Genomic DNA, 111791 nt, shown 5'->3' on the forward strand with positions numbered 1-111791 from the left:
ACCGCGTAGCGGCGGCTATTGAGGGCGCGCAGATCAGCCACAGCCTGAAGCTGACACGGCTTGTCGATGGCATCTCCACCTACACCGTCACGGTGGACAGCGAGACGCACGAGTTTGTCGATACCGACACGGAAAACGCCATCGATCAAGCTTACGCGCACATTCGCGCCATCAAACAGCGTTGCCAAGCAGAGGCAGTAATCGCCGCCCTCGCCGCCACGGAGGGATCTGCCGATGTCTGAGACCAAGCAACTCATGCAGTCCATTGCAAAGACGCTCGATGCCATCCTGAATGGCACAGAGCCTATGGCGGTAAAGTCCACCGGGTTCGTTCTTCTGCTGTTTCCGCTGGATCAGCCCGAAGGTGCCCGCACGAACTATGTGTCGAACTGTGACCAAGCGGACATCATCGTCGCGCTGAAGGAGATCGTTGCACGCTTCGAAGGCCAGCCACACCAGAGCGGGAGGGCCTAGAGGATGCGAGAACTAAAGCTCGACTACGAAAACACCATCGTCCATATCCCCGATCTCAACGTCTTCAGAATTGGCGATAAGGTGACTGCTGACGAGGGCGCCGATAACGACCGCTTCGAAGGCGTAGTCATCGGTATCGAATTGCGTCGGGTCTACAGCTCTGACCGCTTGGAGCCGTGCATAACGATCCTGCACGATGGTTGCATCACCGACGAGTTCAAACCGAACGATTTGCGGAAAGTCGATCCGCCCGCACCCCAGCCGAATTTGACGGGCATCGAGCGCGCGGCGCGCTTCGTTGAGAAGCGCCGTGACGACTATGTGCAGGAGCACGGATCGTACGATTACGAAACCGGCTTCACCGAGTTCCCCGGCGAAGGCCTCGAATACGTTGGCGAGCTTGATGAGATCATCGAAGGCATCCGGGCCCTCGCCACCACGGAGGACTCGGCCGATGTCTAGCCCCACGACGAAGATTTTTCCGGTAGACGCGGTCATGTCGACGGTAACCGGCATTCTCGTATCGGAAGCCGGCATCGGCTGCATTTACGAGGTGCTCAATTGGATGACGGGAGAGAGCGTCTATACGCACCAGATCCCGCGCATCTCACGCGAGGCCGCGCCGGTCTTGATTGCCCTTTACCCCGACATGCAGTCGGCAATTGACGAGGCCAGCCAGGTCAACGGCGACAACTGGCGGGAATGGTTGGCCACTTGGCGTGCGCGCTACGGCGACGAGATCGCTGTCCCAGTCATGAATATCGCCCAGCACGAGCGGATCGACCCGATGTCGGAGCTGGTTGAAATGGTCTCGCCGGAGCGCATCGTTACAATCGGAGTAGATAAGCCATGACGAGTACCGTTTCCCCTTACGGCTGGAACGACCCCGCTACCGCGCTGAAAGATGGCACCATGCTTCACCTCTTGATTCAGCCGGGTCAGGAGGATCTGGACGCATTCACATCATTCCACGATAGCCGCGAGCCTTACGAGACAATCGGCTTTAATCAGATGAAGGACACGCTGGAGGACGTGTGGCAATTCGCCGGCTGGGATTGGTGCCACGATTGCATCACTGAAGGCCACGGCGAGGTTATCGGATGGCTTCCGTTCGGCGCCACCGCCCCAGCCCCTCAACCAAATGTGCAGGGTGCTTTTGAGCAAATCGGATGGATCTCGGATCCCGCTTTGATGCCGACGAGCTACAGCTTTAGCAAGTCGCAGGACCGAGATGATTTTCAGGTTCCGTGCTTTGTCCGCACACTCGCGCCCCAAGAACATGTGGTGTCCGTTATTGTGGCTGATCCCTGGATAGCCGTAGACGGTTGGCAGTCCATTTTTTGTGCGCCGAGAGACGGAACGGAAGTTCTCGTATGGAACGGCCGGCGCAGGCACGTGGCGTCTTTCGACACGATCGAAGGCGAATGGGTCTCGTCCTTCAAGACAACCACAAAGCGTCTGGCCGTCGCGCCGTCGCCAACCCATTGGCAGCAACTGCCTGACACTTCTACCCTCGCCGCCACGGAGGGCTCTGACGATGCGTGAAGCCTTCCGTAAGATCAAACAGCACTTTTGCCGCCACACGTGGGAGCCGCAGCGAAAACAGCACTGGATTCAAAACACGTGCTCGAAGTGCGGACTGCACGGCCCAACGCATTTCAGACCATTGATGCGAAGCGAAGATGACCCCACACCCCAACCGAATGTGACGGGCCAGGCGGTCTCAATACGCGACAGCCATTTTGGCCCCTACGTCGCGATCAGCATGCCAACCGGTTGCAATATGATTGTCGTCTTCGCCGACAAACAGCAGCACGTGCCAGTCTGGCTCGGTCTCCCGCACCAGCTCTACGTAAAAACCGCCAAGCGCCTGATGTCCGAGCACGAATGCCGGACGCTTACGCTCGTGCCTTACCGCAACGAGCACAAGGTTGAATTGACCTCAGCCGCCCTCGCCGCCACGGAGGGCTCGAACGAATGACCATGTCCGAGAGCACATATCGGGCCGAGCGCGCCCGCCAGACGCAGGTTCTCTACGATGCCGTGGACAAGGCAGTTCAGGGAGCCGCCGTCCATTTCGAAACGCCCATGCTTAACGCCGTCATCGGCGCACTTGTCGCCAATCTTGCCGAAAGCATCGCCGCGATAGGAGATCACCGCACTCGGAAGAATATGCGGCAGACGGTCGAAAAAGAGCTGTCGCAGAAGATCGCAGCCCTGATTGCCGATGGACGCCCCAACGCGAAGATCATCGCTGTCAACGGAGGGATGCACTGATGACCGACACGAAGAACATGATGCAGTCGATGGCATCGGCGCTGGACGATGTGCTGAATGAAAAAGGAAAGCCGAAGAAAAACGGCTTTGTCCTACTCGTCTTCCCGTTCGACGGCGCCGAAGGCCAGCGTACGAACTACGTCTCGAACGGCCAGCGCCAGGACATCGTCGTCGCGCTTAAGGAGATTATTGCTCGCTTCGAAGGCCAGCCGCAGCAGAGCGGGAGGGCGTGATGAGCATCACCCTTTGGAAACCAGAGCCGAACGTGCTCATTCATCAGGCGCTCGGCAAAGCTTGTGAAGAAGCTTCCGAACTGGCGAACATCCTCGCCCGCTGCCTTATCCAAGGTCTCGACCAGAGCGAACCGGTAAGCGGCAAGTCAAATCGGAAAGCGCTCTCGGATGAGATCGCCGACCTCGACGCGGCAGTTCAATGGCTGCGCGAGCTTACTGGCGAAGAATATGATGAGGAGCGGGCCGACAGAAAGCTGAACGGCTTCCGTCAATGGCAGCGCATGCTCGAAGCCGACATGTCCGCCCCATCACCCGCACCGAATGTTATGTGGCCGACTGAAGCCATCTGCCGACTGATCCACGATCATGCAGGCACGAAATCTCCTGACGAGCCGTTACATCACCCGGCGCAAAAATCGTGGGAAGAGCCAACGTTGGTGAGGTGGCAGCAGTGGGAAGGTCTTGTTGAAGAATTGCACGAGCTTGTGCATGCCCCCGCACCTCAACCAAGGAAACGAGAAAGCCCTCGCCTTGAAAGGCTGCTCGCGGCCGCAAAAGCTCAGATCGAGAAAATGACGGAGGCAGAAATCGACGCAATGCTTGCAGCTCAGCGCGAAAGCTGGGTCCGCGGTATGACGACGACTTGCGAACACGGCGTTCTCGACTTCGAGCAATGCTGCGACTGCCGTAAAACCAGGCCTCTGAGCGGGGACATAACATGAGCCGGGCAAGCTTCAGGCAGGCGGACGTTGAGCGGCTCCTTAAGGCCGCGAAGAACCAAGGCTTCGGATGCATCTTCGATCTGCGGACGCATGAGGCGAAATTCGTTCCCGTTGACGACTCGGCAAAGATGGCGCCCCTCTCCCTTCAGGGGATCTTCCCCCCTGACGGAAAGGATGCTTTCGATGAGAACTGACAGACCCGGCTACAAATGCCGGGCAAATAAGGACGGCTCGACCGTCCATTACTGGTCGCCAAAGCGAGCCGTGAAGGGAGCGCCAGCAGCGCTATCGACCATCCGGCTTGGTGATGGCCTGACAGAAGAGCAGATAGCCGCCGAATGCCAGCGGCTGACTGCACAACTGCGCGACGAGTTGCTCAAGCTCGGGTCGCCTCCCACCTACGACTGCACCATAGCCAGCCTCGTCGCATGCTATCGGCACGACAAGACCAGCAGCCTGCACAGCGTAAAGCACTCAACTCGAATACGGGACTACGAGCCTAGTCTCCGCATCCTGGTCGCTGACGTCGGCGCGCGGCGGATCGATGCCCTCCGCTCCTCCGACTTCAAAAAGTGGTTTGCTGGATGGAAGAAAAAGGGCCATCGCCGCGCGTCGGGAGCGATCAAGCTCTTGCGCGTCGTGATCTCGTACGGAGCTGGCGAACGCCTGATCGGATGCGCACAGGCGCGTGACATCCTTTCCGACATGCGGTTCGAACAGCCTGCGCCACGCACCGTCGCCATGACTTACGAGCAGTGCGCCGCAATCGTAGCGAAGAGTATCGAAATGGGGTGCCCGTCAATCGGCTTTGTCGAGGCGCTCAAATTCGAAACGGCGTTGCGACGCATCGACGTCATCGGCGAGTGGGCGCCAGCTCCAGGAGGGGGAAGCTTCCGCTGGTCAGGATTGATGGCCAAGGACATTTCTAAGGACATGATCCTTTCGCTCAAGACCAGCAAGACGGGAGCACTCGTCTCGCGCGATCTCAGCACCTATCCCCTAGTCACCGAGGCACTCCAAGCCTACCGCATTCCCGATATCGGCCCGGTCGTCATCGACGAGGATTCCGGAAAGCCGTACTGGGAAAACCGCTACACCGAAAAGTTCAAAAGGGTGCGCGACGCGGCCGGCGTTTCCTCGACGGTTTGGTCAATGGATTCGCGCGCAGGTGCGGTCTCCGAGACGATCGAGGCGACTGGCTCGCTGGATGCAGCACGCGATCTAGCAACCCACACCACGACAACAATGACACGCCGCTACGCTCGTGGCGACGGTCTGGAGGCGAGCCGCAAGGTCGCCTTGGCTCGCGTCGAATCGCGGCCTAAAACTGCTCAGTGACACGGCAGTGACACGAGTGACACGCCGCCTTGCTCAAGGCTTTGAATTTGCTGGAGCGGGTGAAGGGAATCGAACCCTCGTATTCAGCTTGGGAAGCTGCTGCTCTACCATTGAGCTACACCCGCCGATGCGCCAGACATCCAACAGAAGCGGCCGCGTGTCAATCCTTCTGCAAGGCTCAGGGACGGCGAAAGCCGTGCTTCAGCCGCGAAAATGCTTGGAAAGCTTCAGGCCCTGCGCCTGATAGTTCGATCCGACGCCCAGACCATAGAGGCCCTTCGGTCGCTCCATCATGTGCTCGTAGACGAGACGCCCGACGATCTGGCCATGTTCGAGGATGAAGGGCACCTCATGGCTTCGCACCTCCAGCACGGCACGGCTGCCGGTGCCGCCGGATTGCGCATGGCCGAAGCCGGGATCGAAGAAACCGGCGTAATGGACGCGGAATTCGCCGACCAGGGGATCGAAGGGCGTCATCTCCGCGGCAAAGAGCGGCGGCACGTGGACCGCCTCGCGGGAGACGAGGATGTAGAACTCGTCGGGATCGAGAATGAGCTCATCGGCGCCGCGGCTGTAGAGCGGCTCCCAGAAATCATAGATCCCGTGCGCGTTCTTGCGATCGACATCCACCACGGCGGTGTGATGCTTGCCGCGATAGCCGATCAGGCCATCGGCGCCGGTTCCCTTCAGATCGATCGACAGCGCGATGCCGGCGCCCGACACGTTCGGCGTATCGCTGGCGACCAGCGTGTCCGTGCGGTGAAGGTCCAGAACCTCGCTTTCCGTCAGCAGCGCATGGCCGATGCGGAAGCGGATCTGCGACAGGCGCGAGCCGCGACGCACGATGACCGGGAAGGTACGCGGGCTGATTTCCAGATAGAGCGGACCACGATAGCCGGCGGGGATCTTGTCGAACTCCTGCGCGCGGTCGGTGATGACACGGGTGAAGATATCGAGCCGGCCGGTCGAGCTTTTCGGATTGGCCGAGGCCGACATGGCGGCCGGCAGGTCGAGGCTTTCCATCAGCGGCACGATGTAGACGCAGCCGGTTTCGAGCACCGCGCCTTCGCTGAGGTCGATGACATGCAGCTTGAGGCGATCGAGCTTGTCGGCGACGAGATGTCCCGGGCCGGGCATGAAGCTCGCGCGCACGCGGAAGGCCCGGGCACCGAGCCTGAGGTCGAGGCTCGCCGGCTGGATCTGGTCCTCGTCCAGCGGCCCTTCGCTGAGAAGGCGGCCGTCGTCGAACAGCGAAGCGATTGCGCTATCCGCCAGAATGCCCGTGTCGCGCGCCATGCCTTCATCCTTTTTTCGCCGCCGACAAAACCAAAAACGGCCGATTGACGCAAGCGGGGCGAAGACGTATGGGAACTTATCCCGTGGTGATTTGGCCGGTCGGCTTGCAGCCACGTTAAACAAATGGCTAAAAAGACCGGGCTTGAACCGGTCTGCTTTACGCGACCGGTTTTTTTGTTTCTGGAAGGAGACAATCGATGAGCACGGCAAACAAGACCTGGCGCCCGGCGACACAGCTCGTTCACGGCGGCACCACCCGCTCCAATCACGGCGAAACCTCAGAGGCAATCTTCCTGACGCAGGGCTTCGTCTACGAGAGCTCGGAAGCGGCCGAAGCGCGCTTCAAGGGCGAGACGGACGGCTTTATCTATGCCCGCTATGGCAGCCCCACCAACGAGATGTTCGAAAAGCGCATGTGCCTGCTGGAAGGCGCCGAGGATGCGCGCGCGACGGCCTCCGGCATGGCCGCCGTCGCCGCCGCCATCCTCTGCCAGCTGAAGGCCGGCGATCACATCGTCGCTGCCCGCGCGCTCTTCGGCTCGTGCCGCTGGGTCGTGGAAACGCTGGCGCCGTCCTACGGCATCGAATGCACGCTGGTCGATGGCCGTTTCATCGAGAACTGGGAAAAGGCGATCCGCCCGAACACCAAGGTCTTCTTCCTGGAAAGCCCGACCAACCCGACGCTGGAAGTCGTCGATATCGCGGCCGTGGCGAAGCTTGCCGATGCAGCGGGCGCAAAGCTCGTGGTGGACAACGTCTTTGCGACGCCGCTCCTGCAGAAGCCGCTCGAACTCGGCGCGCATGTCGTCGTCTACTCCGCCACCAAGCATATCGACGGCCAGGGCCGCTGCCTCGGTGGGGTCGTTCTGTCGTCCAAGGACTGGATCGACGAGCATCTGCACGACTATTTCCGTCACACCGGCCCGGCCCTGTCGCCGTTCAACGCCTGGACGCTGCTGAAGGGTATCGAGACCCTGCCGCTGCGGGTGCGCCAGCAGAGCGAGAATGCGGCGAAGGTTGCCGACTTCCTGGCCGATCAGAGCCAGATTGCGCGCGTGATCTATCCCGGCCGCAAGGATCACCCGCAGGCGGATATCATTGCCAAGCAGATGACGGGCGGATCGACGCTCGTCTGTTTCGAGATGAAGGGCGGCAAGAAGGCGGCATTCGCGCTGCAGAACGCGCTGGAGATCGTCAAGATCTCCAACAATCTCGGCGACAGCAAGAGCCTGATCACCCATCCCGCGACGACGACGCACAAGAATCTGGCCGAAGAGGCCCGCGCCGAACTCGGCATTTCCGACGGCACCGTGCGCCTCTCCGCCGGGATCGAGGACAGCGCCGATCTCATCGAGGATTTCGCGCGGGCACTGAGAACCGTCACCGCCTGAGGCACCTCGCCAACCGATCGAAACAACGTCAAATCGCGCCCCATCGGCGCGATTTGTCTTCGTGCCACGCTGCAACACACTTTTCGCGGGCGTTATTCTTCGGGAAACCATCTGCCCCTAGAATAAGGACACCGACTGGAAGGGTTTGCATCATGTATCGCGCGCTGACACGGGACATCGAAGTCACCGTAGAGCCTTATTATCTGGAGGATCAGTCCGATCCCGAAGACGGGCGCTACGTGTGGGGCTACCGCATCCTGATTTCAAACCGCTCCACGAAGACCGTGCGGCTGATGACGCGGTATTGGCATATCACCGACGAAAGCGGACAGGTGGACGAGGTGAATGGCCCGGGCGTCATCGGCGAACAGCCCATTCTCAATCCGGGCGACACGTTCGAATATTCCTCGGGCTGCCCGCTCGACACGCCCTCCGGCGTGATGTTCGGCCATTACTCGATGGAGACGCCCGAAGGCGAGACCTTCACGGTCGATATTCCCGCGTTCTCGCTGGACCTGCCGGGCCTCAACCGCACGCTGAACTAATCCCCGGCCGCGACAGCCGGGGAGCCTCTTCGATATTTCAAGACGCCCTTACTGCGGACGGACCTCGGTTGCTTCGAACGTATAGGTGGTCGAGCAGAACTCGCAGGTCACCGAGATGACCCCATCCTCCACCGTGCTGTCGATTTCCTCCTGGCTGAAGCTCGCGAGGACATCGCGGAGTTTTTCGCGCGAGCAGGCGCACTGGTCGTAGACCGCCTGCGGCGGATAGACCCGCACGCCGCGCTCGTGGAACAGGCGAAAGAGCAGCCGCTCCGTGCCGACCGTGGGGTCGGTCAGTTCGTCCGCATCGATCGTCTCGACCATGACGCGGGCCTCGTCCCAGAGGTCGTCCACGCGGCCATCGAAGGTCTCGGCACCATCGCCGCCATGCAGGTCCGGCTGGCGCATCCGGTCGGGCGCTTCCGGCAGGAACTGCGCGACCATGCCGCCGGCACGCCAGCGATGACGCGGCTTGCCGTTTTCGTCGCGATCCAGAAGCTCGGCAACGCCGAGGCGCACCTTGGTCGGGATCTGCTCCGACTGGCGGAAATAGACGCCGGCGATCTCCTCGAGCGAGGCGCCGTCGAGCGGCACGATTCCCTGATAGCGCTGGGTGAACTCGCCCTGGTCGATGGTAAAGGCCAGAACGCCCTCGCCGAGAAGGTCCTGCGGATCCGTTTCGCCCTTTTCGATGGCGCTCGCCAAGGCCTCTTCGTCGTAGCGGGCATAGGCCCGCACGCGATCCGGCGTCGAGAAGTCGGCGACCACGAGATCGACCGGGCCATCGCTCTTCGTCTGGATGATCAGCTTGCCGTCGAATTTGAGCGAGGTTCCGAGCAGCACGGTCAGCACCACCGTTTCCGCCACGAGGCGTGCGACCGGGAGCGGATAGTTGTGCCGCTCGAGGATCGCGTCCAGCATCGGGCCCAACTGGACCGCGCGACCGCGCACGTCGAGACCTTCCACCTGGAAGGGTACGACGCGGTCATCGCCCGCATAACCGAATTCGCCGAGATCTGGTCCTTTGTCCACCATGTCCATGCTCCTGATGCAAGACCCGCCGCGGCGAGCCCGAACGCAGATGACGGCGCCCCGGACAGGTCCGGGAATCGCAAGCCGCAACTCCATTCTATTGGATTGATATGAAATGCCAGCAAAAAACCGTGGCATTCCGCTTTGCACCTAGATCGGTGGCCGGATGCCGGTTTTCAAGGTTTCGGCCTTGTGCGCCGAGCGCCGCGGCTCAGAGAGCGCCCAGGCACCAGGCGAGAATCGACTTCTGGGCATGAAGGCGGTTCTCCGCCTCGTCGAACACCACCGATTGACGACCGTCGATCACCTCGTCGGTCACTTCCTCGCCGCGGTGTGCCGGCAGGCAGTGCATGAAGAGCGCGTTCTCGTCCGCCTTCGACATCAGGGCAGAATTGACCTGATAGGGCTGGAAGACATTGTGGCCGCGGGCGCGGTGCTCCTGGTTCATGGACACCCAGGTGTCCGTCACCACGCAATCGGCACCGGCGACGGTCTTTTCCGCATCGTGCGACAACACGACATTGCCGCCATTGTTGCGCGCCCAATTGAGGATCTTGTCGTCGGGCTCGGAGCCGAGCGGTACGGCCATCTTCATCGTGTAGCCGAAGCGGGCCGACCCCTCGATGAAGGAATGCAGCACGTTGTTGCCGTCCCCTGTCCAGGCGATGGTCTTGCCCTTCACCGGGCCGCTGTGCTCCTCGAAGGTCATGATATCGGCCATGATCTGGCAGGGATGCGTCGTGTCCGTCAGAGCGTTGATGACGGGAACGGTCGCGTGTTCGGCAAGCTCAAGCAGACGGCTGTGATCCGTCGTGCGGATCATGATGGCATCGACGTAACGTGAGAGAACCTTGGCCGTATCGCCGATGGTCTCGGCACGGCCGAGCTGCATTTCCGTGCCCGACAGGAACAGCGTCTCGCCGCCGAGCTGGCGCATGCCGACATCGAACGACACGCGGGTCCGGGTCGAAGGTTTTTCGAAGATCATGGCGAGCATCTTGCCGGCCAGCGGCTTTTCCGCGGTCCCGGCCTTGGTCGCTGCCTTTCGCACCCGGGCATCATCGATGATCGAGCGCAGGTTCTCCGCCGACATGGCGGAGAGATCGAGGAAGTGCCGGGTATCAGCCATGAAAATGCGGTGTCCTGTCCTTGTCCCGTCGGGGCTTTCAGCTCCCTGCCCGGGCCTGGGTGTCGGTCGATGCCGAGGTATGGTGGCGGGGTTTGACGTTACGCCGTCGCGCGCTGCTTGACCGTCGTCAGCGTTTCGCTGGCGCGCTCGATGCGGGCAAGGCCTTCACGGGCTTCTTCCGCGCTGGTGATCAGCGGCGGCAGCAGACGGATGACGTTTTCCCCTGCGGGAACGGCCAGCATCCGCTCCGCCCGGATCGCCTTCAGCAATTCGGCGGAGGGCACGGCGGCCTTGATACCGAGCATGAGGCCTTCGCCGCGGATTTCCTCGATCACATCGGGGAACCGATCGGCAAGCGATGCGAGCCCCTGACGGAAGACCAGCGCGACGTCGCGCACATGCTCGAGAAAGCCGTCGCCGAGAACGACGTCGAGTACGGCATTGCCGACGGCCATGGCCAGCGGATTGCCGCCATAGGTGGACCCATGCGTGCCCGCGACCATGCCGGACGCAGCCTCTTCCGTCGCCAAGCACGCGCCGAGCGGGAAGCCGCCGCCAATGCCCTTGGCAGCTGCGAGGATATCTGGCGCGATGCCGGACCATTCATAGGCAAACAGCTTGCCGGTCCGCCCGACGCCGCACTGGACTTCATCGAAGATCAGCATCAGGCCGTGTTCGTCGCAAAGCGCGCGCAGCGCCTGCAGGAAGGCCTTGGAGGCCGGGCGAATACCACCCTCGCCCTGGATCGGCTCGATCAGGATCGCCGCAGTCTCTTCGGTGATCGCATCCTTGACGGCGTCGAGATCGGCGAAGGGCACCTGGACGAAGCCGGGTGCCTTCGGGCCGAAGCCTTCGAGATATTTTTCCTGGCCGCCGGCCGCAATCGTCGCGAGCGTGCGCCCATGGAAGGCACCTTCGAACGTGATGACGTGGAAACGCTCCGGCCGCCCCTTGGCGAACTGGTAGCGACGCGCCGTCTTGATGGCGCATTCCAGAGCTTCGGCACCGGAATTGGTGAAAAAGACCTTGTCGGCGAAGGTGTTGTCCGTCAGCCGCTTGGCAAGCTTTTCCTGGCCGGGGATCTCGTAGAGGTTCGACAGATGCCAGACCTTCTCGGCCTGGTCCTTGAGCGCTGCAACAAGATGCGGATGCGCATGGCCGAGCGAATTGACGGCCACGCCCGCGGCGAAATCGAGATAGCGCGCGCCATCTTCCGCCACCAGCCAGACACCTTCGCCGCGCTCGAAGCGCAGCGGCGCACGCATGTAGGTCTCGTAAAGCGGGGTTGCCTCGGCCATCGTGCCTATCTCCTCGTCCTGTCCGCACGCGCTTTGCGGGGAAGGTTCGATCCGTTTTCGCAGGGACCGGCAGTGCCGGCCCGAAATGAAAAATACCGCCCTGACGGCGGCGAGCGCACTATCGGTTTTTCAGGTGCCGCTGTCAACAAAAGTCCCGGAAATACGGGTCTGGCATGCGTTTTCCGGGCGCGATGCTTTCCGGCAAAAAGACCTTGCAAATATATCACGCAACGGCAGCAAGTTGGGGAAAACCCAAAAATCGATTCGGGTCGATTCCCCGGACTCTTGTCACGGAGTCACCCCGTCTCTAGGTTAGCAAGGAATTGCTAGACGCATGCGGCGGACCTAGTCACCAGAAGAGTCAAGGCGTTGCAGCTTCGGAGCCATCCGGGGCGCGGTGAGGGATTCGTCCTTCCGTATGCCTGGAATGGAGACGACAATGAACTGGACTGACGAGCGGGTAGAGAGACTGAAGAAGCTGTGGGCCGAAGGCCTGAGCGCGAGCCAGATCGCGGCGCAGCTCGGCGGCGTCAGCCGAAATGCGGTCATCGGCAAGGTTCACCGCCTGTCGCTCCCCGGCCGCGCAAAGGCAGGCGGAGCCTCGCCGAGCGCAACCCGTCCGAAGCGTCCCGTCGTCGCCGCACGCCCGGCAGCACCGGAAGCCATCGTTGCCAACGCGGCTCCCCGCGCCGTTCCCCAGCGTCCGATGGCCCGTCCTGTCAACGCGATGAACGTCATCGAAGATTCCGAAAGCGTCTTCGCGCCGGAAACCGCACTGACCGTCACCGGTAGCGGCGCCGGCGCAACGGGCAGCAATGTCGTCGTGCCGATGTCGCGCAAGCTGGTTCTGACGCAGCTCACCGACCGCACCTGCAAGTGGCCGATCGGCGACCCGATGAAGGACGAGTTTCACTTCTGCGGCAATGACTCGCCGGATAGCTCGCCCTATTGCACCTTCCACGCCAAGCTTGCCTACCAGCCCTCGGCCGAGCGCCGTCGCGCCCGATAAGGGTCCGCGTTTTCAGACAGAGCAAAAAAAGAAATCGCCTTCTTCGTTCTGCGAAGAAGGCGATTTCATTTGTCCTTACTGTCAATCTGGGAAGATCGCCGCGCGCCAGGAACGATGCGTTCCCAGCTCTAAAGATGCAAGCGTTCAGCTTTCCAGCGAGTAACCCGCGCCGCGGACGGTCCGGATGACGTCCTGCATGTTGGAAAAGTTGAGGGCCTTGCGCAGGCGACCGACATGGACGTCGACGGTCCTCTCGTCCACATAGATATCATGCCCCCAGACGCCATCGAGAAGCTGCGAGCGCGAGAAGACGCGGCCGGGCGAGGCCATGAAGAATTCGAGCAGGCGAAACTCGGTCGGGCCGAGGCGGACTTCGCGGGTCTTGCGATGGACGCGGTGCGTCTCGCGATCGAGCTCGATGTCGCCGCACTTCAACAGCGAGGACAGCACTTCGGGACGCGCGCGGCGCAGCATGGCCTTGACGCGCGCGATCAGCTCGGGCGTCGAGAACGGCTTGACGACATAATCGTCGGCGCCGGTGGCAAGGCCGCGAACCCGCTCGCTCTCTTCGCCGCGCGCCGTCAGCATGATGATCGGCAGGCGCTCGGTCTCGCTGCGCTGGCGCAGGCGCCGGCAAAGCTCGATGCCGGACACGCCGGGCAGCATCCAGTCGAGGATCAGGAGATCCGGCAGCCGTTCCTGCAAGCGGACTTCCGCCTCGTCGCCCCGGTTGATGGTATCGACGTCGAAGCCTTCGGCCTCGAGATTGTACCGCAGGAGAACGCTCAGGGCTTCTTCATCTTCGACAACGGCAATTTTCGGCTGCATTTCTGGACTCCGTAGTGTCCTCGTCGCATGACGAGGCTTTCGCCAGAACCCGAAGGCGGCGATCATCGTTGACTGTTCAGGCATGGCGGCGGGAAACCGCCCTTTCGGCCGCCGATCCCTCAACCGAGGCATCGACCGCGTTCAAGACCGGAGACGATGGGCGCAGGAGCGTTTCCCTCCTGCGCCGTTCGCTCAGGTGGCGAGTGCGCCGACGGTGTTCGACGAGTCGTCTTTCGGGCGTTCGCCGAGCGGCTGCGCGCCGGTCGTCATGTAGTAGATCGTCTCGGCGATGTTGGTCGCGTGGTCGCCGATGCGTTCGATGTTCTTGGCGCAGAACAGGAGATGCGTGCAGGGCGTGATGTTGCGCGGATCTTCCATCATATAGGTCAGGAGTTCGCGGAACAGCGAGGTGTAGATCGCGTCGATCTCGCCGTCACGCTCGCGGATGGCCTTGGCCTTTTCGGCCGAACGGGAGGCGTAGACATCCAGCACTTCCTTCAGCTGCATCAACGTCAGCTCGGCCAGATGCTCGATCCCGCGGGACAGCTGGCGCGGCAGGCTGGCGCTGGACACGGCGATAACGCGCTTGGCCGTGTTCTTGCCAAGGTCGCCCACGCGCTCGAGATCGGCCGCGATGCGGATCGATCCCATGATCTCGCGCAGGTCGGCCGCCATCGGCTGACGCTTGGCGATCGTCACGATCGCCTTTTCGCCGATCTGGCGTTCGGCATCGTCGAGCACGACATCGTCGGAAATGACCTTCTGGGCGAGACCCAGATCGGCGTTGACGAGGGCGCGTACGGATTCCGCGACCATCTGCTCGGCAAGGCCACCCATCTCGGAGATGCGGCGGCTGAGATATTTCAGGTCTTCGTCATAGACGGATACGATATGGGTTGCCATGGATCCTGTCCTTGGAGTTCGGTCACGGGCGCTTCGCTGTCGGTCGGGCGACCGATCAGCCGAAGCGTCCCATGATGTAATCCTGGGTGCGCTGGTCATCCGGATTGGTGAACATCTTGTCGGTATCGTTCTCCTCGACGAGATTGCCGAGGTGGAACATGGCGGTGCGCTGCGAAACGCGGGCGGCCTGCTGCATGGAGTGCGTGACGATCACGATCGTGTAGTTGGCGCGCAGTTCGTGGATCAGTTCCTCGACCTTGGCAGTGGCGATCGGATCGAGCGCCGAGCAAGGCTCGTCCATGAGGATGACCTCGGGGCTGACGGCAACGGCGCGTGCGATGCAGAGACGCTGCTGCTGGCCGCCAGAGAGGCCGGTGCCGGATTCGTGCAGGCGATCCTTCACCTCGTTCCAGAGGCCGGCCTTCTGCAGGCTCTGCTCGACGATGGCGTCGAGTTCGGCCTTGCTGCGGGCCAGACCGTGGATCTTCGGCCCGTAGGTCACGTTCTCATAGATCGACTTCGGGAACGGGTTCGGCTTCTGGAAGACCATGCCGACGCGGGCGCGAAGTTCGACGACGTCGATCGAGGGATCGTAGATATCGCCGTCATCGAGCGTGATCTTGCCGGTCACCCGGCAGTGATCGATCGTGTCGTTCATGCGGTTGAGCGTCCGCAGGAAGGTCGACTTGCCGCAGCCGGACGGGCCGATCAGGGCCGTGACCGTGTTCTCGCGGATGTTGAGGTTCACGTCGAACAGCGCGCGCTTTTCGCCGTAGTAGACCGACACATCCTTGCCGATCATCTTGTGAGGGACAGCATTCATCTTCTGATCGACCGCCTTTTCGAGAGTCGCTTCTGACATCATGTTCATAATTCTCTACCTCACTACCAGCGTCGTTCAAAGCGGCGCCGCAACAGGATTGCGCCCAGGTTCATGACCACCAGGAAAATCAGGAGCACGATGATCGCGCCGGAGGTCCGTTCGACAAATGCACGTTCGGCTTCGTTGGCCCACATGTAGATCTGGACCGGCAAAGCCGTCGAAGGTTCGAGCGGCGAGCCCGGGAAATCGACCACGAAGGCCACCATGCCGATGAGCAGCAGCGGTGCGGTCTCGCCGAGCGCATGCGCAAGGCCGATGATGGTGCCCGTGAGGATACCCGGCATGGCAAGCGGCAGGACATGGTGGAAGATGGTCTGCATCTTCGAGGCACCGAGGCCCAGGGCTGCGGCCCGGATGGACGGCGGCACCGCCTTCAGCGCGGCACGCGTGGCGATGATGATGGTGGGCAGCGTCATCAGCGTGAGGACGAGGCCACCGACGAGAGCCGCCGAGCGCGGCATGCCGGCGAAGTTGATGAAGATCGACAGGCCGAGCAGACCGTAGACGATGGAAGGAACGGCCGCGAGGTTGTTGATGTTGACCTCGATGAGGTCGGTCAGCTTGTTCTTCGGCGCGAACTCTTCGAGATAGATCGAGGCGGAGACCCCGATCGGCAGCGCGAGCGCCAGAACGATCAGCATCATGTAGAGCGAGCCGAGCGCTGCGACGCCGATGCCGGCGGCTTCCGGCCGCGACGAGGCGCCCGAGGTGAAGAGGCCCGTGTTGAAGGACTTCGTCATCGCCCCGTCCTGCGCGAGCGTCTGCATCCAGGCGAGCTGCTTGTCCTTTACCTTACGGTTGGCCTCATCGACCGTCACGTCGATCTGGCCCTTGTTGGCCGAGTCGATATTGCCTTCGGCGAGCAGCGCCACCGGCACCGTCTGGCCGATGATGGCCGGATTGGCGACGACGACGTCGCGGAGCTGCGTGCGGGCGCTGGCCGAGACCATATCGGTCGCCAGCTTGACGTCGGCGCGGTTGTTGGGATCGATGCCCAGCTTCTGCACGAGCGCATCGCGCACCAGCAGTGGATAGTTCGCCGTCATCAGCTTGGCGGGGTTGGTCGCCCGTTCGTTCTTCGGATCGATGACCTTTTCGCTGAACGTGATCGGCAGGACGATCTCGGTCTGCAGGAAGGCGGTATAGCCCTTGGAGACGACGGTCCAGAGGAGGAGGCCGAGAAAGAAGATGCCGATGGAGATCGCCCCGATGCCATAGGCCCGGAAGCGGCGTTCTGCGGCGTAGCGGCGCTTGATGCCGATATCGCGACGGCTGACGGCGGGACGCGGCGATGAACCGGCGAGAGATGTGGTCATGTCGGTCATTCGTACTGTTCCCGGTATTTGCGCACGATGTAGAGCGCGTAAATGTTGAGGCAGAGCGTGATGGCGAACAGCGTGATGCCGAGCGCGAAGGCGACGAGGGTCTGCGGAGAGGTGAACTCCAGGTCGCCCGTCAGCTGGTTGACGATCTTCACCGTGACCGTGGTCATCGGCTCGAAGGGATTGAGCTGCATGCGCGCCGCCACGCCCGCTGCGAGCACCACGATCATCGTCTCGCCCACGGCGCGGGAGGCCGTCAAGAGAAGGGCGCCGACGATGCCGGGAAGAGCGGCAGGCAGGACGACGCGCTTGATGGTTTCCGATCGCGTGGCGCCCAGCCCGAGCGATCCGTCCCGCAACGACCGGGGCACCTGCGTGATGATGTCGTCGGACAGAGAGGACACGAAGGGGATCAACATGATGCCCATCACGATGCCGGCCGTGAGAACGCTCTGTGCCTGGATGAAGCTCTGATAGTTGCCGGTGACGAGGCCGTTCAACTGGCCCGAGATATCCCGCAGGAAAGGACCGACCGTGACGAGGGCGAAGAAGCCGTAGACGATGGTCGGGATGCCGGCGAGAATCTCCAGCAGGGGCTTGGCGACCGACCGCACGGTGTTGTTGGCGTATTCCGCCATGTAGATCGCCGCGAAGAGGCCGATCGGCACCGCAAACAGCATGGCCACGAAGGCGATGTAGAGCGTGCCGGCGAGAAGCGGCAGAAGGCCGAACTGCCCCGCCTGTCCCGCCTGGCCGGCTGCGGCGAAGCGCGGATCCCACACTGTTCCGAAGAAGAACTCCATCGGCGAGACCGACGCGAAGAAGCGCAGGGCCTCCGACAGCATGGAGCCGATGATGCCGATCGTCGTGAGGATGGCGATGGAGGAGGCAAGGATCAGGCCGCCGAGAATGACCTGCTCGACGCGGTTGCGCGCCCGGAAGCGCTGGGAGATGCCGCGAAGCGCCAGAACGGCACCGCCGATGGCGAGCAGCAGAACGACGCCGGCCATGGCCAGGTGGCTGTTTGCGGTCATCCGGTTGAAATCGGTCGCCGACTCGATCATCCAGGCTTCGCCGGCGCTGGCCAGCGGAATGCCCTTGGCGGCCATGGCGTCGCGCAGATTGATGGCGCCGCTGTCGAGCGCGCTGCGCTCAGTGTCCGAGAGAAGCGCCAGGCCACGGGCGACCGACTTGACCTGCCCGAGCGCAAGCTCCGCGGGCGCGCTGCCCTGGTTGAGGACTTCGGTCGGAAGATGGAAGAGGACGCTGCGATCGATCATCGGCGGGGCCGCGACCAGCCAGACCCCGAGAACGACGAGGGCGGGCAGCAGAGCCCAGATGGCGGCGTAGCTTCCGTGATATCCGGGCAGGGAATGCAGCGAGGACAGCTTGCCACCGGCCGTGGCCATGGCCCGCGAACGCCCCATCACGAAGGCGGATGCGCCGACGAGAAGAACGAGAAAAAAGAGGAGAGAAGCGCTCATGGTCTGGGTCCCCCGGTCGTTTCACGACATCGCATGCTGCAAGATCGGACGCCGGCCATTCGAACGTTGGGGTTCCGGCACGGCGCTTGTTGTGCGCCGTGCCGGATGATCCTGGGAGATTTTGTCTCCGGATCCAGGTCGATTACAGCATCGTGCCGTCGGTGAAGGCCTTGCGGTCAGCTTCGCGCTCGGCATCCGGTGCGGCAACGAGGCCGTAGGCAGCCAGCGGGCTTTCCGGGCCGACCATCTGGTCGTCGAGGAAGAATTCAACGAATTCCTTCAGGCCGGGGATGACGCCGAGATGGGCCTTCTTCACGTAGAAGAACAGCGGGCGCGAAACCGGATATTCGCCGGAAGCGATCGTTTCCGTGGACGGAACGACGCCGTTGACGGTCGCGACCTTCAGCTTGTCGGCGTTGTTTTCATAGAATGCGAGGCCGAACACACCGATGCCGTTCTTGTTGGCAGCGATACGGGCCAGCGTTTCCGTGTAGTCGCCGTCGATGTCGACAGCCTTGCCGTCCTTGCGAACGGCGACGCAGGTGCGGGCCTGTTCCTTGGCGTCGGAAACGGCAGCCTTGATGACGTCTTCAGCGCCGGAAGCCTTGCAGCCTGCATGAAGGATCTTCTCTTCGAAGACTTCGCGCGTGCCGTGCTTTTCGCCCGGGATGTAGGCGGCGATTTCGGCGTCCGGCAGGTCCTTGTTGACTTCCGACCACTTCGTGTAGGGGTTGGCGACGATCTTGCCATCGACGACGACCTGGGCTGCGAGGCCGAGATAGAGATCCTTCGGCTCAAGCTTCAGGTCGGCATTGCCACTGTCGGTCGCGAAGACGATGCCATCATAGCCGATCTTGACTTCCTGCACTTCGGTGACGCCGGCCGACTTGCACTCGGCCAGTTCGCTGTCCTTGATCTTGCGCGACGCATTGGCGATGTCGATGGTGTCGGGGCCGACGCCCTTGCAGAATTCCTTGAGGCCGGCGCCCGTGCCGCCGGATTCGACGACCGGCGTCTTGAAGTCGGGGAATGTCTCGCCGAAGGTTTCGGCAACGATCTTGGCATAGGGAAGAACGGTGGACGAACCAGCGATCTGGATCTGGTCGCGGGCGGCAGCGGCGCCGGCAAAGGCGACGGATGCCACCAGGGCTGCAGCAGTGAGTTTCAGGGCGTTCATGGAATTCTCCCGGATGGGCTTGTGTGGGTGCGCTAGGGTCTCAGCGCTCGCTTTCGCCGTTTCGATCTCATCGGCTGACATTCATTAGCGGCCGATGCCACCAGCTTTTATGTCAAGTTGACGAAAGATTTATGACAGCTCATATAATTGAATTTGCTGACCTTTTCTTTCGCGCATCCGGATCTCTGTGAAACGCGTCAGAATCTGACGGTGAAAACGGTCCCTTCGCCCAGCACGGAGCGGACGATCAGCCGGGCACGATGCCGGGTGAGGATGTGCTTGACGATCGCCAGTCCCAGTCCCGTCCCCTTTTTCGAGCGGCTGGCCTCGACATTCACGCGGTAGAAACGCTCGGTGATGCGCGGCACATGCTCGGCGGGGATGCCCGGCCCGCGGTCTCGCACCGAGACCTCGACCGGATCTCCGCTGCCGCCGGACAGGCTGACCTCGACGGTCTTGCCCTCCTGACCGTATTTGCAGGCGTTTTCCACGAGGTTCTCGAACACCTCGATCAATTCGTCCCGATCGCCCTGGACGATCACCGCGGTGGACGGAAGATCGAGCGAGATGGTGACACCCAGCTCCTGCGCAAGCGGCCCGAGCGTATCGCAGACATGACCGAGCAGAGGACCGAGGGCGACGTCCTCTTCCGGCGCGATATGGGATTTGAGCTCGAGGCGCGACAAGGAGAGGAGGTCGTCCACAAGGCGGCTCATCCGCGTCGCCTGCTCCAGCATGATGCCGAGGAACCGCTCATGGGCCTTCACATCGTTGCGCGCAGGCCCCTGCAACGTTTCGATGAAGCCGCGCAAGGAAGCAAGCGGCGTGCGCAATTCATGGCTCGCATTGGCCACGAAATCCGAGCGCATGCGGTCGATCCGCCGCGCCTGCGAGATGTCGCGGTAGGAGACGACATAGACGGTATCCGCGTTTTCCGGCCCGACGCCAGAAAGGGCAGCCGGCGCCACGCGGACGATGTAGACGGCCTCGGACGGCAGTCGCTCGGAATGTTCGATCTGATTGATGCGGCCGGTGGCGATGGTCTCGCGCACCATGTCGAGGATGCCCGGCGAGCGGACGCGACCGGAGAGATCGGAATTGGCCGGGATGACGCCGAACGCCTTTTCGGCTGCCTGGTTCTGGAAGAGCACCCGCTCGTCCGGCCCGATGACGAGCACCGGCATGTCCAGCGCGTCGAAGCCGGTTTCGAGCGTCGCCAGCTCGGCCTCTCCGGTCGACGGCGACGGCTCGATGGCAGCTGGCGGTGCCGGCATGGCCGGTTGCCGCAGCAGCGCCAGAACGAGAACGCACCACAATGCGCCGGCAAGCACGGCATGGCCATTGGTGACGATCATTCCGACGCAGCCGGCAAGGGTCAGGCCGATCAACCACTTCTCCGCCCAGATGCGGGTGCCGATCGTCCTCCAGAATGTCGTTTCCTGCACATGTCCTCCCGACTGTTGCTGCCTGCCCGAACGAGCCGGAGCCGATCCACGCGTCCGGGCCCGGCCGGATATCCGGCGCTTCCCGTCACGCGCATCGGTCGACGCAGCGACCTTCAGACCGTAACCCGGCTTCATGACATGATTTTCACGGTGCGCTTGAAATCGCAATGGACTTATGGCCTGCTCCCGCCATGCGGCAACCGGTGTTTCAGCTCGGCCCGCCCGACATGCATTGGAGTGAACAGCATGGACGACATCAAGCCGGTCGAGATCGTCATCGACGGAAAGACGCATCTGTTCGACGTCGACACGCCCGATCTGCCGGACTGGATCACCAAGGCGGCCATGGCCTCCGGCGGCTACCCCTACGAGAAGAAGCTGAACAAGGACACCTACAAGGCCGAGCTGGAGCAGCTGCAGATCGAGCTCGTGAAGGTGCAGGCCTGGCAGCAGGCGAGCGGCAAGCGCGTGATCGTGCTGTTCGAAGGGCGCGATGCGGCGGGCAAAGGCGGCGCGATCCACGAGACGCGCGCCTATATGAACCCGCGCACCGCCCGGATCGTCGCCCTGACCAAGCCGACCGAGACGGAAAGCGGCCAATGGTATTTTCAGCGCTACGTCTCGCATTTCCCGACGGCCGGCGAATTCGTGATGTTCGACCGGTCCTGGTACAATCGGGCCGGCGTCGAACCGATCATGGGTTTCTGTACGCCGGCGCAGTACGAACATTTCCTCAAGCAGGTGCCGCCGTTCGAAAAACTGATCGTCGACGAGGGCATCGTCCTCTTCAAGATCTGGCTGGAAATCGGACAGGAAATGCAGCTGATGCAGTTTCACCAGCGCCGCCACGATCCGCTGAAGGTGTGGAAGCTCTCGCCGATGGATATCGAAGCGCTGTCGCGCTGGAACGACTACACCGAAAAGCGCGACCGGATGCTGAAGGAAACGCATAAGGGCAAGGCGCCTTGGACCGTGATCCTCGGAAACGATCGCCGTCGCGCCCGTCTCAACCTTATCCGCCACATCCTGACGAGCCTCGACTATACGGGCAAGGACGAGAAGGCGATCGGAGAGATCGACGACAAGATCCTCACATCCGGACACCACTTCCGGAAGTCCTGACCGGCAGGGCTCTAACGGTCCTCCTGCCTGGCGCTGCGCCTCTCCTCAGGGCGCCGCCGCTGCATCACTGCCCGGGCAGGAGCCGGACGGCGTAGAGATCGAGACCGCCGCCATTGGCGGTCACGTCGCTGTTGATGAGAATGCGGCCCGGGCCGTTCGGCGACGTCGTGCGGTCGAAGCCGATCTTGAACAGCATGTCGCTCTTCTCGTCGTTGACCGTGAAGCGATGCCGGCCGCAATCCCCCAGCGACGCGAAATCGCATTCCACGGAAAACTGCGTCGGCTTGCCGTTTGCCGATTGGACGCTGAGCGCCAGGGTCGAGGTCTGCCCCGCCATGCGCTGGAGCGCGGAGGCGGGAACCTCGATGGCGACATTTCCGCTCGCATCGCCTGCGCCGGACGTGATGCGCAGCCGCGCACCGCCCTCGTCGCGCACGACCTCGGTGCGCACGCGCGCTCCCGGTGTCACGCCGCCGGAGGCGGTCGGCAGATAGAGATCCACCCAGTCCGCGGTGAAGCCGGCCTGGGCGCCGAGTGTGCGCAGGCCGGCGCCACCATCGAAATCCTCGGCGGCGACGGTCGGCGGCGGGGCCGGCTGGCCCTGCGGCCGTTCGAGAAGCCCCGTGCTCATGACCCACCAGGTGGCGCTTCCAATAGCGGCCACGAGAACGGCGGTCACCATGAGAATGGAGGCGATACGCCCGCCACGGCCGCGACGTCTGCGCGGCACGAGAGGCTCTGCCCCGGGAAGTCCGAGATCGTTGACGGTATCGCGCGCCTGGGCGCCCGGCCGATGAGGATCGCGATCCGGCGCCACCATCGGCGTGAAGGACGCGTCCTCACGGTCGTCGGTACGGTCGTGGGTACGGTCGTCGGTACGGTCTCTGGGGCGGCCGTCGATCTCCACCGTCGGGCGGTGGCTGCGCGGAGCCTGTGCTGTGGGCGCCGGGCGCGAGGCCGCTGACGGATGGCGATCCGGAACGACGTCGTCAAATCCGGGTTCCTCGCGGCGATGCTCGCGCGTGGTGGCCGGTGGCTCTGCGCGAACGACATCCTGCACGACCGGCTCGACCCTGCTATTTTGACCCTGTGGAGCCGCAGGAGGCGTCACGACCGGAAGATCGCGCAGCGCCGCCCGCTCCTGCTGCTCGATCGCGTGAATGGCGACCTCGAGCCGGTGCCGCTGCTGGGCGATGACGGTCTCGTCGTGGACGTTCTGCTTGCGCAGGCCGGCTTCGAGCGCATTGCGCGCCGACTGGTAGATCCGGGCACGAGTTTCCGCATTCGCCCGGTCGGAGCGCTCCAGCGCCTGCTTGATGGCCGTTTCCAGTCCGCTCACCCTAATCCCTTGCCTGGAGCCTTCGCGTCGCACACCCCTTCAGGGATGCAGGTGCCGAGACGAAGGAAGCACGTTTACTTTTCGGTAACGATTGCCGTCCCGTTGCGCAAGTCTGCCGAACGCACTTAAGCCGATGACGCGGCGAACTGCAGACGACAAGGACGGCGATGTCCCCGGTCCGAGCTGTCCACGACTTGAGGGCTTCGGCTCCAACCCCTTCAAAAGCCACAGCTCTTGGAAACGTTCCATCGCAAAGACGGTCTGAACGCTCTGACCGCGGCAGGTATGGTGCACGCGTCCGCGGCGACGGCGGATGCATCTTCATCTCACCCTCTTGTCAGACCCGCCATCTCGCGGCTATCTTCCGTTTACGCGAACGTCAATGAAGAGAGACCGCCATGGCCCTGCCGCCGATCCTTTCGCATCTCCGCCTCCCCGTCGTCGCGGCCCCCTTGTTCATCATCTCGCATCCCGCCCTCACGATCGCCCAGTGCAAGGCTGGCGTGGTCGGCTCTTTTCCCGCGCTCAATGCGCGACCGGAAGCGCAGCTGGACGAATGGCTGGCGATGATCACGGAAGAACTGGCCGCGTATGACAAGGCAAATCCGGATAGGCCGTCCGCACCGTTTGCGGTCAACCAGATCGTTCACCGTTCCAACAAGAGGCTGGAGCACGACCTGATGCTCTGCGCCAAATACAAGGTGCCGCTCATCATTTCCTCGCTGGGCGCGGTGCCGGAGGTGAATGCGGCGGTGCATGGTTATGGGGGCATCGTTCTGCACGACGTGATCCATGACAAGCATGCCCGCTCCGCCATCAACAAAGGTGCGGACGGGCTGATCGCCGTTGCCGCGGGTGCCGGCGGCCATACGGGCGCGCTCTCGCCCTTTGCCATTATCCAGGAAATCCGCAGCTGGTTTTCCGGCCCGCTCCTCCTTTCCGGCGCCATCGCCAACGGCGGCGCGGTGCTGGCGGCGCAGGCCATGGGCGCCGATCTCGCCTATATCGGCTCGGCCTTCATCGCCACCGAGGAAGCGCGGGCGAGCAACGACTACAAGCAGATGATCGTCGACAGCCGGGCGAAGGACATTCTGGAGACGCCACATTTCACAGGCGTCAACGGCAACTATCTGCGCCCCTCCATCGCTGCGGCCGGTCTCGATGCCGACAACCTGCCGGCTGCAGACGCCGCAGAGATGGATCTCGAGCTGGCCGTCGGCACCGGCGCGAAGGCCTGGCGCGACATCTGGGGCTCGGGCCAGGGCATCGGCGCCGTCACAGCCGTCACCCCGGTCGCCACGCTGGTCGATCGCCTGGAAACGGAATACAACGCCGCCCGCACGCGCCTGTCGCTGTAAGCGGCCAGACATTTCCCGCGAGCCCTGCCCCGCCACCCGCGCGAGTTTTTCGACAACAGGCAAAGAGACCGCTTGAATTCCCCGAACTTTGCAGGTATCAGCCCCTCACATCACAGGCTGACCTTGAGGTTTGCCGGATAAGCCGCTTTAGCTCAGGTGGTAGAGCACATCATTCGTAATGATGGGGTCGCAGGTTCGAGTCCTGCAAGCGGCACCATTTCTCATTTCCAAAGCGATCCGGTTTCCGGCCCTGCCGCGCGACCGATATGTCGTTTAGAACCTTGCGGACATTCTGACGCCTTTGGCAGATCCGGCACTGTCCGGTCGGGCCGCGTTGGCCTCTCTATCGCATTCACGACACGTCTCAGTCGATCCACTCGTTGCTGAAGGTCAGGCGCGCGACCGTGATGGTTCGGCCGGTGTCGTCGCGGACGGTCAGGGCGATGGTGCCGTTGCGGGTCTCGGGCATTTCGTCGCGGGCGATATCGCCGAGGATGCGGCCGACTTCCATGGCGACGGATTCGCGCGTGGCGAGTTCCTGGCCCTCATCGTCCAGAACCGGACCGTCTCCATTGTGAAGATCAAAGAAATAGCGGCTCATTACAGGGTCTCGACATTCTCGGCTCAGGCGCGTTCGTGCTGCTAAGTTGCAGATAAAGCTTTTGTTCCGACATCTGAGGATGCTTCTGGTAAAAACGGAGCGCGACGGGAGGCTTCTCGTTTTTGCGCTTGCCGTTTTTCAGGCGCCGCTGTTTAGAATGCGGGACCGACGCCGTTTCGCAATCGGGGTCTCGTCTCAGCCGTCGCTTATTCGAGACCTTTGCGGCTTGTCCGTGCGGGTTTATCATTGAAGGCCTTGATCGTGATCGACATTCTCATTCGGAACCTCGCCAACCACGACATCGTCTCGGAGGATGAGAAGAGCCTTCTGAGGTCCCTTACCGCCCGCGAGCGCGTGTATGACGTGGATGAGGATCTCGTGTCGGAAAATTCGCGACCGACCTACAGCACGCAGCTGGTCGACGGCTTTGCGGCGCGCTACAAGCTGACGCCGGATGGCACGCGACAGATCACCGCGCTGCATGTTCCCGGTGATTTCGTCGATCTGCACGCCTTTCTCCTGAAGACGATGGACCACGGGATCATCGCGCTTTCCCCCTGCCGCGTGATGCAGATCGATCACGCCGACCTGGAAGTCGTCACGCAGAAGGCCCCGCATCTGACGCGCCTGCTCTGGCTGAAGACGATCATCGATGGCGCGATCCACCGGGAATGGATCGTTGCGATGGGCCGTCGCTCGAAACGTGCGCATCTCGCCCACCTTCTCTGCGAACTGCATATGCGACTGGAGGCGATGGGGCTGACGAAGGATCTCAGCTTCCACTTCCCCCTATCGCAGGGGGAGATGGCCGATGTGCTCGGGCTGTCGCTGGTTCACATGAACCGCACGATCCAGAACCTCCGCAAGGACGGGCTGATCAGCTGGATCAATCACACGGTTACGATCCTCGACTGGGATGAATTGCGCGACATTGCAGATTTCGATCCGACCTATCTCAGCCTGACCGTGGAGCCGCGCTGAGCCGGTCTTTCCGGTTTGGCGGCCGGCGCTCTCATGTCGGCCAGTACGCATCCGAGCGATAGTCGTCCGGGATTGTCTCAAGGCTGCCAAGCGCCAGTGCGATGGCCATGATCTGCAGATGCCGGATATGGATCTCGCGCGGCATGTCGATGCCGGTGGCAAGCGCCCTTGCACGATGACGATCATAGCCGAGAGCCGACAATCGCCGACGTGCCTCGGCGTTCACATCGGCACTGCCGACCGGCGCGTCGTCGCGATCCTCGGCAGCGCTGGTAACAAGTCGCAGCCCCATTTTCCGTCCCAGAGAGTTAACCCGCCGTCATGATGACGGAAACGGGTCAATTCTCAATTCGCAGAAATGAGGAGCAAAACCTTGGGTATCGTCTCGCCAATCGCGCCTCATCCGGATGCCGCGTCGACGGTTCAGGCCGGCTCGGTCTCCGGCACGTTGCGCCGCAGCTCCTCCAGCCAGAGACGGGCATTGCCGTCGGACGGCGCGCGCCAGTCGCCGCGGGGTGACAGCGAGCCGCCGGAGGTAACCTTCGGGCCATTCGGAGACGCCGAGCGCTTGAACTGGCTGGTCGTGAAGAAGCGGAACAGAAAGGCCTCCAGCCATTTGCGGATGGTCGCGAGATCATAGGCGCCACGGCTCTCCTCGGGAAAGCCGGACGGCCAAGCACCGGCCTTCGCGTCGTGCCAGGCATGCCAGGCCAGAAAGGCGACCTTGGACGGCTTCAGGCCGAAGCGGGTGATATAATAGAGCGCGAAATCGTGCAGGGCATAGGGACCGATCCTGTCCTCGGTGCTCTGGATCGCGCCCGTCTCGTCCGCCGGCACGAGTTCCGGCGAAATCACCGTGTCGAGAACGTCGGCCAGCGTCGCATCTGTCTCGGCGTCAAACAGCGACTTGGCGATGACCCAGCGGATCAGGTGCTGGATCAGCGTCTTCGGCACGGAGGCGTTGACGTTGTAATGGCTCATATGGTCGCCCACGCCATAGGTGGACCAGCCGAGTGCGATCTCCGAAAGGTCACCGGTTCCCAGCACCAGCGCATCGTATCGATTGGCCGCGCGAAACAGGAAATCCGTCCGCAGGCCTGCCTGCACGTTCTCGAAGGTGATGTCGTAGACCGGTTTTCCCTCGGAATAGGGATGCTTCAGGTCTCTCAGCAGTTGTTCGGCCAGCGGCTTGATGTCGATCTCGTCGGCGGTGATGCCGAGCGAGCGCATCAGCTTCCACGCGTTCGTCTTCGTCACGTTCCCGGTGGCAAATCCCGGCATGGTGAAGCCGAGAATACCGGAGCGCGGCAGGCCCAGCTGGTCGAAGGCGCGGGCGGCAACGACGAGGGCATGGGTGCTGTCGAGGCCACCGGAAACGCCGATGCAAATCTTCTTGATGCCCGTCGCCTGCAGCCGCTTCATCAAACCCTGGACCTGAATATTGTAGGTCTCGTAGCAATCCTGATCGAGCCGCGCGGTCTCGGCGGGAACGAACGGATAGCGCGAGATGCCGCGCTCAAGCCCGATATCGCCGCGGTTCGGCTCGAACAGGAAATCGACCGTGCGGAAGGTGCGATCCTCGCGGTGCTGGTGGTTGGCGGCATCGTTGAAGGTGCCGGTCCGCAGACGCTCGAGCAGCAGGCGATCGACGTCGATGTCGGCAACGCACATTTGCGGGCCGCTCGGAAACCGTTCGGTCTCTGCCAGGAAGGTGCCGAGTTCGTAGATGCAGGCCTGACCGTCCCAGGCAAGATCGGTGGTGGATTCCCCCGGGCCGGCTGCGGCATAGACATAGGCGGCAAAGCAGCGATTGGACTGGGAGCCCGCAAGCACGCGCCGGGTCTCGGCCTTGCCGACCGTGACGTTGCTGGCCGAGAGATTGGTGAGGATCAGCGCGCCGGCGAGCGCGCCGAAGTCGCTCGGCGATGCCGCGATCCAAACGTCCTCGCAGATTTCGATGTGGAAGACGAACCCGCGAACGTCGGTTGCGGAGAACAGCAGGTCCACGCCGAACGGCGCCACCTGCCCGGCCACGGCGATGGTCTCGCCGCGTATATCCCGCCCGGCCGCGCACCAGCGCTTCTCGTAGAATTCGCGATAGTTCGGCAGGTAGCTTTTCGGCACGACGCCGAGGATGCGACCGCGATGAATGGCAAGCGCGCAATTGTAGAGCCGACCGTTCTTGGGAATGGGCGCACCGACAAGGAGGACAGGCGACAGCGTGCGGCTTTCTTCCACCAGGCGGGCCAGCGCCATGTCCACCGCCTCGTGCAGCGCGGCTTGGCCCAGGAGGTCGTCGAGCGTGTAGCTCGAAATGCAGAGTTCGGGAAAGACCATCAGCCCGACGGACCGCTCGTGGCCCTGGCGGGCGAGCGCGATGACCTGATCGGCGTTGAAGGCGGGATCGGCAACCTCGCAACGTGGCGTGCAGGCGGCAACGCGCACAAAACCCTGATCATAGGCTGAAAAGAAATTCACCGGCACGCATCCCGTGTTGATCGCTGTCGCCAGCATACTTAAGGCAGTCAGGCGTTCGCGAAAAGGCTGCGCGCCCGCTTTGACGATCTGTCTTGGGAGGCGTGTCAGGCCTGCTTGATCAGCGCGGCTGTCTGGGCTTGTGCCGGCGTCTGCGCCGATACCGTCACGTCATGCAGCCATTCGCGCCAGATCGCGACGATCAGGGCCATGAGCACCGGACCGACGAACAGGCCGAGGAAGCCCATGGTCTTCACGCCCCCCACGAGGCCGAAGAAGGTCGGCAGGAACGGCAGCTTGATCGGGCCGCCGACGAGGCGGGGACGGAGCGTCTTGTCGACGATGAAGAGTTCGATCGTGCCCCAGGCGAACAGCGCAAAGCCCGCGACCGGCGCACCGCTCGCCAGCAGATAGACCGAGACGAGCGTGAAGCAGAGCGGCGCGCCACCGGGAATGAGGGCCATGAAGCCGGTGATGATGCCGAGGGTGACCGGCGACGGGACGCCGGCGACCCAGTAGGCGACGCCGAGAACGATGCCCTCGCCGATGGCGATCAGGCCCATGCCGGTGACGGTGGAAGAAATGGTCAGCGGCACGATGCGCGACACGCGCTCCCACCGCATGGGCAGGATCCGCTCGCCGAGCTTGTCCAGTTGCGCCACGAACTTCTCGCCATCGCGGTAGACGAAGAACAGGGTGATGAGCATGAACAGCAGGGTCAGCAGCGAGCGTGCAGCCCCTGCCCCGACGACGAGCGCACCGCGATAGATGCTGCCGATGTTGGAGCCGCTGACCAGCTGCACGAGTTCGCCGAGCGCGCCGGGATGCCCGACATGTTTTGCCCATTGCTCCCCGAGCCACACGCCGCCCAGCGGCAGTTGCAGGACCCAGGCAGGCACATCGGCCCCCACGGAATTGGCCTCGACGGCCCAGCCGACCCAGCCGCGAAACTCGTCCACGGCGTAGATGGCGGCGAATGTGACGGGCGTGACGATGAAGGCGACGACGAGGATGATCGCGATCGTGGCACCGATGGTGCGATTGCCGTTCACGGCGATCAGCAGGCGTCGATAGAGCGGCCAGCTGGCAAAACCGATGACGACCGCGGCGAGAACCGGGACGAGGAAGCCATGGAAGAAATAGGCCCCGGCAAGGAGGATAAACACCAGCAGCCAGCGCGCAGCGGATGCGGGGCCGACCAGCGCCGAGCGATCATAGGCCGGACGCCCGAAGAGCCGCGGCTCTGCCGACTGGTTTTCCAATTCGCGATGGCGCACCCGCTACCTCCGTCAGGCTCCCGCCTGCAATTGTCGTGTCCACCCTCTATAACAGCCGAAGGGCGCGCGCGGGATGACAATTGCAAAATCGGCGCCAAAATATGGCGGCGACCGGCACACGGTCCAGCCGCCACCCCGTCAGGCGGAACGCGAACGACGTTCCGCGGCCACCGACACTGCAAAGATGCCGATGCCGAGCACGGCCATGACGGCCCCGACGAGGCCGGTCGAGGTCCAGCCGTAGCCGGCGGCAATGGACACGCCGCCGAGCCAGGCACCCAGCGCGTTGGCAAGGTTGAAGGCGGAGTGCATGAGCGCTGCGGCCAGGGTCTGTGCGTCGCCGGACACATCCATCAGGCGGGTCTGCATGGCCGGGATCATGAGAAAGCCAAAGCCGATGGAGAGAATGTTGAACGTCGCCATCATCGGAGAATTCATCGTGGCGTAGAACAGCAGGAGAGCGGCCAGGTTGAAGACGAGACCGATGCCGATCGCTTTCAGGAGCGACCAGTCGGCCAGTCGCGCGCCGATGATGTTGCCCAGGATCATGCCGGCGCCGAAGACGGACAGCATCAGCGGCACGCGGGAGAGCGACAGGCCCGCAACCTCCGTCAGCGCCGGCGTGATATAGCTGAACGTGGCGAACATGCCGCCGGAGCCGATGGCGCAGATACCGAGCGTCAGCCAGACCTGGGGCTTGCGCAGGGCGCCGAGTTCGCGCAGCGGCGAGGATGCGGGATTGCCCTTGTCCCTCGGCACGAAAAGCAGGGTGAGCACGATGGTCAGCAAGCTGATGCCGCCGACGATGGCGAAGGCGGCGCGCCAGCCGAGCGTCTGGCCGAACCATGCGGTCAGCGGCGTGCCGAGCAGCGTCGCAATGGTGAGGCCCATCATGACACGGCCGATAGCGCGGCCTCGCTGGTGCGGCGCGACCATGCCGGCCGCCACGAGAGCGGCGACGCCGAAATAGGCCCCATGCGGCAGGCCGGCAAGGAAGCGGGCCGTGACCAGCAGGCCGAAGGACGGCACCAGTGCGCTGGCAAGATTGCCCGCCGCAAACAGGGCCATGAGGGTGAGAAGCACGGTGTGGCGGGCGTATCGGGCAGCGACCACAGCGATGAGAGGAGCCCCGACAACGACTCCGAGCGCATAGGCGCTGATGACGATACCGGCGTGGGGCACCGAGACATCGAGATCCTGCGCGACCTGCGGCAGCAGGCCCATAATGGCAAACTCTCCCGTGCCGATGCCGAAGCCGCCGACGGCCAGGGCGACTTCCGCCATGGAGACCCCGCCGAACCGGGCGATGGTGTGGGACGGAAGCGCTGTTTCGGACATGAGGTAACCTTGCGTCGAGACCGTGTCGGCCCTGTGGGAAAGCGTTTCGGCCGGCGCCACCCGTGGCGGGGCGCGAGCCGTCATACGAGGGCGTAAACCTTATCGGGCCCATCCGCAAAGCTTTGCCGCGTAGACATGCGCTTACGGAAAAGCTCCCATGCCTTATCAACATGACTTGTTGACGCTTACGTGTAGGTCATATAATTTTGAAGTGACTTGAAGCTGGTGCTGAAGAGCATAGACTTCGACGCAGGCTCACTCGGGAGAAGTGAGATATCTGGGGGAATGCCGGCGGTTTGACGCCAGCTCAGGGAGGACGAACATGCCCGACACGGCCAGCCGGACACAATCGCTGTCGCCTCAAAGGCCTTGGCTTGCGTCCTATCCACCCGGCATGCCTGCCGAGATCGAGGCGAGCCCCTACACGTCCCTCAGCCACCTGTTCGAGATCCAGTGCGAACGATTTGCCGACCGGCCGGCCTATACCTGCATGGGCACGACGATGACGTTCGCCGCGCTCTCTCGGACGGTGGACGCGTTCGCCGCCTACCTGCAATCGACGGGGCTGAAGCCGGGCGATCGCGTGGCCGTCATGATGCCGAACGTGCTGCAGAACCCGGTTGCCATCTTCGCGATCCTGCGGGCCGGCTTCGTGGTCGTCAATGTCAACCCGCTCTACACGCCCCGCGAACTCGAGTATCAGCTGAAGGACAGCGGCGCGAAGGCGATCGTCGTCCTTGAAAACTTCGCCCATACGGTGGAGCAAGTCGCGCCCAGGACCGAGCTCAGGCACATCGTCGTCGCATCGATGGGCGATCTGCTCGGCGCCAAGGGCCTCCTCGTCAATTTCATCGTCCGCACGGTCAAGAAGCTGGTGCCGGCATGGTCGCTGCCCGGCCATGTCCCGTTCAAGACGGCGCTCGCCAGGGGCAAGCGGCTCACGCTTGCCAAGCGCGAGACCAGGGCCGCGGACGTCGCGTTCCTGCAATATACCGGCGGCACCACCGGCATCTCCAAGGGAGCCGTGCTGACGCATGCGAATCTGCTTGCGAATGCGGCGCAGATGACCCTCTGGCTCGAATTGGCCTTCACCAACAAGCCGAAGCCGGAGACTATCGTTTTCCTCTGCGCGCTGCCGCTCTACCACATCTTCGCGCTGACCGTGAACGGGCTGATGGGCCTCGTGCTCGGCGCGCACAACATCCTCATTCCCAACCCACGCGATATACCGTCGCTGGTGAAAGAGTTCGGGAGCCACAAGGTCAACATCTTCCCCGGCCTCAACACGCTGTTCAATGCCCTCCTGAACAATGCCCCGTTCCGCGCGCTCGATTTCTCCTCGCTCGTGCTGACCTTCGGCGGCGGCATGTCCGTCCAGCGGCCGGTGGCCGAGCGGTGGGAAAAGGTGACAGGCTGCCCGATCAAGGAAGGCTACGGCCTGTCGGAGACCTCGCCCGTCGCAACCGCCAATCGTCTCGACCTGCCGGACTTCACCGGCACCATCGGCCTGCCTTTGCCATCGACCGAGATCGAGATCCGCAACGAGGCTGACGAAAACGTGCCGATCGGCGATGTCGGCGAGATCTGCATTCGCGGGCCGCAGGTCATGCCCGGCTACTGGAACAAGCCCGAGGAAACCGCGCAGGCAATTTCGAAGGACGGCTTCTTCCGGACCGGCGACATCGGCCGCATGAGCCCGGAGGGGCTGATCAAGATCGTGGACCGCAAGAAGGACATGATCCTCGTCTCCGGCTTCAACGTCTTCCCGAACGAGATCGAGGAAGTGGTCATGTCGCATCCCGGCGTACTGGAATGCGCGGCCATCGGCATTCCCGATGCGCATTCCGGCGAAGCGGTGAAGCTGTTCGTCGTCCGGCGCGACCCCGATCTGACCGAAGCCGAGATCCGCGCCTATTGCAGCGACAAACTGACCAACTACAAGCGGCCGCGCAGCATCGAATTCCTTAACGACCTGCCGAAGTCCAATGTCGGGAAGATCCTGCGGAAGGACTTGCGCAGCTGAAGAGGCCGGGAGGGCGTGATCCCTGTCACGCCTATCGGGACTTTCCATGTCCGGCTGCCCGTTAAATTCGGGTGCCGAGGCTTGATTTGCGGTGACCAAACGCACTAGCTATCGCGGCTAATAAAAACCCATTGAAAGCATGTCCGGACGAGCGGCCCGAGGCCTTCACCGGAACTGCCCGAGGAGCCGATGATGAAAGCGCTGGTCGAAGAGCTGAAGAGCACCGCCACCGAAACAGACGCCACCAATATTCGTGCAGCCTTCGCCGGCGATCCGCAGCGCTTCCAGCGCTTCTCGGTAACGCTCGATGATATTCTGTTCGACTATTCGAAATGCGCCGTCAACGAGCGGGTGCTGGACGGTCTGGAGGCGATCGCCAAGGCCGCCCGTGTCGCCGAGAAGCGCGACGAGATGTTTGCCGGCAAGCCGATCAATTTCACCGAAGGCCGCGCCGTTCTTCATACGGCTCTGCGCAACCGGTCGAACACGCCTGTCATGGTCGATGGCCGGGACGTGATGCCGGATGTCAACGCCGTGCTCGACGCGATGGGCACCTTCTCCGACAAGATTCGCAGCGGCGAGCTGACGGGCGCGACCGGCAAGAAGATCACCGACGTCGTCAATATCGGCATCGGCGGCTCCGATCTCGGCCCGGTGATGGCGACGCTGGCGCTGGCGCCGGAGCATGACGGCCCCCGCGCCCATTTCGTCTCCAACATCGACGGCGCCCACATTGCCGACACGTTGAAACTGCTCGATCCGGAAACATCCCTGTTCATCGTCGCGTCGAAGACGTTCACGACGATCGAGACGATGACCAACGCCCAGACGGCGCGCGCCTTTATCGCCAAGGCGCTTGGCGAAGACGCCGTCGGCCATCATTTCTGCGCGGTCTCCACGGCGCTCGACAAGGTCGCCGCCTTCGGCATCGCCAGCGACCGCATCTTCGGCTTCTGGGATTGGGTCGGCGGACGCTATTCCATCTGGTCGGCGATCGGCCTGCCGCTGATGATCGCCATCGGCAAGGAGAAGTTCGGCGAGTTCCTGGCCGGCGCCCATGCGATCGACGAGCATTTCAAGTCCGCGCCGTTGCGGCAGAACCTGCCGATGCTGCTCGGCCTCATCGGCTACTATCATCGCAACGTGCTCGGCTATCCCTCCCGCGCCATCCTGCCCTACGACCAGCGCTTGTCGCGCTTCCCGGCCTATCTGCAGCAGCTCGATATGGAATCGAACGGCAAGGGCGTGACGCTCGACGGGACGCCGGTCGAGGGCAATTCCGGACCTGTCGTCTGGGGCGAGCCGGGCACCAACGGGCAGCACGCATTCTACCAGCTGATCCACCAGGGCACGACGGTGATACCGGCCGAGTTCATGATCGCGGCCAACGCACATGAGCCGACCCTGCGCCACCAGCACGACCTCTTGATCGCCAATTGCCTCGCGCAGTCGGAAGCCCTGATGAAGGGGCGGACGCTGGAAGAGGCGAAGGCCCAGCTGACCGACAAGGGCATGGACGATACCAAGGCCGATCACATCGCGCCGCACCGCGTCTTCACCGGCAACCGCCCCTCGCTGACGATCGTCTATGACAAGCTGACCCCGTTTGCGCTCGGTCGCCTGATCGCGCTTTACGAGCACCGGGTCTTCGTCGAAGGCGCGCTCTTCAACATCAATTCCTTCGACCAGTGGGGCGTGGAGCTCGGCAAGGAACTGGCGACCGGCCTGCTGCCCGTCGTGGAAGGCAAGGAAAGTGCCGAAGGCCATGACAGCTCGACCGTCGGCCTCGTGAAGGCGCTGCTCGCCGCCAAGAAGTAAGACCGCGCGCGACAGCCGGATGCGTCTTGCTTGAGAAGGATCTTCCCCCACGGGGGAAGATCGCATCGTCATGAGCCGCCCCGAGGCGAAAACTGTTGCCGCTTGGCGACACCGGCCGGGTTTCGGCGGACTTACCTTTCATTCCGGGAAACGTGATCGGATCACGCCTTGTGCCCGTGCCGTCGGGGAATAGAGATCAGGGCTCACCGGGGCACTTTTCATGACACCGACCGATATCGCCGATCCCTTCTCGCGCCGCACCTTCCTGCTCGGCGCGCTTTCAACGGCCGCAACGCTGGCGGGATGCACGACCTCGACGGGCGTGCGCACCCTGCCGGTCCCGCCCGTGATCAGCCGTCCGATCCTGCCGCCGACGGACGAAGAGCTCGCCGTGATGTACGGCCCGGTGGAAGATGACGGCATCCTTATCCCTGCCATCCCCTATCGCGAGATCGATCCGCGCTTCTATCGCCAGCGCGTCGCCAACACGACCGGCGAGCCGGACAATACCGTCGTGGTGGATACGCCCGGCCGGTTCCTGTATATCACCGAGCCCGGCGGCACGGCCATGCGCTATGGTGTCGGCATCGGCCGCGAAGGCTTTGCCTGGCAGGGCGAAGGCATCATCCACTGGCGCCAGCACTGGCCGCGCTGGAAGCCGCCGAACGAAATGGTCGCGCGCCAGCCGGAGCTTGCCCGCTACTCCATCGAGAATGGCGGCATGGAGCCGGGCCTGAAGAACCCGCTCGGCGCCCGTGCGCTCTATATCTTCCAGAACGGGCAGGACACACTGTACCGGCTGCATGGCAGCCCGGAATGGCGCTCGATCGGCAAGGCCGTCTCGTCCGGCTGCGTCCGCCTGATCAACCAGGATATCATCGATCTCTACGCGCGCGTTCCGTATCACGCGCGCATCGTCGTGCATCAGTAGGATCGGCCTCGGCGCGCCTGCTAGGGTGGGCGCGCCGTCCGACGTCTACCTAAAGGCCGATCTCGTAGGCCCAGGGCGGATTGGCACCGGCACGCGAGACCGTGACGGCGGCGGCCTTTGCGCCGAGTGCAAGAGCCGCCTTGATGGCATCGTCGCTCAAGGTCGCCACGGCCTCCTTCGTCAGCAGATTGTTCATCTTCAGCGACGCGAGGATGCCGGCATCGAACGTATCGCCGGCACCGACCGTATCGACCACCGTCACCTTTTCGCCGGGCACCGACACCTTGCCGCGCACCGTATAGGCGTCCGCGCCATCGGCACCCTTGGTGATGACGACGAGTTTCGGGCCACGGGCGAGCCAATGGCCGACCAGCGTCTCGTGATCGCCCTCTTCGCCAAACCAGTCGAGATCCTCGTCCGAGAACTTGACGATATCCGACATCGCGGCCATGCGCAGCATGCGCGCCTTATGGGCTTCGGCATTCTGGATGAAGCCGGGACGGATATTCGGATCGAAGGAGATCACGCGCTTCTTGTGCTCGCGCGTCATCAACGCCTCATAGGTCGAGCCGCAGGGCTCGGGGATGAGGCTGATGGCACCGAAATGCAGGGCTTCGCAGAAATCGCCGAGCGCCGGCAGATCGTCTTCCGTGATCATGCGACCGGCACTGTTCTCGTCGAAGAAGGCGTAGGTTGCCGAGCCGTTGACGAGTTTCACCACGGCGAGCGTCGTGTGCAGATCGGAGGTGGCCGACGGGGCGAAGTCGACATTGCTGCTTTTCAGCGTGTCGCGGAGGATATCGCCGAACATGTCGGTCGAAAGACCGGTGAAGAAGCCGGTGGGAATTCCGAGGCGCCCGAGCGCGATCGCCGTGTTGAAAATCGCACCGCCGGCATAGGGCGCGAATGCGGGTTCGCCGAGCGTGGATTGGCGCGGCAGCATATCGATCAGGGCTTCGCCGCAGCAGATGATCATGGGGCTTCCTCTTCGGACTGTAAGCGTTACGAGATTTGTTTGCCGGCCAAAAACGGTCGTCGTTGGGCCTCAGCCCGCCAATGCGGAAATGCCGCCGTTGCGGCCCGACCATTCGAGCGGCGCATCGAGGAAGGCCTCGACGCTGGCCAGCGTTTCCGGATCGAAAAGCTTGTCCTCGCGGGCGACGGCCAGCACGTTGCGCCAGGTCGCGATGTTGTGGAGGGTGATGCCCTTCTTGCCCATATTGGCCCGGCCTTCGGGAAAGATATCGTAATAGAACAGCGCCATGCCGTGATCGACCACCCCACCGGCCGCGCGAATGGCATCGATGAAGGTGAACATCGAGACGCCCGCCGTCGTCAGGTCCTCGATCACGAGAACGCGGGCGCCCTCGGGCATCTGACCCTCGATCTGGTTGGTGCGGCCATGGCCCTTCGGCGCCTTGCGCACATAGATCATCGGCAGCGCCAGACGCTCGGCCAGCATCGCGGCGAAAGGAATGCCCGCCGTCTCGCCTCCGGCGATCACGTCGAACCGTTCGAAGCCCGCCTCGCGCATGACCGTGACGGCCGCGAAATCCATCACGGCGGAGCGGATGCGCGGATAGGAGATCAGCTTGCGGCAGTCGATATAGACCGGGCTCGCCATGCCGGAGGCGAGCTTGTAGGGCTGATCGGCCCGGAAGTGCACCGCCTTGATCTCCCACAGCATTTTCGCCAGCAGTTCGGCCATCACGGCCTTATCGGGGAAGGATGCGGGGATCATGATGCGGTTCCTCTTGATCGAAGGCTGAGAGCGAGGCGGCTGACAATCCCGTGTCAGGACCTTTGCTCGCAGAAGGTGATACGGTTGGCGAAAGGGTCGGTGACCGTGACTTCGAGGCCCCACGGCGCGGTCTCAAGGCCGGGGTTCATATGGGCATAGTTGCGGCTGGAAAGCTCGGCCTGCAGCGCCTTGGCATCGCCGATGGGCACGAAGATGCGGGTGCCGGGCGTCGTGTCGCCGGCATGTTCGCTGAGGTGGAGGGTCAGCCCTTCGCGGGAGACCTGGGCGTAGAGCGGCGCTCCCTCGGAAAAACGGTGTTCCCAATCCAGCTTGAAGCCGAGAAAGCCCAGATAGAACTCCATCGCCTTCTCCACAGAGAAGATCCGGAAGATCGGGATCGCCGGCTTGATCCCAACGGGCGCGCGCGTGTCAGCCATGCGTCGCCTCCACGGCCCAGTGCAGCGGGAACATCGGGTCGAACACGGTCACGGGACCTGCCCCCGTCTCGATCTTTGCGGGGTACTCCACCGGCGCGCTACGGCGAGTGAGCGTGACCGTCTCGTCGTTGACGGGCAGTCCGTACCAGGCGGGGCCATTGCGGGACGCGAAGGCCTCAAGCCTGTCGAGCGCATTTTCCTGCTCGAAGACATGGGCAAGGCAGCTCATCGTGTTGACCGAGGTGTAGACGCCGGCGCAGCCGCAGGCGCATTCCTTCAGCGGATCGACATGCGGGGCGCTGTCGGTGCCGAGGAAGAAGCGCGCATCCCCCGAGGTCGCGGCCTTGCGCAAAGCCAAGCGATGCACTTCGCGCTTGGCGACGGGCAGGCAGTAGTAATGCGGACGGATGCCGCCGACGAGAAGCGCGTTGCGGTTGATGATCAGGTGGTGCGTGGTGATCGAGCCGGCGAGGTTGCTGTCGGCACCCTGGATGTAATCGACGCCGTCCTGCGTCGTCACGTGTTCCATGGTCACCTTCAGGTCCGGAAGGCGGCGGCGCAAGGGGTCGAGGACGGTTTCGATGAAGACGGCCTCACGGTCGAAGATATCGACCTCCGGCGTCGTCACCTCGCCATGAACGCAGAGCGGCAGGCCGATCTCGGCCATTTTTTCCAGCACCGGCATGACGTTTTCGAGATCGCGAACACCGCCATGGGAGTTCGTCGTGGCACCGGCGGGGTAGAGCTTGACGGCATGGATCAGCCCGCTTGCCTTGCCCAGGGCGACATCCGCCGCGTCCGTCTGCTCGGTGAGATAGAGCGTCATCAACGGCTCGAACCGGTCGCCTGCAGGCAAAACCGCGAGAATGCGGGCGCGATAGGCCTCGGCATCGGCCGTGGTCACCACGGGGGGCACCAGATTGGGCATGATGATGGCGCGGGCGAAGTGGCGGCTGCTATCGGGCAGGACGCCCCTCAGCATGTCGCCGTCGCGCAGATGAAGATGCCAATCGTCGGGCCGGCGGATGGTGAGGGTTGTCGTCCGGTTGTCGCTCATCGTCTGCCTCTTTTCCTGCCGATATCAGCGGCCCCTTCAAGGGGACCGAGACGATCTGCATCGCTTCCGTGGCCGCGCGCCCTGCTGCAAGGCTCGGGGCTGTCCGTTCCCGTTTGCCTCATCGGGCCGCCGATGACAATGGCCTGATCGCCTCCGCGATCACGGCTGCTCGAAAACCTCCAGCATGACATCGGCAGGCCTCGAGCCATTGCAGATACGCTCTCCATTCGGCAGATCGTTGCCGTAGAGTTTCCAGCGGATCGCCTCTTCGTCGAGACCGTAACGCATCCAGCGCTGGCGCAGGCGCTCTTCGAGCACGGCATAGGTCGGGCCGACGAAGATCGTGAGATCGAAGAGCGGTGCAAGCCGGGTCCACGGCGCCTCGTCCAGCAGAAGATAGTTGCCTTCGGCGAGAATGAACCGCGTCTCGGGCAAGATCGGGCGGGCGGAGGCGATGGCGATCTCGCGCGCGCGGTCGAAGACCGGCACGAGCACCTCCTCGTGCCCGCGGCGCACGGCCGTGACGATATCGAGGAAGCCACGCACGTCGAAGGTTTCGGGTGCGCCCTTGCGCTTCAGGAGGCCGCGCTCCTCCAGAATACCATTGTCCATGTGGAAGCCGTCCATAGGCAGGACGGCCGATGTCTCGCCGCGCCCGGCAAGTTCGGCATGAAGCGCATCGGCGAGCGTCGATTTGCCGGAACCCGGAGGGCCGGCGATGGCGACGACGAAGCGGGCGGCACCAGCCGCCCGATCGAGAACGAGATCGGCGATCTCGCCGACGGTTCGCGTCATGCCGCCAGCGCCTCGCGCGGGGGTTCCTTGGCGCCGGTCATGAAGGCCACGGCATCCGACATCGTATAGTCCTTCGGATTGATGACGCAGAGACGCTTGCCGAGGCGGTGAATGTGGATACGGTCGGCGACTTCGAAAACATGCGGCATGTTGTGCGAGATGAGCACGATCGGCATGCCGCGCGAGCGCACGTCGAGGATCAGTTCCAGCACGCGCCGGCTTTCCTTGACGCCGAGGGCCGCGGTCGGCTCGTCGAGAATGACGAGCTTGGAGCCGAAGGCCGCGGCACGGGCCACGGCGACGCCCTGGCGCTGGCCGCCCGAGAGCGTTTCCACGGCCTGGTTGATGTTCTGGATGGTCATCAGGCCGAGTTCGGACAGTTTGTCGCGCGCGAACTTTTCCATCGCGCTCTTGTCGAGCATGCGGAACACCGAGCCGAGAACGCCGGGTTTGCGGATCTCGCGGCCAAGGAACATGTTGTCGGCGATCGATAAAGCCGGGGAGACCGCGAGATTCTGGTAGACGGTCTCGATGCCGGCCTTCTGTGCCTCGATCGGCGACTTGAAGCTGATGACCTGGCCGTCGAGGCGGATTTCGCCCTCGTCAGGCTTGATCGCGCCGGAGATCGCCTTGATCAGCGAGGACTTGCCGGCACCGTTGTCGCCGATGACGGCGAGGATCTCGCCCTTGTGCAGATCGAAATCCGCATGATCGAGGGCTGTGACCCGGCCATAGCGCTTGACGAGGCCGCGGCCGGTGAGGATGGGAGCTTCGGAATAGGAGGGCGCATTCATCAGCCGGCTACCTTTCTGATCCACTGGTCGATTGCTACGGCGGCGATGATGAGAACGCCGATCATGAGATAGGTCCATTGCGGATCCGTGCCGACGAGGCGCAGGCCCAGCTGGAAGACGCCGACGATGAGCGCCCCGAAGAGCATGCCCATGATGGAGCCGCGTCCGCCGAAGAGCGAGATGCCGCCGATCACCACGGCCGTGATGGACTCGATGTTGGCGAACTGGCCGGCCGTCGGGGAGACGGAGCCGATGCGGCCGATGAGGGCCCAGCCGCCGAGCGCGCAGATGACGCCGGAAATCGTGTAGACGGACAGCAGCATGCGCTTGACGTTGACGCCGGCGAGCTCTGCCGCCACCGGATCGTCGCCTACGGCGTAGAGATGCCGGCCCCAGGCGGTCTTGTTCAGCACGTACCAGAGCAGCATGACGAGCAGGATCATGGCGAAGACGCCATAGGTGAACACGGCACCGCCAAGGCGGACGGGTTCGGCGAAGAACTTGAGAAGCGGTGCGGTCGCCTCGATATCCTGGCTGCGGATGGTCTCGTTGGCCGAATAGAGGAAGTTGGAGGCAAGGATGATCTGCCACATGCCGAGCGTGACGATGAAGGGCGGCAGCTTCATGCGGGCAACCAGCCAGCCGTTGATCGCACCGCAGGCGGCACCGACGGCAAAGCCGCAGAGGATGGCGAGTTCCGCCGGAAGACCGTAGCGAAACACGAACTGACCCATGACGACCGACGACAGCACCATGATGGCGCCGACCGAGAGATCGATACCGGCCGTCATGATGATCAGCGTCTGGGCCGCACCGATGATACCGGTGATGGCGACCTGCTGCAGGATCAGCGTCAGCGAGAAGGCGGAAAAGAACTTGGATCCGAGGATCGAGCCGAAGACGACCAGCGACAGCACGAGCACGATCAAGGGCACGGCCGATGGCCGCGAATGCAGGAAATGCTGGAAGTGCTGGACAGGTGTCTTGCGGTCCGTGTCGAAAGACGCAACCGTCTTGGAACTGCCGGACAGGACGGACTCGAAGTCCTGCGAGGGCCGCGCAGCGGCTGTTGGCTCGCTCATCAATATATCCTCCGCTTGGCGGCCTATGCGGACGACCTCGAAGAGGAGGCTACCACAGGCCGGGCGCTTCGTCGGGATGACGGGTCAAGTTGTCTTGGTTTGAAACAAGGCGGTTTTGAAAAAGGGCGGCCGAAGCCGCCCCTCGCCTATCGCATCGAAGGCGGGGCTCAGCCCCAGCACTTGTCCGTGCCGGCCTTGATGTCGATCGATTCGACGCCTGTGGCAGGCTTGCCGGTGACGAGCGAGACGCCCGTGTCGAAGAAGGCCTTGCCGGGGGTCGGCTGCGGCTTCTCACCGGTTTCGGCGAACTTCTTGATGGCCTCGACGCCAAGCGCCGCCATCTGCAGCGGGTACTGCTGCGAGGTCGCGCCGATGACGCCGTCCGCAACGTTCTTGATGCCCGGGCAGCCGCCGTCGACGGACACGATCAGCACGTCCTTCTCGCGGCCGACGGCCTTGAGTGCTTCGTAGGCACCGGCAGCCGCCGGCTCGTTGATCGTGTGGACGACGTTGATGGTCGGATCCTTCTGGAGAAGGTTTTCCATGGCGGTGCGGCCGCCTTCTTCATTGCCGTTGGTGATGTCGTGGCCGACGATGCGGGCGTCGTCCTCGTCACCGATCTTGTTGGGGTCCTTCGGATCGATGCCGAAGCCCATCATGAAGCCCTGGTCGCGCATGACGTCGACGGAGGGCTGCGACGGGGTGAGGTCGAGGAAGGCGACCTTGGCATCCTTGGCAGCATCGCCGAGGGTTGCAGCAGCCCACTGACCGATCAGCTTGCCGGCGAGCAGGTTGTCGGTGGCGAACGTCGCATCGGCGCTGTCGGCCGGCTCAAGCGGGGTGTCGAGTGCGATGACGAGAAGGCCGGCGTCGCGCGCCTGCTTCACGGTGGGGACGATGCCCTTGGTGTCGGACGCAGCGATCAGGATACCCTTGGCGCCATCGGCGATGCAGGTTTCGATGGCGGCTACCTGGCTTTCGCTATCGCCGTCGATCTTGCCGGCATAGGCCTTGAGCGTCACGCCCAGTTCCTTGGCCTTGGCTTCGGCGCCTTCCTTCATCTTGACGAAGAAGGGGTTTGTATCCGTCTTGGTGATCAGGCAGGCGGTCACATCGGCAGCCTGCGCCGAGCCCGCGAAAACGACGCCAAGCGCCAGCGCGCCGAGACCGGCGGTTACAAGGTTCTTCATGGATATCCTCCCAAGGATCAAATGGTGAGCCGGGTTCCCGGCCCGTCAGGCTTCGCGATCGTTACGTCCTCCGCAATGAAACCGCGCTTCCGTTAGCCAGAAAACACCAAACATATTTGCCTGTCAATAACTAAATCAAATTGATTTATTAAAATCCTGTGGCATTCTCTGCCCGTTGACTGTGCAAACGCATGCCTCGCATGCAGAGAAAAGCGCGGGAACGGTTCCGGCATCGCGCCGGAATGGGAGGACGAGGAATGACCGACTTTAGCGAGCAGGAGACGCTGCCCGTCATGCCCGATGTCGTGGATCCGGCGGGCGGGGCGAACCAGACGCGGGTGCGCGCGCATAACGAGCGCCTGGTCATGTCGCTGGTGCGTCGTCATGACGGACTGTCGAAGGCGGATATCGCCCGCCGGTCGGGCCTGTCGGCGCAGACGGTGTCGGTGATCATGCGGGCGCTGGAGAAGGACGGACTGCTGATCCGCGGCGAGCCGACGCGCGGACGCGTGGGCCAACCCTCGGTGCCCATGCATCTCAATCCGTCGGCCGTTTTCTCTTTCGGCGTCAAGATCGGCCGGCGCAGCGCCGACCTCATCCTGATGGACTTCGTGGGAAAGATCCGCCTGAACCTGCACCAGCCCTACCGCTACCCGATGCCGGAGGAGATCCTCGCCTTCGTTACGGATGGCGTCGCGAAGCTTGAGCGCATGCTCGGCGCCGACGAGCGCTCGCGCATTGCCGGCATCGGCATCGCCACGCCGTTCGAACTCTGGAACTGGGCGCCGGAAGTGGGCGCACCGAGCGAGGCGATGGAAAGCTGGCGGCATTTCGACCTCCAGGCCGCCGTGTCGGAGCGCACCGCCTACCCGGTCTACCTGCAGAACGACGCAACCAGTGCCTGCGGGGCGGAACTGGTGTTCGGCGTCGGCGCGAATTATCCGGATTTCATCTATTTCTACATCGGCTCGTTCATCGGCGGCGGCATCGTGCTGAACTCCGCATTGTTCTCGGGCCGGACGGGAACGGCGGGCGCGCTCGGACCTCTGCAGGTTCCGGGACCGGACGGGCGCACGCAGCCGCTTCTCAAGGTCGCCTCGATCTTCGTGCTCGAAAACATGCTGCGGGAGCGCGGCATCGATGCGCGGCCGCTCTGGTACTCCGCCGAGGAATGGATCGATTTCGGGCCGGCGCTGGAGGACTGGATCGTCCAGACGTCCGAAGCCCTCGCCCGGGCCATCATCTCGGCCGCGTCGATCATCGATTTTGCCGCGGCCGTCATCGATGGCGGATTTCCCGACTGGGTGCGCGCGCGCATCGTCGCCGCCACGCGCACCGCCGTCCACGACCTCGACCTGCAAGGCGTGATCGTGCCCGATATCATCGAAGGTGCCGTCGGCTCCGAGGCCCGCGCCATCGGCGGGGCGAGCCTGCCGCTGTTTTCGCGCTATCTTCTCGACACCAATATTCTCTTCAAGGAACCTGCCTGATGCTCAAAGGTCTTTCTCCGCTCCTGAGCCCCGACCTGCTTGCCACCCTGCGCGCCATGGGCCATGGCGACGAGATCGCCATCGTGGATGGCAACTACCCGGCGCTGGAACACGCCCGCCGCCTGATCCGCCTCGACGGCCATGGCGTGGTGCCGGTGGTCGACGCCATCCTCAGCGTCATGCCGATCGACGATTTCGTGGACGAAGCGATCTTTCGCGCGACGGTGAAGCAGGACCGCGATGCGCTCGACCCCGTCCATGAGGACCTGATCGCCTGCTGTGCCCGCCATGAACCGGAAAGAGCCGTGGTGCCCTTGCTCGGGCCCGATTTCTATCCCCGCGTCAAGGCGGCGCATACCGTGGTGCAGACCAGCGAGCCGCGCCTCTATGGCAACATGATCCTGCGCAAGGGCGTGATCTATCCCGCGGCGTGATGCGTCCTTCGAGAAACGCAAAAAACCCGCCGGACGTTGGTCCGGCGGGTTTTCTTGGGCGAAAGAAGGCGATCAGGCGCGGCGGGCGTCGACCGACAGCGCGCCGGGGCCGAAGGCTGCGAGCACGAGGAATCCGCCAGCCATGGCGAAATTCTTCTGGAAGTTGATCATCTGGTTCATGTCGGCAAAATTGAAATGCGCGATGAACGCTGTGGCAATGCAGAAGGCGGCGAGGACGTAAGCCGTCGGGCGCGTGAGGAATCCGACGAGAATGAAGATGCCGCCGATGAGTTCGACAAGCGAGACGACAACGGCCGTGACCATCGGCACCGGCAGGCCCGAACCGGCGAAATAACCGGCCGTCCCCTCCAGATTGCTGATCTTGCCGAAGCCGGCCAGGATGAAGATGATGGAGAGGAGGATGCGTCCGACGAGGACGATGGCGCTGCTGGACATAGGTTTGGCTCCGTTGAGGAAGGCGATGCGGAAGCTTTAGCAGCAATGAGCGCCGAACATAGCCTGCGGCGCAACGACACATCGTCAACGGTTAGTGAACGATAACCCGGCATCGTCAACTTCCCATCACCTGCAACCGTCTGCAGGCAACGGGGCGTCTCAGACGCTGTCGGCTTCGTTCTGAACCCGTCGAACCCTAGCGGATCTCGCCTGCCTGCGGACCCCAGGTGTCGGTGAGGGCAAAGCCGTCGGCCAACGGATCGAACGGATCGAGCGCGACCTGGTGGAGGCCGAAGGTCCAGCCACGGCCGGAGATCGTCGGGATGATGGCCGGGCGGCCGGCGACCTCGGTGACGCTGTCGAGCCCGACTTCGAATTCCGAACCGATGATCGAGCGGGATTTGAACACATCGCCGGGCTTTGCAAGGCCGCGGGCGTGAAGGGTCGCTAGGTTGGCGGAACTGCCTGTGCCGCAGGGGGAGCGATCCACACGGCCCGGCCACATCGTCGTGCAGGTGCGCACCGTGCCGTCGGCTTCCGTGCTGCGGAACATGACATAGGCGACGCCGGAGATCTCCGGGATTTCGGGATGGACCGTCGGGATGGTGCGGTTGACGATGTCCTTGATGATCATGCCGGCTTCCACGATCGCGCGGGCATTGGCCTTCTCGATCGTCGTGCCGATCTGGTGCACGTCCACCAGCGCGTAGAAGATGCCGCCATAGCAGAGATCGACCCTGATCGTGCCCCATTGCGGGGTCTCCACCTCGACATCCAGTGCCTGGACGAAGGACGGGGTCATCGTCAGCTTGACGCGCTCGCAGCGGCCATCGCGGCAGGTCGCCGTCGCCTTGACGAGGCCGGCGGCGGTGTCGAGCATGACGACCGTTTCCGGTTCCTTCATCTCGACGATGCCGGATTCGAGCAGCGCCGTGGTGACGCAGATGGAATTGGAACCGGACATGGCATGCGCCTGATCCGCCTGGAGGATGATGAAGCCGGCATCGGCTTCGGGACGCTTGGCCGGCACCAGCAGATTGACCGAGCCGATGGAGGCCGCGCGCGGCTCCAGGCAGAGGAACCGCCGCAGGCTGTCGTCCACGGTGTTGATGTGATGCAGCTGCTCGGCGATCGTGTTGCCCGGAATCTTCGGCACGCCGCCGATCGCGACCTTGCCGATCTCACCTTCGCAATGAACATCCAGCAGCTGGATCGTGCGCTTCCATCTCATTGGTGCAATATCCTCTCGTGCCGCAGGCTCAATAGCTGGCGACAAAATGTGTACAGGCTCGTTTACGCCTGTTCGCGGCCTTTGCCTAGGGCTTCCTTCATCTCCGCTCGCCCTCTCTGTCGGACCGTCCCCTTGTGACGGGTACATGGCGCGCGAGGGTTTTGCGTGGTAGAGATCGAGCATGATGCCTGCCGTTCCCACCGAAGATTTCGACTGCCAGAGCTGTGGCGCCTGCTGCGCCTATTCTGAGGACTGGCCGCGCTTTTCGATGGAGAGCGAGGAGGAGCTTGCCCGGATTCCGGAGGCGCTGGTTTCCGCCGATCTCGGCGGCATGCGATGCGAAAACGACCGATGCGCTGCGTTGTCCGGCGTGCTGGGGCAGCATGTCGGTTGCGGCATCTACGCGGTCCGGCCGATCGTCTGCCGCACCTGCATGCCGGGCGACGACGAGTGCCTGACGGCCCGGCAGGCATTGTCGGCGCATGTCCTGCTTTAGGCAACATCGCGTTTCGTGGTGAACCTCAGGTGATCACGCGGCTCACACGTCGAGATGCCGCATCTATCACGCCCGAAACCGCCTCAGGGCGTGGATCGTGAGGCGCCGGCCCGATTTTTCCGGATGGAGATGCGGTGCGACCAGCCGTATTCTCCGCTCCAGTGCTTCGCCCCTTTTACCCTTCTGTTTTCGCTTCTGAAAAGGCCCCTCCGATGAGCCAGACGTCGCTGAAGTCATCCCTCGACACGATGCCGCTTCCCTTTGAGGCCTTCGCGCCGCCACTGGCTGCGCCGACACCGCTGCGGGCCGCCGTCACGCGCGCCTATCGCCAGCCGGAAGCTGCCTGCGTCGCGGCGCTCCTCGAACAGGCGACCTTGCCGGACGCGGTTCGCCTGCAGGCCGCAACGACCGCGCGCGGGCTCATCACCGCGCTGCGTGCCAAGCACAAGGGTTCCGGCGTCGAAGGGCTGGTGCACGAGTATTCCTTGTCGAGCCAGGAAGGCGTCGCGCTGATGTGCCTTGCCGAAGCGCTGCTGCGCATTCCCGACACGGCCACGCGCGATGCGCTGATCCGCGACAAGATCGCCACCGGCGACTGGCGCTCGCATGTCGGCGGGGGGCGCTCGCTCTTCGTCAACGCGGCCACCTGGGGTCTCGTCGTTACCGGCAAGCTGACCTCCACCGTCAACGATCGCGGGCTCTCGGCAGCCCTTACGCGTCTGATCGCGCGTGCCGGCGAGCCGGTCATCCGCCGCGGCGTCGATATGGCCATGCGGATGATGGGCGAGCAGTTCGTCACCGGCGAAACGATCGAGGAAGCGCTGAAGCGCGCGCGCCCGCTGGAGGCCCGTGGCTTCCGCTATTCCTACGACATGCTCGGCGAAGCCGCGACGACGGCAGCCGACGCCAAGCGCTATTACGCCGACTATGAAAACGCCATCCATGCGATCGGCAAGGCTGCGGCCGGCCGGGGGATCTACGAGGGGCCCGGCATCTCCATCAAGCTCTCGGCCCTGCATCCCCGCTATGTCAGGGCGCAGGCGGCGCGCGTGATGAGCGAACTTCTGCCCCGCGTGAAAGCGCTGGCGTTGATCGCCAAGCATTACGACATCGGGCTCAATATCGACGCGGAGGAAGCCGACCGGCTGGAATTGTCGCTCGACCTGCTCGAAGCCCTCCGGCTCGATCCGGATCTGGCCGGCTGGCACGGCGTCGGCTTCGTCGTCCAGGCTTACGGCAAGCGTTGCCCGATGGTGCTCGACGTGGTCATCGACCTTGCCCGCCGCTCCGGCCACCGGATGATGGTGCGCCTCGTCAAGGGCGCCTATTGGGATGCCGAGATCAAGCGGGCGCAGGTGGACGGGCTCGACGATTTCCCGGTTTTCACTCGCAAGATCCACACCGACGTTTCCTACATCGCCTGCGCGCGCAAGCTGCTGGCCGCCAAGGATGTGATCTTCCCCCAGTTCGCCACCCACAACGCGCAGAGCCTTGCCACCATCCATGCCATGGCCGGCCCGGACTTCACCGTCGGGGATTACGAGTTCCAGTGCCTGCACGGCATGGGCGAGCCCCTCTATGACGAGGTCGTCGGTGCGGACAAGCTCAACCGGCCCTGCCGCATCTATGCACCTGTGGGAACCCACGAGACGCTGCTTGCCTATCTCGTCCGGCGCCTGTTGGAAAATGGCGCCAACTCGTCCTTCGTCAACCGCATCGCCGATCCCGCCGTTTCCATCGACGAACTGATCGCCGATCCGGTGGAGATCGTGCGCGGCATGGCCACCCCCGGCGCGTCGCACGACAAGATCCGCCTGCCGGCAGCGCTTTATCCCGGCCGCTGCAATTCGGCCGGTCTCGATCTTTCCTCGGAAACGACGCTGGCGATGCTGGCCGAAACCTTTGCCGCCGGCGCCACAGCCGACTGGACCGCAGCGCCCTTGCTCGCCGGCGATACGCCTGCCGGGTCGCCGCGTCCTGTGGAGAACCCCGGCGACCGTCGCGACCGCGTCGGCACCGTGATCGAGGCATCGGACGCCGACGCGGTGCGCGCTGTGGCTCTGGCCGCCGCTGCGGCAACCCGATGGGCCGCGACGGCGCCGGCCGAGCGCGCCGCCTGCCTGTCACGGGCGGCAGACCTGATGCAGGCACGCATGCCGGATCTCCTCGGCCTGATCATCCGCGAGGCCGGCAAATCCGCGCCGAACGCGATTGCCGAGGTGCGCGAGGCGATCGACTTCCTGCGCTATTATGCCGAACAGGCGGGCCGCACGCTCGGCCCGGCGCATGGCGCGCTCGGCCCGATCGTCTGCATCAGCCCGTGGAATTTTCCGCTCGCCATCTTTACCGGACAGATTGCCGCCGCCCTCGTTGCCGGAAATCCTGTTCTCGCCAAGCCGGCCGAGGAAACGCCGCTGATCGCCGCCGAAGGTGTGCGCCTGCTGCACGAGGCCGGCATCCCCAAAGACGTGCTGCAGTTTCTGCCCGGCGACGGGCGTGTGGGCGCGGCACTGGTCGGGGCTGAGGGCGTTGCCGGCGTCATGTTTACCGGATCGACGGAGGTTGCGCGGCTCATCCAGGCCCAGCTTGCGGCACGGGTTTCGCCCGAGGGCAAGCCGATCCCGCTGATTGCGGAAACCGGCGGACAGAACGCCATGATCGTCGACAGCTCGGCACTCGCCGAACAGGTGGTGGCCGACGTCATCGCCTCGGCCTTCGACAGTGCCGGACAGCGCTGCTCGGCGCTGCGCGTTCTCTGCCTGCAAACGGATGTGGCGGACCGCGTGCTGACCATGCTGAAGGGCGCCCTGCACGAGCTGGAGATCGGGCGCACGGACAGGCTTTCCGCCGATGTCGGGCCGGTGATCTCGGCCGAGGCGAAGCAGACGATCGAGACGCACATCGCCGCCATGCGCGGCATCGGCGCGCGCGTCGAGCAGATCGCCATGCCGGACGCCACCGCGCACGGCACCTTCGTGGCGCCGACGATCATCGAGATCGCAAAGCTCTCGGACCTTTCCCGCGAAGTCTTCGGACCGGTGCTCCATGTCCTGCGCTACGACCGCGACGATCTCGACCGGCTGATCGACGACATCAACGCCACCGGATACGGCCTGACCTTCGGCCTGCACACGCGCCTCGACGAGACCATTGCGCATGTAACGAGCCGGGTGAAGGCCGGCAATCTCTACGTCAACCGCAACATCATCGGCGCGGTCGTCGGCGTCCAGCCCTTCGGCGGGCGCGGGCTCTCGGGCACGGGACCGAAGGCCGGCGGTCCGCTTTATCTCGGCCGCCTCGTTCGCGTTGCTCCGGTCCCACCGCAGGTCAGCTCGGTCCACACCGATCCGGCGCTGCTCGATTTCGCCAAATGGCTCGACGGCCGGGGGCTGAAGGCTGAGGCGTCGGCGGCGCGCGACACCGGCAGCCAGTCGCCGCTTGGCCTCGTCAGCGAGATGCCGGGGCCGGTCGGCGAGCGCAATCTTTATGCGCTGCATCCGCGCGGCAGCATTCTTCTGGTGCCGCAGACGATGGAAGGCCTGATTCACCAGGTGTCAGCCGTGCTGGCGACCGGCAATCGCGGCGTCATCGATGCGGGTTCGGGCCTCGCAGACGCATTTGCCGCGCTGCCGCCCAGCGTTGCCGCGCGCCTGTCGTTTGCCCGCGACTGGGTCTCTGCCGGCCCCTTCTCCGGCGCGCTCGTCGAAGGCGACGCGGACCGGGTGAAGGACGTCAACCGGGTAATCGCCGAGCTGCCGGGTCCCCTCCTGCTGGTGCAGGCGGCAACGACCGACGATCTCGCGGCCAGCACTGAAACTTATTGCCTGAACTGGTTGCTGGAGGAAGTTTCGACCAGCGTCAACACGGCTGCGGCCGGCGGCAATGCCAGCCTGATGTCGATCGGCTGAGACAGCCTTTGCGAGACCGGGACGATGCCAACGCGTCCTCCCGGTACCGCGCGCGCTTGATCCCTGCTTTCGGGAGGATTTCAACGCTTCCGCGTTTGACGTAAGAAACAGCATGCTCACGCTTGCACGATCCCACAGTCTTTCTCAGGAGATCCGGAAAAGCCGGTTCCTGGCGCATGCCGCGCCTGTGACCGACGAAGCGGAGGCGCGCGCCTTCATCGCTGCCCAGTCCGACCTCTCCGCCTCGCACAATTGCTGGGCCTGGCGGATCGGGCAGACCTACCGCTTCAACGATGATGGAGAGCCGGGCGGCACGGCCGGCAAGCCGATCCTCCAGGCGATCGACGGGCAAGGCCTCGATCATGTCGTGGTCCTCGTCATTCGCTGGTTCGGCGGCATCCTGCTCGGCAGCGGCGGGTTGATGCGCGCCTATGGCGGCACGGCGGCCATGACATTGGTTGCGGCAGAGCGCGTCGAGCATATCGCCATGACGCGCGGAACGGTGCGCGTCGCCTTCTCGGAGCTGGCACGGATCAAGGCCCGTTTGACAAGCCTCGGCGCCATCATCGTCGAGGAAGCCTTCATTGCAACGGGCGCGGATCTGATGGTGGATGTGCCCGAAGGCTTACGCGACCAGGCAAAGTTGCTGGCGCGCGATGTGACCAGCGGACACTCGGTCCTCATCTTCGACGACGATCTCTCGCTTTAACGTCCCGATGACAGAGTTTCACGCAACCGAACAAACCTGTCGCGAACTGGTTAGTCTCACCTGACATTCAGGAGACGACCATGACAGATCCATTCCACCTGGCCCGATTCCTCGAAGCGCAGTCGCGCGTCTATCATCAGGCGCTGGACGAACTCTCCCTGGGCGAGAAGCGGACGCATTGGATGTGGTTCGTCTTCCCACAAATCGAGGGCCTGGGCTCCTCGCCCACGGCACGGCATTTTGCAATCTCGGGACTGGCGGAAGCTCAAGCCTATCTCGATCACCCGGTTCTCGGCAGCCGTTTGCTAGAGGCCACGACGACGGTCAACACGCTCGATGATGCGCTGACGGCGCGGGCTATCTTCTCCAGCCCGGACGACCTGAAATTCCGCTCGTCCATGACGCTGTTCTCTCACGCGGCACTGCAGTCGGGACACGACCCCATGCCGTTCCAGACGGCCCTGAAGCGGTATTTCGCCGGCAAGCCGGACCTGCGCACGCTTGAGCGTCTCAAGCCCGCCTCTGCGCGTCTTGCACCCCTTCATGCCGCAACGGGCGGGCGGTGAACGGACGTGGTTCAGACACATCGAAGGAGACGAACATGGAAAACTATCTCTGGCTCTTCGCCACGGCCGGTGGCGCCGCCATCCTCAGCCTCGCACTCGCCTTCGGGCTATCCAGTCAACGCAAATTGTCGCGGGCAGAAAAAGAGCGCCAGGCCGAGAGGGTCGAGGATCTCTATGATAAGAGATGACGAACGCTTAGCGATCTCGTCTATGGTCATCATTTAATCAGGAGAAGAATGGCGCACCCGGAACGATTCGAACGTCCGACCCTCAGATTCGTAGTCTGATGCTCTATCCAGCTGAGCTACGGGTGCGTGCAACAGCGTCTGCTGTGTGCGTGGCGATCCTCTAAAGCCTGGGGGAAATGAATGCAAGCCAAATTCGGAGAATTTCCGGATTTTTGCGGCCGGGGTTTCACAATTCCCTGAAATCGCTGATATTTCGCGGAATGGACAAATGCGCCGGCGTTCAGTTTTCACGTCCGGCCCTGGGTGCGGAATGCGTCGAGTGGCACCGGACGGTCGGGGAGTTCGATACGGAACAGGGTGCCCGGCGTTGCCTTCTCGACCAGGGCGATGGTGCCGCCATGGGCAAGCACCAGTTCCCGTGCGATGGCCAGTCCAAGCCCGGTACCGCCCGAGCGGGCAGAGCCGCGAAACGCTGCAAACAGGTTCTCGCGCGCCTTTCGCGGCATGCCGGGGCCGGTATCGTCGACCGTGATGCTGACGACGCTGCCGGTGCGCATTGCCGAAACCGTGACGTTGCGCGTGGGATTGCTGGGATCGTTCTCGTTCATCAGAGCCTGGACGGCGTTGCGGCAGATGTTGTGCACAACGCGAAACAGCTGCTCGCCGTCCGCATCGACTTCCAGATCGTCGGGAACCGCAATGCCGAAGCCGATGCCGGACTTCGGATCGATCGCCAGCACTTCGCCGACATCCTCCACCAGCGGGCGCAGAGGCAGAAAGCGGCGGCGGGGCTCCGGTTCGGTCGTGCGGCCATACTCCAGCACTTCGCTGGTATAGCCGACGGCCCGATCGATCGTGCGCAGCAAGGTCGGCGCGAACCGTTTGACCACGGGATCGTCCACGTCCGCCAGTCGGTCGGACAGGAGCTGGGCGGAAGACAGGATGTTGCGCATGTCATGGTTGATCTTCGACACGGCAAGACCGAGATCGGCGAGGTTCTTCTGCTGCTTGAGCGTCTTCTGCAGCTGCATCTGCATGGCGGCGAGATGCCGGCCGGCCAGGGCGAGCTCGTCATGACCCGGCAGGGGCTCCATCACGCGCCGGGGATCGGCAGGATCGGCGGCGAAGTCGCGCATGCTCGCCGTCATGCGACGGATGGGTGCGATCATCACGCGGTTGATGACGAGGAAGATCAGGGTTGCGGTGAAGAGCGAGATGCCGATCGAGACGAGAAAGACGGAACGGGCATAGACGAGCATCGCCTTGCGCAGGCTGCGTTCGTCCATGACGAGTTCGATCAAGGTGTCGCTTTCGCCGATCGGCCCGTAGAAGCGGATCGTGCGATCGCCGCCGAAGAGCAGCGTGTCGAACGCATCCCGAATGGCGCCTGCGGCACCGGTATTGGCAACGTCGAACTTCGCGTCCACTTCGAGCGGCATTTCGGTGGCCGCGATCAGGCGCGATTCCTCGGCGCGGCGAAGCGCGATCGCCTTCGTCCCCGTCGCCATCAGCGTATCCTCGCGCACCGGGCCCGAGAGCTGCATGTTCTGCAGGCCATCGACCACGACGGCCGCCGCCGCCGCGGTGTTCAGCCGGTCCTGCATCCAGCGCAGCCGCATATTGGCGACCGACGGCACGAAGATCAGGATTTCGGCGATCATGACGAACAGGATCGTCAGCAGCAGGAGCTTGCCGGAAAGGCCGCGCAGGAAGCCCGAGCGCAGCTGCGGCTCGTCCAGAGCCGTTTCCTTCATGGCATCGATCGACATTCAGCGTTCCCATGGCGCCCGACGACCGGACACAACCGACCGATCGACGACGCTTGCTGCCGATTATAGGTCACTTAGGCCGAATATCCAACCAGATGCCCTCAAGGCTTACCGACAGAGGGTCGCACAGCGCCCGGGCGGCGGCACCCCTCCGTCGAGCTGTCGGGCCTCTGGTCAGAACTCCTCCCAGTTGTCCTGCGAGGCGGCCGGAGCCGGTGCGGCGTGCGTGGCGGGGCCGGCGGAGAAGGCGCGGGCGACAGATCCCATCATCTTGCGGGCCGGCGAGGCAACCGGACGGGCGGTCGCGGTCGCAGCCTTCAGCGCAGGCGCCCGCGACGCCACGGTCTTTATCGGCATCGGGCGGGGCGGCGTGGGGCGGGCAGCCATGACGGGGCCACCGGATCGCGCATGCGACATCGCGTCGGCGACGGCGGGGCGCGCCTGATCCAGCCGGAAATGCCCGATCATCTGCGCGAGGTTTTCGGCCTCGGTCGAGAGCCTGTGCGTGGCGGCATTCGCCTCCTGCACCATCGCGGCATTCTGCTGGGTCACCTTGTCCATCTGGTTGACGGCCGTGGAGACCTCGCCGAGGCTGGCGGCCTGTTCGCGCGCCGCGGTGGCGATGGAGTGGATGTGGTCGGTGATCGACAGAACCCGGTTCTCGATCTCGCCGAGAACCCGTCCCGTTTCCTGAACCAGCTGCACGCCGGTGGACACTTCCGCGCCGGACTTGGCGATGAGCACCTTGATGTCCTTGGCTGCGCTCGCCGCCCGCTGGGCGAGTTCCCGCACTTCCTGGGCAACGACCGCAAAGCCCTTGCCCGCCTCGCCTGCCCGCGCGGCCTCGACGCCTGCGTTGAGGGCGAGGAGATTGGTCTGGAAGGCGATCTCGTCGATGACGTTGGTGATCTTGCCGATTTCGCTGGAAGCCTGCTCGATGCGGCCCATGGCATCGACGGCGCTGCGCACGACGGTGCCGGACTGGGCCGCGGCTTCCTTCGCCTCGGTGACGATGACGGTGGCTTCGTGAGCCCGCTCCGTGGATGTCTGCACGGCCACCGTGATCTGGCCGAGCGAGGCCGAGGTCTGCTCCAGCGAAGCGGCCTGCTGTTCCGTGCGCTTGGCAAGATCGTCCGTGGCCGAGCGGAGTTCGCCCGAATTGCCGTTGATTTCGAGCGTCGTCGATCGAACTTCGCCGAGCGTCTTCTGGAGCACGGCGAGCGCTTCGTTCACATTGCTCTGAAGATCGGCAAAGGCGCCCTGGAAGCTGCCTGTCATGGGCTGGGTCAGGTCGCCCTGCGCAAGACTTGCGATGACGCGCCCGGTCTCGCCGATGCCGCGATCGACGCCCGCAACCAGTTCGTTGACGTTGCCGGCGAAGCGGTCGAGGCTCGGCTCGCCATAGGTTCGCGTGATGCGGCGGGAAAAATCACCGGCAGCGGCCGCTTCGACGACATGCGCCATGCTGACCTGCAGGTCGGCGGTCTTCTCGCGCAGAACGCTGTCTTCCGTGCTTGCGCGGCGCGCCGTCAGGCCGTTGCTGCGGAAGACCTCGACGGCACGCGCCATCTCTCCGATCTCGTCGGACCGTTTTGACTGGGGAAGATCTATGTCGAGATCACCGCCGGCAAGCGCCGTCATCGACCGGGTCAGGTCGGAAATGGGACGGCTGAGCTCGCGGCGCGCGATGGACACGGCAACCAGCAAGCCTGCAGCCAGACCGATGAGGGCCGTGCCGATGATCATGATGGTCATCTGGCGGCCGATGCCGTTGATGTCCGTATCGATCGCCGAGAGATCGGCCTTGTCCTTGGCGACGACCGCATCGATCTCGCCCTGGAAGGCCTTTCGGTTGGCACGGTTCTTGTCGTTGTTGCCCTGCTCGTTGGCAGCCTGGACCGAGACCTCGCGGGCAAGGCGGGCCGTTTCCGTGCGGAACGTGCGGAACTCGGCGGCGCGCGTGACGACAGCGTCGAAAGCGGGGAGATCGGCCTGAAGCACGAGCGGGCGCCATTCGGCCGTCAGGACATCGATCTTGTCGAGCGTCTTCAGGAGGCTTTCGGCGAAGGGATCGGCTTTTTCCATGGAGGGAGCGGCATAGATGCCGCGGGCATCCATGACGACGGCGGTCACAAGACGATTGAGCTTCTCGCCATTATAGGCGCGCTCGGAGGCCCCCTTGAAGGCTTCGAGCTGGCTGTCATAGCGGTGCACAACGGCCAACGCCATTCCGGCGACGACGAGCGTAACGGCGCTCATGACGATGACGATCAACGAAATCTTACCGCGTATGCGCATGGCCCGCGTTCCTCCAACGGCTTTACCCGCAGGAGATCACCCCGCCCCTGCACTCATCGGGGAAATTATCGGTAAGTAGTTAATAACGTAGTACCGCTGCGGGCAAAATCCTTGGGGGTCGCCTGTCGAAGGCATGCGGGCGACGGCGGGACGATCATGGCGTGCGAGACGCGCATTATCGCGTGAAAAGCGCTGCAAACCGGGGGCGGCAATTGACTTTGACGCTTTTATTCTTATAAGCCGCCGCACGTCTGGGAACCAAATGGCGGGTGAGCTCCGTGCTCGCCGGCTCTGCCGTGCCTTGACAGAAACGCTGCTTGCTTAAGGAAGCAACCCAAGAAGGGCCGCACACCGCGGTATTAAAATAAATGACAAAGCGTACCTACCAACCCTCCAAGCTTGTTCGCAAGCGTCGTCACGGCTTCCGTGCACGCATTGCCACCAAGGGCGGCCGCAAGGTCATCGTTGCCCGTCGCGCTCGCGGCCGCAAGCGTCTTTCGGCCTAATGGCACACGGCGTCCGCGCCGTTGCCACAGCCGGCCCTCCTGCCTTGCAGGAGGCTGCCGGTGAAAAGAGATCCCAGACGCATGACGTCAGGTAATCCCAAATCGACTGTCGGGCGGCTGAAAAGCCGGCCGCAGTTTCTTGCCGTGCGTGCAGGCGAGAAGCGGAAGGGCTCCGTCTTCCTGCTCGAAGTGCTCGACAGACAGACGGCGGACGAGCCTGCCCGCGTCGGGTTCACGGTGACGAAGAAGCATGGCAATGCGGTGGAACGGAACCGCATGCGCCGCCGCTTGCGCGAGGCCGTCAGGCTACAAGCCGCGTTTGCAATGAAACCCGGCCACGATTATGTGATTGTCGCCCGCCGCGAGGTGCTTGGCGTTCCCTTCGACCGACTGGCAAAGATGCTCGCTGCCCGAATCGAAGGCCCACTCGAAGGCAGGCAGAAACAAGCACGGCCGCCGGCCGGCTCCAGGAAAGAATGATGGACAAGAACCGCAACTATTTCATCGCGATCGGCCTGTCGGTGCTGATCCTCATCGCCTGGCAGTTTCTCTACATCAATCCGAAGATGGAGCGCGAACGCGTCGCGCAGGAAGCCGTGCAGGCCCAGCAGGCTCAGCAACAGGCCCAGCAGGCTCCCGCCGCCGCGAACGGCTCGATCCCGGGCGCCATTCCCGGTGCAGCGACGACCGCCGTTCCCGGCGCGGTGCCCCAGGGTGCCTCGCGCGACGAAGCCATCGCCCGCTCTGCCCGCGTCGTCATCGACACGCAGGCTCTTTCCGGCTCGATCAACCTCACCGGCGCCCGTCTCGACGACCTGAAGCTGCGCGAGTATCACGAAACGGTCGACGACAAGAGCCCGATCATCACCCTCTTCAGCCCGGCCGAGACGCCCGAAGGCTACTTTACGGAAATCGGCTATGTCGGCGATGCCTCCTCGGGCACCGTTCCGGGCCCGTCCACCGTCTGGACGGCGCCTGAAGGCGCGAAGCTGACCACGGCGACGCCGGTCACGCTGACCTACACCAATGAAAAGGGCGTGGTCTTCACGCGCGTCATCTCGATCGACGAACACTTCATGTTCAAGATCGACGACACGATCCAGAACGCGACCGGTGCCCCGATCGCTTTGTCGACCTATGGCCGCGTCACCCGCTTCAACAAGCCGGCGACCCCCAGCGTCTATGTTCTGCATGAAGGCTTCATCGGCGTCATCGGCGAGCACGGCCTCGAAGAGGTGAGCTACAGCAAGGTCGAGGACAACGCGCCGGCACAGCCCGGCAAGACGACCGGCGGCTGGCTCGGCATTACCGACAAGTACTGGGCCGCGACCATCATCCCGCCGCAGACGACCGCTTACGAGACGCGCTTTGCGCATTTCACCGATGGCCGCCCGCGCTACCAGGCCGACTACAAGCAGGATGCCATCACCGTGGCACCCGGCCAGACGACGACGCTGAACAACCTCGTCTTTGCCGGCGCTAAGCAGGTGCCGCTCGTCGATGGCTATGAAGCAAGCTACAATATTCCGAAGTTCGATCTTCTGATCGACTGGGGCTGGTTCTATTTCATCACCAAGCCGATGTTCAAGCTGATGGACTTCTTCTTCCGCTTCTTCGGCAATTTCGGCGTCGCCATCCTCCTCACCACCATCGTCGTCAAGGCGCTCTTCTTCCCGCTCGCCAGCAAGCAATATGCCTCCATGGCGAACATGAAGAAGATCCAGCCGAAGATGGAGGAGATGAAGAAGAAGTTCGGCGACGACCGGATGGGCATGCAGCAGGCCATGATGGCGCTGTACAAGGAAGAGAAGATCAACCCGATCGCCGGCTGCTGGCCGATCCTCCTGCAGATCCCGGTGTTCTTCGCGCTCTACAAGGTCATCTACGTCACGATCGAAATGCGGCACGCGCCGTTCTTCGGCTGGATCCAGGATCTGTCCGCGCCGGACCCGACCTCGCTGTTCAACCTGTTCGGCCTCCTGCCCTACAGCGTTCCGCACGCGCTGATGATCGGCGTCTGGCCTTTGATCATGGGTGTCACGATGTTCCTGCAGATGCGCATGAACCCGACACCGCCGGATCCGACGCAGGCCATGCTCTTCACCTGGATGCCGGTGGTGTTCACCTTCATGCTGTCGAGCTTCCCGGCCGGTCTCGTGATCTACTGGGCCTGGAACAACACGCTTTCGGTCATCCAGCAGGCCTTCATCATGAAGCGCCACGGCGTCAAGATCGAGCTGTTCGACAACATCAAGGGCGTGTTCTCGCGAAAACCGAAGCCTGCGGAATAGCGACCGACCTTCCCGCCCCGGGCCGCAAGCCCGGGGTTTTCTTTTTCAGCCTGAGAGGGACCTGCCGATGACCGACACCGCCCTGAACGACGAAAAGCCGATGTTCGGCAATCCCTGGATCTTCATTCGCGGCGTTCCCTCTATGGAGTTCCTGCCGCCCGAGGGGCCGACGGAAATCGCCTTTGCCGGACGGTCCAATGTCGGCAAGTCCTCGCTCATCAACGCCCTCGTCGGGCAGAAGGGGCTGGCACGCACGTCCAACACGCCGGGACGGACGCAGGAACTCAATTACTTCGTGCCAGACGGCTATTCCGGTGCCGCGGGCGACCTGCCGCCGATGGCGCTGATCGACATGCCGGGCTATGGCTACGCGCAGGCACCCAAGGCGCATGTGGATGCCTGGACGAAGCTGGTGTTCGACTATCTGCGCGGCCGGGCGACTCTGAAGCGGGTCTATGTGCTGATCGACAGTCGCCACGGCATCAAGAAGAACGACGACGACGTGCTGTCGCTGCTCGACAAGGCCGCCGTGTCCTACCAGGTGGTGCTGACAAAGACAGACAAGATCAAGGCGGGTGCCGTGCCGCATCTGCTGGCTGAGACGCTGGAGAAGATCCGCAAGCGCCCGGCGGCTTTTCCGGAGATCGTCGCGACGTCGTCCGAAAAGGGCGAAGGCATCGAAGAACTGCGCTCGGCGATCCTCACCGCAATCCGCAACTGAGGCTCTCCAAGACGATACCCGGCGCGGCCGCTTGCCGCGTCCGGGTCCTGCCGCCCGCCATCAGGCGGGTGCCGCACGCTTATCAGGCGGGTGCCGCTCCGGGCACGAAGGTCATCGACAGGCCGTTGATGCAGTGTCGCTTGCCGGTGGGCTTCGGGCCGTCGTCGAAGATGTGTCCGAGATGTCCGCCGCAGCGACTGCAGTGACATTCCGTCCGCACCATCATGAACGACGTATCGGTGCGCGTACCCACGGCCTCCGGCAGCGCCTCCCAGAAGCTCGGCCATCCGGTGCCGCTGTCGAATTTCGTTTCCGAGGAATAGACCGGCAAGGCGCAACCGGCGCACTGGAACGTGCCCTTACGCTTCTCCTCGTTGAGCGCGCTCGTAAAGGGGCGCTCCGTGTCTTCGTGCCGCAGGATGCGGTATTGCTCGTCGCCGAGCATCGCCTTCCATTCGGCATCCGTTTTCGTGACCGCGAATGTTTCGGCGGCGGCAACCGGGGCAAATTCGTTTTTCAACGCAAGAGCGGCAAGACCGGCCGTGCCGGTCAGGAGAAAGAAGCGACGGCTGAGCATGGGACCTCCTTGCAGGCCATATCCTGCCTGCGCCGGTGTTCTACGCCTGTCGGGACCATTCAGAAAGCCGCCGCCGATCAAACCCGCGTGAGAATGGCCGCGCACAGGCCCACGCCTACGTTCACGCCCACATCCACGCGCATGTCCCGGTACATCTCAGCGACCGGAAATACCGGTCGCAAGCACTTTGCCCGTGGGCGCGCCGGTCGGTGAGCCGCCGGCCGGCTCAAGGCTGACCGTGATCGGGGCGCCCTCGCGCAGACGGGTCCGCACCGCCTTGGGCACGACGATCTCGCCATTGCTGTTCGTGGCGAACACGCCGAGAGATACGGGGGCGGAACCTTCCGGCGTCAGCCAGATCTCGATGGACTTCGCATCCGCCACGCCCGCAGCCGTTGCGGCCGCGGCCACGGGTGCCAGCCGCAGGCGGCCGCTGTCATTGTCGTAGCGGGCGGTCAGGGCCAGATCGGACCCAGTGGCGAGTGGGAGGCTCGTGGTCAGGCCGCGCGGCGGCGATGTCGCGAACATGCCGGCCTGCGAGACACCGGTTGCGATGAGACCGATGGTTGCGATGCAGGCGACGCCGCGCCAGAAGGCCGCGGAGTTCCAGATGGCAACATTGAAGACCGGTACGCGCTCGCGTTGCGGCCGGGGGCGCGCGGCCACCGGCTCGGCAAAGGGAGAGGCCCGGCGCGGCGCGCGGCGGGTCGGCCGCGGCGTCTGGTCGACCGTCAGCATGTTGCTGCGCCAGTGATCCACCATGGCTGCGAAATTCCGGTCGAGCGCCATGCGCGCCTCAACCTTCTGGCGATCTTCCGGGGAGAGAACGCCCAGCACATATTCGCCGGCAATCACCTGGTCGAGGCGGGAATCGCCACTCTTCGCATTTTCTGTCGTCATGATGTCAATGTGCTCGCCTAGAACCGCGGCCATGCCAAGCGGATGATGGACGGGATCATACGCATGGTTTGGCGTATTTTCCACGGCTTTTACGCCGCATGGCGCATGTTCGCCCCGGGGCGGTGCGACGCGCCGCACTTTCCGGCTGTCATCATGCCGTTATCTTGCCTCCCGATCATTCCCCCGAGAAAAAACTTGCGCTAAACAGCATCCGCATCGATCCCGAAGGTTTCCGACATGTCCCCATCCGAAAGCGAAATCCAGGCCCGTCTTCTCGCGCAGGCCCTGCCCTACATGCAGCGTTACGAGAACAAGACGATCGTCGTGAAATATGGCGGGCATGCCATGGGCGATCCGGAGCTCGGCAAGGCCTTCGCCGCCGATATCGCGCTTCTCAAGCAGTCGGGCGTCAACCCGATCGTCGTCCATGGCGGCGGTCCGCAGATCGGCGCCATGCTGAGCAAGATGGGCATCGAATCGAAATTCGAGGGCGGCCTGCGCGTCACGGACGCAAAGACCGTCGAGATCGTCGAAATGGTTCTCGCCGGCTCGATCAACAAGGAGATCGTGGCGCTCATCAACCAGACCGGCGAATGGGCGATCGGCCTCTGCGGCAAGGACGGCAACATGGTCTTTGCCGAGAAGGCCAAGAAGACCATCATCGACCCGGACAGCAATATCGAGCGCGTGCTCGACCTCGGTTTCGTCGGCGAGGTGGTCGAAGTCGATCGCACGCTGCTGGACCTTCTGGCCCGTTCCGAGATGATCCCCGTCATCGCTCCGGTCGCCCCCGGCCGCGACGGCGCGACCTACAACATCAATGCCGACACCTTCGCCGGCGCCATTGCCGGTGCGCTCAACGCGACGCGTCTCCTGTTTCTGACCGACGTTCCCGGCGTGCTCGACAAGAACAAGGAGCTGATCAAGGAGCTTTCGGTCGCAGAAGCCATGGCGCTGATCGCCGACGGCACGATTTCCGGCGGCATGATCCCCAAGGTCGAAACCTGTATCGAGGCCATCAAGGCCGGCGTACAGGGCGTCGTCATCCTCAACGGCAAGACCGCCCATTCGGTGCTGCTCGAGATCTTCACCGAGCACGGCGCGGGAACGCTGATCGTTCCCTGATCGATCAGTCCGCACCGGCCTCGAGGTGGGCGACATCGCCGAGCGACACGAGCGCCCGGCTCTGCCACAGATCGTCCTGCTCGAGATGGGTAATGCTGCCCGACGGCGCCCTGAAGGCGACCCAGCCGGCAGCAGGGATCGGCATGCCGATCCACTTCGCCACGACGAAGGTCAGCGCAAAGCCGTGTGTCACGACGATCTGGCAGTCGCAGGGGCGGGCCATGATCGTATCCATCGCTCCATAGATCCGGGTCGCCACTTCCCGGCGGGTCTCACCGCCGACCATGCTGTTGCGATAGTCGAGGCGATCGTCGTCGGGGATCGACTCGTGCCGGAGATCGAGCCAATCCTGCGGCCGCCCTTCGGCAGCACCATAGCTGATGTCCCGCAGGTCGCGATTGACCGTGATGCCCGTTCGGAACAGATCGGCGATCGTATCGGCCGTCTCAGACGCGCGCAGCAGATCGGAGCTGACGATTTCCACCGGCCGGCTGCCGATCCGCGCCAGCAGCGCCTGCGCAATGGCGCCCGCCTGTGCCTGACCGCGTTTCGTCAAGCCCGTATCGAACCATCCGCCGACGCGCTTCTCGACATGGTGAGCGGATTCCGGGTGCGTGACGACGAAAATCGTTCTCATGGCTGTTTCCTTCTCGCTGCGCACTCATAGTTTGTGCATATCATTCTTCCCTGCCGCCCGACTTGGCATTCCTGGAACAGGCCCTCATGACCTCGATCGACCGACTGCCGACCATCGACGACTTCGCCCATGTCACCGAATGGGTGTTCGACATGGACAACACGCTTTATCCGCACCGCGTCGACCTGTTCTCCCAGGTAGACCGCAACATGACGGCCTTCGTCGCGGAACTGCTGCAGATGGAACCGGCCGAGGCCAAGCTGCTGCAGAAGCAGTACTACCGCGATCACGGGACGACGCTGAAAGGATTGATGGTCCATCACGGCATCGACCCGAACGACTTCCTGCAGAAGGCGCATGCGATCGACTACAATGTCATCCCGCCCGATCCCGCGCTTGGCGAGGCCATCAAGGCTCTGCCAGGGCGCAAGTTCATCTTCACCAACGGCACGGTGGTCCATGCGCAGATGGCGGCGCGGGCGCTCGGTATTCTCGATCACTTCGACGACATCTTCGACATCGTCGCGGCCGATTACGTGCCGAAGCCGGCGGGCGCCACCTACGACAAGTTCATGAGCCTCAACCGCATCGACACGCGTCATGCCGCCATGTTCGAGGATCTCCCGCGCAATCTCGCGGTGCCGAAGGCGCTCGGCATGAAGACGGTTCTGCTGGTGCCGCAGAATTTCGAATACCAATTCGCGGAAGCCTGGGAACAGAGCGAGGAGGGGAACACGGATATCGACTTCGTCACCGAAGATCTCGCCGGCTTCCTGCGTCGGCTCGTGCCGTCGGCCTAACCCTCTCAATTTCATTACCGAAGTTTAACTGGTGCCCTGCGGCGTCTCCTCTATCCTTGTGGTCAGGGACGAACATGCTGCGGTCAGCCCTGCGATAAAGCGGCACCGCTTTCCCCGAACGAGCACGCGGCCACATCCTGCCTGACGGGACGATAGCGCGTGCGCCAAGACCAAGACAAGGACCACCCATGACCAAGAAAACCCTCATTCTCGGCCTCTCCGCCATCGCCATTGCCGCATCGTCGCTTGCCACGCCGTCGTTTGCCGCCAAGCATGACGGCCCGACGCGCGAGCAGCGTGCCGCCTGGACGGTCAAGAAGCTGGACACCGACAAGGACGGCAAGGTTTCCCTTGCCGAGGCGGATGCCGCGGCTTCGCGCGTCTTTGCCGCGTTCGACGCCGACAAGAACGGACAGGTCACGCCGGACGAGGTGAAGGCCAAGCGCGATGCTTTCAAGGCGGCGCGTGCTGAAATGCGCAAGGCGGACAAGGGTCCGGAGCGCCAGGAACTGCGCGCCAAGTTGCAGGACATGCGGCCGGTCATGCTTCCCGCAATGGGCCCGCGCATGTTCAAGCGTGCCGATACCGACAAGAACGGCTCGCTGTCGCTTGCCGAAGTCACGGCGGCTGCGGATAAGCGCTTCAAGGCGCGCGACAGCAATGGCGACGGTTTCATCGACGCGGCCGACCTCACCCGGAAGATCTGATCCCGAATCGATCCCTACCCTCGATACAGAAATGCCCCGGCAACGGGGCATTTTTCGTTTTCACGCTTCGCTTGCCCTTTGGAAAGCTACAGCGTGACTTCGCCTTCGTCTTCGCCATCCCAGTAGTGGGCGCGCTCGGCGGCGACCTTGATGAGCACGAGCCCTTCGGTGTCGATGCCGTCGGCAAACCACTTGTCGATATCGGCGGACCAATGCTCCTTGAACGCGTGCTTGTCGCGGATCAGATCGGCCTTGCCTTCGACGGCAACCAGAAAGGCCCTGGCACCCTGGAACGCCAGAGCGACCTTCGGATCGGCCTTGATATCGTCCACCGTGCGGGTGTCTTCGAGCGTGAAATAGAAGGACGTGCCGTCATACGCGACTTCACGATTGTTGCTCATCGGGCGACCGGCGATCGCACCGCCATCCGTGTGGGTCGAGAGCATGCAGATGTCGATCTCGCGCATCTTTTCGGCGAGATCGGATAGGGTCCTGTTGGTCATGGATGGTCTCCTCTTCCTGACGGAGGAGAACGCAGTCCCGACCAACTTGTTGCCTTGCAGCGCCCTTCGATCTGGCGCGGCCAGGCGCGCTATCGTTCGCCGGAGGCGAGCGGCAGGGAGGCGGGATCGACGCTGCCATAGAAGCGGGCAATGATGTCCCAGGCCTCTTCGGCGGTATCGACGAAGCGGATCAGATCGACATCGCCGGGCGCGATCGTGCCGAAGGCGGCAAGCGCATCGAAATCGACGATCGAGCGCCAGAATGTCTCCCCGAACAGGATGAGGGGAACGAGCGCCATGCGCCCGGTCTGCATCAACGTCATCGTTTCGAACAGTTCATCAAGCGTCCCGAAGCCGCCCGGAAACACCGTCACGGCCTTGGCGCGTACCAGGAAATGCATCTTTCGGATCGCAAAATAGTGGAAGTTGAAGCTGAGATCCGGCGTGACGTAGGGGTTCGGCGCCTGTTCGTGCGGCAGCACGATGTTGAGCCCGATCGACGGCGCGCCGACATCGGCCGCCCCGCGATTGCCGGCTTCCATGACACCCGGCCCACCGCCCGTAACGACGACGAACTCCTTGAAATTCGACTGCGCCGAATGCTCCGAGCAGAGCCGCGCGAATTTGCGGGCCTCGTCGTAATAGACGGAGGCGGCCGTCAGGTTCTCGCGCTGCGTCTCGTTCTTTGCGGCCCAGGCATCCTTGCCGGGTTCGGGAATGCGGGCGCCGCCGAACATGACGACGGTGGAGGTGATGCCGCGCTCGGCAAGGATCATTTCCGTCTTCAGCAGTTCGAGCTGCAGGCGGATCGGCCGCAACTCCTCGCGGCACAGGAAATCCTCGTCGGCATAGGCCAGGCGGTAGGACGGAGAGAGAGACTGCGGCGTCTTCTCGACACCGGCGGCACGGGCCCGCGCCTGGGCGCTGTCTGCAAGCGGATCCCAGACCCCGTCCTTGCGCCGCAAATTCCGCTTCTTCATCCGTGTCATGGGGGTCTCGTCTCCAACGCTTGCCGCGGCAACGGCCGGCGAATCTCATCACTTACGATCCCGTGACATAGACCGCGCCTCCCGGCGCACCGCAACCGAAAAACGCTTCAAATCTCGGGCATCATGCTCTACAGCGTTGGAAACAGCCCGGCTCTTAGGATTTGCGATGACCTCCCACGATCTTGCCTTTCTCGCTTCCACGATCGAAACCGCCTTCGACAACCGCGACACGGTGACGACCGGTACGAAAGGCGAGGTTCGCGATGCCGTGGAATCGGCACTGAACCTGCTGGATAGCGGCAAGGTGCGGGTGGCGGAACGCGGCGCCGACGGCAACTGGACGGTCAACCAATGGCTCAAGAAGGCGGTTCTCCTCTCGTTCCGTCTCAACCCGATGGAAGTCGTCAAGGGCGGTCCGGGCGGATCGACCTGGTGGGACAAGGTGCCTTCCAAGTTCGACGGCTGGAGCGCGAACGAATTCGAGAATGCCGGCTTCCGCGCCGTGCCGAACTGCGTCGTGCGCCGCTCGGCCTATATCGCGCCGAACGCCATCCTGATGCCTTCTTTCGTCAACCTCGGTGCCTATGTCGGTGAAGGCACGATGGTCGATACCTGGGCGACCGTCGGATCCTGCGCGCAGATCGGTGCCCACGTGCACCTCTCGGGCGGCGTCGGCATCGGCGGCGTGCTGGAGCCCATGCAGGCGGGGCCGACGATCATCGAAGACAATTGCTTCATCGGCGCGCGGTCGGAAGTCGTGGAAGGCTGCATCATCCGCGAAGGTTCGGTTCTCGGCATGGGCGTGTTCATCGGCAAGTCCACCCGGATCGTCGATCGCGCCACCGGCGAGATCACCTATGGCGAAGTGCCGCCCTACTCGGTCGTCGTTGCCGGCGCTCTGGCCTCCGACAAGGTCATGGGCAACGGCCAGCCGGCGCCGGCACTGTACTGCGCCGTGATCGTCAAGCGCGTGGACGAGAAGACCCGCTCGAAGACCGGGATCAACGAGCTGCTGCGCGACTAAGCGCCGATCGACTTACCAAATAGTGGCTAAAGAAGCGGGATCCGGCAGGTAAAGCAGGTTTCCGCTTCGGTCGAGGTCACCTCGATCGTGCCGCGATGGGCCTTGACGATTTCCGAGGCGATATAGAGCCCGAGCCCCAGACCCTCGCGACCGTGCTCGACCGTTGCGCGCACGAAGGGCTTGAACAGGTCCCGCTGCACCGCCTGCGGGATCGGCTTGCCGGAATTCGTGACGGTGACGACGAATTCGCGTCCGATCGGAGCGGTTCTCACCCGGATCGGGCTATCGGCACTTCCATGCGTCAGGGCGTTTGCGACGAGATTGGAGACGAGCTGGCCCATGCGGCCTTCGTCGCAGCGCACGAGGCAATCGCTGAAATCCGTCTCGATCGACCGACCCGGATTGGCGATGCTGAGCTCGGCGACGACATGCTCCAGAACCGGGCGCAGCGGCACGCGCTCGGCCTGCTCCACTGCAAGCCCGCCACCGAGACGTCCGCGCGCGAAATCCAGAACATTGTCGATGAGACCCGACATGCGCACGACGCTGGCGCGCATGAGGTCCACCACCGTCTTCGACTTGTCGCTGAGATCCGTGCGGGCAAGCATGCGCGTGCCGGCATCGATCGATGCGAGCGGATTGCGCAAATCATGGCCGAGAACGGCGATGAACTGCTCGCGCAACTCGTTGGCGTGGCGGTCCTGTTCCATCTTGCGCCGGGCATCGACGTGGAAGGCGATGAGTTCCGTGAACAGCCGGAACATATCGACGATCTCGGGCGTGTTCAGCTTGTTGGGTGCGGGATCGATCGCGCAAAGCGTGCCGAAGAAAGAGCCGTCCGAAAGAAGGATCGGCGCGGAGATGTAACTCTGGAAGCCATATTGCGCCGGGGTATGGTGACAGGCGAATGCCGGATCTTCGGCCACGTTCTCGATGATGACGACCTGGCGGTGATCGCGGATCTCGTTGCAGATGGTCGTCTCGATGGCGAGTTCCTTGCCCGGAGAGAGGCCGAAGTCGATCCTGTCGAGCACGCCGCAGGCAATCCAGCGACTTTCCGTCACGCGGGCGACGGCAACAAAGCGCATCCCCGTGACGCGGGAGACGACATCGAGAACTTTCGGAACGGCATCGATCTTGGAGACCAGTTCGACGGATTCGGCGGCCAGATCGGGCAACGGTTTACTCTCGGAACAGAACGTTAGACAGATCCGGAAAGTAGCCTTTCACAAACCCGCAAGCAATGGGCGCAGCGACGCCCAATGCTTTTCAGACACCTTGTCGATGTCGTGATATCTAACGCTTGAAGGGGTCCGGGCGCCGGTTCGTGGCCTGCCGCTCCAGCATCCAGCCGGGATATTCCGGTGCGAGCGCGCTGACCGCATCGAGCGTCTCAAGATCGTCCGCATCGAGCCGAACCTCGGTGGCCTTCAGGTTCTGCTCCAACTGCTCCAACCGCTTGGCCCCGATGATGACGGTGCTGACGAACGGCTTTGCCAGAATATAGGCAAGCGCGACCTCGGCGACGCTCACCCCATGCTTTTCCCCGACCTCGCGCATGGCAGCGACGCAGGCCCAGGCGCGGTCCTTGTCGACCGGCGGGAAGTCGAAGCTGGCGCGGCGGCCGTCGCCGTTTCCGGGCGCACCGGGACCGTATTTGCCGGAGAGCAGCCCGCCGGCAAGCGGCGACCAGACCATGAGGCCCATCTTCTCCTCAAGCAGCAAGGGTGCGAGTTCCCGTTCGAGATCGCGTCCGGCAATCGAGTAATAGGCCTGCAGGCTGTCGAAGCGGGCATAGCCCTTGCGCTCGGAAATGCCGAGCGCCTTGGCGATCCGCCAGGCCTGCCAGTTCGACACGCCGATATAGCGCACGAGCCCGCGGGAGACGAGATCGTCAAAAGCGCGCAGGGTCTCGTCGATCGGCGTGACGGGATCGGTCGCATGGATCTGGTAGAGGTCGATATGGTCGGTCTGGAGACGCTCGAGGCTTGCTTCCACCGAATCCATGATATGGCCGCGCGAGGCGCCGCGATCGTTGGGCTTGCCGCTCATGATGCCATAGACCTTGGTCGCGATGATCACGTCCTTGCGCGCGACCGCGTTGTTCTTCAGCGCCTGGCCCAGCAGCCGCTCCGACTGACCGAAGGAATAGACGTCGGCCGTGTCGATGACGTTGATGCCGGCGGCAAGCGAACGCTCGACGATGCGATCGGCAGCGTCCTGATCGACATCCGCGATCGGACCCCATCGCGGATCGTCCGGCGAGCCGAAGGTCATCGTTCCCAGGCAGAGTTCGGAGACGAAGAGGCCGGTATTGCCAAGCTGATTGTAGCGCATGGTCTGTTCCATCCTGTCAATTCGGATCGACGCGCGCCCGGAAGCCGTGCGAGCCGTGTGATTCGGCGGATAAGCTAGCGCAATCCGGGCTAAGATCCAGCGGCGCCGGACATATCCTCAGGCCGCCTGGGCTTCGGCCGGCTCCACCTCGATCGTCACGTGCGACAGCTCGGCGATATGCGCGAGCTGCGCCCGATAGAACGCCGGCGATTTCGGGCTTGCATCCGTCAGCGCGACGATCGCGCCGTGATGGCCGGGACCGAGCTGCCAGACGTGGAGGTCCGTGATTCGGACATCGCCGCCCTCGATGGCATGGCGGATCTCGTCGGGCAGATCCTCACCGGCGGGAACGTAGTCGAGCAGCACCGCGCCGCTGTCGCGCAGGAGGCCGAAGGACCAGCGGGCGATGACGAGCGCACCGACGATGCCGATGGCCGGATCGAGCCAGAGCCAGCCGTAGAGACTGCCGAGAACGAGGGCCGCGATCGCCAGAACCGACGTCAGGGCATCGGCGAGCACGTGCAGATAGGCGCCGCGCAGATTGTTGTCCTGATGTCGGGCGGGCTTGTGATCGGCATGCGGGTGGTCGTGGCTCTCGGCGTGATCATGGCCGTTGGCGTGATCGTGATGATGATCGGCATGCCCGTGGCCGTGTGCGCCAGGTCCATGGCCATGATGCCCCTGTTCGTGATGCCCGTGCCCATGATGCCCGTGCCCGTGGTGATCACCGCGGAGCAGCCAGGCGCAGACCAGATTGACGACAAGGCCGAGGGCCGCGACGGCGATGGCCTGTTGGAAATCGATCGTGACCGGAGACCAGAGGCGCAGCGCGCTCTCCCAGGCGATGAACAAAGCGACCAGCGCCAGAACGATGGCGCTGGCGAAGCCGGCGAGATCGCCGAACTTGCCCGTGCCGAAGGTAAAGCGCGGGTTTCGGGCGTTGCGGCGCGCATAGACATAGGCAAGGGCCGTGATGAGCATCGCGGCGGCGTGGGTCGACATATGCCAGCCATCCGCCACCAGCGCCATGGAGCCGAAGGCGTTGCCGGCGACGATCTCGGCGATCATCATGCCGGCCGTCAGCGCGATGACGATCCATGTCCGGCGTTCGTTGCGGGCGTGGTCGCGCCCGAGAAAGACGTGGTGATGGGGAGTCGACAGGCGATTTTCGGTCATTTCAGATAGGTCCTCATCACCTCGATCAGCTCCGCCGCACCGCGGGCGCGCTCGGGATCGGCATCGTGGTCCGGATCGCTCACATGGTTGCGGATGTGATCCTCGATCAGTTCGGCCGTCAGTCCGGTCACGGCACCGCGAACGGAGGCGACCTGGTTGAGCACGGTGCCGCAAGGCTCATCCGCCTCCAGCGCCCTTTCGATCGCCTCCAGCTGCCCCTTGAGGCGGCGAACGCGGGCGATCAGCTTGGTTTTGTTTTTCGACAGATGTGACATAGCATAGGGGGATACCCTATAGAGAACGCTGAGGCAATCCATGCTGCACATGCGAACCGTCGTGACAGCCGGGGAGTGATCGGCTACATCTTTCCGGAATCAACAGGCTGCCTTCATGTCCCTTGCCGATCCCACCTCCCCTGCCCCGTCCGCCCTGCCCTCTTCCAGCGATCCGGTGGCCAACCTCGCCGCCCTCATCCGCTGCCCCTCGGTCACCCCGGCCGAAGGCGGAGCGCTCGGCGTGCTCGACGGCCTGCTGGCGCCGCTCGGCTTTTCGGTCGATCGTGTTCTCGCCGAGGAAGCGGGAACGCCCGATATCGAAAACCTCTATGCACGGCTCGGCGGCGCGGACGCGGTCCCCGGCGGGCCGCATCTGCTCTTTGCCGGGCATACGGACGTGGTTCCGGTCGGCGACGAAGCGGCCTGGACTCACCCGCCCTTTGCCGCCGCCATCGACGACGGCATGATGTATGGTCGCGGCGCGGTGGACATGAAGGGTGGCATTGCCTGCTTCATTGCCGCGGTCGCCCGATACATCGGCCGGCACGGAGCGCCGAACGGCGCGATCTCGCTGCTGATCACGGGCGACGAGGAAGGTCCCGCCATCAACGGCACCACGAAGCTGCTCGACTGGGCGAAAGCCCGCGGCGAGCGCTGGGACGCCTGCATCGTCGGCGAACCGACCAATCCCGACCAGCTCGGCGACATGATCAAGATCGGCCGGCGCGGGTCCCTCTCGGGCACGGTCACCGTCCACGGGGTGCAGGGCCATGCCGCCTATCCGCATCTGGCGGACAGCCCTGTGCGCGGTGCGCTGCAGCTTGCGACGGCGCTGATGGACCCGCCCTTCGACGCGGGTACGGAGAACTTCCAGCCGTCGAACCTCGAGGTCACCAGCCTCGACGTCGGCAATCCCGCCGTCAACGTCATTCCGGCGCGCGCGACGTTCCGGTTCAACATCCGCTTCAACGACACATGGGACGCGGACAGCCTCAAGGCGGAGATCGTCGCGCGGCTCGACCGGGCGGCGACGGACGGTCCGTTGCGTCCGGGTCGCGATCCCGTCCGCTACGATCTCGCCTGGAGCGAGCGGCCGAGCCATGTCTTCCTCACGCGCAGCAACCAGCTCATCTCGTCGCTCTCGTCGGCCGTCGAAGCGGTGACAGGCCGGCAGCCGGCTCTTTCGACCACGGGCGGCACATCGGATGCCCGCTTCATCAAGGATCATTGCCCGGTGGTGGAGTTCGGGCTGGTCGGCCAGACGATGCATATGGTGGACGAGCGGGTTTCGGTCGCGGACCTGGAAACCCTGACCGGCATCTATCTCGCCTTTCTCGAGCGCTGGTTCGACGATGCCGCAGCTTGAGGAGATCGGCACCTATCTCAAGGGCGTCTGGCTGCTGGTGCTGGGCAAGCCGGAGGGCTTCGACTGGCTGGATCTCAGCCCCGTCGGCGTCTGGCGCTCCTTTGCCGCCATCCTCTGGTGCCTGCCGGCCATGGCTGTCAGCTGGTCGGCCTGGCGGATGTTCTACCTGATCAACATGCCCCAGGGGACGACGGCGGGCCTTGCTTTCATCGCCAAGCTCTTCATCGTGGATGTTGCGACCTGGATCCTGCCGATCCTGCTGATCGTCGTTCTCGCCCGGCCGCTCGGCTATGCGCAGGCGCTGGGCGCAATCATCGTCGTCACCAACTGGCTGTCGATCCCGACCTTCTACGGCATGGCCGTTCCCGCCGCCATTCGGCTTGTCATCCCCGACAGCGACGGAATGACGGGGATGCTTTCCCTCATGGCGCTCATCGCCATCATCATCGCGATATTCCGGGTGCTGAAGGTGATCACCGGGGGCGATCAGACGCTGCTCGCGGTCACGCTGTCGGCGCTCTTCATTCTGCCTTCGCTGATGATCGGCGAGGCGATGCAGCGCAGCTTCGGCCTGCTGCCCGTGTAGAGCGGCGTTTCAAGCGTCCGTTCTGTAATCCACCTGCATGAAATAGAGCCCATCCGGCGGGGCGACGGGGCCGCAGGCCTTGCGGTCGCGGGCGTCGAGGGCGGCGCGCACGCGCTCGACCGGCCACTTTCCCTCGCCCACCATCTTCAGCGTTCCCGCCAGCGAGCGGATCTGGTTGTGGAGAAAACTCTGGGCGGTCGCGCGGATCTCGATCACGTCGCCATCCTGCGTCACGTCGAGACGGTCGAGCGTCCGCACCGGGCTGTTGGCCTGGCAGTGGACGGAGCGGAACGTGGTGAAATCGTGCCGGCCGACGAGCGTCTGTGCCGCCGCGTGCATGAGACCTGCGTCGAGCGGCTTTACCACCCACCAGGCGCGTTTGGCCTCGAGCGCCAAGGGCGAGCGGCGGCAAATGATGCGGTAGAGATAATGGCGGCGAAGGGCCGAAAAGCGCGCATCGAACGTGTCCGGCACGGCTTCCGCATCGAGGATCGCGACGCGCTCACCACGCTGGCCGAGATGGGCGTTCAGCGCGTTGCGCAGCGTTTCCGGCGGCCAGTCGCGGGTGAGATCGGTATGCGCCACCTGCCCGCGGGCATGGACACCGGAATCGGTCCGGCCCGCCCCGCGGACCGACACGGCCTCGCCCGTCAGCCGCAGAACGGCGGCTTCAATGGCGCCCTGAACCGAGTGGCCGTTGTCCTGGCGCTGCCAGCCGACATAGGACGACCCGTCATATTCCACCAGCAGGCGAAAGCGCGGCATTCAGAAGAGCCTCGTGCCGGCGGGAACCGGCGTGCCGCGCCGGAATTCGTCGGCGGGCAGCACCTTGCCGCCGGCCTTCTGCAGCCGCGTCAGGCGGATCGACCGATCGCCGCAGGCAATCGTCAGGTCGTCGAAGAGGGCCGTGCCCGTCTCGCCGCGGGCCGTTTCCACCGTGGAGGCGAGCACCTTGACGCGCTCCCGCTTGCCGGCAATGTCGAGCTCGAACCAGGCGCCCGGAAAAGGCGACAGGCCACGAACGTGATCGTGGACCTCCTGCGCCGGCTTGGTGAAATCGATGTGCGTTTCGCCCTTGGCGATCTTTGCCGCGTAGAGAACGCCCTCGTCGCGCTGCGGGGTCAGCGGCAGGTCGTCCGCCTCCAGCTTCTCCATCGCGTCGCGCATCAGCGCTGCGCCGCGCACCATGAGCGTGTCGTGAAGCTCGCCGGCCGTCATATCCGGCCCGATGCTGACGAGGCTGGTCAGGGCCACGGGGCCGGTATCCAGCCCCTTCTCCATCTTCATCACCATCATGCCGGTCTCCCGGTCGCCCGCCATGATCGCCCGCTGGATGGGGGCCGCACCGCGCCAGCGCGGCAAAAGAGAGGCATGCCCATTGTAGCAGCCGAGGCGTGTGCCCGACAGGATGGCTTCCGGCAAGAGCAGGCCATAGGCGACGACCACGGCGACGTCGGCATCCAGCGCACGAAACGCTTCGCGATCCTCGTCGGCCTTGAAATTCAGCGGCGTGCGAACCTCGATGCCGAGCAGTTCTGCCGCCTGATGAACGGGAGACTTCTGCAGATCGAGCCCGCGCCGGCCACCGGGACGCGGTGGCTGGGTGTAGACGGCGACGATCTTGTGTCCCGCCTGTGCCAATGCGGCGAGCGTCGGCACGGAAAACTCCGGCGTTCCCATGAAGATGATGCGCAGCGACATGACGGCTTCCTTCGATAGGGCGGCGGGGCCTGCGGCTGACCGCGGCCCGACCCGATCAGATCGCCTTCGAACCGCGGGTCTTGGCGGCCTTGGTGAATTTGCGCACGACCATCTCGCGTTTCAGCTTGGAGATATGGTCGATGAACAACACACCGTTCAAGTGGTCGATCTCGTGCTGCAGACAAGTGGCGAGAAGGCCATCCGCCGCGATTTCCTGCGGGCGACCGTCGCGATCGAGATAGCGCACCGAGATGCCGGCGGGGCGCTCGACTTCGGCGTAATAGTCGGGGATCGACAGGCAGCCTTCCTCATAGACCGACCGCTCGTCCGTCGATGTCAGGATCTCCGGATTGATGAAGACCTGCGGCGCCTTCTCATCGCCCTCCTTGGCGATGTCGATCACCAGCATGCGGCGGGGAAGTCCGATCTGGATCGCGGCCAGCCCGATGCCCGGCGCGTCGTACATGGTTTCCAGCATGTCGTCGGCCATGCGTCGCACCTCGTCATCGACGCGCTCGATGGGCGCGGAGATCTGGCGAAGCAGGGGATCGGGCAGGATGATGAGAGGCTTGATCGTCATGGCGTGGTGATAACCGATCTTTTCGAACGATGGAATTCGGGCGAGGCGGATTTGCGCGCATTTTCGAGCGGAAATTGCCTGACATTCGGATGATGTTCACGATTTGATCTGGCCTTCGCGATAAATTTCGCTACAGTCCGGCCATGACCGCTTCCTCGCCCCTGGATATCGTGCTCGCAGCCTCCGATGTGACGGGCCTCTCGCCGACCCTCATTGCCTGGCTTCTGGTCGGCGTGGTCGTCGCGGTCGGCCTCGCTGTTCTCGCAGGGTTTCGCCGCCGCGCGCTCCGCAAGGTCGACACGGCGCAGGAGCAGATGGCGGCGCTGATCCAGGCGCAGACCGAGATGCAAGGCCGGATCGCCGCCATCGCCGATATCTTCGGCACGCGGCAATACGAGCTGAACCAGTCGATCAACCAGCGCATCGACGGCATGACGCAGCGTATCGGCGCCTCGATTACCGAGCAGACGCGCCAGACGCACGAGAATCTGCGCACGCTGCAGGAGCGGCTGGCCGTCATCGACACGGCGCAGACGAACATCCAGTCGCTGGCGAAGGACATGGCCGGGCTGCAGCAGATTCTTGCCAACAAGCAGACGCGCGGCGCCTTCGGACAGGGCCGCATGGAAACCATCATCGCCGACGGTTTGCCGCAGGGGGCCTATGCGTTTCAGGCGACGCTTTCCAACGCCTCGCGCCCGGACTGCATCATCCATATGCCGAACGGCCAGCCGGGACTGGCAATCGACGCCAAGTTTCCGCTCGAAGCCTGGAACGCCATGCGGGCCGCGCAGTCGCCCGAGCTGAAACGGCAGGCATCGCTTCTCTTCCGACGCGATCTGGATGTGCACATCAAGGATATCGCTGGAAAATACCTGATCCCCGGCGAGACGCAGGACACGGCCTTCCTGTTCGTGCCGTCCGAATCGATCTTTGCCGACATCCACGAGCATTTCGAGAGCATCGTCCAGAAGGCGCATCGAGCGCGCGTCGTCATCGTTTCGCCTTCGCTGCTGCTGCTCTCCATCCAGGTCATCCAGGCGATCCTGCGCGACCACCGCATGCGTGAACAGGCCCATCTGATCCAGGCCGAAGTCGTGCGACTGATGGAGGATCTGTCGCGCCTCGACGAGCGGGTGCGCAAGCTGCACGGTCATTTCACGACCACACAGAAGGATGTCGACGATATTCTGATCTCCTCCGACAAGCTGAAGCGCCGGGGCGCGAAGATCGAAGCGCTGGAACTGCAGGACACGCGAAGCACGGCATCCGACGAGGCCGGGACCGGCGCTACCCCCGCGACGCCGTCGCCAGCACCTGGCAGCCGCGCCGGCTCGCTGAAGCTGCGGGTGGTTGACGAGGACTAAGAGCGTCGGGCAGTGTCCGGCTTACACACGCCGCCCGACGCGGCGCATTCGGGAGGCATTGCATGATCACCGTTTTCGGCTCCATTAACATGGACCTTATCGCCACCACGGCGCGCCTGCCGAAGCCCGGCGAGACGGTGACGGGAAACAGCTTTACCACGGCCGCCGGCGGCAAGGGTGCAAACCAGGCACTGGCCGCAACGCGCGCCGGCGCCACCGTGCGCATGGCCGGCGCCGTCGGCTGGGATGCCTTTGCCGAATCCGCGCTCGGCCTGATGAAAGAGGCCGGCACCGATCTTTCGCTGGTGAAGACGGCGAGCGAACCGACGGGCACCGCGCATATTCTGGTGGGCGGAGACGGCGAGAACGTGATCGTCGTCGTCGCCAGCGCAAACGGTACCGTCAACGAAGCGGATGCGCTGGCCGCCATCGAAACCATGACGCCGCAGGACACGCTGGTACTGCAACTCGAAGTGCCCGCAGCGGCGGTCGAAGGCGCACTCCTTGCCGCGCGCGCGCGGGGCGTCCGTTCGATCATCAACATCGCACCGCTGACCGAGCATGCCGCCGTGCTCGGGCGCATGGCCGATATCGTGGTGGCCAACGAAACCGAATTCGAACGGCTTGCCGGGCGCGACCGGCTGTCGCCCGAAGAGCGCCAATCCGCCATCCGGGCGCTCGGCGCCGAGACGGGCCAGACGGTCATCGTGACGCTGGGCGCCGGCGGCGTCATCGCCCTGCATGAGGGCGAGATGTACACGGCCGCCGGCCTCGTGATCGAGCCGGTCGATACGGTCGGCGCCGGAGACACGTTCTGCGGTTATCTCGCTGCCGGACTCGATGCCGGGCTGCCGTTCGAGAGGGCGTTGCGGCGTGCGGCGGTTGCCGGATCGCTCGCCTGCCTGAAGCCGGGCGCCCAGCCGGCCATTCCGCTCGCAAGCATGGTCGATGCGGCTCTCTGAGAGACGCTGAGAGAGCGCCGGGCTTCCCGTGTTCGGAGCCCAGCGCGGCCGGCCGGAACCAATCCTCGTCCAACGGAGTTTAGCGACCGGTAGACAAGGAGAACCCGAAATGTCTTTGAATTCCTCCAATGAAGATGTCCGCGCGCTGCGCGACGAAGTCGCCCGCCTGACCAAGATCGTCTCGTCGCAGGGTGCTCGCGCCTACAGCGACACACGCGATAAGGCGGCCGAAGCCTATGAGGCTGCCGCGCCTTACGCGAAGAAGGCGGTCTCCCAGGTGAAGGCCGAAGGCCGTGCCGTTGCGGACGTGGCACGCGAACATCCGACCGGAATCGCCAGTGTCGTGGTGCTCGCGACAGCCATCGGCGTCGCCGTCGGCTATATCCTCGGCTCGTCGAGCGAACCGGAGCCGCGGTCCTGGTGGCGTTAAGTCCAACGCATACCGACCATATGGAAAAGCCGCGCATCCGGGAGGATGTGCGGCTTTTTTGTTGACAGCGACGGGTTCAGAGGCGGGCAAGCCGCTCCGTCAGCAGGTCGAAGAAACCGTCCGCATCGACATCCTTCATGACCTTTGCGGTGTGCGGGCGGCCTGTAACCTGCCACCAGTCGACCACCGTCATGCCCACCGTCAACTCCGACCGGATCTCGATCTCCACGTTGCAATCCCGGCCGGAAAAGAGCTCCGGGCGAAGAAGATAGGCAATGACTGTCGGGTCGTGCAGCGGGCCGCCGTCGCTGCCGTATTTCTCGATATCGAAACGCTCGAAGAAATCGAGCATTTCCGCCATGGCGACGGCGGCCGGACGACCGATGGCGCGGATGCGATCGACGCGGGCCTTCAGGGTCAGCACCTTATGCGTCACGTCGAGCGGCATCATGACGATCGGCATGCCCGACCTGAAGACGATGTCGGCCGCGTCGGGATCGACATAGATGTTGAACTCGGCGGCGGGCGTGATGTTGCCGCCCTCGAAAAAGCCCCCGCCCATCATGACCAGTTCCTTCACGCGGCCCGCAATGTCCGGCGCCTTCTGCAGTGCCAGCGCGATATTCGTGAGGGCGCCGAGCGTGCAGAGGGTGACGGTGTTTGCGGGCTCGGTGCGCAGAGTCTCGATGATGAAATCGACCGCGTGCATCTCCTGCAGCGGCATGGTCGGTTCGGCGAGCACCGTCCCGTCGAGGCCGGTGGAGCCGTGCACGTGTTCGGCCGTCACCAGCGTGCGCACGAGCGGCTTGTCGGCTCCGGCATAGACCTTGATATCCGGCCGGTTCGACAGCTCGCAGATGATGCGCGCATTGCGGGCGGTGAGGCTGAGCGGCACGTTGCCGGCAACGGTCGTGATCCCCACGACGTCGAGCTCGTCAGGGCTTGCGAGCGCCAGCATGATCGCGGCGGCGTCGTCCTGTCCGGGATCGGTGTCGATGATGATCTTGGCGGGTGCGGCCACGGCGATATCCTTATCCTGCTGTCTCCTTCGTCCTGCATAGAACGATTCCCGCCACGCCGTAAGGCATCCTGCCGATGCTTTGATGTTTGGGGCGAAGAGAGGCGGACAGCGGCTTGCGCGCCGGCGGCACCCACCCCATATATCCAGCGCGGACGCCGCCTCGCGGGTTCGCGTATCGGTCGCTTGAGGTTTGCAAGGACGAGATATGAGCCGCCTGACGCCTTTCACGAGCCCGCTGATGCTGGGCTTCGACGCCATGGAGAAGACGCTCGAACGCGTCGCCAAGGGCAATGACGGCTATCCTCCCTACAATATCGAACGCGTGCGCAGCCGCGCGTCGGACGAGCCGGAACGCCTGCGGATCACGCTTGCCGTTGCCGGTTTTGCCGAAGACGATCTCGACGTGACGATCGAGGAAAGCCAGCTCGTCATCCGCGGCCGCCAGACCGAGACGGAGGAGCGCGACTATCTCCATCGCGGCATTGCCGGGCGCCAGTTCCAGCGCATGTTCGTGCTTGCCGAGGGCATGGAGGTGATGAAGGCCGAATTGCGGAATGGACTGCTCTCCGTCGATCTCATTCGTCCAGAACCTGTCCGCATGGTAAAGAAAATTAACATTTTGGTCTCAGAGTGATCTCACCGGCAAGGGAGACTTCGCCGGCTGCAAGGCTGGCGACCCTGGTTGCGAATTTCGCCAATCCTCGCATGAAAACATAATCTTATGTCGCGTGACCTTTCTTTGCGGAAGGTTCGTGCGGCAACGAGGAGAGAGTTCATGGGATTGAAGCACGTCAGCAGCCATTTGTCGAAAACCGACCTGGCACATCTTGGTGCAGGTGAAGTCGGTTACATCCGCAAAATGCGGTCTGATGAGGTCTCGCGCTGCTTTCCCGAGGCTCCCAGCATGGAACCCGGTCTCGATCTCTGGGCGCTGTTCGGCGCCGACGGCACGCCCATTCTCCTCACCGACAACCGTTCGAGCACCTTCTTCAAGGCTGCCGAAGACGACCTGAAGACGGTTACCCTTCACTGATCGCCGAGCGCCTGTTTGCCCGTGCGCGCGCCTGCCGCACCGCCCGCAAACCATCCGCTCAACGACGCCGCCCGCTCCCCGAACCCGGCCAGTGCGGCGTCAAAACCCTCTCTCGTTAAAAGTCTTTGCCGTCGTGGCCGCCTTGGGATAACCGGGAGATCATGAAACAGCGGGATGTCGTCGCCTATCTCTTTCTCGCCTTTGCCTGGGGCCTCTCCTTCCTCGTGCTCTTGCACGTGGTCGATGCGTTCGGTTGGGTCGGTGCCGTCACGTTGCGAAGTTTCGTTGCCGGCGGCACGCTTCTGGCGTTTGCCGCTCTCGGTCGCCGCGTGCTCCATTTTGGCCCGCGCCGAATGCCGTTCGTCATCGTCGGCGCCACCACGGTTGCCGGCCAGCTGATCGGACTTTCCTACGCGACGCCGCGTGTCGGGACGGCGATGGCTGCCATTCTCGTGGCCGCCATTCCCCTCTTCTCCATGGTCATCGCGCATCTCTGGAAGCTGGAGCGGATCCGGGCGCAGGGGCTCGTCGGCCTCGTCACCGGCACGATCGGCATCGTGCTTCTGGTCGGCTTTCCCGCCGTGCCGATCACGCCGGATTTCCTGCTCGGCTGTGCCGCTTCGCTGTTCAGCGCGTTCTGCGCCGCCTTCGGCAGCAATTACGCAAGCCACCGCCTGCGGGGTATCGGGTCGCTGGAAGTGACGATCGGCGCCTTTCTTTCCGGTGGGCTGATGACCTTGCCGCTGCTGCTCGTCGTGCCCGTTCCCGGCCTGCCCTCGTGGACGGATCTGGGCGCGCTGCTCGTGCTCGGCTGCGTCATGAGCGCCCTCACCTATGTCACCTATTTCCGGCTTGTCACCTCCATCGGCGCCACGCGCACCATCAGCGTCGAATTCGCCGTGACGATTGTCGCCGTTCTCGTCGGCGCCTTGGTGCTCGACGAGCCGATCACGCCCGTGCAGATCGCAGGCGCTGCGGTCATCATCGCCGGCTGCGCGCTGGTGCTGGGTTTGCTGCCCTTCGGACGGAAGCCGAAGCTCAAACCCGTCCCCTGAGCCCCTTGGGATCCTCGTTCCTCAGGCGTCTTTGCGCAGAAAGGTGAGGTAGGCGGAGCTGCGTCCCTCGCGGCGCGCCTTTGCCTCGTAGCGCGTGCTCGGCCACGTCTCGTAGGGCGTCAGCCAGTCGCTGGCATTGCGTGCGGGCCAGTCGAAGGCGGCGTGATCGCGGCAATGCAGCAGCGTCCAGTTCACATAGCTATCGATGTCGGACGCAAAGCAGAACAGGCCACCCGGCTTCAGCACGCGGGCGAAGCGGTCGAGATTGACCGACGAGACGAAGCGGCGCTTCCAGTGTTTCCGCTTCGGCCAGGGATCGGGATAGAGCAAATCGATCTGGTCGATGCTTGCCGGCGGCAGCCAATCGAGAACCTGCGTCGCGTCGTCGTCGTGCAGCCGGATGTTGCGCGCCCCGACCTCATCGATTCGTCCAACGAGCTTTGCCATGGAGTTTACGAAGGGCTCGACGCCGATGAAGCCCGTTGCGGGCTGTTCGACGGCGCGGTGGATCAGATGCTCTCCCCCACCAAAGCCGATCTCCAGCCGCACGCGCGTCACGTCGTCCGGAAAAAGGCACTTCAGATCGTCAGGCGCTGGCGCATCGAGGTCGAGACGCAATGTCGGCAGGCCGTTCTCGAGCTGCGCTGCCTGGCTCGCCCGCAGCGGCTTTCCCTTGCGGCGACCGAAAAAGGCCTCTGTGGCCCGGGTCGGGGACCCTGAGGGGCGCTTGTCTGTCATGCGCTGACGTCTCCAAAACAAAAACGGATGCCGGCGAGGGCATCCGTTCTCTTGTCACAAAATTCCGCGGACCGAAACGCCTCAGGCGACTTTCAGCGCATCCTTCAGCGGCTTGACCAGATCGAGACGCTCCCACGAGAAGGAGCCGTCGCGGCCGGCCTTGCGACCGAAATGGCCATAGGCCGATGTCTTGGCATAGATCGGCTTGTTCAGATCGAGATGACGGCGGATGCCGGACGGCGAGAGGTCGATCGTCTTGCGGATCGCGGCCTCGACCTCGTCTTCGCTGATTTTGCCGGTGCCATGCAGATCGACATAGATCGAGAGCGGCTGCGCGACGCCGATGGCGTAGGAAAGCTGGATCGTGCAGCGGTCTGCAAGACCGGCGGCCACAACGTTCTTGGCGAGATAGCGTGCGACATAGGCGGCCGAGCGATCGACCTTGGTCGTGTCCTTGCCCGAGAAAGCGCCGCCGCCATGCGGTGCGGCACCGCCATAGGTGTCGACGATGATCTTGCGGCCCGTGAGACCCGCATCGCCGTCCGGCCCGCCGATGACGAACTTGCCGGTCGGATTGATGTACCAGTTGCAGTCCGAGGCGATCTCGATGTCGTGCAGCGCTTCGCGGATGAAAGGCTCGACGACGTCGCGCACCTTGGCCGAATCCCAGCTTTCGTCCAGATGCTGGGTCGACAGAACGATGGAGGCGACCTCCTTCGGCTGACCGTCGACGTAGCGCACGGTGACCTGGCTCTTGGCGTCCGGGCCGAGCTTGCCGGCATCGCCTTCGCCCTTCTTGCGGGCAGCGGCGAGCAGGTGGAGAATGCGATGGGAATAGTAAATCGGGGCCGGCATCAGGTCGGCCGTTTCGCGGCAGGCATAGCCGAACATGATGCCCTGGTCGCCGGCACCCTCGTCGCCCTGCTTGTCGGCGGCGCTGTCGACGCCCTGTGCGATATCGGCCGACTGGGAATGCAGCAGCACGTCGATCTTCGCGGTCTTCCAGTGGAAGCCGTCCTGTTCGTAGCCGATCTCGCGGATCGCCTTGCGGGCGGCGGTCTTGAACTTGGCCGGATTGATGACGTCCTTGCCGTTCTTGTCCTTTTTCATCAGGCTCGGCGGCAGACGAACTTCGCCCGCGATCACGACGCGATTGGTGGTTGCCAGCGTCTCGCAGGCGATGCGCACGCCCCAGGGATCGACACCCGTCTTTGCAGCTTCACGATAGACCAGATCGACGATTTCGTCCGAGATCCGGTCGCAGACCTTGTCAGGATGTCCCTCGGCCACGGATTCGGAAGTAAACAAGTAGTTAGCGCGCATGCGGGACGTCCCCTCAGTGAAAACAGGCTTCGACGGTGTAGTAAGTATGCCCGTAAAAGACAAGCGCACAAGGACATAAATATATCTTTATATCAGCAAATGAGGTCATTTATTGCGGAATGTGTGCCGGAGACGCATCACAAACCCCATCGGAGAGACCTCCGAGCGACATAAAAAAAGCGGCCCGTAAGCCGCTTCTTTCGATCCCAGGATTTCGAGCCTACTCGGCTTCGACGTCTGCTGCGAGCGCCTTGACCAGATCGACGATCTTGCGGCGGACCTTTGGGTCGCCGATCTTGACGAAGGCCCGGTTCAACTGGAGGCCTTCGGAGGACGACAGGAAATCGACGACATAGTTCGAGCTCGACGCTTCCGCCATGCCGGAGGCGCCGCTCCCCGACCCGCCGTCGCCCGGTGCATCTTCGAAGAAGAAGGAGACTGGAACGTTGAGAATAGCGGAGATGTTCTGCAGCCGGCTCGCACCGACGCGGTTCGTGCCCTTTTCGTATTTCTGGATCTGCTGGAAGGTAATGCCAAGTGCTTCCCCCAGCTTTTCCTGGCTCATTCCGAGCATTGTCCGACGAAGCCTGATCCGACTTCCGACATGGATGTCGATCGGATTCGGCTTCTTTTTATTCTCAATCATAGCGGGTTCCTATTATTCGAAGTTACTTCCGCCCGTACTTCGGCCGTTGCAAAAAGCAGACCATATGCCATGCCACACAATCCGGGTCATTCCCCTCAGCGCATAGGTGAGATCGACGGCAGCGGCACTATGCAACTTCGCGCGTTTTGGGTCAATTCTGCCGAAAAACAAAACCAAAACGAGAAAGTATTGCGGACACCATCATAAACAGCACCAGAACGAGAGCGTGCCTCCGCTGTTGCTCGGGCGCTGCGACCAAAGCGGCACGAGCAGGCAGAATTGTGTCGAAAAAGCCACGTTGACCAAGAGAAAGGCCGGAGACGACGTTTCCGCGCGCATCGATGACGGCGGAAATGCCGGAATTCGCGGCCCGGATCATCGGAAGTCCGTTCTCGACCGCGCGCAGGCGGGCCTGCTGGAAATGCTGATGAGGTCCGGGCGTATCGCCGAACCATGCATCATTGGTGATGTTGAGCAGTGCCGCGGTGGACAGCGCGTCGCTGCCGATCTCGTTCGGAAAGATCGCCTCGTAGCAGATCAACGGATAGAGCGTTCGCCCGCCCGGCAACGTCAGGATGGTGCGGGTTGCCGCAGACGAGAAGCCACCGGGCATTGACGCGGCGATGGCGTTCAGCCCCATGCGCGACAGCAGATCCTCGAACGGGAGATACTCGCCGAACGGCACGAGATGGACCTTGTCGGCCGCGCCGATGATCTGACCGCGATCGTCGATCACATAGACGGAATTGTAGTAACGCGGCGGCAGGCCGGCGCCCGCATCTTCCGTGCGGACGGCTCCGGTGATCAAGATCTGCCCGTCCTGCAGCACGTCGGCGATCCGCGTGAGCGCATCGGGGTTGTCGGTGAGAATGAAAGGCACAGCCGTTTCCGGCCAGACGATGATGTCCGGTCTCTTGCCGTCGCCGACAGGCGATGCGGCGCTCAGCTCCAGATGGGCCTCGAAGACGGACGCCCGTTCGCGATCGTCGAGTTTTCGGGACTGGTCGATCGCCGGCTGCACGATCCTGACCGTCGGCTGCGGCTCGGCCACGACCGGCGTCGGTTGTGCCAGGCGATAGGCGCCGTAGCCGACATGCGCGGCAACGAGACCGAAGGCGAGCATCAGCCCGATGCCCATGCCCTTGCGGGTGCCGATCAGGGCCGGCGCGGCATAGACGAAGACGGCCAGCAGGTTCATGCCGATCATGCCGACCAGCGAAACCGACTGCATGAGAAGCGGCACCGGCATGGCGGCCATGCCGATCGCGTTCCAGGGAAAGCCGGTGAGCAGGACGCCCCGAAGCCATTCCGCGCCGGCAAACGCGACGGCCAGAGCGGCGATGCGGCCTGCCCCGTCGGACCAGATCAAGCGGGCGACGTAGGCCGCCAGGCCGTAATAGATCGCGAGCACCGCGGGCAGCCCGACGACGGCGAGCGGCAGTGCCCAGGCGAAGGTATCGGCCTCGACCAGAAGTGCGTTGCCGAGCCACCAGAGGCTGCCGAGGAAATAGCCGAAGCCGAACCACCAGCCGAGCGCGAAGGCCGGCAGGGCCCGGCGAAGCGGCCCGTGCCCGGGATGGCCGGAGGTGCCGTCGAGCAGCCAGACGAGAACGGGAAATGTGAGGAACGGGACAGCGAAGATGTTGAAAGGCGACAGGGCGAGGACGGTGAGCAGCCCGGCCAGAAACCCGAGAGATGCCCGCCGCAGACCCGACGACAGCATGATCCTGCCCGCCAAACGTTCCATGCGCATTCCACTCCGCTCGCCGGTATTTGGGCACCCGGCACCCCCCGCCGCGATGATCGCGCGGCGTCTGTCGATGTCCTCGCCTGTTCATGACGCATCAGCCATGCCCAGAGCATGCGTCACCGCGCGCGACGACACACCGGCAGCACTGTCAGGGATCTCGTCGAATCACGGTCAGCTTCTTTGTCGAGGCGCCTTATGTAACCGTCAGGGACCCGCGCGGTCGGAAGGCTCTTCCGTCGAGGCGGTTTCCGGGCGGAAAGCCTCCACGCCTGCGTCGTCCTCGCCCTTGAGCGCGGTGCGCCGGCGGGCGGGCGGGCGCTTGCGCACGATCCGGACCTTCTTCACGCGCCGGGGATCGGCGTCCAGAACCTGGAATTCGAAGCCCGGCAGCGCCTGCACGACTTCGCCGCGGGCGGGGATACGGCCGAGGGAGGCAAACACCAGCCCGCCCAGCGTATCCACTTCTTCCAGCTGCTCGCGAACATCGAAATCGGGACCGATCGCGGCTGCGATCACCTCGAGCTCGACGCGGGCGTCGGCCACGAAGATGTCGTCCGACGTGCGGGAAAACATGACTTCGCTGTCGTCATGCTCGTCCTCGATGTCACCAACGACCATTTCGACGATGTCTTCCAGCGAGGCGAGACCGTCGGTGCCGCCATATTCGTCGATGACGAGCGCCATCTGGATGCGCGCAGCCTGCATGCGCTGCATCAGGTCGGATGCGTGCATGGATGGCGGCACGAACAGAACCTGACGGACGATGCCGGCCTCTTCCACCGTTTTATCGAGATCGATGCGCGCAAGGTCGATGCCGGCGCGCGGCTGGCGCTGAACCTTTTGCGGACGATCGGCCGCAATCGCCGCCACGGCCGGCGAGGCCGCCACGCGCGGCGGGCCGCGGCGGCGGGCGCGTGCCTGTTTCGTCACATAGGACAGGAGGTCGCGGATATGGACCATGCCGCGCGGATCATCCAGGCTCTCGCTGTAGACCGGCATGCGCGAGCGTCCGGACTCCTCGAAGATGATCATCAGTTCGCCGATGGTGATGCTCTGGTCCACGGCCTCTATATCGGCACGCGGCACCATCACGTCTTCGACGCGCACTTCGCGAAAGCGCAGGATGTTGTTGAGCATGGCGCGCTCGGCCGGCGAGAAGACCTCGTCGGTGCCGGGGTCCGCCATCAGGGCGTCTGCGAGATCCTCACGGATCGTGGCGCCGTTCGGGCTGCGGAACAGGCGGGCGGCGCGAGCCCAGAAGGAGGTATGGTGCCTGTGGCCTTCCGGCTTGTGCGCCTCGGGTTTCAGGGCCTCGGCGGCTTCGGCCTCATAGGCCTGCACCGCGCGACTACTGCCCGGTTCGTCCTGACTGGAGGCGTCCGCGTCGTCTTTGCCAGCCGCGGCAGGCTGTGATCTGAAGTCGCTCATCGTTCCAAACTGTCAAACGGGATCGCTGTCCCCATAGGGATCAGATATCCCAAGACCCGAGAGAATGCGAGTCTCCAGCTGTTCCATTCGCTCCGCATCCGCCGTTTCCAGGTGGTCGTAGCCGAAAAGATGCAGGAAACCGTGTACCAGAAGATGTGTCAGGTGATCGTCGAAGGGCTTTCCCAGCTCGTCTGATTCGCGCACCAGCGTCTCGTACGCCAGCACGATATCGCCCAGCATCGGGCCGGGCATGCCGCCCGGCACCACGGGAAAGGCCGGGAAGGACAGGACGTTGGTCGGCTTGTCCTGGTCGCGCCATTCGGCGTTGATGCTGCGAATCTCTGCATCGCTGGTGAAGACGAGCGACAGCTCCGGGGGCATCTTCGGAAAGGGCTGGCCTTCCTCGCGGACGAGATAGGCCGCCGCCTGTTCCAGGATGCGGGTGCTCGACGCCTCAAGCACGGCTTCCTCCGGCCAGCCGACTTCCTCGACGCTGACCTGAAGTTCCAGCAGGGATGGACCTGGCATGCTCTACAGGCTTTCGTCCGGCACAGCCGTCTGCGCCTCATAGGCCCGCACGATGCGCGCGACCATCGGGTGACGCACGACGTCCACATCCTTGAAGCGCACGACCGAGACGCCCTCAACCTCCTTCAGGATCTGCAGAGCTTCGACAAGACCCGACTTGGTGCCGCGGGGCAGGTCGACCTGGCTCGGATCGCCGGTCACGATCATGCGGCCGTTTTCGCCGAGACGCGTCAGGAACATCTTCATCTGCATGGTCGTCGTGTTCTGTGCCTCGTCGAGAATGACGACGGCATTGCCGAGCGTCCGTCCGCGCATGAAGGCGAGCGGCGCGATTTCGATGACGCCGGCGGTGATCGCCCGTTCGACCTTGTCGCCGGGCATCATGTCGTAAAGCGCATCATAGAGCGGGCGCAGATACGGATCGACCTTCTCCTTCATGTCGCCGGGCAGGAAGCCCAGACGCTCGCCGGCCTCGACGGCCGGACGCGACAGGATGATGCGATCGACCGCGCCGCGCTCCAGAAGCTGGGCGGCATAGGCGACCGCGAGATAGGTCTTGCCGGTACCGGCCGGGCCGACGCCGAAAACGAGTTCGGAACGTTCCAGCGCGCGGATATAGGCATCCTGCGTCGGCGTGCGGGCAGCAATCGTCTTCTTGCGGGTCGAGATCTGCGCGAGGTTCAACTTGGCCTTCTTCTCCATGGTGGGAAGCTGCAACTGGTCGTCGGCGGCAACCGCCATGCGGATCGCGCCTTCGACGTCGGAGACATCGACCGTGCTGCCCTTCTGCAGGCGACCATAAAGATAATCCAGCGCCCGGCGCGCCTGATTGGTGGCCGTCACCTCACCCGAGATCGCCACGGAGTTGCCGCGCGGCCGGGCATCCACATGCAGGCGCTGCTCGATGAGCTTGAGGTTCTGGTCGTATTGTCCGAATAGCTCGCTCGCAAAGCGGTTGTTCTCGAATGTGAGCACGAAGTGATTGGCGTCTGTCGTAGGCGTTGTCTGTGACTGGCGCGGTGGGGTTGAAACCAATTCGTGTCCGTTCAAGCGGCGGGGCTCCCGAGGATGACGTCAGGCCCTGATTGTATCAGTCGTCGACCACGTCGGCAAACAAACTGTTGGGGCCTGCGGCGGTGATTCGTACCTTGATAATGTCACCGATTTCCACGCCCTTTGCATCAACATTCACCGATTGAAGCCAGGGCGAGCGGCCGATGAGCTGACCGGGCATGCGACCGGGCTTTTCCAGGAGCAGGTCGATCGTGCGACCGATGCAGCTCTCGTTGAAGGCACGCTGCTGCTCGATGAGCAAAGCCTGCAGCGTTTCCAAGCGCTTGGCCTTGATATCCTCGGGCACCTGGTCTTTCAGGTCGGCGCCGGGCGTGCCGGGACGGGTCGAATATTTGAACGAAAATGCCTGTGCATAACCGATGGTGCGCACGAGATTGAGCGTGTCCGCGAAATCCGCGTCGGTTTCGCCGGGGAAGCCGACGATGAAATCGCCGGACAGAGCGAGGTCCGGCTGGGCGCGGCGGATCCGCTCGACCAGCGCGACATATTCGGCCGCCGTGTGGCGACGGTTCATGGCCTTGAGGATGCGGTCCGAGCCGGACTGAACCGGCAGGTGGAGATAGGGCATCAGCGCCGGCAGGGTGCGATGGGCCTCGATCAGGCTGTCGTCCATGTCGCGCGGATGGCTGGTGGTGTAGCGCAGCCGGGCAAGACCGGGGATTTCCGACAGCCGCTGCAGCAAGGCACCGAGGCCCACGCCGCCCGTGGTGACGACGCCATGCCAGGCATTGACGTTCTGGCCGAGCAGCGTGATCTCGCGAACGCCGGCTGCGACGAGTTTTTCGGCTTCCGCGACGATCTGGGCCATCGGCCGCGAGACCTCCGAGCCACGCGTATAGGGGACGACGCAGAAGGTGCAGAACTTGTCGCAGCCTTCCTGCACGGTCAGAAAGGCCGTGACGCCGCGGGCACGGGTCTTTGCCTTGTCGGGCGCCGGCAGGTGTTCGAACTTGTCCTCGATCGCATAGTCGGTTTCCAGCACGCGCTCGCCGCGGCCGACTCGCTTCAGCGCCTCCGGCAGGCGGTGATAGGTCTGCGGCCCGATGACGAGATCGACCGCGGGCGCGCGGCGCAGGATTTCGTCGCCTTCGGCCTGTGCAACGCAGCCGGCCACGCCGATCATCATCTCGCGCCCCTCACCCGCCTTGCGCTTCTTCAGATCGCGCAGGCGGCCAAGGGCGGAATAGACCTTTTCGGCGGCCTTTTCGCGAATATGGCAGGTGTTCAGGAGGACCAGATCCGCATCCTCGGCATTGTCCGTCGCGACATAGCCATCCTTTGCCAGAGCGTCCGTCATCCGGTCGGAATCATAGACGTTCATCTGGCAGCCATAGGTCTTCACGAAGACCTTCTTCACAGGGGCCGCGGCGGGATGGGAAACGGGAGCAAGGAGCGTTGGGTCGGTCATGCCAGCTCCATAGCGTAATTCGGGGTGGAAATGAAGCGATGTGGGTCGGGCGAGGCCGGAGAGGGAGACGCCGCGCTCAGCGCCCGCGAAGCCGCGCCAGAAGCATGGTCTTCATCTGCTTCTCCACGTCCCGGCTCACCTGCTTGCGATTGCTGTCGGCGCGGTAGTCGATGGTTTCGCCGAAGACGAGATCGACATCGACGGCCCCTTCGCGGAGCACTCCCATGAGATGCGGCACGAGCGCGATATCGCCGGGCCAGGCGGCGATGGGCCGGTGATAGCGGCCCATTGGCATGCCGTGGACGCGGGTATAGGCAATCGCTACCGGCTGGACATGGACGATGCCGGCGGGCGAGAGCGGAACGGCTGCCGCCGCCGCACCGAAGAGCGAGGTCTTGATTTCCAGCAGCCGATTGCCGTCGGAGGTGGTTCCCTCCGGAAAGAGCACGACGATTTCGCCCGCGGCAAGGCGCGCGCCGATCTCGTTGACCTGGTTTCCGGTCGTGCGCTTCTGCTCGCGTGCCACGAAGATGGTCGCCTGCAACCGGGCGAGCAGGCCGAAGACCGGCCAGGCCTTCACCTCCGCCTTGGCAATGAAGACGACATCCGCGACCGAGCCGAGGACCAGGATGTCCTTCCAGCTGACGTGGTTGGACACGAGCATCAGAGGCCGGCGCGTGTCGGGAGCGCCGTGGACATGGACCCGCAGCCCGATCATCCGGCAGGCGATGCGGTGCCAGAGACGTGGAAGGGTCCGCCGTGCCGGCCAATCACGCCACAGCAGGAACAGCTGGACCGGCGCGAGCAGAAGCGTCGCCAGTATCAGAAGCAAGACGCAGACGAGGACCCGGAGCCAGACGAACATCGTGCGCGTCAGAGATCGAGACGGAGAATATCGGCACCGCCGGGGGACGCATCCTGCGCGGACGGCTTGTAGTAGGCCTTGCGCTCGCCGACCTTGCGGAAGCCCAGCCGACGGTAGAGCGCCAAAGCGGCGACGTTCGCCTGATCGACCTCCAGGAACATCGTCTCCGCGCCATCCTGCCGGGCGCGGCCGACCGCCGCCTGCATGAGGCGCCAACCCAGCCCCGCCCTGCCATAACGCGGATCGACGCCGACGGTCAGAATCTCCGCCTCGCCGCCGGCCGAACGCGCCAGCACGAAGCCGCCCATCGCCGATCCCCCGCTCGAATTGTTCTGGCGGGCGACGAAGCCGGAGACGCTGTCCTGCGACAGCAGGCTGTAAAACGCGCTGGCGCTCCAGGCCGGCTTGAAAAGGACGCCGTGGATGCGGGCGACATCCGGGAGATGGTCGCCCGTCATCTGGAAGATGTCGAATTCGGGACGGCGAAGGAAGTAGTCGATCAATGCCATCTCAGGCGCGCGCCACGGCAAAGCCCGCCTGCGAGCGGACATCCGGGCCCCTGAGATACAGCGGCTTCGGCAGGGCGACGGACGGATCGAGAGCCGCACCGAGCTTCGCCACCACGGCGATGTCGGCCGTATCGGAGACCCGCTCGCCCCCATCGATACCACCTTCACCCCGCAACAAACCTGCGCCGGAGCCGCTGACGGTGCCGGAAAAGCGGGCGAACCGCGCCTGGGCGGCGACGATGTCGAGCGCTTCGGCGCCCGCGAGCGGCTGTCCTGCGGCATCGAAGGACTGGAGATAGACTTCCTCACGCTTCGCGTCGGTGACGATGAGGACGGGCTGGCCCGGCGCGTCGGAAAGCACGGAAAGGCCGAGCGCCTGCAGGACGGAGACGCCGACCACCGGCCTGCCCAGAGCCAGGCCGAGACCCCGGGCGGCGGCGACGCCGACGCGGATGCCGGTGAACGAGCCCGGACCGATGGTGACGGCGACGCGATCGATCGCATCCATCCCGACGCCGGCCTTCTCCAGGGCCTCGTCGATGAAGCCCATCAATTGCTCGGCGTGGCCGCGGCCGATGTCAGCGCCGGCGATGCCGAGCGTCGCATCCCGCGCCGACTCATAGAGCGCGACGTTGCAGGCCGTGCCGGCGGTATCGATGGCAAGAACGATCATGCGAAAGGATGGCCCCGTCTCAGGATGCCCGTGCAGGATTCACATCCCCGGGCGGTCGTCTCACTCTTCGGGATGTGCCGCCCCTGGCGCTGCCCGAAGAGCCGTCTCAGGAATTCGGCTCAGACCGCTTCGACGGCCTGAACCTCGGGCACGAAATGATGCAGCAGGTTCTGCACGCCGTGCTTCAGGGTTGCCGTGGAGGATGGGCAGCCCGAACAGGCGCCCTTCATATTGAGGAAGACCGTGCCGTCGCGAAATCCCTTGAAGGTGATATCGCCACCATCCTGCGCAACGGCCGGCCGGACACGGGTTTCCAGCAGTTCCTTGATGGTCGCGACGATGGTTTCGTCACCCTTCTCGAAGAACTCGCCTTCCTGATCGGCTTCTTCCGCTCGACCCTGCCCCGCCATGATCGGCTGGCCGGACATGAAGTGCTCCATGATGGAGCCGAGAATGGCGGGCTTCAGGTGCTGCCACTCGGCATCGGCCTTGGTGACCGTGATGAAGTCGTAGCCGAAATACACGCCGGTGACGCCGGGAATGTCGAAGATGCGGGCGGCAAGCGAGGAACTGGCGCGGGCCTCGGTCTCGTCGCGGAATTCGGCCGTGCCGTTTTCCAGGACGACCTTGCCCGGCAGGAACTTCAGCGTTGCGGGGTTCGGGGTCGATTCGGTCTGAATGAACATAATGGTGCTCCCTGTCGGGTAAAGGCCGACGGTGAAAGAATGCGATCGAGCATAAGCGTACGGCGCCTCGCCATCAAGCCTGCGCCCGGACCGTCGCATAGCGATTGCGGGAAAATGGTGATTGCGTGGCCTGCATACCAGAGGTGCCTGTCGTTCGACAGAAAGATCCGTCGCCGAGAGGCTTCACCCTCGTCAGCTCAGCGCATCGATCTCTTCGTCCGTCAGCAAATCCGGTATGACGGTGACCGGGATCGGGAAGACGGCCGTCTTGCCGGCGATCGAGGCCACCAGCGGGCCGGGACCGTCCTTGTAGGAGCCGGCGGCGAGGACGAGAATGGCGATATCCCGATCCTCCTCGATCAGGCCGTAGATCTGCTCGGTGGGCATGCCCTCGCGGATGATCATCTCCGGCTCGATGCCGATCTTTTCGCGCACGTCATGGGCGACCTTTGCGAGCGTCGCTTCGGCTTCCGCACGGGCCTCGGCCCGCATGATCCCCTCGACGCCCAGCCATTGCTGGAAATCGCCGTCGGGAATGACATAGAGCAGAACGAGGGCGCCGGAGGAGTGCTTGGCGCGCATGCCGGCATAATGCACGGCGCGGCCGCATTCCGGAGTGCCGTCGATCACCGCCAGAAACTTGCGGCGGTGACCTTCCATACGAGAGAGACGTGTCGAGACCATGGGCGAACTCTGACACTCGCGCCGGCCCTTCGCAAGACCGTTTTGATGCCGTCCCCGTTCGGGAGCGGGAATGGCCTATTGGAGGAAGCCGATGATGTCGCGAACCTCGCGCATCGTCGTTTCCGCGCGGGCCCGTGCCCGCTCGCCGCCATCGCGCAGGATCGCGTCGATATGGCTGGTGTCGGCCATCAGCCGCGACATTTCGCCGGTGATCGGGGCGAGCACGTTGACCGCGAGATCGACCAGCGCCGGCTTGAAGACGGAGAATTGCTGACCGCCGAACTCGGCCAGGATCTCGGTCTTGGTGCGATCGGCAAGGGCCGCATAGATGCCGACGAGATTGTCGGCTTCCGGGCGGCCGGCAAGGCCTTCGACCTCCGAGGGCAAGCCGTCCGGATCGGTCTTCGCCTTGCGGATCTTCTTCGAGATCGTCTCGGCATCGTCCACGAGGTTGATGCGCGACAGATCCGACGGATCGGATTTCGACATCTTCTTCGTCCCGTCGCGCAGGCTCATGACACGCGGCGCGGGGCCGTCGATCATCGGCTCGACCATCGGGAAATAGGCATGCACCGGCTCTTCGCCGACCGTGATGTCGATGCCCTTGCCGCCGGTGCGGATATGGGCCTGATAATCGAGGTTGAACTTCATGGCGATGTCGCGCGCGAGTTCCAGATGCTGCTTCTGGTCGTCGCCGACCGGCACGTGCGTCGCGCGATAGACGAGAATGTCGGCCGCCATCAGGCTCGGATAGGCGAGCAGGCCGAGCGAGGCATTTTCCCGATCCTTGCCGGCCTTGTCCTTGAACTGCGTCATGCGGTTCATCCAGCCGATGCGCGCGACGCAGTTGAAGATCCAGGCGAGTTCGGCATGCTGCGGCACGGCCGACTGGTTAAAGACGATATGGGCCTTGGGATCGATGCCGGATGCGATGAAGGCGGCGGCGATCGAGCGGATCTGCCCCGGCAGGTCCTCATGCACGAGCTGCGCCGTGATCGAATGGAGGTCCACCACGCAGTAGATGCAGTCGTTCTTCTCCTGCAGCGCCACGAATTTGCGGATGGCACCGAGATAGTTGCCGAGGTGAAGATTGCCTGTCGGCTGGACACCGGAGAAGACGAGCGGCGGAAAGTTTGACATGGAAACCTCGATCAGGCGCGGGAAATCATGCGTTCTGCCGCGGAAACGGCCGGCGGAATTTTCCGGGCTTATGCACGGGCGATGCCCGACAATCAAGTTGGTTCTCCGTCGGCCGCGCGTTCCCGCCGCACGAGACTATCCGTTGGTTGGTTGAAGGAGATCCCAGAGATTGCCGAAGGGATCGGAAAAGACGGCGACCGTGCCATAGGGCTCGTGCCGCGGCTCCTCCTTGAACGTGACGCCTTTGGCAAGCATCGCAGCGTGATCGCGGGCGAAATCGTCGGTGAAGAGGAAGAATGAGACCCGTCCGCCAGTCTGGTTGCCGATGGCTGCCACTTGGCTCACGCCATCGGCCTTGGCGATCAGAAGCGCTGTTTCCTGCGCGCCCGGTGGCCGCAGGACCACCCAGCGCTTGCCGTCTCCCAGATCGACGTCCTCCAGGAGCTCGAAACCGATATCGTCGCGGTAGAAGGCGATCGCGTCGTCGTAATCGAGCACGACGAGCGTTATGCGGGCGATTGTCTGGGCCATCTGTTCCCCTTGAGCGCGGTCAGATCTGCGGTGGAGGCAGGACGCTGGTGTCGGCCTCCTCCTTGGCGGTTTGCGGGCGCGGCTTGCGCTTCAGGTTGCGGCGGAGCATCGAGGCATCCGCGCCACCGATCGCAAAGGCGAGCACGAAATAGACCATCATCGCCATCCCGATCAGCAGCATCAATGCGGTCAGCTGCGTCAAGAGACGCGCCTGCGGGGTCAGCCAGTCGGCGAGGTAGCCGGAGGCATAGTGGAGCGCGACCGCCATGACGGCCGTTGCCGCGAGAAGGCGCAGGACGCGCGAGAAAAGCGCGGGCTCCCACGCCCAGTGACCGCGGCGCACGAGCGTGACGAAGAGCAGCACCGTCGTCAGCCAGCCGGAGGCGGCTTCGGCGGTGGCAATGCCGCGTTCCCCGTAGAGCGGAAAGAGGGAAACGGCGAGCAGGCAGTTGAAGGCGACCGAAATGCCGGTGAACCGCATCGGCGTCTTGGTGTCCTCGCGCGCGAAGAAGCCCGGATTGAGCGCCTTGATCATGACGAAGGCGGGAAGGCCGAGACCGTAGATCGCGAGCGTCGAGGCGACGGTTGCCGTGGTCGCGGGCGAAAAGGCGCCGCGCTCGTAGAGCACCCGCACGATCTCGTCGGAGATGACCCAGATTGCGCCGGCGGCCGGCAGGGTGAGAAACAGGACGAATTCGAGCGAGCGGTTCTGCAGGTTCGCCGCTTCCTTCAGCGCACCCCCGCGCAGCGCGCGCGACAGTTCGGGCAGGAGCACGACGCCGACGGCGATGCCGACGACGCCGAGCGGCAACTGGTACACCCGGTCGGCGTATTGCAGCACGGCGATGGCGCCGTCCTTGGTGGAGGCGATCATCTGCCCGATCAGCTGGTTGATCTGGGTGATGCCGCCGGTGATTGCGGCGGGAAAGGCAAGCACCAGCAGGCGTTTGACGTTCGGCGTATAGCGCGGGCGGCGAAGGCCGAACCGTATGCCGGCATGGCGCACGCCTGCATAGAGCACAGCCATCTGAAGGATGCCTGCAACGAGCACACCCCAGGAGAGATACCAGGCCGTCATCAGCGGATCGGCACCGGTCCACAGGCCGTAGGCGAGCGCCGTGATCAGGGTCAGATTGAGAAAGACCGGGGCAATGGCGGCTGCGAAATAATGATGCAGCGAGTTCAGCATGCCCGACAGCATCGCCGTCAGCGACATGCACATCAGATAGGGAAACATGACGACGGCAAGCTTCACCGTGATGTCGAACTTCTCGGCATCGCCGACGAAGCCGGGCGCAATGATCGTCGAGACGATCAGCGGCATGGCCAGTTCCATCGCGATGGTGATGACGAGCAGCACGGTGAAGAGAACGCCGAGGACCTCCTCGGAGAAGCGCTTCGCGCCATCGATGCCGTTCGCCTCGATCTCCTTGGCAAACAGCGGCACGAAAGCGGCGTTGAAGGCACCTTCGGCAAAAAGCCGGCGGAAGAGATTGGGGAAGCGGAAGGCGGCGTAGAAGGCATCGGCCATGGGGCCGGTGCCGAGCGCTGCAGCCATCAGCGTTTCGCGGCCAAAGCCGAGCAGTCGGCTGCCGAGCGTGGCTCCGCCGACGGTTGCAAACTTGCGGGCGAGACTCATCCTTCGGCCTTCATCTTGCGGGGTCCTGCAGGCCGCGTGTTCGGCGGCGGTGCAGCGGCACCCTGCGCCGGTTGACCCTGCGGGGCATGGCCCGGGGCACTCTGGCCCGGTGGTTCCTTGCCCATGGGAACATGGCCTAGGGGTGCGATCCACTGGGCGATGATGCCGGCCGGCATGCGGTCGCGCACCTCGTCGGCCTGTTCGGCCATCACCGCCTTCAGGCGGGCGGTGATGTGGCCGTGCCGCGTCTCGTTGGTGATCTTCGCGCCCACGAGATCGGTGACGTAGAAGGTGTCGATGACCTTTTCGCCGAAGGTGGTGATGTGGGCGGAGTGGATGTCGAGCGACAGGTCCGCCAGCACCGCCGTGATTTCGGACAGAAGACCCGTCCGGTCGAGGCACTCGACCTCGATGACCGTGAACTTGTTCGACAGCGAATTGCTGATCGTGACGGCCGGGGGCACGGTGAAGGTCTTGTTGCGCTTGCGCCCCTTGGTGCGGCTGGCGATGACGCCCGGCAGATCCTTCTTGCCGGACAGAACGTCCTCGATCATGCGGCCGATGCTTGCAGCACGTCGCGTTTCGTCGTCATCGACCGTGAATTCGCGGTTGATGAGAATGGTATCGAGCGCGCGCCCGTCCGACGTCGTAAAAATCTGCGCATCAACGATGTTGGCACCCGCCGCCGCGCAGGCGCCGGCGATGATGGCCAGCAGGCGCGGATGGTCGGGTGCGAGAACCGTGATCTCGGTAATGGCGTGGAACTGGTGCGTCCGCACCATGGTCGCCAGCGTCCGCGCGGCCTTGTCCGTCTCCCGGATGAAACGGGCATGCCGCACCTGATCGTCCAGCGACACCGATAGAAGATAGGGCTGGTAGTGCAGCCGCGAATAGGTCTTGCGATCCTTCTGGCTGAAATCGGCCAGCGCATCGAAGAGCAGCGAGGCCGCATGTGCAGCCCGCTCCTTGCGCGGCACGTCCGAAAATCCGCCGGACAGCAGCAGCTCCGTCTCGTAGTAAAGCGTGCGCAGCAGCTGGCCCTTCCAGCCGTTCCACACGCCGGGGCCGACGGCCCGGATGTCGCAGACCGTCAGGATCATCAGCATCTTCAGTCGGTCGAGCGACTGGACGCGTTCGGCGAAGTCGAGGATCGTCTTGCGGTCGTTGAGGTCGCGCGTCTGCGCGACCATCGACATCGTCAGATGCTCCTCGATCAGCCACGCCACCGTTTCTGTCTGCTTGTGCGTCAGTCGGAGGCGGGGTCCGAGACGGCGGGCGAGCCGCGCGCCGGCCTGGGAATGATCCTCCGGACGCCCCTTGGCGACATCGTGCAGGAGCACGGCGACATAAAGCGCGGTGCGCTCCTCGACCTGCGGCATGAGCTTGCCGGCGAGCGGATGAATGTCCTGGTCGAGCCCGCGATCGATGCGCGACAGCATGTCCACGGACCGCAGCAGATGCTCGTCCACCGTATAGTGGTGGTACATGTTGAACTGCATCAGCGAGACGATGCGGCCGAACTCGGGAATGAAGCGTCCGAGCACGCCGGCCTCGTTCATGCGGCGCAAGACGAGTTCCGGGTCGCGGCGCGAGGTGAGGATGGAGATGAAAAGGCGGTTCGCCTCCTCGTTTTCCCGCAGGGCCGGCGTGATGAGGCCGAGCGAGCGCGTCAGTTGCTTGAGCGCCGCCGGGTGGAACTCCAATCCGTTGACATCGGCGATGTGGAAGAAGCGGATGAGATTGACCGGGTCGCGGCGGAAGATGTCGGGGCTCGCCAGCGCAATGCGGCCGCCATCGTCGACGAATTCGAGCGAACCGGGAATTTTCCGCACACGGCGGCGGAAGCGGTTGATGACGGCAGAGAAGCCCGGCAGTTCCTTGGCCTGCTGATCTTCCAGCGCCGCGCAGAAGATGCGCGTGAGGTCGCCGACATTCTTGGCGACCAGAAAATAGTGCTTCATGAAGCGCTCGACGGAAGTCATGCCGGGATGATCCTGATAGCCGAGGCTCTCGGCGATCTCGCGCTGGATGTCGAACGACAGGCGCTCCTCGGACTTTCCGGTCAGGAAGTGCATGTGGCAGCGCACGGCCCAGAGGAAATCGTCGGACTTGCGGAACAGGTGGTATTCGGAGCGCGAGAGAACGCCGAGCTTGACCAAATCGGCCGATTCGCGGACGCGGTAATAATATTTCGCAATCCAGAACAGCGTGTGCAGATCGCGCAGGCCGCCTTTGCCTTCCTTGACGTTCGGCTCCACGAGATAGCGCGTATCGCCGGCCTTGCGGTGGCGCTCGTTGCGCTCGGCGAGCTTGGCGGCGATGAATTGCGGGCCGGTATTGCGCACGATCTCGTCGTCGAACCGGGCTTCCAGATCGTCCACCAGTCCGGCGCAGCCGCAGATCAGGCGCGCTTCGAGAATGGCGGTGCGGATCGTCATATCCTCTTCCGACAGACGGATGCACTCTTCGACCGTGCGGGTGGCGTGGCCGACCTTGAAGCCCATGTCCCACAGGAGATAGAGCATGTATTCGATCGCCGGCTCGCAGAAGGGCATCTTCTTGGACGGCAGGAGAAACAGGAGATCGATGTCGGAACCGGGCGCCAGCGTGCCGCGGCCGTAGCCGCCGACGGCCGCCACCGCGATCTGCATGGAGGGCGGCACGCTCGAGGCGCTGAAGATGTGGTGCAGCACGAAATCGTGCAGGATGGCGATCAGCCGGTCCTGCAGCCAGGAAATGCGCGCCGCACAGGCAAGCCCGCCGCCGTCCTGCTTCAGCAGTTCGTAGGCCTTGGCACGTCCACGGACATTGGCGTCCTTGAGCGTGGCGAGCAAGGCCTGACGCATGGGATCGCGCTGCTCGGCATGCGCCGATGCGATGAAATCCACCTTGGCCTTGAGGGCTGCGATGTCCAGGATGTCGCTGAAGTCGATGTCCTGTCTCCTTGGCGCCGGCCGGATGTACTCCGGGCGCGCGATAGCTGCGAGCCGTTCTTTTGGCATCACATTCCGAACCTTCCGCCCTTCCGGCGTCTCTCTGCCACCGGTCGCGGCTCGATCGTCGCTTGCGCCCCACCCCCGAATTCCCATGGGGCCTGAAGACGATAGGGCCAAACGATTGCCAAGACGTTTCCGTCCGGGCCGATCCGTTGCTTCCAAGCGGGCAAATGCGCCCTTTCAAAGGCGTCTTTAAGCCGCCCGCCTGACCCAGGGCTGGATATGCTCGCGGCGCACCGGAAAGGTCAAGCGGGGGCGGACAGGATCCTGCGCGGCCCCGCCTCAGGCACAGGCGTTACAGGCGTCAGGAGAGCTGCTTCTTCAGGGCGTAGAGCGCGTCCATCGCCTCGCGCGGCGTCATGTCGTCGGGGTTGAGCCGCCTCAGCGCATCTTCGACCGCGGACGGTTTGGCGCGCGCGACCTCCTCGCGGCGGATGGCTACCTGGAACAGAGGAAGATCGTCGATCAGCTGGCTTGCCGGGTTTTTCCGGTCGGCATCCTCGAGTTTCGCCAGCACGTCCTTTGCGCGCGCGACGACGGCAGCCGGCAGGCCGGCCAGACGTGCGACCTGGATGCCGTAGGAGCGATCGGCCGAACCCGGGCCAACCTCGTGCAGAAAGATCACGTCGCCGTCCCATTCCTTGACGCGCATGGTGACGTTGGACAGGCGTTTGAGCTTCTCCGAAAGCACGGTCAGCTCGTGGAAATGCGTGGCGAACAGGCCGCGGCAGCGATTGGCCTCGTGCAGGTGCTCGACGGCCGCCCAGGCGATCGACAGACCGTCGAAGGTCGCCGTGCCCCGGCCAATTTCGTCGAGAATGACGAGCGAGCGATCCGTCGCCTGATTGAGGATGGCCGCCGTCTCGACCATCTCGACCATGAACGTCGATCGCCCGCGCGCGAGATCGTCGGAGGCGCCGACACGGGAGAAGAGGCGATCGACCACGCCGATATGGGCGCTGGCGGCAGGCACATAGGAGCCCATCTGCGCCATGATGGCGATCAGCGCGTTCTGGCGGAGAAAGGTCGATTTACCGCCCATGTTGGGACCGGTCAGCAGCCACAGGGCGCCGTCGCCTTCCGGCGACAGGGGCGAGAGATCGCAGGTATTGGCGACGAAGGCGGCGGACGCCTGGCGGCGCAGCGCCTGCTCGACCACCGGATGCCGGCCCCCGTCGATCGCAAACATCTTCGAGGCATCGACCGTCGGACGTCGGTAATCCTGCTCTTCGGCAAGCACGGCAAGCCCGGCGGAGACGTCGAGAATGGCAAGTGCCAGCGCCGCCGCCTTGATCTCCTCGGCTGCGGCAATGACGGCTTCGACCATGCTGTCGAAGGCGGCAAGTTCGATCCCGAGTGCCCGGTCGGCGGCATTGGCGATCTTGGTCTCGAGGTCCGCAAGCTCGGTGGTGGTGAACCGCATCGCGTTCGCCATGGTCTGGCGGTGGATGAAGCGGGCCTTGGCGCCCTCCCCGTCCGTCATGGGACCGGCATTGCCTGCGGTCACCTCGATGAAATAGCCGAGCACATTGTTGTACTTGATCTTCAGCGAGCGGATGCCGGTTTCCTCGGCATAGCTCAGCTGCAGCGCGGCGATGACCCGGCGGGACTGGTCGCGCAGCGCGCGCATCTCGTCGAGCTCGGCATGGCAGCCATCGCGCAGGAAGCCGCCGTCGCGCTTCAGGAGCGGCAGGTCGTCGGCGAGCATGCCGGAAAGTTTTTCGGAAAGTTCGGAGGGCAACCGGGCAAGCGAGGTGCGTGCCGCTTCCAGCTCCGGCGGCAGGTCCGGCTGGCCGATCAGCCGGGCGATCTCGGAACCGGTCCGGATGCCGATCAGCACCGCCCCGAGATCGCGCGGACCGCCGCGGCCGAGCGAGAGGCGCGACAGGGCGCGCGGCATGTCCGGCACATGTTTCAGCGCCGCCCGCAGATCGGCCGAGAGCGACGGCTGCGCGAGGATCGTGGCGATGGAGTCGAGTCGCGTGCGGATGCGGTCCGGATCGGTCAAAGGCGACATCAGCCGCTCGGCGAGAAGACGGCCGCCGCCGCCGGTCACGGTGCGGTCGAGGGCTCGCAGCAGAGAACCGTCCCGGCTGCCCGAGAGGGTCTTGACCAGTTCCAGGTTCGCGCGCGTGGCGGGATCGATGAAGAGCGTCGAAGCGGCGCTTTCGCGCTCGGGGATGTCGAGCGGCGGGCGTTCGGCGAGCTGGGTCTTTTCGACATAGCCGACGGCGGCCGAGGCGGCGGCCAGCTCGGCGCGGGAAAACTGGCCGAAACCATCGAGCGTCTTCACGCCGTAATAACGGGCCAGGCGGTTTTCGGCGGTGGCGCTATCGAACAGGATGGCCGGCTGCGGCACGGCGACGCGACCGATGACATCGAGCACGGGGCGCATGTCGGGATCGTAGAACAGCGTGTCGGCGAGGATGAGCTCGCGCGGCTCGATGCGCAGGATATCGGCGAGAAGCCGCGTTTCCGTCGTTTCGGAGAGACGGAAGATGCCGGTGGAAATATCGATCCAGGCAAGCGCAAAGGCCGGCTCGGCGCTGCCGCGCAGACGCGCCATGGCCATCAGGTAGTTGCTCTCCGACGCGACGAGCAGCTTTTCCTCGGTGATGGTTCCCGGCGTGACCAGACGCACGACGTCCCGCTTGACGACCGACTTGGAGCCGCGCTTGCGGGCCTCGGCCGGGTCTTCCGTCTGTTCGCAGACGGCGACGCGGAAGCCGAGACCGATCAGCTTCTGCAGGTAATCATCGGCAGCGTGGATCGGCACCCCACACATGGGAATGTCCTGACCGAGGTGCTGCCCACGTTTCGTCAACACGATCCCGAGTGCGCGCGAGGCTTCCAGAGCATCATCGAAGAACAGCTCGTAAAAATCCCCCATGCGATAGAACAGGAGGGAGCCGGGATTGTTGGCCTTGATCTCGATATACTGTTCCATCATCGGCGTCGCCTGCACGCGCACCTCGGGCGGCACCGCGGATGACGCAGCCGTTGCTTCGGCCGTCGAGGGGAAATGTGTCGTCAAGATATACCAGATTTCGCTAAAAAAGCCGCCAGCCGGCCAAAAAGACAGTGTCACCCTAGCGAACGGCGTCTATAGAAGACAACAAGAAAGCGCGGCCGGGGGTGGCCGCCCACAGAAGCTTGAGGGATCCGAGGGAGCATCGACATGGCAAACGAACGCAAGGCCCGTGCAGGCGGTACAGCCGTCACCGATCAGGAAGCGCTGGATTTCCACGCGCAGGGACGCCCCGGCAAGCTGGAGATCACGCCGACGAAGCCGATGGCAACGCAGCGCGATCTGTCGCTCGCCTATTCGCCCGGCGTCGCGGTTCCCGTGAAGGCGATCGCCGCCGATCCGGCAACGGCCTATGATTACACGACGCGCGGCAACATGGTCGCCGTCATCTCCAACGGCACCGCCATTCTCGGCCTCGGCAATCTCGGCGCCCTCGCCTCCAAGCCCGTCATGGAAGGCAAGTCTGTTCTCTTCAAGCGGTTTGCGGACGTCGATTCCATCGACCTCGAAGTCGATACCGAAGATGCGGACACCTTCATCAACTGCGTGCGCTATCTCGGGCCTTCCTTCGGCGGCATCAACCTCGAGGATATCAAGGCGCCGGAATGCTTCATCATCGAGCAGAAGCTGCGCGAGATCATGGACATTCCGGTGTTTCACGACGACCAGCACGGCACCGCGATCATCGCAACGGCCGGCCTGATCAACGCGCTGGAGCTGACCGGCCGCGACTTGAAGACCACCCGGCTGGTCTGCAACGGCGCGGGTGCTGCGGCCATCGCCTGCGTCGAACTGATCAAGTCGCTCGGCTTTGCGCCCGAGAACATCATCATGTGCGACACCAAGGGCGTGATCTACCAGGGCCGCACCGAGGGCATGAACCAGTGGAAGTCGGCCCATGCGGTCAAGACCGACCGGCGGACGCTGGAAGAGGCGATGGACGGCGCGGACGTCGTGCTCGGCCTGTCGCAGAAGGGCGCTTTCTCCGAAGCCATGATCCGCTCGATGGCGCCACAGCCGATCATTTTCGCCATGGCCAATCCCGATCCGGAAATCACGCCGGAAGAGGTTGCCTCCATCCGTGACGACGCGATCATGGCGACCGGGCGCTCCGACTATCCGAACCAGGTCAACAATGTTCTCTGCTTCCCCTACATGTTCCGCGGCGCGCTGGACGTGCGGGCGACCACGATCAACGAGGACATGAAGATCGCTGCGGCGCGGGCGCTCGCAAGCCTTGCCAAGGAGGACGTGCCCGACGACGTTGCGGCAGCCTATCAGGGCAACCGTCCCCGGTTCGGCGCGCAGTACATCATTCCCGTGCCCTTCGATCCGCGCCTGATCTCGTCGATCCCGGTCGCCGTCGCCAAGGCCGCGATGGAGAGCGGGGTGGCGCAGAAGCCGATCGCCGATCTCGCCGCCTACGGCCACCAGCTTTCGATGCGCCGCGACCCGATCGCCTCGACGCTCGCACGGATCTACGAGCGGGTGCGGCTTGCGCCGAAGCGGATCGTCTTCACCGAGGGCGAGGAAGTGCCGATGATGCGCTCGGCCCTCGCCTATGCCAATCAGAAGCTCGGTACAGCCCTGCTGCTCGGCCGCGAGGACCGCATGCGCGAGACGGCGGCGCGCGAGGGCATCGATCTCGACCGCCCCGGCATCAAGCTCGTCAATGCCCGCATTTCCGATCGCACCGGCGCCTATACGGACTATCTCTATGCCCGCCTGCAGCGGGAGGGTTACCTGTTTCGCGACGCGCAGCGGCTGATCAACAACGACCGCAACCACTTCGCCGCCTGCATGGTCGCGCTGGGTGACGCCGACGGCATGGTGACGGGCATCACCCGCAACTACTCGACCGCCCTCGACGATGTCAGGCGCTGCATCGATGCCAAGCCGGGGCACCGGGTGATCGGCGTGTCGATCGCGCTCTGCCGGGGCCGCACGGTTCTGGTCGCGGATACGGCGGTGCACGACATGCCGTCCTCCGAGGAACTGGCCGATATCGCCGTGGAGGCCGCAGGGCTCGCACGACGCCTCGGCTATGTCCCACGCGTGGCGATGCTGGCCTACTCCACCTTCGGGCATCCGCATGGCGAGCGCTCGGACCGGGTCCGCGAGGCCGTGAAGATCCTCGACCGGCGTCGCGTCGACTTCGAGTATGACGGGGAAATGGCGGCCGATGTCGCGCTGAACATGAAAGCGATGGAGCAGTATCCGTTCTGCCGTCTGTCAGGCCCGGCCACGGTGCTCGTCATGCCGGCGTTCCATTCCGCCTCCATCTCGACCAAGATGCTGCAGGAACTGGGCGGTGCCACGATCATCGGCCCGCTGCTGGTCGGCCTCGACAAGCCCGTGCAGATCGTCTCCCTGACGGCCAAGGATTCCGAGATCGTCAACATGGCGGCGCTGGCCGCTTATAACGCCGGGTAACGCGGGGGCCTTCCCGAACCCCAACGAAAAATGCCCTTCCCGGTCGGGGAAGGGCATGAGATCCGTGAACCCGCGCGATCACGCCTCCTTTTCAGAGAGCGAAGCGGGTGGCGTCGGCGCCGTAGTAATTCAGGTAACGGCCGGCGATGTTGGTGATGGGCAGGACGACGAGAATGTCGGTCGTGCGGAAGGCCTCGTCCACCACGGCACCGTCGCCGACCATGGCGCCGATGCGCAGGTAGCCCTTGATCAGTGGCGGCATGGCGGAGAGGGCGGCACGCGCCTGGATCGCTTCGACCGGCATGAGGTCCATGACGCGGTAAAGTTCCGGTCGCGCTTCCACCTGCCAATCGCCGCTGGCCGGCACCGTGTGATGCAGGAAGGACAGAGCCAGCGCGTGATGTTCCGGAATGGTGCCGGGGAACGAGGCACAGCCGAACATCGCATCGATGCCATGCTTCAGCGCATAGGCCCAATTGCCCTGCCACAAAAGCTCCACGGTCCGCTTGGTGCGATAGGACGGCAGGACGCAGGAGCGGCCGAGTTCCATGAACCGCTTGCCGGGGTGACGGGCGATCATCGGGTCGATCAGGAATTCCGAGGCCGAATAGAACCCCTGGGCGGCGACGGCTACATCCTGTCGCAGCAAGCGGTAGGTTCCGACGATCTGAGCTTCCGACTGTCCGGGAAGCGAGGTGTCGAGCACCAGGAGATGGTCGCAGACGGCATCCCAGCCATCGATATCGCGGCCGATCAGGGCGGCACCGGCCGGGACGCGGGCGCCCATTTCCTCGACGAACACCTTGTAGCGCAGGGCCTGTGCGGCATCGATCTCGGAGGGCGTGCGGGCGATCCGCGTTTCGAGCGGCCCGATGCGTCCGAGCACATCGCTGGCCGGCGCGAGATCGCGCGGCGGGCGGGCCCGAGCAAGGGTCGGGCTCGCCACGGGCACGGACAGGGTGCGCAGAGCCGTCATGGATTCCAGAATTTCGATCGTCATCGCAGATTACCCCTAATCGCGAGCATGCGCCTGCACGTAAACCGCGAACGCTGAGGGAAGAAAACGGGTATTTTCCCGACATTTTCCGAATCACGCCCGGGCTGCGGTGGCAGTCCGCTTCCTGCAGGCCTTTAAGCATGTCACTGCAACAAGACCGTGACAAGGCTTGAGTGGCGATCCTTAGCCGGCAATCAATCGCGTGACCAGATCGATCAGAAGCTTGGGGTCGGCAGGCTTGGCCAGCACCGCATCCGCACCCGCCTCCAGCAAGGCGCGATGGGTTTCCGGTCGGCGGTCGGAGGTCTGCACGATGACGGGAAGCCGGGACGCGGCGTCCGTCGAATGCTCGGACAGTCGCAGCCGACGCAGCGTCGTCAAAGCGTCGCCCGAGGGCATGTTGAGGTCGGTGATCAGAATCTTTGCCGCCGGCTTGTTGCCGGCAGCGTCCGGTGCTTCGCGATCGAGCAGGTCGTCCAATGCGGCAAAGTCCACGACATGGCGAACGGCGTGCCCTGCGCGCTCCAGCGTGCTTTTCAGGATCGCCGCGTTGACCGGATCGTCCTCCCCGAGCAGCACGGTCGGCTCGACCAGCGCAACGGGTGAGGATGCGGTATCCATCTCGTCCCGAAGGATGGGGCGGTTGTCGTTGATGGCGTCGCGAACCTCGATGCCCCTCAGCTGGCCTTTGAGCACCGCCACCAGCGAGCTTTCCCGCAGCGGGCGAATGAGCCAGGCGTGAAAGCCATCCGTCTGATGCAGCGGCTGCTGGATGCGCTCTTCCGGATTGGCCAGATAGGTCCGCCGCAGCGGCAAGGCGTCGAGGTCGGGCCTGTCGTCGCAGATTCTCCGGAACAGGGCGGCACAGCGATGATCGACGATGACATCGGTCAGCCGCGCGGCGCCGTCCGTGTCCGTCGTTGCCTGCAGCAGGTGCTCCGCCTGCCTCAAGGAGGAGACGAGGCGGCAGCGACCGCCCAGCGTCTCGATCGTCGCGGCCAGCGCCTCGGACGCGGGACCTTTCGGCGCGACCAGCAGCACCCGGGAGCTGGAAAGCGTGCGGCTGCGGGCCGGGGCGAGCGACGGGCCGAATGCCTGCAGGGGAAAGCGGATCTCGAAGAGGCTGCCGGCGCCGAGACGGCTGGAGACGGTGATGTCGCCGCCAAAGGCCCGGACGATCCGCTGCGAGATGGCGAGGCCGAGGCCGGTGCCGCCGGCCCGGGAGGCCGTGCTGCCGGCCTGTTCGAACGCATCGAAAATGCGCGCCTGGTCGTCCGTCGTCATGCCCGGCCCGGTGTCCGTGACGCGCAGCACGAGGCTGCCCATCTGCTCGGCGCAGCTGACGAGCACGCCGCCCGTCGTCGTGAACTTGACGGCATTGCCCACCACGTTGAAGAGGACCTGCTTGAGGCGGGGACCGTCGATCTGCAGCGTATCGGGCACGTCTGCCGCGATGGTGGAGGCGATTTCGATGCCTTTGGCGTGCGCACGATGCGACAGCATTTCCACGACGCTCTCGACCAGCGGACGAAGGGTCTGGCGTGTCGGGCGCAGAGCGAACCGCCCTGCTTCCATCGAGGCACAATCCAGCAGATCATCGACGAGCTGCACGAGGTCGTGACCGGACTGGCGCATGCCGGCGAGATAGTTCGCCTGCTGCGGCGTCAGCCGGGTCTGGTCGAGGAGGTCGCTCATGCCGAGAATGCCCGACAGCGGCGTGCGGATCTCGTGGCTGACCGTGGCCAGCAGATGCGATTTCGCCTGGCTTTCGGCCTCGGCTCTTCGCAGCGCCGCCGCGTTGTCGCGCGCCGCACTGACATTGTCGGTGATATCGCGTCCAACGCTGACGATGCGCAACGTGCCGGTTCCGGCCTCGCGCGTCAGCACGTCGTGCCAGTCGAAGCAGCGCGGACCCTCGGGTGTGGGAAAGTCGACCGTATAGCGACCGGAGGTGCCGGCAGGACGCAGCGCAAGCCCGAAGGCCTGACAACATTGCCCCTCGGGCATCGGCGAGCCGGTCAGAGTGCGAAAGGTCTCGTTGGCTTCGAGAATAAGGCCTCTGGAGTCGCGCAGCATCGCCACGTCGCCGAGCGCGTCGTGAAGCGCGAAGCGCGCCGTGCTGGCTTCGCTGGCTTCCCAGGCGCGATCGCCCGAGCCTTCGGACAGAGCGCTGCCTCCGCGACGCCCGTCGCTGAACAGAAGGGCAATGCCGGCCAGGCCCGCAATGGCGAGGCAGAGCGGCAACAGGATCAGGTTTGCCTGCAGGCCTTCGGCAAGAATGGCGCCCGAGGCGAGAAGGCCGACGCCGGCCATGGCAGGGCGGAGAGCTAAAAGACGGGCGCTGCCGGGCGTGATGTCCGTGCCGTCATGCTCGGGAAACGCTGCGCGCGCAGGGAGCAATTCGGGCAGCGCGTCGCGCCCCTCGTCAGGGGTCTGCGACAGGTGCTGGACGATCGTGCGCTGCAGTCTCGAAGGCTCGCTCATGCGCTTTGCCTATCATGCAGCCGTTGGAAATGATTTCAGCCGATCGATTGCATTTTAACGATCGCGCTTTTTTGCCTGCAGAATCTCGTCCAGCACGATCGCGCCGGCCCCAACGGAGATGAAGACATCGGCGAGGTTGAAGACGGCGAAAGACCAGGTCTCGGTGTAGAACAGGATATAGTCGATCACATAGCCGTAGAGAAACCGGTCGACGAGATTGCCGAGCGCACCGGCGATGATCATTGCATAGCCGAGATGGGCGAAGAAGCGGTCCTTCGGCGTCTTGCGCCAGAGCCAGAGCACGAAGCAAACCACCACGAGGCGCATGCCCACGATGAACCAGCCTTCCATGCCGGACAGCATGGAGAAGGCGACGCCGTAATTATAGACCCGGTAGAGCGCCAGCATGGGGATGACGTGAACGGCCTCCTCCATCGGCAGATAGGCCTCCACCGCCTGCTTGATCGCCTGATCGAGCAGGAGCGCGAGAAGGATGAAGATCGCGATCGGCCAGGGGCGCGAAAACAGGGTCGGCCGGCTTTCGGGCGCGGTCGGGGCAAGAGGTGTCCGGCTGTCGGTCATCCGCGATCGTCCAGTGTCAGCAGGTGGCGCCGGGCCTCGAACAGCATGACGCCGGTGGCGATGGCGAGATTGAGCGAGTCCGCGCGTCCGGCCTGGGGGATGCGGGCGAGCTTGTCGGCCTTGGCCGCAAGTTCGTCCGGCAGCCCGGCCTGCTCGTTGCCCATGAGGACGACGACCGGGCGCGGGCGGTAATCGATCGTGCGGTAATCGACCGCCCCGGCAAGATGGGTGCCGACGACCATGACACCGGCCAATTTCTGCCATGCGAGAAACTCGGCCACCGTCGCGCGGAATACGGGCACGGCAAAGACCGAACCCATGGTCGCCCGCACGGTTTCGAGCGAGAAGGGATCCGTCGTCTCGCCGATCAGGATGACGCCGGAGACGCCGGCCGCATCCGCCGTGCGGATGATCGTGCCGAGATTGCCGGGATCGCGCACCCTGTCGAGCGCCACATAGGTCTCGTTCGCCCGCGGCTTGATATCCTTCAGCGTGCCGTAGCGCTGCTCGAACACGCCGACGACCATCTGCGGATTGTCGCGGCGGGTGACGGTGGCGATCACCTTTTCGCTGACTTCCAGCACGAGGCCGCCGCGCGCCACGGTGCGTGCGGCAATGTCGTCCACAGGCTTCTTGCCCTTGGCGGCCTTGGCATAGACCAGCGTGCGGATGGTCCAGCCGAGCTCGACCGCGTCGATGACGAGCTTCAGACCCTCGGCGATGAAGGTGCCGCTCTCGTCGCGCGCCTTCTTCTGGGTGAGCGCACGAATATCCTTGATGATCGGATTGGCAAGGCTCGTGACCTCTTTCACCTGTCCGACCCGGCCCTCGCCGCGTCCAACCTGTCCCCGCGGATTGCCGTTGCTGTAATCGCTGCTCATTTCGGCACCCACCGGCTGAAGAGAGACGTGGACAGCGCCCGGCCGACGCCGGCGTCACCATCCTGTTTGGATCCCGCGTTTTCGCGCAGGATCAGTTCGCCGGATTCGACGACGCCACCACGGCCGCGCATGATCTCGCGCATCAGCTCGTGGATGGAATAGAAGCTCGCCCGGATGGAATAGGCGGTCAGCACGAGACCGCGTGCGTCGTCGGAGAGGAGTTCGCGGCAGATGTCGAGCATGCCGGCGAGATGATCGAACAGGTGCCAGACTTCGCCGTTCGGACCACGGCCGAACTTGGGCGGGTCTGTGAGAATGATGTCGTAGCGGCTGCCGCGGCGCTCCTCACGCTGGATGAACTTCATCGCATCGTCGCAGATCCAGCGGATCGGCAGCGCCTCGGCCCGGCCGAGCGCCTGGTTCTCGCGACCCCAGCCGATCGCCTTTTTCGAGGCATCGACATGCGTCACCTCCGCGCCGGCCTTCGCCGCAATCAGCGAGGCGACGCCGGTGTAGCCGAAAAGATTGAGCACTTTCAGCGGCCGGCGGGCCTCCTCCACCTGCGCCTTCATCCACCGCCAGTGCGCCAGCTGCTCGGGGAAGACGCCGACATGGCGGAAGGAGGTGAAACGGCCAAAGAATTCGGCGTCGAGCAGACGCATCGGCCAGGTCTCGCCGAGCATTTCGCGCGGAAAACGCCAACGACCCATGCCGTCTTCGTCGGTGTCACCGGTAAAGATCGCGTCCGCCCGCTCCCACAGCGGGCCTTGCGACTTCGGCCACAGCGCCTGCGCCTCGGGACGAACGATCGTGTAGGGGCCGTATTGCTCGAGCTTAAGCGCATCGCCGCTGTCGATCAGGCGATAATCCGCCTCCCCCGCTGTCTCCAGGATCACAGGCACGCGCTCTCCCGGCTTGGTCCCGGCGCGCTGGCGCATGGTGACGGGCGCAGAGGTGTCCGCTGACGGCTCTGCCGGCAACGGACGCAAGGTTGCCGGCTGCGGGCGGCTCGACGAACGCTTCCCGTGCGGTTCCTGTCTCAAAGGCTCCTGCTTTGACGGTTTGGCACCGGCGTCCGAGCGCGCCGGGCCGGCGATCGGCGGACCTTTGCGGAACGGACCGGATTTCGGAGGCGCCTTACCGGGCGATCGTCTCTGCTTGTCCTTCAAGGGGCGTCATTTCCCGTTTCTTCAGCGTGTGGCGTGCAAATAGCATCGCAACTGCTCTTGGCAAAGCGGTTTCCGCCCGTAGATTTCGGTGCAAGGCGCGGCCGGGCGGACGTATTTTTCAGGATGGCTGCCGCTTGGCATGAGATCGAGGAGACTATCCATGGACATGACTGGTGAAGAGCGGATCTCCGCCCCGCGCGATGCCGTCTGGGCCGCCCTCAACGATCCCGAGGTGCTGAA

The 111791-nt window shown here is 64.0% G+C and carries 108 protein-coding genes, 3 tRNA genes, 2 pseudogenes and 1 riboswitch (1 of these 114 running past the window's edge); of the genes and pseudogenes, 46 read left to right on the plus strand and 67 right to left on the minus strand.

What is annotated here, in order from left to right:
• From C8J36_RS24910 to C8J36_RS10680, 11 genes are all read left to right on the plus strand, one after another.
• Window positions 1-242, plus strand: a 242-nt coding sequence (locus tag C8J36_RS24910) for a hypothetical protein (RefSeq protein WP_165915023.1), incomplete at its 5' end; no start/stop codon positions are given.
• Window positions 235-474, plus strand: coding sequence for a hypothetical protein (locus tag C8J36_RS10635; protein ID WP_132534681.1), 240 nt, complete (start codon window positions 235-237; stop codon window positions 472-474). The genes C8J36_RS24910 and C8J36_RS10635, both read left to right, overlap by 8 nt.
• A gap of 3 nt (window positions 475-477) precedes the next feature.
• Window positions 478-936: a hypothetical protein gene (locus C8J36_RS10640; protein ID WP_132534683.1), complete on the plus strand. Its 459-nt coding sequence runs from the start codon at window positions 478-480 to the stop codon at window positions 934-936.
• The gene (locus tag C8J36_RS10645) at window positions 929-1327 is read left to right on the plus strand and encodes a hypothetical protein (protein ID WP_132534685.1); all 399 of its coding nucleotides are present in this window, start codon (window positions 929-931) and stop codon (window positions 1325-1327) included. Before C8J36_RS10640 ends, C8J36_RS10645 begins: the two co-directional genes overlap by 8 nt.
• Window positions 1324-2019, plus strand: a complete 696-nt coding sequence (locus C8J36_RS10650) for a hypothetical protein (protein ID WP_132534687.1) — start codon at window positions 1324-1326, stop codon at window positions 2017-2019. The genes C8J36_RS10645 and C8J36_RS10650 overlap by 4 nt, the downstream gene beginning before the upstream one ends.
• On the plus strand, window positions 2012-2455 hold the full coding sequence (locus C8J36_RS10655) for a hypothetical protein (RefSeq protein WP_132534689.1): 444 nt from the start codon (window positions 2012-2014) through the stop codon (window positions 2453-2455). The genes C8J36_RS10650 and C8J36_RS10655 overlap by 8 nt, the downstream gene beginning before the upstream one ends.
• Before the next feature lie 2 nt (window positions 2456-2457).
• Window positions 2458-2751: a hypothetical protein gene (locus C8J36_RS10660; RefSeq protein ID WP_132534691.1), complete on the plus strand. Its 294-nt coding sequence runs from the start codon at window positions 2458-2460 to the stop codon at window positions 2749-2751.
• On the plus strand, window positions 2751-2984 hold the full coding sequence (locus C8J36_RS10665) for a hypothetical protein (protein WP_132534693.1): 234 nt from the start codon (window positions 2751-2753) through the stop codon (window positions 2982-2984). Before C8J36_RS10660 ends, C8J36_RS10665 begins: the two co-directional genes overlap by 1 nt.
• Window positions 2984-3706: a hypothetical protein gene (locus C8J36_RS25325; RefSeq protein ID WP_245506522.1), complete on the plus strand. Its 723-nt coding sequence runs from the start codon at window positions 2984-2986 to the stop codon at window positions 3704-3706. The genes C8J36_RS10665 and C8J36_RS25325 overlap by 1 nt, the downstream gene beginning before the upstream one ends.
• Window positions 3703-3900, plus strand: a complete 198-nt coding sequence (locus C8J36_RS10675; RefSeq protein WP_132534695.1) for a hypothetical protein — start codon at window positions 3703-3705, stop codon at window positions 3898-3900. Before C8J36_RS25325 ends, C8J36_RS10675 begins: the two co-directional genes overlap by 4 nt.
• Complete coding sequence (locus C8J36_RS10680) at window positions 3890-5044, plus strand: hypothetical protein (RefSeq protein ID WP_132534697.1); 1155 nt, start codon at window positions 3890-3892, stop codon at window positions 5042-5044. Before C8J36_RS10675 ends, C8J36_RS10680 begins: the two co-directional genes overlap by 11 nt.
• A 51-nt stretch (window positions 5045-5095) precedes the next feature.
• On the opposite strand, the gene C8J36_RS10685 is transcribed toward C8J36_RS10680, so the two are convergent.
• Window positions 5096-5169 (minus strand) — tRNA-Gly (locus C8J36_RS10685).
• Between the two features lie 76 nt (window positions 5170-5245).
• Window positions 5246-6340 (minus strand): 2'-deoxycytidine 5'-triphosphate deaminase, encoded by a 1095-nt coding sequence (locus C8J36_RS10690; protein ID WP_062595187.1) that lies wholly within the window; start codon window positions 6338-6340, stop codon window positions 5246-5248.
• Window positions 6341-6413: 73 nt separating this feature from the next.
• A riboswitch (SAM riboswitch) is annotated at window positions 6414-6492 on the plus strand.
• A 45-nt stretch (window positions 6493-6537) separates the two neighbouring features.
• Here C8J36_RS10690 and C8J36_RS10695 point away from each other — a divergent pair.
• Both C8J36_RS10695 and apaG read left to right on the plus strand, forming a co-directional pair.
• Complete coding sequence (locus C8J36_RS10695; RefSeq protein ID WP_132534699.1) at window positions 6538-7731, plus strand: O-succinylhomoserine sulfhydrylase; 1194 nt, start codon at window positions 6538-6540, stop codon at window positions 7729-7731.
• Window positions 7732-7883: 152 nt separating this feature from the next.
• Entirely contained in the window at window positions 7884-8276 is a 393-nt protein-coding gene (gene apaG, locus C8J36_RS10700) for a Co2+/Mg2+ efflux protein ApaG (protein WP_062595189.1), read from the plus strand.
• A gap of 48 nt (window positions 8277-8324) precedes the next feature.
• Here the strand turns inward: apaG and C8J36_RS10705 are convergent, their stop codons facing one another.
• The 3 genes from C8J36_RS10705 to C8J36_RS10715 form a co-directional block, all read right to left on the minus strand.
• Window positions 8325-9311 (minus strand): Hsp33 family molecular chaperone, encoded by a 987-nt coding sequence (locus C8J36_RS10705; RefSeq protein WP_062595190.1) that lies wholly within the window; start codon window positions 9309-9311, stop codon window positions 8325-8327.
• 208 nt (window positions 9312-9519) lie between these two features.
• Window positions 9520-10437 (minus strand): ornithine carbamoyltransferase, encoded by a 918-nt coding sequence (gene argF, locus C8J36_RS10710; protein WP_062595191.1) that lies wholly within the window; start codon window positions 10435-10437, stop codon window positions 9520-9522.
• A 98-nt stretch (window positions 10438-10535) separates the two neighbouring features.
• A complete protein-coding gene (locus C8J36_RS10715) occupies window positions 10536-11735 on the minus strand; it encodes an aspartate aminotransferase family protein (protein ID WP_132534701.1) in 1200 nt (399 codons plus the stop codon).
• A gap of 439 nt (window positions 11736-12174) precedes the next feature.
• On the opposite strand from C8J36_RS10715, the gene C8J36_RS10720 reads away from it, so the two are divergent.
• A complete protein-coding gene (locus C8J36_RS10720; RefSeq protein ID WP_132534703.1) occupies window positions 12175-12744 on the plus strand; it encodes a GcrA family cell cycle regulator in 570 nt (189 codons plus the stop codon).
• 144 nt (window positions 12745-12888) lie between these two features.
• On the opposite strand, the gene phoB is transcribed toward C8J36_RS10720, so the two are convergent.
• The 7 genes from phoB to phoR form a co-directional block, all read right to left on the minus strand.
• The gene (phoB, locus tag C8J36_RS10725) at window positions 12889-13572 is read right to left on the minus strand and encodes a phosphate regulon transcriptional regulator PhoB (RefSeq protein ID WP_062595195.1); all 684 of its coding nucleotides are present in this window, start codon (window positions 13570-13572) and stop codon (window positions 12889-12891) included.
• Between the two features lie 192 nt (window positions 13573-13764).
• Entirely contained in the window at window positions 13765-14475 is a 711-nt protein-coding gene (gene phoU / locus C8J36_RS10730) for a phosphate signaling complex protein PhoU (protein WP_062595196.1), read from the minus strand.
• A gap of 55 nt (window positions 14476-14530) precedes the next feature.
• Window positions 14531-15346: a phosphate ABC transporter ATP-binding protein PstB gene (pstB, locus tag C8J36_RS10735; RefSeq protein WP_062470642.1), complete on the minus strand. Its 816-nt coding sequence runs from the start codon at window positions 15344-15346 to the stop codon at window positions 14531-14533.
• A 14-nt stretch (window positions 15347-15360) separates the two neighbouring features.
• Complete coding sequence (gene pstA, locus C8J36_RS10740; RefSeq protein WP_062595197.1) at window positions 15361-16683, minus strand: phosphate ABC transporter permease PstA; 1323 nt, start codon at window positions 16681-16683, stop codon at window positions 15361-15363.
• Window positions 16680-18164 carry a phosphate ABC transporter permease subunit PstC gene (gene pstC / locus C8J36_RS10745; protein WP_062595198.1) on the minus strand — a complete coding sequence of 495 codons (1485 nt, stop codon included), beginning with the start codon at window positions 18162-18164 and terminating at the stop codon, window positions 16680-16682. The genes pstA and pstC overlap by 4 nt, the downstream gene beginning before the upstream one ends.
• A 142-nt stretch (window positions 18165-18306) precedes the next feature.
• On the minus strand, window positions 18307-19341 hold the full coding sequence (locus C8J36_RS10750; RefSeq protein ID WP_062595199.1) for a substrate-binding domain-containing protein: 1035 nt from the start codon (window positions 19339-19341) through the stop codon (window positions 18307-18309).
• A 197-nt stretch (window positions 19342-19538) separates the two neighbouring features.
• On the minus strand, window positions 19539-20786 hold the full coding sequence (phoR, locus tag C8J36_RS10755; protein WP_245506523.1) for a phosphate regulon sensor histidine kinase PhoR: 1248 nt from the start codon (window positions 20784-20786) through the stop codon (window positions 19539-19541).
• Between the two features lie 246 nt (window positions 20787-21032).
• Here phoR and ppk2 point away from each other — a divergent pair, with 246 nt between their 5' ends.
• Window positions 21033-21908, plus strand: a complete 876-nt coding sequence (gene ppk2 / locus C8J36_RS10760; RefSeq protein WP_132534709.1) for a polyphosphate kinase 2 — start codon at window positions 21033-21035, stop codon at window positions 21906-21908.
• A 64-nt stretch (window positions 21909-21972) separates the two neighbouring features.
• Here the strand turns inward: ppk2 and C8J36_RS10765 are convergent, their stop codons facing one another.
• Window positions 21973-23247 (minus strand): biotin transporter BioY, encoded by a 1275-nt coding sequence (locus tag C8J36_RS10765; RefSeq protein ID WP_132534711.1) that lies wholly within the window; start codon window positions 23245-23247, stop codon window positions 21973-21975.
• Between the two features lie 398 nt (window positions 23248-23645).
• Here C8J36_RS10765 and C8J36_RS10770 point away from each other — a divergent pair, with 398 nt between their 5' ends.
• Both C8J36_RS10770 and C8J36_RS10775 read left to right on the plus strand, forming a co-directional pair.
• Window positions 23646-24605 (plus strand): nitronate monooxygenase family protein, encoded by a 960-nt coding sequence (locus C8J36_RS10770; RefSeq protein ID WP_132534714.1) that lies wholly within the window; start codon window positions 23646-23648, stop codon window positions 24603-24605.
• Window positions 24606-24746: 141 nt separating this feature from the next.
• Window positions 24747-24822, plus strand: a tRNA-Thr gene (locus tag C8J36_RS10775).
• Window positions 24823-24969: 147 nt separating this feature from the next.
• On the opposite strand, the gene C8J36_RS10780 is transcribed toward C8J36_RS10775, so the two are convergent.
• Window positions 24970-25206: a hypothetical protein gene (locus C8J36_RS10780; RefSeq protein WP_132534716.1), complete on the minus strand. Its 237-nt coding sequence runs from the start codon at window positions 25204-25206 to the stop codon at window positions 24970-24972.
• A gap of 261 nt (window positions 25207-25467) precedes the next feature.
• Here C8J36_RS10780 and C8J36_RS10785 point away from each other — a divergent pair, with 261 nt between their 5' ends.
• Complete coding sequence (locus C8J36_RS10785) at window positions 25468-26187, plus strand: Crp/Fnr family transcriptional regulator (RefSeq protein ID WP_062595569.1); 720 nt, start codon at window positions 25468-25470, stop codon at window positions 26185-26187.
• 31 nt (window positions 26188-26218) lie between these two features.
• On the opposite strand, the gene C8J36_RS10790 is transcribed toward C8J36_RS10785, so the two are convergent.
• From C8J36_RS10790 to C8J36_RS10805, 4 genes are all read right to left on the minus strand, one after another.
• Entirely contained in the window at window positions 26219-26479 is a 261-nt protein-coding gene (locus tag C8J36_RS10790; RefSeq protein WP_132534718.1) for a hypothetical protein, read from the minus strand.
• A gap of 131 nt (window positions 26480-26610) precedes the next feature.
• Window positions 26611-28665, minus strand: coding sequence for an NAD(+) synthase (locus C8J36_RS10795; protein ID WP_132534720.1), 2055 nt, complete (start codon window positions 28663-28665; stop codon window positions 26611-26613).
• 104 nt (window positions 28666-28769) lie between these two features.
• Window positions 28770-29939, minus strand: coding sequence for an AI-2E family transporter (locus tag C8J36_RS10800; RefSeq protein ID WP_062595206.1), 1170 nt, complete (start codon window positions 29937-29939; stop codon window positions 28770-28772).
• Between the two features lie 138 nt (window positions 29940-30077).
• Window positions 30078-31277 (minus strand): MFS transporter, encoded by a 1200-nt coding sequence (locus C8J36_RS10805; RefSeq protein WP_132534722.1) that lies wholly within the window; start codon window positions 31275-31277, stop codon window positions 30078-30080.
• Window positions 31278-31599: 322 nt separating this feature from the next.
• On the opposite strand from C8J36_RS10805, the gene C8J36_RS10810 reads away from it, so the two are divergent.
• The 3 genes from C8J36_RS10810 to C8J36_RS10820 all read left to right on the plus strand — a co-directional run bounded on the left by C8J36_RS10810 (window position 31600) and on the right by C8J36_RS10820 (window position 36049).
• Entirely contained in the window at window positions 31600-33300 is a 1701-nt protein-coding gene (locus C8J36_RS10810; protein WP_132534724.1) for a long-chain-fatty-acid--CoA ligase, read from the plus strand.
• 192 nt (window positions 33301-33492) lie between these two features.
• The gene (gene pgi, locus C8J36_RS10815) at window positions 33493-35118 is read left to right on the plus strand and encodes a glucose-6-phosphate isomerase (RefSeq protein ID WP_132534972.1); all 1626 of its coding nucleotides are present in this window, start codon (window positions 33493-33495) and stop codon (window positions 35116-35118) included.
• 220 nt (window positions 35119-35338) lie between these two features.
• Entirely contained in the window at window positions 35339-36049 is a 711-nt protein-coding gene (locus tag C8J36_RS10820) for a L,D-transpeptidase (protein ID WP_132534727.1), read from the plus strand.
• A 49-nt stretch (window positions 36050-36098) separates the two neighbouring features.
• On the opposite strand, the gene C8J36_RS10825 is transcribed toward C8J36_RS10820, so the two are convergent.
• The 8 genes and pseudogenes from C8J36_RS10825 to C8J36_RS10860 all read right to left on the minus strand — a co-directional run bounded on the left by C8J36_RS10825 (window position 36099) and on the right by C8J36_RS10860 (window position 43145).
• On the minus strand, window positions 36099-37025 hold the full coding sequence (locus C8J36_RS10825; RefSeq protein WP_132534729.1) for a carbohydrate kinase: 927 nt from the start codon (window positions 37023-37025) through the stop codon (window positions 36099-36101).
• A gap of 69 nt (window positions 37026-37094) precedes the next feature.
• Complete coding sequence (locus tag C8J36_RS10830) at window positions 37095-37790, minus strand: orotate phosphoribosyltransferase (protein ID WP_132534731.1); 696 nt, start codon at window positions 37788-37790, stop codon at window positions 37095-37097.
• Between the two features lie 53 nt (window positions 37791-37843).
• Window positions 37844-38212, minus strand: a pseudogene (locus C8J36_RS10835) (glyoxalase superfamily protein); the annotation flags it as partial.
• A 7-nt stretch (window positions 38213-38219) separates the two neighbouring features.
• Window positions 38220-39284 (minus strand): dihydroorotase, encoded by a 1065-nt coding sequence (pyrC, locus tag C8J36_RS10840; RefSeq protein ID WP_132534735.1) that lies wholly within the window; start codon window positions 39282-39284, stop codon window positions 38220-38222.
• A 159-nt stretch (window positions 39285-39443) separates the two neighbouring features.
• Window positions 39444-40079 carry a nucleoside triphosphate hydrolase gene (locus tag C8J36_RS10845; protein WP_132534737.1) on the minus strand — a complete coding sequence of 212 codons (636 nt, stop codon included), beginning with the start codon at window positions 40077-40079 and terminating at the stop codon, window positions 39444-39446.
• Window positions 40076-40873: an ATP-binding cassette domain-containing protein gene (locus tag C8J36_RS10850; RefSeq protein WP_062595214.1), complete on the minus strand. Its 798-nt coding sequence runs from the start codon at window positions 40871-40873 to the stop codon at window positions 40076-40078. The genes C8J36_RS10845 and C8J36_RS10850 overlap by 4 nt, the downstream gene beginning before the upstream one ends.
• Complete coding sequence (locus tag C8J36_RS10855) at window positions 40873-41955, minus strand: ABC transporter permease (RefSeq protein WP_062595215.1); 1083 nt, start codon at window positions 41953-41955, stop codon at window positions 40873-40875. Before C8J36_RS10855 ends, C8J36_RS10850 begins: the two co-directional genes overlap by 1 nt.
• Before the next feature lie 167 nt (window positions 41956-42122).
• Window positions 42123-43145 (minus strand): sugar ABC transporter substrate-binding protein, encoded by a 1023-nt coding sequence (locus tag C8J36_RS10860; protein WP_062595216.1) that lies wholly within the window; start codon window positions 43143-43145, stop codon window positions 42123-42125.
• Between the two features lie 257 nt (window positions 43146-43402).
• On the opposite strand from C8J36_RS10860, the gene C8J36_RS10865 reads away from it, so the two are divergent.
• Together C8J36_RS10865 and C8J36_RS10870 are read left to right on the plus strand one after the other, a co-directional pair.
• The gene (locus tag C8J36_RS10865; RefSeq protein ID WP_062595217.1) at window positions 43403-44635 is read left to right on the plus strand and encodes an ROK family transcriptional regulator; all 1233 of its coding nucleotides are present in this window, start codon (window positions 43403-43405) and stop codon (window positions 44633-44635) included.
• Window positions 44635-45069 carry an RbsD/FucU domain-containing protein gene (locus C8J36_RS10870; protein WP_132534739.1) on the plus strand — a complete coding sequence of 145 codons (435 nt, stop codon included), beginning with the start codon at window positions 44635-44637 and terminating at the stop codon, window positions 45067-45069. Before C8J36_RS10865 ends, C8J36_RS10870 begins: the two co-directional genes overlap by 1 nt.
• 72 nt (window positions 45070-45141) lie before the next feature.
• Here the strand turns inward: C8J36_RS10870 and C8J36_RS10875 are convergent, their stop codons facing one another.
• Window positions 45142-45525, minus strand: coding sequence for a DoxX family protein (locus tag C8J36_RS10875; RefSeq protein WP_132534741.1), 384 nt, complete (start codon window positions 45523-45525; stop codon window positions 45142-45144).
• Window positions 45526-45721: 196 nt separating this feature from the next.
• On the minus strand, window positions 45722-46756 hold the full coding sequence (locus tag C8J36_RS10880) for a proline racemase family protein (RefSeq protein WP_132534743.1): 1035 nt from the start codon (window positions 46754-46756) through the stop codon (window positions 45722-45724).
• Between the two features lie 181 nt (window positions 46757-46937).
• Between C8J36_RS10880 and C8J36_RS10885 the strand changes: the two genes are divergently transcribed.
• The 5 genes from C8J36_RS10885 (at window position 46938) to C8J36_RS24915 (ending at window position 52623) form a co-directional block, all read left to right on the plus strand.
• On the plus strand, window positions 46938-47252 hold the full coding sequence (locus C8J36_RS10885) for a YkgJ family cysteine cluster protein (RefSeq protein ID WP_062595221.1): 315 nt from the start codon (window positions 46938-46940) through the stop codon (window positions 47250-47252).
• Between the two features lie 212 nt (window positions 47253-47464).
• Window positions 47465-51160, plus strand: a complete 3696-nt coding sequence (putA, locus tag C8J36_RS10890; RefSeq protein ID WP_132534745.1) for a trifunctional transcriptional regulator/proline dehydrogenase/L-glutamate gamma-semialdehyde dehydrogenase — start codon at window positions 47465-47467, stop codon at window positions 51158-51160.
• Between the two features lie 112 nt (window positions 51161-51272).
• Window positions 51273-51869 carry a YigZ family protein gene (locus C8J36_RS10895; RefSeq protein ID WP_132534747.1) on the plus strand — a complete coding sequence of 199 codons (597 nt, stop codon included), beginning with the start codon at window positions 51273-51275 and terminating at the stop codon, window positions 51867-51869.
• 80 nt (window positions 51870-51949) lie between these two features.
• A complete protein-coding gene (locus C8J36_RS10900; RefSeq protein ID WP_132534749.1) occupies window positions 51950-52435 on the plus strand; it encodes a DUF1810 domain-containing protein in 486 nt (161 codons plus the stop codon).
• Window positions 52436-52470: 35 nt separating this feature from the next.
• The gene (locus C8J36_RS24915) at window positions 52471-52623 is read left to right on the plus strand and encodes a hypothetical protein (protein WP_165915024.1); all 153 of its coding nucleotides are present in this window, start codon (window positions 52471-52473) and stop codon (window positions 52621-52623) included.
• Window positions 52624-52672: 49 nt separating this feature from the next.
• Here the strand turns inward: C8J36_RS24915 and C8J36_RS10905 are convergent.
• From C8J36_RS10905 to C8J36_RS10915, 3 genes are all read right to left on the minus strand, one after another.
• Window positions 52673-52749, minus strand: a tRNA-Arg gene (locus C8J36_RS10905).
• Between the two features lie 161 nt (window positions 52750-52910).
• Window positions 52911-54392 (minus strand): HAMP domain-containing sensor histidine kinase, encoded by a 1482-nt coding sequence (locus tag C8J36_RS10910; protein WP_132534750.1) that lies wholly within the window; start codon window positions 54390-54392, stop codon window positions 52911-52913.
• 174 nt (window positions 54393-54566) lie between these two features.
• Window positions 54567-56690: a methyl-accepting chemotaxis protein gene (locus C8J36_RS10915; protein WP_132534751.1), complete on the minus strand. Its 2124-nt coding sequence runs from the start codon at window positions 56688-56690 to the stop codon at window positions 54567-54569.
• Window positions 56691-57058: 368 nt separating this feature from the next.
• Between C8J36_RS10915 and rpmH the strand changes: the two genes are divergently transcribed.
• The 4 genes from rpmH (at window position 57059) to yihA (ending at window position 60208) form a co-directional block, all read left to right on the plus strand.
• Complete coding sequence (rpmH, locus tag C8J36_RS10920; RefSeq protein WP_037104763.1) at window positions 57059-57196, plus strand: 50S ribosomal protein L34; 138 nt, start codon at window positions 57059-57061, stop codon at window positions 57194-57196.
• Window positions 57197-57277: 81 nt separating this feature from the next.
• Window positions 57278-57676 carry a ribonuclease P protein component gene (rnpA, locus tag C8J36_RS10925; RefSeq protein ID WP_062595227.1) on the plus strand — a complete coding sequence of 133 codons (399 nt, stop codon included), beginning with the start codon at window positions 57278-57280 and terminating at the stop codon, window positions 57674-57676.
• Window positions 57676-59487, plus strand: a complete 1812-nt coding sequence (gene yidC, locus C8J36_RS10930; protein ID WP_165915034.1) for a membrane protein insertase YidC — start codon at window positions 57676-57678, stop codon at window positions 59485-59487. The genes rnpA and yidC overlap by 1 nt, the downstream gene beginning before the upstream one ends.
• 67 nt (window positions 59488-59554) lie before the next feature.
• Window positions 59555-60208, plus strand: coding sequence for a ribosome biogenesis GTP-binding protein YihA/YsxC (yihA, locus tag C8J36_RS10935; protein WP_062595229.1), 654 nt, complete (start codon window positions 59555-59557; stop codon window positions 60206-60208).
• 82 nt (window positions 60209-60290) lie between these two features.
• Here the strand turns inward: yihA and msrB are convergent, their stop codons facing one another.
• On the minus strand, window positions 60291-60785 hold the full coding sequence (msrB, locus tag C8J36_RS10940; protein ID WP_132534755.1) for a peptide-methionine (R)-S-oxide reductase MsrB: 495 nt from the start codon (window positions 60783-60785) through the stop codon (window positions 60291-60293).
• Window positions 60786-60941: 156 nt separating this feature from the next.
• Window positions 60942-61685, minus strand: coding sequence for an anti-sigma factor (locus C8J36_RS10945; protein ID WP_165915025.1), 744 nt, complete (start codon window positions 61683-61685; stop codon window positions 60942-60944).
• A gap of 237 nt (window positions 61686-61922) precedes the next feature.
• Here C8J36_RS10945 and argB point away from each other — a divergent pair, with 237 nt between their 5' ends.
• On the plus strand, window positions 61923-62810 hold the full coding sequence (gene argB, locus C8J36_RS10950; RefSeq protein WP_132534759.1) for an acetylglutamate kinase: 888 nt from the start codon (window positions 61923-61925) through the stop codon (window positions 62808-62810).
• A 4-nt stretch (window positions 62811-62814) separates the two neighbouring features.
• Here the strand turns inward: argB and C8J36_RS10955 are convergent, their stop codons facing one another.
• On the minus strand, window positions 62815-63447 hold the full coding sequence (locus C8J36_RS10955) for a histidine phosphatase family protein (protein WP_132534761.1): 633 nt from the start codon (window positions 63445-63447) through the stop codon (window positions 62815-62817).
• A gap of 86 nt (window positions 63448-63533) precedes the next feature.
• On the opposite strand from C8J36_RS10955, the gene C8J36_RS10960 reads away from it, so the two are divergent.
• Window positions 63534-64247 carry a pyrimidine 5'-nucleotidase gene (locus C8J36_RS10960; protein WP_132534763.1) on the plus strand — a complete coding sequence of 238 codons (714 nt, stop codon included), beginning with the start codon at window positions 63534-63536 and terminating at the stop codon, window positions 64245-64247.
• A 188-nt stretch (window positions 64248-64435) separates the two neighbouring features.
• Window positions 64436-64954 (plus strand): EF-hand domain-containing protein, encoded by a 519-nt coding sequence (locus C8J36_RS10965; protein WP_132534765.1) that lies wholly within the window; start codon window positions 64436-64438, stop codon window positions 64952-64954.
• Between the two features lie 86 nt (window positions 64955-65040).
• Here the strand turns inward: C8J36_RS10965 and C8J36_RS10970 are convergent, their stop codons facing one another.
• Window positions 65041-65457 (minus strand): pyridoxamine 5'-phosphate oxidase family protein, encoded by a 417-nt coding sequence (locus C8J36_RS10970; RefSeq protein WP_132534767.1) that lies wholly within the window; start codon window positions 65455-65457, stop codon window positions 65041-65043.
• 89 nt (window positions 65458-65546) lie between these two features.
• The gene (locus C8J36_RS10975) at window positions 65547-66446 is read right to left on the minus strand and encodes an LOG family protein (protein ID WP_132534769.1); all 900 of its coding nucleotides are present in this window, start codon (window positions 66444-66446) and stop codon (window positions 65547-65549) included.
• A gap of 166 nt (window positions 66447-66612) precedes the next feature.
• Here C8J36_RS10975 and dapD point away from each other — a divergent pair, with 166 nt between their 5' ends.
• On the plus strand, window positions 66613-67470 hold the full coding sequence (dapD, locus tag C8J36_RS10980) for a 2,3,4,5-tetrahydropyridine-2,6-dicarboxylate N-succinyltransferase (RefSeq protein ID WP_132534771.1): 858 nt from the start codon (window positions 66613-66615) through the stop codon (window positions 67468-67470).
• Window positions 67471-67496: 26 nt separating this feature from the next.
• On the opposite strand, the gene C8J36_RS10985 is transcribed toward dapD, so the two are convergent.
• The 4 genes from C8J36_RS10985 to C8J36_RS11000 form a co-directional block, all read right to left on the minus strand.
• Complete coding sequence (locus C8J36_RS10985; protein WP_132534774.1) at window positions 67497-68648, minus strand: GAF domain-containing sensor histidine kinase; 1152 nt, start codon at window positions 68646-68648, stop codon at window positions 67497-67499.
• Between the two features lie 118 nt (window positions 68649-68766).
• Window positions 68767-69807, minus strand: a complete 1041-nt coding sequence (locus C8J36_RS10990; RefSeq protein WP_132534776.1) for an aldo/keto reductase — start codon at window positions 69805-69807, stop codon at window positions 68767-68769.
• A 117-nt stretch (window positions 69808-69924) separates the two neighbouring features.
• Window positions 69925-70983 (minus strand): CDF family Co(II)/Ni(II) efflux transporter DmeF, encoded by a 1059-nt coding sequence (gene dmeF / locus C8J36_RS10995; protein WP_132534778.1) that lies wholly within the window; start codon window positions 70981-70983, stop codon window positions 69925-69927.
• Window positions 70980-71258, minus strand: a complete 279-nt coding sequence (locus C8J36_RS11000; protein ID WP_062595240.1) for a metal/formaldehyde-sensitive transcriptional repressor — start codon at window positions 71256-71258, stop codon at window positions 70980-70982. Before C8J36_RS11000 ends, dmeF begins: the two co-directional genes overlap by 4 nt.
• A 115-nt stretch (window positions 71259-71373) precedes the next feature.
• Here C8J36_RS11000 and dapE point away from each other — a divergent pair, with 115 nt between their 5' ends.
• Entirely contained in the window at window positions 71374-72624 is a 1251-nt protein-coding gene (dapE, locus tag C8J36_RS11005; RefSeq protein ID WP_132534780.1) for a succinyl-diaminopimelate desuccinylase, read from the plus strand.
• Window positions 72611-73210, plus strand: a complete 600-nt coding sequence (locus C8J36_RS11010; RefSeq protein WP_132534782.1) for a hypothetical protein — start codon at window positions 72611-72613, stop codon at window positions 73208-73210. The genes dapE and C8J36_RS11010 overlap by 14 nt, the downstream gene beginning before the upstream one ends.
• A 9-nt stretch (window positions 73211-73219) precedes the next feature.
• Here the strand turns inward: C8J36_RS11010 and truA are convergent, their stop codons facing one another.
• Genes truA through def form a run of 3 tightly spaced genes read right to left on the minus strand, consistent with a single transcriptional unit; the run spans window position 73220 to window position 75491 of the window.
• Window positions 73220-73975: a tRNA pseudouridine(38-40) synthase TruA gene (gene truA / locus C8J36_RS11015; protein WP_132534784.1), complete on the minus strand. Its 756-nt coding sequence runs from the start codon at window positions 73973-73975 to the stop codon at window positions 73220-73222.
• Window positions 73976-74911 (minus strand): methionyl-tRNA formyltransferase, encoded by a 936-nt coding sequence (fmt, locus tag C8J36_RS11020; RefSeq protein WP_132534787.1) that lies wholly within the window; start codon window positions 74909-74911, stop codon window positions 73976-73978. It abuts the gene before it with no gap.
• A 55-nt stretch (window positions 74912-74966) separates the two neighbouring features.
• Window positions 74967-75491, minus strand: coding sequence for a peptide deformylase (gene def, locus C8J36_RS11025; RefSeq protein ID WP_062595245.1), 525 nt, complete (start codon window positions 75489-75491; stop codon window positions 74967-74969).
• A gap of 143 nt (window positions 75492-75634) precedes the next feature.
• Here def and C8J36_RS11030 point away from each other — a divergent pair, with 143 nt between their 5' ends.
• The 3 genes from C8J36_RS11030 (at window position 75635) to C8J36_RS11040 (ending at window position 78250) form a co-directional block, all read left to right on the plus strand.
• Complete coding sequence (locus C8J36_RS11030) at window positions 75635-76858, plus strand: DNA recombination protein RmuC (protein WP_132534789.1); 1224 nt, start codon at window positions 75635-75637, stop codon at window positions 76856-76858.
• A 62-nt stretch (window positions 76859-76920) separates the two neighbouring features.
• Window positions 76921-77820: a ribokinase gene (locus C8J36_RS11035; protein ID WP_132534792.1), complete on the plus strand. Its 900-nt coding sequence runs from the start codon at window positions 76921-76923 to the stop codon at window positions 77818-77820.
• Between the two features lie 109 nt (window positions 77821-77929).
• A complete protein-coding gene (locus C8J36_RS11040) occupies window positions 77930-78250 on the plus strand; it encodes a hypothetical protein (protein WP_062595247.1) in 321 nt (106 codons plus the stop codon).
• A gap of 76 nt (window positions 78251-78326) precedes the next feature.
• Here the strand turns inward: C8J36_RS11040 and C8J36_RS11045 are convergent, their stop codons facing one another.
• Window positions 78327-79271 (minus strand): nucleoside hydrolase, encoded by a 945-nt coding sequence (locus C8J36_RS11045; RefSeq protein WP_132534794.1) that lies wholly within the window; start codon window positions 79269-79271, stop codon window positions 78327-78329.
• A 205-nt stretch (window positions 79272-79476) separates the two neighbouring features.
• Here C8J36_RS11045 and C8J36_RS11050 point away from each other — a divergent pair, with 205 nt between their 5' ends.
• The 3 genes from C8J36_RS11050 (at window position 79477) to C8J36_RS11060 (ending at window position 81359) form a co-directional block, all read left to right on the plus strand.
• Window positions 79477-79905, plus strand: coding sequence for an Hsp20 family protein (locus tag C8J36_RS11050; RefSeq protein ID WP_132534796.1), 429 nt, complete (start codon window positions 79477-79479; stop codon window positions 79903-79905).
• Window positions 79906-80046: 141 nt separating this feature from the next.
• On the plus strand, window positions 80047-80304 hold the full coding sequence (locus tag C8J36_RS11055) for a DUF1150 family protein (RefSeq protein WP_062595250.1): 258 nt from the start codon (window positions 80047-80049) through the stop codon (window positions 80302-80304).
• A 161-nt stretch (window positions 80305-80465) separates the two neighbouring features.
• A complete protein-coding gene (locus tag C8J36_RS11060) occupies window positions 80466-81359 on the plus strand; it encodes a DMT family transporter (RefSeq protein WP_132534799.1) in 894 nt (297 codons plus the stop codon).
• A gap of 21 nt (window positions 81360-81380) precedes the next feature.
• Here C8J36_RS11060 and C8J36_RS11065 read toward each other — a convergent pair whose 3' ends face one another.
• From C8J36_RS11065 to mutS, 18 genes and pseudogenes are all read right to left on the minus strand, one after another.
• Complete coding sequence (locus C8J36_RS11065; RefSeq protein WP_132534801.1) at window positions 81381-82097, minus strand: tRNA (guanosine(46)-N(7))-methyltransferase TrmB; 717 nt, start codon at window positions 82095-82097, stop codon at window positions 81381-81383.
• 81 nt (window positions 82098-82178) lie between these two features.
• A complete protein-coding gene (gene metK, locus C8J36_RS11070) occupies window positions 82179-83420 on the minus strand; it encodes a methionine adenosyltransferase (RefSeq protein ID WP_062595253.1) in 1242 nt (413 codons plus the stop codon).
• Between the two features lie 220 nt (window positions 83421-83640).
• Window positions 83641-84066 (minus strand): helix-turn-helix transcriptional regulator, encoded by a 426-nt coding sequence (locus tag C8J36_RS11075; protein ID WP_062595254.1) that lies wholly within the window; start codon window positions 84064-84066, stop codon window positions 83641-83643.
• Window positions 84067-84217: 151 nt separating this feature from the next.
• Window positions 84218-85813 carry an apolipoprotein N-acyltransferase gene (lnt, locus tag C8J36_RS11080; protein WP_132534803.1) on the minus strand — a complete coding sequence of 532 codons (1596 nt, stop codon included), beginning with the start codon at window positions 85811-85813 and terminating at the stop codon, window positions 84218-84220.
• 207 nt (window positions 85814-86020) lie between these two features.
• Complete coding sequence (locus C8J36_RS11085; RefSeq protein ID WP_132534805.1) at window positions 86021-87244, minus strand: hemolysin family protein; 1224 nt, start codon at window positions 87242-87244, stop codon at window positions 86021-86023.
• Between the two features lie 12 nt (window positions 87245-87256).
• On the minus strand, window positions 87257-87772 hold the full coding sequence (gene ybeY, locus C8J36_RS11090; protein ID WP_132534807.1) for an rRNA maturation RNase YbeY: 516 nt from the start codon (window positions 87770-87772) through the stop codon (window positions 87257-87259).
• A gap of 3 nt (window positions 87773-87775) precedes the next feature.
• Window positions 87776-88822, minus strand: coding sequence for a PhoH family protein (locus C8J36_RS11095; RefSeq protein WP_062595258.1), 1047 nt, complete (start codon window positions 88820-88822; stop codon window positions 87776-87778).
• Between the two features lie 40 nt (window positions 88823-88862).
• The gene (gene miaB / locus C8J36_RS11100; RefSeq protein WP_132534809.1) at window positions 88863-90254 is read right to left on the minus strand and encodes a tRNA (N6-isopentenyl adenosine(37)-C2)-methylthiotransferase MiaB; all 1392 of its coding nucleotides are present in this window, start codon (window positions 90252-90254) and stop codon (window positions 88863-88865) included.
• Window positions 90255-90330: 76 nt separating this feature from the next.
• Window positions 90331-91119: a lysophospholipid acyltransferase family protein gene (locus tag C8J36_RS11105; RefSeq protein ID WP_132534812.1), complete on the minus strand. Its 789-nt coding sequence runs from the start codon at window positions 91117-91119 to the stop codon at window positions 90331-90333.
• Window positions 91120-91127: 8 nt separating this feature from the next.
• The gene (locus C8J36_RS11110) at window positions 91128-91628 is read right to left on the minus strand and encodes a GNAT family N-acetyltransferase (protein WP_132534814.1); all 501 of its coding nucleotides are present in this window, start codon (window positions 91626-91628) and stop codon (window positions 91128-91130) included.
• A 1-nt stretch (window position 91629) separates the two neighbouring features.
• Complete coding sequence (tsaB, locus tag C8J36_RS11115) at window positions 91630-92301, minus strand: tRNA (adenosine(37)-N6)-threonylcarbamoyltransferase complex dimerization subunit type 1 TsaB (protein WP_132534817.1); 672 nt, start codon at window positions 92299-92301, stop codon at window positions 91630-91632.
• 119 nt (window positions 92302-92420) lie between these two features.
• A complete protein-coding gene (locus C8J36_RS11120; RefSeq protein WP_062470835.1) occupies window positions 92421-92987 on the minus strand; it encodes a NifU family protein in 567 nt (188 codons plus the stop codon).
• 192 nt (window positions 92988-93179) lie between these two features.
• Window positions 93180-93671, minus strand: coding sequence for a universal stress protein (locus C8J36_RS11125; RefSeq protein WP_132534819.1), 492 nt, complete (start codon window positions 93669-93671; stop codon window positions 93180-93182).
• 75 nt (window positions 93672-93746) lie between these two features.
• Window positions 93747-94811 carry a tryptophan--tRNA ligase gene (trpS, locus tag C8J36_RS11130; protein WP_132534822.1) on the minus strand — a complete coding sequence of 355 codons (1065 nt, stop codon included), beginning with the start codon at window positions 94809-94811 and terminating at the stop codon, window positions 93747-93749.
• A gap of 135 nt (window positions 94812-94946) precedes the next feature.
• Window positions 94947-95342: a VOC family protein gene (locus C8J36_RS11135; RefSeq protein WP_132534824.1), complete on the minus strand. Its 396-nt coding sequence runs from the start codon at window positions 95340-95342 to the stop codon at window positions 94947-94949.
• A 19-nt stretch (window positions 95343-95361) separates the two neighbouring features.
• A complete protein-coding gene (gene murJ, locus C8J36_RS11140) occupies window positions 95362-96981 on the minus strand; it encodes a murein biosynthesis integral membrane protein MurJ (RefSeq protein WP_132534826.1) in 1620 nt (539 codons plus the stop codon).
• A gap of 155 nt (window positions 96982-97136) precedes the next feature.
• Window positions 97137-99983, minus strand: a pseudogene (locus C8J36_RS11145) ([protein-PII] uridylyltransferase); the annotation flags it as partial.
• Window positions 99984-100281: 298 nt separating this feature from the next.
• A complete protein-coding gene (gene mutS / locus C8J36_RS11150) occupies window positions 100282-102960 on the minus strand; it encodes a DNA mismatch repair protein MutS (RefSeq protein ID WP_245506530.1) in 2679 nt (892 codons plus the stop codon).
• 195 nt (window positions 102961-103155) lie between these two features.
• Between mutS and C8J36_RS11155 the strand changes: the two genes are divergently transcribed.
• Window positions 103156-105438, plus strand: coding sequence for an NADP-dependent malic enzyme (locus C8J36_RS11155; protein WP_062595267.1), 2283 nt, complete (start codon window positions 103156-103158; stop codon window positions 105436-105438).
• Between the two features lie 91 nt (window positions 105439-105529).
• On the opposite strand, the gene C8J36_RS11160 is transcribed toward C8J36_RS11155, so the two are convergent.
• From C8J36_RS11160 to C8J36_RS11180, 5 genes are all read right to left on the minus strand, one after another.
• On the minus strand, window positions 105530-106438 hold the full coding sequence (locus tag C8J36_RS11160) for a GNAT family N-acetyltransferase (RefSeq protein WP_132534832.1): 909 nt from the start codon (window positions 106436-106438) through the stop codon (window positions 105530-105532).
• A gap of 180 nt (window positions 106439-106618) precedes the next feature.
• Window positions 106619-108919, minus strand: coding sequence for an ATP-binding protein (locus C8J36_RS11165; RefSeq protein WP_245506524.1), 2301 nt, complete (start codon window positions 108917-108919; stop codon window positions 106619-106621).
• 54 nt (window positions 108920-108973) lie between these two features.
• On the minus strand, window positions 108974-109501 hold the full coding sequence (lspA, locus tag C8J36_RS11170; protein WP_132534834.1) for a signal peptidase II: 528 nt from the start codon (window positions 109499-109501) through the stop codon (window positions 108974-108976).
• Window positions 109498-110382 (minus strand): RNA methyltransferase, encoded by an 885-nt coding sequence (locus tag C8J36_RS11175; protein WP_132534837.1) that lies wholly within the window; start codon window positions 110380-110382, stop codon window positions 109498-109500. The genes lspA and C8J36_RS11175 overlap by 4 nt, the downstream gene beginning before the upstream one ends.
• Window positions 110379-111371 (minus strand): class I SAM-dependent rRNA methyltransferase, encoded by a 993-nt coding sequence (locus C8J36_RS11180; RefSeq protein ID WP_245506531.1) that lies wholly within the window; start codon window positions 111369-111371, stop codon window positions 110379-110381. The genes C8J36_RS11175 and C8J36_RS11180 overlap by 4 nt, the downstream gene beginning before the upstream one ends.
• A gap of 340 nt (window positions 111372-111711) precedes the next feature.
• On the opposite strand from C8J36_RS11180, the gene C8J36_RS11185 reads away from it, so the two are divergent.
• Window positions 111712-111791, plus strand: partial view of a carbon monoxide dehydrogenase subunit G gene (locus tag C8J36_RS11185; protein ID WP_132534839.1) — the beginning only. Its footprint extends 376 nt past the window's final position; 80 of the gene's 456 nt are visible here — the first part of the coding sequence; it begins with the start codon at window positions 111712-111714; its stop codon lies off the right edge, out of view.

The sequence above is a fragment of the Rhizobium sp. PP-F2F-G48 genome, assembly GCF_004342335.1.
GTDB lineage: Bacteria > Pseudomonadota > Alphaproteobacteria > Rhizobiales > Rhizobiaceae > Ferranicluibacter.

Bases quoted from the DNA above. Each gene is read 5' to 3' on its own strand.
- C8J36_RS10845 (WP_132534737.1), bottom strand. From the start codon at position 40,079: ATGACGCGAACCGTCGGCGAGATCGCCGATCTCGTTCTCGATCGGGCG.
- C8J36_RS10945 (WP_165915025.1), bottom strand. From the start codon at position 61,685: ATGACGACAGAAAATGCGAAGAGTGGCGATTCCCGCCTCGACCAGGTG.
- msrB (WP_132534755.1), bottom strand. From the start codon at position 60,785: ATGCTCAGCCGTCGCTTCTTTCTCCTGACCGGCACGGCCGGTCTTGCC.
- C8J36_RS10955 (WP_132534761.1), bottom strand. From the start codon at position 63,447: ATGAGAACGATTTTCGTCGTCACGCACCCGGAATCCGCTCACCATGTC.
- C8J36_RS10660 (WP_132534691.1), top strand. From the start codon at position 2,458: ATGTCCGAGAGCACATATCGGGCCGAGCGCGCCCGCCAGACGCAGGTT.
- C8J36_RS10860 (WP_062595216.1), bottom strand. From the start codon at position 43,145: ATGAAGAACCTTGTAACCGCCGGTCTCGGCGCGCTGGCGCTTGGCGTC.
- pyrC (WP_132534735.1), bottom strand. From the start codon at position 39,284: ATGAGCGACAACCGGACGACAACCCTCACCATCCGCCGGCCCGACGAT.
- truA (WP_132534784.1), bottom strand. From the start codon at position 73,975: ATGCCGCGCTTTCGCCTGCTGGTGGAATATGACGGGTCGTCCTATGTC.
- C8J36_RS10910 (WP_132534750.1), bottom strand. From the start codon at position 54,392: ATGTCGATCGATGCCATGAAGGAAACGGCTCTGGACGAGCCGCAGCTG.
- C8J36_RS10690 (WP_062595187.1), bottom strand. From the start codon at position 6,340: ATGGCGCGCGACACGGGCATTCTGGCGGATAGCGCAATCGCTTCGCTG.
- C8J36_RS10900 (WP_132534749.1), top strand. From the start codon at position 51,950: ATGACAGATCCATTCCACCTGGCCCGATTCCTCGAAGCGCAGTCGCGC.
- C8J36_RS11135 (WP_132534824.1), bottom strand. From the start codon at position 95,342: ATGGCCCAGACAATCGCCCGCATAACGCTCGTCGTGCTCGATTACGAC.
- trpS (WP_132534822.1), bottom strand. From the start codon at position 94,811: ATGTCAAACTTTCCGCCGCTCGTCTTCTCCGGTGTCCAGCCGACAGGC.
- argB (WP_132534759.1), top strand. From the start codon at position 61,923: ATGTCCCCATCCGAAAGCGAAATCCAGGCCCGTCTTCTCGCGCAGGCC.
- phoU (WP_062595196.1), bottom strand. From the start codon at position 14,475: ATGGCAACCCATATCGTATCCGTCTATGACGAAGACCTGAAATATCTC.
- C8J36_RS10855 (WP_062595215.1), bottom strand. From the start codon at position 41,955: ATGAGCGAGCCAACAGCCGCTGCGCGGCCCTCGCAGGACTTCGAGTCC.
- C8J36_RS10885 (WP_062595221.1), top strand. From the start codon at position 46,938: ATGATGCCTGCCGTTCCCACCGAAGATTTCGACTGCCAGAGCTGTGGC.
- lnt (WP_132534803.1), bottom strand. From the start codon at position 85,813: ATGGAACGTTTGGCGGGCAGGATCATGCTGTCGTCGGGTCTGCGGCGG.
- C8J36_RS10850 (WP_062595214.1), bottom strand. From the start codon at position 40,873: ATGAATGCGCCCTCCTATTCCGAAGCTCCCATCCTCACCGGCCGCGGC.
- C8J36_RS10780 (WP_132534716.1), bottom strand. From the start codon at position 25,206: ATGAGCCGCTATTTCTTTGATCTTCACAATGGAGACGGTCCGGTTCTG.
- C8J36_RS11110 (WP_132534814.1), bottom strand. From the start codon at position 91,628: ATGGCATTGATCGACTACTTCCTTCGCCGTCCCGAATTCGACATCTTC.
- tsaB (WP_132534817.1), bottom strand. From the start codon at position 92,301: ATGATCGTTCTTGCCATCGATACCGCCGGCACGGCCTGCAACGTCGCG.
- phoB (WP_062595195.1), bottom strand. From the start codon at position 13,572: ATGCAGCCGAAAATTGCCGTTGTCGAAGATGAAGAAGCCCTGAGCGTT.
- C8J36_RS11105 (WP_132534812.1), bottom strand. From the start codon at position 91,119: ATGTTCGTCTGGCTCCGGGTCCTCGTCTGCGTCTTGCTTCTGATACTG.
- murJ (WP_132534826.1), bottom strand. From the start codon at position 96,981: ATGAGTCTCGCCCGCAAGTTTGCAACCGTCGGCGGAGCCACGCTCGGC.
- C8J36_RS24915 (WP_165915024.1), top strand. From the start codon at position 52,471: ATGGAAAACTATCTCTGGCTCTTCGCCACGGCCGGTGGCGCCGCCATC.
- pstB (WP_062470642.1), bottom strand. From the start codon at position 15,346: ATGAACATGATGTCAGAAGCGACTCTCGAAAAGGCGGTCGATCAGAAG.
- C8J36_RS10805 (WP_132534722.1), bottom strand. From the start codon at position 31,277: ATGTCCGAAACAGCGCTTCCGTCCCACACCATCGCCCGGTTCGGCGGG.
- C8J36_RS10875 (WP_132534741.1), bottom strand. From the start codon at position 45,525: ATGTCCAGCAGCGCCATCGTCCTCGTCGGACGCATCCTCCTCTCCATC.
- C8J36_RS11010 (WP_132534782.1), top strand. From the start codon at position 72,611: ATGCCGCAGCTTGAGGAGATCGGCACCTATCTCAAGGGCGTCTGGCTG.
- C8J36_RS11085 (WP_132534805.1), bottom strand. From the start codon at position 87,244: ATGAGCGACTTCAGATCACAGCCTGCCGCGGCTGGCAAAGACGACGCG.
- C8J36_RS10895 (WP_132534747.1), top strand. From the start codon at position 51,273: ATGCTCACGCTTGCACGATCCCACAGTCTTTCTCAGGAGATCCGGAAA.
- C8J36_RS10825 (WP_132534729.1), bottom strand. From the start codon at position 37,025: ATGATCATCTGCTGCGGCGAAGCCCTGATCGATATGCTGCCGCGCCAA.
- pgi (WP_132534972.1), top strand. From the start codon at position 33,493: ATGAAAGCGCTGGTCGAAGAGCTGAAGAGCACCGCCACCGAAACAGAC.
- C8J36_RS10790 (WP_132534718.1), bottom strand. From the start codon at position 26,479: ATGGGGCTGCGACTTGTTACCAGCGCTGCCGAGGATCGCGACGACGCG.
- C8J36_RS25325 (WP_245506522.1), top strand. From the start codon at position 2,984: ATGAGCATCACCCTTTGGAAACCAGAGCCGAACGTGCTCATTCATCAG.
- C8J36_RS10870 (WP_132534739.1), top strand. From the start codon at position 44,635: ATGCTCAAAGGTCTTTCTCCGCTCCTGAGCCCCGACCTGCTTGCCACC.
- C8J36_RS10865 (WP_062595217.1), top strand. From the start codon at position 43,403: ATGACCGACTTTAGCGAGCAGGAGACGCTGCCCGTCATGCCCGATGTC.
- C8J36_RS11055 (WP_062595250.1), top strand. From the start codon at position 80,047: ATGGGATTGAAGCACGTCAGCAGCCATTTGTCGAAAACCGACCTGGCA.
- pstC (WP_062595198.1), bottom strand. From the start codon at position 18,164: ATGAGCGCTTCTCTCCTCTTTTTTCTCGTTCTTCTCGTCGGCGCATCC.
- dapD (WP_132534771.1), top strand. From the start codon at position 66,613: ATGACCTCCCACGATCTTGCCTTTCTCGCTTCCACGATCGAAACCGCC.
- argF (WP_062595191.1), bottom strand. From the start codon at position 10,437: ATGGCTGATACCCGGCACTTCCTCGATCTCTCCGCCATGTCGGCGGAG.
- dmeF (WP_132534778.1), bottom strand. From the start codon at position 70,983: ATGACCGAAAATCGCCTGTCGACTCCCCATCACCACGTCTTTCTCGGG.
- C8J36_RS10990 (WP_132534776.1), bottom strand. From the start codon at position 69,807: ATGCGCTACAATCAGCTTGGCAATACCGGCCTCTTCGTCTCCGAACTC.
- C8J36_RS10970 (WP_132534767.1), bottom strand. From the start codon at position 65,457: ATGACCAACAGGACCCTATCCGATCTCGCCGAAAAGATGCGCGAGATC.
- C8J36_RS11155 (WP_062595267.1), top strand. From the start codon at position 103,156: ATGGCAAACGAACGCAAGGCCCGTGCAGGCGGTACAGCCGTCACCGAT.
- C8J36_RS11175 (WP_132534837.1), bottom strand. From the start codon at position 110,382: ATGAGCAGCGATTACAGCAACGGCAATCCGCGGGGACAGGTTGGACGC.
- metK (WP_062595253.1), bottom strand. From the start codon at position 83,420: ATGCGCGCTAACTACTTGTTTACTTCCGAATCCGTGGCCGAGGGACAT.
- C8J36_RS11035 (WP_132534792.1), top strand. From the start codon at position 76,921: ATGATCACCGTTTTCGGCTCCATTAACATGGACCTTATCGCCACCACG.
- C8J36_RS11050 (WP_132534796.1), top strand. From the start codon at position 79,477: ATGAGCCGCCTGACGCCTTTCACGAGCCCGCTGATGCTGGGCTTCGAC.
- C8J36_RS11030 (WP_132534789.1), top strand. From the start codon at position 75,635: ATGACCGCTTCCTCGCCCCTGGATATCGTGCTCGCAGCCTCCGATGTG.
- pstA (WP_062595197.1), bottom strand. From the start codon at position 16,683: ATGACCGACATGACCACATCTCTCGCCGGTTCATCGCCGCGTCCCGCC.
- C8J36_RS11160 (WP_132534832.1), bottom strand. From the start codon at position 106,438: ATGACGATCGAAATTCTGGAATCCATGACGGCTCTGCGCACCCTGTCC.
- rnpA (WP_062595227.1), top strand. From the start codon at position 57,278: ATGACGTCAGGTAATCCCAAATCGACTGTCGGGCGGCTGAAAAGCCGG.
- C8J36_RS11000 (WP_062595240.1), bottom strand. From the start codon at position 71,258: ATGTCACATCTGTCGAAAAACAAAACCAAGCTGATCGCCCGCGTTCGC.
- C8J36_RS10750 (WP_062595199.1), bottom strand. From the start codon at position 19,341: ATGAACGCCCTGAAACTCACTGCTGCAGCCCTGGTGGCATCCGTCGCC.
- C8J36_RS10965 (WP_132534765.1), top strand. From the start codon at position 64,436: ATGACCAAGAAAACCCTCATTCTCGGCCTCTCCGCCATCGCCATTGCC.
- C8J36_RS11165 (WP_245506524.1), bottom strand. From the start codon at position 108,919: ATGAGCGAGCCTTCGAGACTGCAGCGCACGATCGTCCAGCACCTGTCG.
- C8J36_RS10820 (WP_132534727.1), top strand. From the start codon at position 35,339: ATGACACCGACCGATATCGCCGATCCCTTCTCGCGCCGCACCTTCCTG.
- C8J36_RS10635 (WP_132534681.1), top strand. From the start codon at position 235: ATGTCTGAGACCAAGCAACTCATGCAGTCCATTGCAAAGACGCTCGAT.
- C8J36_RS10915 (WP_132534751.1), bottom strand. From the start codon at position 56,690: ATGCGCATACGCGGTAAGATTTCGTTGATCGTCATCGTCATGAGCGCC.
- fmt (WP_132534787.1), bottom strand. From the start codon at position 74,911: ATGTCGCTGCGCATCATCTTCATGGGAACGCCGGAGTTTTCCGTGCCG.
- C8J36_RS10645 (WP_132534685.1), top strand. From the start codon at position 929: ATGTCTAGCCCCACGACGAAGATTTTTCCGGTAGACGCGGTCATGTCG.
- yihA (WP_062595229.1), top strand. From the start codon at position 59,555: ATGACCGACACCGCCCTGAACGACGAAAAGCCGATGTTCGGCAATCCC.
- lspA (WP_132534834.1), bottom strand. From the start codon at position 109,501: ATGACCGACAGCCGGACACCTCTTGCCCCGACCGCGCCCGAAAGCCGG.
- C8J36_RS10655 (WP_132534689.1), top strand. From the start codon at position 2,012: ATGCGTGAAGCCTTCCGTAAGATCAAACAGCACTTTTGCCGCCACACG.
- C8J36_RS11075 (WP_062595254.1), bottom strand. From the start codon at position 84,066: ATGATTGAGAATAAAAAGAAGCCGAATCCGATCGACATCCATGTCGGA.
- C8J36_RS10880 (WP_132534743.1), bottom strand. From the start codon at position 46,756: ATGAGATGGAAGCGCACGATCCAGCTGCTGGATGTTCATTGCGAAGGT.
- putA (WP_132534745.1), top strand. From the start codon at position 47,465: ATGAGCCAGACGTCGCTGAAGTCATCCCTCGACACGATGCCGCTTCCC.
- C8J36_RS11125 (WP_132534819.1), bottom strand. From the start codon at position 93,671: ATGGTCTCGACACGTCTCTCTCGTATGGAAGGTCACCGCCGCAAGTTT.
- C8J36_RS10640 (WP_132534683.1), top strand. From the start codon at position 478: ATGCGAGAACTAAAGCTCGACTACGAAAACACCATCGTCCATATCCCC.
- ybeY (WP_132534807.1), bottom strand. From the start codon at position 87,772: ATGCCAGGTCCATCCCTGCTGGAACTTCAGGTCAGCGTCGAGGAAGTC.
- C8J36_RS11065 (WP_132534801.1), bottom strand. From the start codon at position 82,097: ATGACAGACAAGCGCCCCTCAGGGTCCCCGACCCGGGCCACAGAGGCC.
- C8J36_RS10960 (WP_132534763.1), top strand. From the start codon at position 63,534: ATGACCTCGATCGACCGACTGCCGACCATCGACGACTTCGCCCATGTC.
- C8J36_RS10665 (WP_132534693.1), top strand. From the start codon at position 2,751: ATGACCGACACGAAGAACATGATGCAGTCGATGGCATCGGCGCTGGAC.
- C8J36_RS10680 (WP_132534697.1), top strand. From the start codon at position 3,890: ATGAGAACTGACAGACCCGGCTACAAATGCCGGGCAAATAAGGACGGC.
- C8J36_RS10675 (WP_132534695.1), top strand. From the start codon at position 3,703: ATGAGCCGGGCAAGCTTCAGGCAGGCGGACGTTGAGCGGCTCCTTAAG.
- C8J36_RS10715 (WP_132534701.1), bottom strand. From the start codon at position 11,735: ATGGCCGAGGCAACCCCGCTTTACGAGACCTACATGCGTGCGCCGCTG.
- apaG (WP_062595189.1), top strand. From the start codon at position 7,884: ATGTATCGCGCGCTGACACGGGACATCGAAGTCACCGTAGAGCCTTAT.
- rpmH (WP_037104763.1), top strand. From the start codon at position 57,059: ATGACAAAGCGTACCTACCAACCCTCCAAGCTTGTTCGCAAGCGTCGT.
- C8J36_RS10720 (WP_132534703.1), top strand. From the start codon at position 12,175: ATGAACTGGACTGACGAGCGGGTAGAGAGACTGAAGAAGCTGTGGGCC.
- C8J36_RS11120 (WP_062470835.1), bottom strand. From the start codon at position 92,987: ATGTTCATTCAGACCGAATCGACCCCGAACCCCGCAACGCTGAAGTTC.
- C8J36_RS10650 (WP_132534687.1), top strand. From the start codon at position 1,324: ATGACGAGTACCGTTTCCCCTTACGGCTGGAACGACCCCGCTACCGCG.
- C8J36_RS10770 (WP_132534714.1), top strand. From the start codon at position 23,646: ATGGCCCTGCCGCCGATCCTTTCGCATCTCCGCCTCCCCGTCGTCGCG.
- yidC (WP_165915034.1), top strand. From the start codon at position 57,676: ATGGACAAGAACCGCAACTATTTCATCGCGATCGGCCTGTCGGTGCTG.
- def (WP_062595245.1), bottom strand. From the start codon at position 75,491: ATGACGATCAAGCCTCTCATCATCCTGCCCGATCCCCTGCTTCGCCAG.
- dapE (WP_132534780.1), top strand. From the start codon at position 71,374: ATGTCCCTTGCCGATCCCACCTCCCCTGCCCCGTCCGCCCTGCCCTCT.
- C8J36_RS10810 (WP_132534724.1), top strand. From the start codon at position 31,600: ATGCCCGACACGGCCAGCCGGACACAATCGCTGTCGCCTCAAAGGCCT.
- C8J36_RS10705 (WP_062595190.1), bottom strand. From the start codon at position 9,311: ATGGTGGACAAAGGACCAGATCTCGGCGAATTCGGTTATGCGGGCGAT.
- miaB (WP_132534809.1), bottom strand. From the start codon at position 90,254: ATGACCGACCCAACGCTCCTTGCTCCCGTTTCCCATCCCGCCGCGGCC.
- ppk2 (WP_132534709.1), top strand. From the start codon at position 21,033: ATGGACGACATCAAGCCGGTCGAGATCGTCATCGACGGAAAGACGCAT.
- C8J36_RS10975 (WP_132534769.1), bottom strand. From the start codon at position 66,446: ATGACACGGATGAAGAAGCGGAATTTGCGGCGCAAGGACGGGGTCTGG.
- C8J36_RS11060 (WP_132534799.1), top strand. From the start codon at position 80,466: ATGAAACAGCGGGATGTCGTCGCCTATCTCTTTCTCGCCTTTGCCTGG.
- C8J36_RS11040 (WP_062595247.1), top strand. From the start codon at position 77,930: ATGTCTTTGAATTCCTCCAATGAAGATGTCCGCGCGCTGCGCGACGAA.
- C8J36_RS10830 (WP_132534731.1), bottom strand. From the start codon at position 37,790: ATGATCCCCGCATCCTTCCCCGATAAGGCCGTGATGGCCGAACTGCTG.
- C8J36_RS10695 (WP_132534699.1), top strand. From the start codon at position 6,538: ATGAGCACGGCAAACAAGACCTGGCGCCCGGCGACACAGCTCGTTCAC.